The 115,343-nt window shown below is 46.0% G+C and carries 96 protein-coding genes and 1 other annotated feature (2 of these 97 only partly in view); of the genes, 19 read left to right on the top strand and 77 right to left on the bottom strand.

Translation table 11 applies throughout. The features are described from left to right. Positions 1 to 527: the beginning of an HSP90 family protein gene (locus CHI14_RS14055; protein WP_095289056.1), read on the bottom strand. It extends 1,309 nt beyond the left edge of the window; the window shows 527 of its 1,836 coding nt (coding positions 1–527); the start codon lies at positions 525 to 527; its stop codon lies beyond the left edge, outside the window. A 455-nt stretch (positions 528 to 982) separates the two neighbouring features. Between CHI14_RS14055 and CHI14_RS14050 the strand changes: the two genes are divergently transcribed. The 3 genes from CHI14_RS14050 (at position 983) to CHI14_RS14040 (ending at position 3,628) form a co-directional block, all read left to right on the top strand. Further along, positions 983 to 1,888, top strand: a complete 906-nt coding sequence (locus CHI14_RS14050) for an ABC transporter ATP-binding protein (RefSeq protein ID WP_095289055.1) — start codon at positions 983 to 985, stop codon at positions 1,886 to 1,888. Next, the gene (locus CHI14_RS14045) at positions 1,881 to 2,714 is read left to right on the top strand and encodes an ABC transporter permease subunit (protein WP_095289053.1); all 834 of its coding nucleotides are present in this window, start codon (positions 1,881 to 1,883) and stop codon (positions 2,712 to 2,714) included. The genes CHI14_RS14050 and CHI14_RS14045 overlap by 8 nt, the downstream gene beginning before the upstream one ends. 86 nt (positions 2,715 to 2,800) lie before the next feature. Then, positions 2,801 to 3,628 (top strand): MurR/RpiR family transcriptional regulator, encoded by an 828-nt coding sequence (locus tag CHI14_RS14040; protein ID WP_249281104.1) that lies wholly within the window; start codon positions 2,801 to 2,803, stop codon positions 3,626 to 3,628. Here CHI14_RS14040 and CHI14_RS14035 read toward each other — a convergent pair. Together CHI14_RS14035 and CHI14_RS14030 are read right to left on the bottom strand one after the other, a co-directional pair. Continuing rightward, complete coding sequence (locus tag CHI14_RS14035) at positions 3,625 to 4,611, bottom strand: Gfo/Idh/MocA family protein (protein ID WP_095289140.1); 987 nt, start codon at positions 4,609 to 4,611, stop codon at positions 3,625 to 3,627. The genes CHI14_RS14040 and CHI14_RS14035 overlap by 4 nt on opposite strands. Before the next feature lie 34 nt (positions 4,612 to 4,645). Further along, positions 4,646 to 5,656: a Gfo/Idh/MocA family oxidoreductase gene (locus CHI14_RS14030; RefSeq protein WP_095289052.1), complete on the bottom strand. Its 1,011-nt coding sequence runs from the start codon at positions 5,654 to 5,656 to the stop codon at positions 4,646 to 4,648. Between the two features lie 19 nt (positions 5,657 to 5,675). On the opposite strand from CHI14_RS14030, the gene CHI14_RS30035 reads away from it, so the two are divergent. From CHI14_RS30035 to CHI14_RS14020, 3 genes are all read left to right on the top strand, one after another. Next, the gene (locus CHI14_RS30035; RefSeq protein WP_170948133.1) at positions 5,676 to 5,813 is read left to right on the top strand and encodes a hypothetical protein; all 138 of its coding nucleotides are present in this window, start codon (positions 5,676 to 5,678) and stop codon (positions 5,811 to 5,813) included. A gap of 82 nt (positions 5,814 to 5,895) precedes the next feature. Then, positions 5,896 to 7,182, top strand: coding sequence for a DUF5050 domain-containing protein (locus CHI14_RS14025; RefSeq protein WP_095289051.1), 1,287 nt, complete (start codon positions 5,896 to 5,898; stop codon positions 7,180 to 7,182). Positions 7,183 to 7,330: 148 nt separating this feature from the next. Next, positions 7,331 to 8,959 carry a helix-turn-helix domain-containing protein gene (locus CHI14_RS14020; protein ID WP_170948132.1) on the top strand — a complete coding sequence of 543 codons (1,629 nt, stop codon included), beginning with the start codon at positions 7,331 to 7,333 and terminating at the stop codon, positions 8,957 to 8,959. Between the two features lie 89 nt (positions 8,960 to 9,048). Here CHI14_RS14020 and CHI14_RS14015 read toward each other — a convergent pair whose 3' ends face one another. Beyond that, a complete protein-coding gene (locus CHI14_RS14015) occupies positions 9,049 to 9,624 on the bottom strand; it encodes a GbsR/MarR family transcriptional regulator (protein ID WP_095289047.1) in 576 nt (191 codons plus the stop codon). Positions 9,625 to 10,118: 494 nt separating this feature from the next. Between CHI14_RS14015 and CHI14_RS14010 the strand changes: the two genes are divergently transcribed. Both CHI14_RS14010 and CHI14_RS14005 read left to right on the top strand, forming a co-directional pair. Further along, entirely contained in the window at positions 10,119 to 11,348 is a 1,230-nt protein-coding gene (locus tag CHI14_RS14010) for a quaternary amine ABC transporter ATP-binding protein (RefSeq protein ID WP_095289046.1), read from the top strand. Next, positions 11,314 to 13,902 (top strand): glycine betaine ABC transporter substrate-binding protein, encoded by a 2,589-nt coding sequence (locus tag CHI14_RS14005; protein WP_095289044.1) that lies wholly within the window; start codon positions 11,314 to 11,316, stop codon positions 13,900 to 13,902. Before CHI14_RS14010 ends, CHI14_RS14005 begins: the two co-directional genes overlap by 35 nt. A 183-nt stretch (positions 13,903 to 14,085) precedes the next feature. Here the strand turns inward: CHI14_RS14005 and CHI14_RS14000 are convergent, their stop codons facing one another. The 21 genes from CHI14_RS14000 to CHI14_RS13900 all read right to left on the bottom strand — a co-directional run bounded on the left by CHI14_RS14000 (position 14,086) and on the right by CHI14_RS13900 (position 40,986). Then, positions 14,086 to 14,298 carry an immunity 17 family protein gene (locus CHI14_RS14000; RefSeq protein ID WP_095289042.1) on the bottom strand — a complete coding sequence of 71 codons (213 nt, stop codon included), beginning with the start codon at positions 14,296 to 14,298 and terminating at the stop codon, positions 14,086 to 14,088. 211 nt (positions 14,299 to 14,509) lie between these two features. After that, entirely contained in the window at positions 14,510 to 20,029 is a 5,520-nt protein-coding gene (locus CHI14_RS13995) for an S-layer homology domain-containing protein (RefSeq protein ID WP_170948131.1), read from the bottom strand. Between the two features lie 514 nt (positions 20,030 to 20,543). Further along, on the bottom strand, positions 20,544 to 21,908 hold the full coding sequence (locus CHI14_RS13990) for an ABC transporter substrate-binding protein (RefSeq protein ID WP_095289039.1): 1,365 nt from the start codon (positions 21,906 to 21,908) through the stop codon (positions 20,544 to 20,546). Between the two features lie 291 nt (positions 21,909 to 22,199). After that, entirely contained in the window at positions 22,200 to 23,021 is an 822-nt protein-coding gene (locus CHI14_RS13985) for a carbohydrate ABC transporter permease (protein ID WP_095289037.1), read from the bottom strand. After that, a complete protein-coding gene (locus tag CHI14_RS13980) occupies positions 23,018 to 23,980 on the bottom strand; it encodes a carbohydrate ABC transporter permease (RefSeq protein WP_095289036.1) in 963 nt (320 codons plus the stop codon). The genes CHI14_RS13985 and CHI14_RS13980 overlap by 4 nt, the downstream gene beginning before the upstream one ends. A gap of 341 nt (positions 23,981 to 24,321) precedes the next feature. Further along, a complete protein-coding gene (locus CHI14_RS13975) occupies positions 24,322 to 26,139 on the bottom strand; it encodes an APC family permease (protein ID WP_095289035.1) in 1,818 nt (605 codons plus the stop codon). 249 nt (positions 26,140 to 26,388) lie between these two features. Beyond that, on the bottom strand, positions 26,389 to 28,269 hold the full coding sequence (locus CHI14_RS13970; RefSeq protein ID WP_095289033.1) for a beta-glucoside-specific PTS transporter subunit IIABC: 1,881 nt from the start codon (positions 28,267 to 28,269) through the stop codon (positions 26,389 to 26,391). Positions 28,270 to 28,476: 207 nt separating this feature from the next. After that, positions 28,477 to 29,307, bottom strand: coding sequence for a BglG family transcription antiterminator LicT (licT, locus tag CHI14_RS13965; protein WP_095289138.1), 831 nt, complete (start codon positions 29,305 to 29,307; stop codon positions 28,477 to 28,479). A gap of 367 nt (positions 29,308 to 29,674) precedes the next feature. After that, positions 29,675 to 31,114: a 6-phospho-beta-glucosidase gene (locus CHI14_RS13960; protein ID WP_095289031.1), complete on the bottom strand. Its 1,440-nt coding sequence runs from the start codon at positions 31,112 to 31,114 to the stop codon at positions 29,675 to 29,677. A gap of 298 nt (positions 31,115 to 31,412) precedes the next feature. Further along, positions 31,413 to 32,270, bottom strand: coding sequence for a rhamnulose-1-phosphate aldolase (rhaD, locus tag CHI14_RS13955; protein ID WP_095289030.1), 858 nt, complete (start codon positions 32,268 to 32,270; stop codon positions 31,413 to 31,415). A 323-nt stretch (positions 32,271 to 32,593) separates the two neighbouring features. After that, entirely contained in the window at positions 32,594 to 33,151 is a 558-nt protein-coding gene (locus CHI14_RS13950) for a GNAT family N-acetyltransferase (RefSeq protein WP_249281103.1), read from the bottom strand. Positions 33,152 to 33,363: 212 nt separating this feature from the next. After that, positions 33,364 to 33,651 carry a hypothetical protein gene (locus tag CHI14_RS13945; RefSeq protein WP_095289029.1) on the bottom strand — a complete coding sequence of 96 codons (288 nt, stop codon included), beginning with the start codon at positions 33,649 to 33,651 and terminating at the stop codon, positions 33,364 to 33,366. Between the two features lie 180 nt (positions 33,652 to 33,831). Continuing rightward, entirely contained in the window at positions 33,832 to 34,320 is a 489-nt protein-coding gene (locus CHI14_RS13940) for a DinB family protein (RefSeq protein ID WP_095289028.1), read from the bottom strand. Positions 34,321 to 34,365: 45 nt separating this feature from the next. Next, complete coding sequence (locus CHI14_RS13935; RefSeq protein WP_095289027.1) at positions 34,366 to 35,253, bottom strand: helix-turn-helix domain-containing protein; 888 nt, start codon at positions 35,251 to 35,253, stop codon at positions 34,366 to 34,368. A 385-nt stretch (positions 35,254 to 35,638) separates the two neighbouring features. Further along, the gene (gene groL, locus CHI14_RS13930; RefSeq protein ID WP_095289026.1) at positions 35,639 to 37,270 is read right to left on the bottom strand and encodes a chaperonin GroEL; all 1,632 of its coding nucleotides are present in this window, start codon (positions 37,268 to 37,270) and stop codon (positions 35,639 to 35,641) included. Between the two features lie 71 nt (positions 37,271 to 37,341). Beyond that, on the bottom strand, positions 37,342 to 37,623 hold the full coding sequence (groES, locus tag CHI14_RS13925) for a co-chaperone GroES (protein ID WP_090918205.1): 282 nt from the start codon (positions 37,621 to 37,623) through the stop codon (positions 37,342 to 37,344). 393 nt (positions 37,624 to 38,016) lie between these two features. Further along, positions 38,017 to 38,799 (bottom strand): twin-arginine translocase subunit TatC, encoded by a 783-nt coding sequence (tatC, locus tag CHI14_RS13920; protein WP_095289025.1) that lies wholly within the window; start codon positions 38,797 to 38,799, stop codon positions 38,017 to 38,019. Between the two features lie 77 nt (positions 38,800 to 38,876). Further along, on the bottom strand, positions 38,877 to 39,131 hold the full coding sequence (gene tatA / locus CHI14_RS13915) for a twin-arginine translocase TatA/TatE family subunit (protein ID WP_095289024.1): 255 nt from the start codon (positions 39,129 to 39,131) through the stop codon (positions 38,877 to 38,879). Positions 39,132 to 39,317: 186 nt separating this feature from the next. Further along, a complete protein-coding gene (locus CHI14_RS13910; RefSeq protein ID WP_095289023.1) occupies positions 39,318 to 39,803 on the bottom strand; it encodes a MogA/MoaB family molybdenum cofactor biosynthesis protein in 486 nt (161 codons plus the stop codon). Positions 39,804 to 39,840: 37 nt separating this feature from the next. Next, positions 39,841 to 40,353 carry a cyclic pyranopterin monophosphate synthase MoaC gene (gene moaC, locus CHI14_RS13905; protein ID WP_095289022.1) on the bottom strand — a complete coding sequence of 171 codons (513 nt, stop codon included), beginning with the start codon at positions 40,351 to 40,353 and terminating at the stop codon, positions 39,841 to 39,843. A gap of 9 nt (positions 40,354 to 40,362) precedes the next feature. Beyond that, on the bottom strand, positions 40,363 to 40,986 hold the full coding sequence (locus CHI14_RS13900; protein ID WP_095289021.1) for a 5-formyltetrahydrofolate cyclo-ligase: 624 nt from the start codon (positions 40,984 to 40,986) through the stop codon (positions 40,363 to 40,365). Between the two features lie 278 nt (positions 40,987 to 41,264). Between CHI14_RS13900 and CHI14_RS13895 the strand changes: the two genes are divergently transcribed. Beyond that, complete coding sequence (locus CHI14_RS13895) at positions 41,265 to 43,220, top strand: ABC-F family ATP-binding cassette domain-containing protein (RefSeq protein ID WP_095289020.1); 1,956 nt, start codon at positions 41,265 to 41,267, stop codon at positions 43,218 to 43,220. A 575-nt stretch (positions 43,221 to 43,795) separates the two neighbouring features. On the opposite strand, the gene CHI14_RS13890 is transcribed toward CHI14_RS13895, so the two are convergent. The 8 genes from CHI14_RS13890 to CHI14_RS30470 form a co-directional block, all read right to left on the bottom strand. After that, positions 43,796 to 45,352, bottom strand: a complete 1,557-nt coding sequence (locus tag CHI14_RS13890) for a 2-isopropylmalate synthase (RefSeq protein WP_095289019.1) — start codon at positions 45,350 to 45,352, stop codon at positions 43,796 to 43,798. Between the two features lie 189 nt (positions 45,353 to 45,541). Further along, positions 45,542 to 45,847, bottom strand: a binding site (T-box leader). Between the two features lie 224 nt (positions 45,848 to 46,071). Beyond that, the gene (locus CHI14_RS30830) at positions 46,072 to 46,248 is read right to left on the bottom strand and encodes a hypothetical protein (protein ID WP_481856408.1); all 177 of its coding nucleotides are present in this window, start codon (positions 46,246 to 46,248) and stop codon (positions 46,072 to 46,074) included. Between the two features lie 96 nt (positions 46,249 to 46,344). Further along, positions 46,345 to 47,400 carry a tRNA (adenosine(37)-N6)-threonylcarbamoyltransferase complex transferase subunit TsaD gene (gene tsaD, locus CHI14_RS13885; protein ID WP_095289018.1) on the bottom strand — a complete coding sequence of 352 codons (1,056 nt, stop codon included), beginning with the start codon at positions 47,398 to 47,400 and terminating at the stop codon, positions 46,345 to 46,347. Further along, positions 47,397 to 47,918 (bottom strand): ribosomal protein S18-alanine N-acetyltransferase, encoded by a 522-nt coding sequence (gene rimI / locus CHI14_RS13880; RefSeq protein ID WP_170948130.1) that lies wholly within the window; start codon positions 47,916 to 47,918, stop codon positions 47,397 to 47,399. Before rimI ends, tsaD begins: the two co-directional genes overlap by 4 nt. An 18-nt stretch (positions 47,919 to 47,936) precedes the next feature. Then, positions 47,937 to 48,788, bottom strand: a complete 852-nt coding sequence (gene tsaB, locus CHI14_RS13875; RefSeq protein WP_095289134.1) for a tRNA (adenosine(37)-N6)-threonylcarbamoyltransferase complex dimerization subunit type 1 TsaB — start codon at positions 48,786 to 48,788, stop codon at positions 47,937 to 47,939. Further along, complete coding sequence (gene tsaE, locus CHI14_RS13870) at positions 48,788 to 49,273, bottom strand: tRNA (adenosine(37)-N6)-threonylcarbamoyltransferase complex ATPase subunit type 1 TsaE (protein WP_095289017.1); 486 nt, start codon at positions 49,271 to 49,273, stop codon at positions 48,788 to 48,790. Before tsaE ends, tsaB begins: the two co-directional genes overlap by 1 nt. 195 nt (positions 49,274 to 49,468) lie before the next feature. Then, positions 49,469 to 49,645, bottom strand: a complete 177-nt coding sequence (locus CHI14_RS13865) for an H-type small acid-soluble spore protein (protein WP_095289132.1) — start codon at positions 49,643 to 49,645, stop codon at positions 49,469 to 49,471. 4 nt (positions 49,646 to 49,649) lie between these two features. Next, the gene (locus CHI14_RS30470) at positions 49,650 to 49,946 is read right to left on the bottom strand and encodes a hypothetical protein (protein ID WP_249281102.1); all 297 of its coding nucleotides are present in this window, start codon (positions 49,944 to 49,946) and stop codon (positions 49,650 to 49,652) included. 196 nt (positions 49,947 to 50,142) lie between these two features. Between CHI14_RS30470 and ku the strand changes: the two genes are divergently transcribed. The 5 genes from ku (at position 50,143) to ligD (ending at position 55,441) form a co-directional block, all read left to right on the top strand. Continuing rightward, positions 50,143 to 51,051, top strand: coding sequence for a non-homologous end joining protein Ku (gene ku, locus CHI14_RS13855; protein ID WP_095289016.1), 909 nt, complete (start codon positions 50,143 to 50,145; stop codon positions 51,049 to 51,051). Between the two features lie 281 nt (positions 51,052 to 51,332). After that, positions 51,333 to 52,202 carry a VOC family protein gene (locus CHI14_RS13850; RefSeq protein ID WP_095289015.1) on the top strand — a complete coding sequence of 290 codons (870 nt, stop codon included), beginning with the start codon at positions 51,333 to 51,335 and terminating at the stop codon, positions 52,200 to 52,202. A 181-nt stretch (positions 52,203 to 52,383) separates the two neighbouring features. Further along, complete coding sequence (locus CHI14_RS13845) at positions 52,384 to 53,496, top strand: GerAB/ArcD/ProY family transporter (RefSeq protein WP_095289014.1); 1,113 nt, start codon at positions 52,384 to 52,386, stop codon at positions 53,494 to 53,496. A 51-nt stretch (positions 53,497 to 53,547) separates the two neighbouring features. Then, positions 53,548 to 54,504 carry an ATP-dependent DNA ligase gene (locus CHI14_RS13840; RefSeq protein WP_095289013.1) on the top strand — a complete coding sequence of 319 codons (957 nt, stop codon included), beginning with the start codon at positions 53,548 to 53,550 and terminating at the stop codon, positions 54,502 to 54,504. Positions 54,505 to 54,550: 46 nt separating this feature from the next. Beyond that, positions 54,551 to 55,441: a non-homologous end-joining DNA ligase gene (gene ligD, locus CHI14_RS13835; protein WP_095289012.1), complete on the top strand. Its 891-nt coding sequence runs from the start codon at positions 54,551 to 54,553 to the stop codon at positions 55,439 to 55,441. Positions 55,442 to 55,517: 76 nt separating this feature from the next. On the opposite strand, the gene CHI14_RS13830 is transcribed toward ligD, so the two are convergent. Both CHI14_RS13830 and cls read right to left on the bottom strand, forming a co-directional pair. Then, the gene (locus CHI14_RS13830; RefSeq protein WP_095289011.1) at positions 55,518 to 56,426 is read right to left on the bottom strand and encodes a YitT family protein; all 909 of its coding nucleotides are present in this window, start codon (positions 56,424 to 56,426) and stop codon (positions 55,518 to 55,520) included. Positions 56,427 to 56,771: 345 nt separating this feature from the next. Continuing rightward, complete coding sequence (cls, locus tag CHI14_RS13825; protein WP_095289010.1) at positions 56,772 to 58,211, bottom strand: cardiolipin synthase; 1,440 nt, start codon at positions 58,209 to 58,211, stop codon at positions 56,772 to 56,774. A gap of 363 nt (positions 58,212 to 58,574) precedes the next feature. On the opposite strand from cls, the gene CHI14_RS13820 reads away from it, so the two are divergent. After that, on the top strand, positions 58,575 to 59,921 hold the full coding sequence (locus tag CHI14_RS13820) for a hemolysin family protein (RefSeq protein ID WP_095289009.1): 1,347 nt from the start codon (positions 58,575 to 58,577) through the stop codon (positions 59,919 to 59,921). Between the two features lie 106 nt (positions 59,922 to 60,027). Here the strand turns inward: CHI14_RS13820 and CHI14_RS13815 are convergent, their stop codons facing one another. The 6 genes from CHI14_RS13815 to CHI14_RS13790 all read right to left on the bottom strand — a co-directional run bounded on the left by CHI14_RS13815 (position 60,028) and on the right by CHI14_RS13790 (position 66,350). Beyond that, positions 60,028 to 61,617 (bottom strand): alpha/beta hydrolase family protein, encoded by a 1,590-nt coding sequence (locus CHI14_RS13815; RefSeq protein WP_095289008.1) that lies wholly within the window; start codon positions 61,615 to 61,617, stop codon positions 60,028 to 60,030. Positions 61,618 to 61,668: 51 nt separating this feature from the next. After that, a complete protein-coding gene (locus CHI14_RS13810) occupies positions 61,669 to 62,451 on the bottom strand; it encodes a DUF1648 domain-containing protein (RefSeq protein ID WP_170948128.1) in 783 nt (260 codons plus the stop codon). Between the two features lie 341 nt (positions 62,452 to 62,792). Beyond that, positions 62,793 to 63,188, bottom strand: a complete 396-nt coding sequence (locus CHI14_RS13805) for a GntR family transcriptional regulator (RefSeq protein ID WP_095289006.1) — start codon at positions 63,186 to 63,188, stop codon at positions 62,793 to 62,795. A 217-nt stretch (positions 63,189 to 63,405) separates the two neighbouring features. Then, on the bottom strand, positions 63,406 to 64,479 hold the full coding sequence (locus tag CHI14_RS13800; protein WP_095289005.1) for an AI-2E family transporter: 1,074 nt from the start codon (positions 64,477 to 64,479) through the stop codon (positions 63,406 to 63,408). Between the two features lie 175 nt (positions 64,480 to 64,654). Beyond that, positions 64,655 to 65,449 (bottom strand): ABC transporter permease, encoded by a 795-nt coding sequence (locus tag CHI14_RS13795; RefSeq protein WP_095289004.1) that lies wholly within the window; start codon positions 65,447 to 65,449, stop codon positions 64,655 to 64,657. After that, complete coding sequence (locus tag CHI14_RS13790; protein WP_095289003.1) at positions 65,442 to 66,350, bottom strand: ABC transporter ATP-binding protein; 909 nt, start codon at positions 66,348 to 66,350, stop codon at positions 65,442 to 65,444. Before CHI14_RS13790 ends, CHI14_RS13795 begins: the two co-directional genes overlap by 8 nt. Positions 66,351 to 66,430: 80 nt before the next feature. On the opposite strand from CHI14_RS13790, the gene CHI14_RS30655 reads away from it, so the two are divergent. Further along, positions 66,431 to 66,562 carry a hypothetical protein gene (locus CHI14_RS30655; RefSeq protein WP_255248006.1) on the top strand — a complete coding sequence of 44 codons (132 nt, stop codon included), beginning with the start codon at positions 66,431 to 66,433 and terminating at the stop codon, positions 66,560 to 66,562. Positions 66,563 to 66,903: 341 nt separating this feature from the next. Here the strand turns inward: CHI14_RS30655 and CHI14_RS13785 are convergent, their stop codons facing one another. The 22 genes from CHI14_RS13785 to CHI14_RS13680 all read right to left on the bottom strand — a co-directional run bounded on the left by CHI14_RS13785 (position 66,904) and on the right by CHI14_RS13680 (position 88,489). Then, the gene (locus CHI14_RS13785) at positions 66,904 to 67,422 is read right to left on the bottom strand and encodes a hypothetical protein (RefSeq protein ID WP_095289002.1); all 519 of its coding nucleotides are present in this window, start codon (positions 67,420 to 67,422) and stop codon (positions 66,904 to 66,906) included. 97 nt (positions 67,423 to 67,519) lie between these two features. Continuing rightward, positions 67,520 to 68,071 carry a VanZ family protein gene (locus CHI14_RS13780; RefSeq protein ID WP_095289001.1) on the bottom strand — a complete coding sequence of 184 codons (552 nt, stop codon included), beginning with the start codon at positions 68,069 to 68,071 and terminating at the stop codon, positions 67,520 to 67,522. Positions 68,072 to 68,123: 52 nt separating this feature from the next. Next, positions 68,124 to 69,212: an acyltransferase family protein gene (locus CHI14_RS13775; protein WP_095289000.1), complete on the bottom strand. Its 1,089-nt coding sequence runs from the start codon at positions 69,210 to 69,212 to the stop codon at positions 68,124 to 68,126. Between the two features lie 19 nt (positions 69,213 to 69,231). Beyond that, complete coding sequence (locus CHI14_RS13770) at positions 69,232 to 70,155, bottom strand: LCP family glycopolymer transferase (protein WP_095288999.1); 924 nt, start codon at positions 70,153 to 70,155, stop codon at positions 69,232 to 69,234. Between the two features lie 112 nt (positions 70,156 to 70,267). Next, positions 70,268 to 71,605: a UDP-glucose dehydrogenase family protein gene (locus CHI14_RS13765; RefSeq protein ID WP_095288998.1), complete on the bottom strand. Its 1,338-nt coding sequence runs from the start codon at positions 71,603 to 71,605 to the stop codon at positions 70,268 to 70,270. 47 nt (positions 71,606 to 71,652) lie between these two features. Further along, positions 71,653 to 72,774 (bottom strand): hypothetical protein, encoded by a 1,122-nt coding sequence (locus tag CHI14_RS30030; protein ID WP_095288997.1) that lies wholly within the window; start codon positions 72,772 to 72,774, stop codon positions 71,653 to 71,655. A gap of 1 nt (position 72,775) precedes the next feature. Next, positions 72,776 to 74,152 (bottom strand): sugar phosphate nucleotidyltransferase, encoded by a 1,377-nt coding sequence (locus CHI14_RS13755; protein ID WP_095288996.1) that lies wholly within the window; start codon positions 74,150 to 74,152, stop codon positions 72,776 to 72,778. 35 nt (positions 74,153 to 74,187) lie between these two features. After that, positions 74,188 to 75,477, bottom strand: coding sequence for a glycosyltransferase family 4 protein (locus CHI14_RS13750; RefSeq protein WP_095288995.1), 1,290 nt, complete (start codon positions 75,475 to 75,477; stop codon positions 74,188 to 74,190). 1 nt (position 75,478) lies between these two features. Beyond that, entirely contained in the window at positions 75,479 to 76,087 is a 609-nt protein-coding gene (locus CHI14_RS13745; protein ID WP_095288994.1) for a putative colanic acid biosynthesis acetyltransferase, read from the bottom strand. 10 nt (positions 76,088 to 76,097) lie between these two features. Further along, positions 76,098 to 77,204 carry a glycosyltransferase family 4 protein gene (locus CHI14_RS13740; protein ID WP_170948127.1) on the bottom strand — a complete coding sequence of 369 codons (1,107 nt, stop codon included), beginning with the start codon at positions 77,202 to 77,204 and terminating at the stop codon, positions 76,098 to 76,100. Between the two features lie 28 nt (positions 77,205 to 77,232). Continuing rightward, positions 77,233 to 78,426, bottom strand: coding sequence for an O-antigen ligase family protein (locus CHI14_RS13735; RefSeq protein WP_095288992.1), 1,194 nt, complete (start codon positions 78,424 to 78,426; stop codon positions 77,233 to 77,235). Between the two features lie 50 nt (positions 78,427 to 78,476). Then, complete coding sequence (locus tag CHI14_RS13730; RefSeq protein WP_170948126.1) at positions 78,477 to 79,412, bottom strand: glycosyltransferase family 8 protein; 936 nt, start codon at positions 79,410 to 79,412, stop codon at positions 78,477 to 78,479. 43 nt (positions 79,413 to 79,455) lie between these two features. After that, the gene (locus tag CHI14_RS13725) at positions 79,456 to 80,880 is read right to left on the bottom strand and encodes an oligosaccharide flippase family protein (RefSeq protein ID WP_095288990.1); all 1,425 of its coding nucleotides are present in this window, start codon (positions 80,878 to 80,880) and stop codon (positions 79,456 to 79,458) included. A 6-nt stretch (positions 80,881 to 80,886) separates the two neighbouring features. After that, positions 80,887 to 81,867: a GDP-mannose 4,6-dehydratase gene (gene gmd / locus CHI14_RS13720; RefSeq protein WP_095288989.1), complete on the bottom strand. Its 981-nt coding sequence runs from the start codon at positions 81,865 to 81,867 to the stop codon at positions 80,887 to 80,889. Positions 81,868 to 81,896: 29 nt separating this feature from the next. Continuing rightward, a complete protein-coding gene (locus tag CHI14_RS13715) occupies positions 81,897 to 82,835 on the bottom strand; it encodes a GDP-L-fucose synthase family protein (RefSeq protein WP_095288988.1) in 939 nt (312 codons plus the stop codon). Positions 82,836 to 82,846: 11 nt separating this feature from the next. Continuing rightward, positions 82,847 to 83,815 carry a UDP-glucuronic acid decarboxylase family protein gene (locus CHI14_RS13710; protein ID WP_095288987.1) on the bottom strand — a complete coding sequence of 323 codons (969 nt, stop codon included), beginning with the start codon at positions 83,813 to 83,815 and terminating at the stop codon, positions 82,847 to 82,849. A 32-nt stretch (positions 83,816 to 83,847) separates the two neighbouring features. Then, positions 83,848 to 84,516 carry a sugar transferase gene (locus CHI14_RS13705; protein WP_095288986.1) on the bottom strand — a complete coding sequence of 223 codons (669 nt, stop codon included), beginning with the start codon at positions 84,514 to 84,516 and terminating at the stop codon, positions 83,848 to 83,850. Continuing rightward, positions 84,513 to 85,421, bottom strand: a complete 909-nt coding sequence (gene galU, locus CHI14_RS13700) for a UTP--glucose-1-phosphate uridylyltransferase GalU (protein WP_095288985.1) — start codon at positions 85,419 to 85,421, stop codon at positions 84,513 to 84,515. The genes CHI14_RS13705 and galU overlap by 4 nt, the downstream gene beginning before the upstream one ends. Positions 85,422 to 85,665: 244 nt before the next feature. Next, complete coding sequence (locus tag CHI14_RS13695; RefSeq protein WP_095288984.1) at positions 85,666 to 86,346, bottom strand: CpsD/CapB family tyrosine-protein kinase; 681 nt, start codon at positions 86,344 to 86,346, stop codon at positions 85,666 to 85,668. After that, positions 86,327 to 87,079, bottom strand: coding sequence for a YveK family protein (locus CHI14_RS13690; RefSeq protein ID WP_095288983.1), 753 nt, complete (start codon positions 87,077 to 87,079; stop codon positions 86,327 to 86,329). The genes CHI14_RS13695 and CHI14_RS13690 overlap by 20 nt, the downstream gene beginning before the upstream one ends. A 57-nt stretch (positions 87,080 to 87,136) precedes the next feature. Further along, complete coding sequence (locus CHI14_RS13685) at positions 87,137 to 87,901, bottom strand: tyrosine-protein phosphatase (protein ID WP_095288982.1); 765 nt, start codon at positions 87,899 to 87,901, stop codon at positions 87,137 to 87,139. A gap of 153 nt (positions 87,902 to 88,054) precedes the next feature. Next, complete coding sequence (locus CHI14_RS13680) at positions 88,055 to 88,489, bottom strand: hypothetical protein (protein ID WP_095288981.1); 435 nt, start codon at positions 88,487 to 88,489, stop codon at positions 88,055 to 88,057. Between the two features lie 332 nt (positions 88,490 to 88,821). Here CHI14_RS13680 and CHI14_RS13675 point away from each other — a divergent pair, with 332 nt between their 5' ends. Next, positions 88,822 to 89,190 (top strand): helix-turn-helix domain-containing protein, encoded by a 369-nt coding sequence (locus CHI14_RS13675; RefSeq protein WP_095288980.1) that lies wholly within the window; start codon positions 88,822 to 88,824, stop codon positions 89,188 to 89,190. 102 nt (positions 89,191 to 89,292) lie between these two features. Here the strand turns inward: CHI14_RS13675 and CHI14_RS30025 are convergent, their stop codons facing one another. The 4 genes from CHI14_RS30025 to CHI14_RS13660 form a co-directional block, all read right to left on the bottom strand. Further along, the gene (locus CHI14_RS30025; protein ID WP_153977277.1) at positions 89,293 to 89,445 is read right to left on the bottom strand and encodes a hypothetical protein; all 153 of its coding nucleotides are present in this window, start codon (positions 89,443 to 89,445) and stop codon (positions 89,293 to 89,295) included. Positions 89,446 to 89,673: 228 nt separating this feature from the next. Further along, entirely contained in the window at positions 89,674 to 94,272 is a 4,599-nt protein-coding gene (gltB, locus tag CHI14_RS13670) for a glutamate synthase large subunit (RefSeq protein WP_095288979.1), read from the bottom strand. A 672-nt stretch (positions 94,273 to 94,944) separates the two neighbouring features. Then, the gene (locus CHI14_RS13665) at positions 94,945 to 97,236 is read right to left on the bottom strand and encodes a YhgE/Pip domain-containing protein (RefSeq protein ID WP_095288978.1); all 2,292 of its coding nucleotides are present in this window, start codon (positions 97,234 to 97,236) and stop codon (positions 94,945 to 94,947) included. Between the two features lie 218 nt (positions 97,237 to 97,454). Continuing rightward, positions 97,455 to 98,036 (bottom strand): TetR/AcrR family transcriptional regulator, encoded by a 582-nt coding sequence (locus CHI14_RS13660; RefSeq protein ID WP_095288977.1) that lies wholly within the window; start codon positions 98,034 to 98,036, stop codon positions 97,455 to 97,457. A 352-nt stretch (positions 98,037 to 98,388) separates the two neighbouring features. Between CHI14_RS13660 and CHI14_RS13655 the strand changes: the two genes are divergently transcribed. Then, positions 98,389 to 99,609 (top strand): MGDG synthase family glycosyltransferase, encoded by a 1,221-nt coding sequence (locus CHI14_RS13655; RefSeq protein ID WP_095288976.1) that lies wholly within the window; start codon positions 98,389 to 98,391, stop codon positions 99,607 to 99,609. A gap of 300 nt (positions 99,610 to 99,909) precedes the next feature. Here the strand turns inward: CHI14_RS13655 and CHI14_RS13650 are convergent, their stop codons facing one another. Continuing rightward, the gene (locus tag CHI14_RS13650) at positions 99,910 to 100,770 is read right to left on the bottom strand and encodes a cell wall hydrolase (RefSeq protein WP_095288975.1); all 861 of its coding nucleotides are present in this window, start codon (positions 100,768 to 100,770) and stop codon (positions 99,910 to 99,912) included. Positions 100,771 to 100,901: 131 nt separating this feature from the next. After that, a complete protein-coding gene (gene thpR, locus CHI14_RS13645; protein ID WP_170948125.1) occupies positions 100,902 to 101,504 on the bottom strand; it encodes an RNA 2',3'-cyclic phosphodiesterase in 603 nt (200 codons plus the stop codon). Positions 101,505 to 101,694: 190 nt separating this feature from the next. Between thpR and CHI14_RS13640 the strand changes: the two genes are divergently transcribed. Beyond that, positions 101,695 to 102,651: a D-2-hydroxyacid dehydrogenase gene (locus CHI14_RS13640; protein ID WP_095288973.1), complete on the top strand. Its 957-nt coding sequence runs from the start codon at positions 101,695 to 101,697 to the stop codon at positions 102,649 to 102,651. Positions 102,652 to 102,775: 124 nt separating this feature from the next. Here CHI14_RS13640 and CHI14_RS13635 read toward each other — a convergent pair whose 3' ends face one another. The 8 genes from CHI14_RS13635 to CHI14_RS13600 form a co-directional block, all read right to left on the bottom strand. Continuing rightward, the gene (locus CHI14_RS13635) at positions 102,776 to 103,753 is read right to left on the bottom strand and encodes a TRM11 family SAM-dependent methyltransferase (protein WP_481856412.1); all 978 of its coding nucleotides are present in this window, start codon (positions 103,751 to 103,753) and stop codon (positions 102,776 to 102,778) included. Positions 103,754 to 103,806: 53 nt separating this feature from the next. Beyond that, a complete protein-coding gene (locus CHI14_RS13630; RefSeq protein ID WP_095288972.1) occupies positions 103,807 to 105,519 on the bottom strand; it encodes a methyl-accepting chemotaxis protein in 1,713 nt (570 codons plus the stop codon). A 331-nt stretch (positions 105,520 to 105,850) separates the two neighbouring features. Next, entirely contained in the window at positions 105,851 to 106,897 is a 1,047-nt protein-coding gene (locus CHI14_RS13625; protein ID WP_249281100.1) for an MsnO8 family LLM class oxidoreductase, read from the bottom strand. Positions 106,898 to 106,914: 17 nt separating this feature from the next. Continuing rightward, positions 106,915 to 108,330 carry a deoxyguanosinetriphosphate triphosphohydrolase family protein gene (locus CHI14_RS13620; RefSeq protein ID WP_095288971.1) on the bottom strand — a complete coding sequence of 472 codons (1,416 nt, stop codon included), beginning with the start codon at positions 108,328 to 108,330 and terminating at the stop codon, positions 106,915 to 106,917. A gap of 713 nt (positions 108,331 to 109,043) precedes the next feature. Further along, a complete protein-coding gene (gene htpG, locus CHI14_RS13615; RefSeq protein WP_095288970.1) occupies positions 109,044 to 110,924 on the bottom strand; it encodes a molecular chaperone HtpG in 1,881 nt (626 codons plus the stop codon). Between the two features lie 781 nt (positions 110,925 to 111,705). Further along, a complete protein-coding gene (gene nikC / locus CHI14_RS13610; protein ID WP_095288969.1) occupies positions 111,706 to 112,602 on the bottom strand; it encodes a nickel transporter permease in 897 nt (298 codons plus the stop codon). 49 nt (positions 112,603 to 112,651) lie between these two features. Further along, positions 112,652 to 113,656 (bottom strand): ABC transporter permease, encoded by a 1,005-nt coding sequence (locus CHI14_RS13605; protein WP_095288968.1) that lies wholly within the window; start codon positions 113,654 to 113,656, stop codon positions 112,652 to 112,654. A gap of 181 nt (positions 113,657 to 113,837) precedes the next feature. Further along, a protein-coding gene (locus CHI14_RS13600; protein ID WP_095289126.1) for an ABC transporter substrate-binding protein crosses the window boundary here: on the bottom strand, positions 113,838 to 115,343 show its 3' portion. The gene runs 141 nt beyond the window's last position; 1,506 of the gene's 1,647 nt are visible here — the last part of the coding sequence; the start codon falls outside the window, past its right edge; the stop codon is at positions 113,838 to 113,840.

Here is a 115,343-nt window from a genome sequence, read left to right as displayed (position 1 = left end):
TAATTGGCGGCATCCGGCGTACAGCGCAAATACACTTTGGTCCCCGGAGATAACTGGGTCTCAAGCTGACGAATGGTATAGGTCCCATCCGGCTTGCCGCGCCATTCCATCGAAGGTCCTCCCTTCGCGGATTGGGTCAGCATGACAATCTCATTGCTCACCATGAAGCAGGACAGCAGCCCGATCCCGAATCGTCCGATAAAAGAAGTCTCTCCATCCAGCAGGGCTTGCTGCCCGCGCTTCGAGGATTGTCCGATCATCGCCAGAAATTCGTGAATATCCGCTTCGGTTAAGCCGATGCCGTTATCCTCCACCATCATCGTTAACTGCTCACCTGTGCCAGTCAGCTCTACGCGCACTTCGCCTTGAAACCCGGGCTCTGCCTCACTTCGTGCTGTAATGGCATCGGTCGCGTTCTGCATCAGCTCACGCAAGAAAACTTTGGGACTGCTATAGAGATGATTCGATAAGATCTGAATCATGCCACTCAGATTGACCTGAAAACGATATTCATTGGATGCTGCCATCTTTTGCTCACCTTCCTCTGGTCCGACACAACAGAACTTCAACTTCATATGTGTACATACATTGTGTTAGACGAATTATAAAATATCAAATATGTAAATCTAAGACATTGGCATTCCACAACCCATCATGCCAAACGACCACGCCAAGCCGGCCCTGGTGGTAACCAAGACCGGCGTTAGATGAATATTCAGGCATACATCATATGTATAAGGCCTTCCCCTTTATTACCTCATTATGGATGGCAATGAAACGGGATATTGCATCCTTTTTACCACAATACAATGAACAAGAGAATGAGAAAACAAACCTGAGACCCGATTTTTCCGGACTTTAGGGGGGAAATGCCCTTTTCTCCGTGGGACTTTGGACCGAATAATATTTTTTACAATCCATTTGAACGATATTGTCCTGTTAAACGTATCATCATCAAATTAAGAACGGATGGTGAAGGCATATGATTGAAGTTCGCAGCATATCCAAACGATTCATGGAGCATCAGGCCCTGCGTGATGTCAGCTTCACGATTGAACAAGGCAGTGTGACCGGATTAATCGGCCCCAACGGCTCTGGTAAAACGACACTGATCCGCATTATGAATGGTGTCCTTGGGGCGACAAGCGGATCCGTAACGATTAACGGATTGGATCCCTCCACCCATGCGGAGAAGGTGCTGGCCATGTGCGGCACACTCACGGAACAGAGTGGACTGTATGAAAATATAAGCGGACGCGACAATCTCGTTTTCTTCGCAGATTCTTTTGGTATACAGCAGCATTCCAAACGAATTGACGAGCTGGTAGAGCTGTTCGAATTACAGGAGTATCAGCATCGCAAAGTGGGCACCTACAGCACAGGCATGAAGAAACGGCTGGGCCTAGCCCGTGTTCTGCTTCATCGCCCGTCCATTCTATTTCTGGATGAGCCGACTAATGGCCTGGACCCCGATGGGATTCAGATGGTACTCCGGATCATTCGCCGGTTGAACCGTGAAGAGAAGATGACCATTCTGGTCTCCTCTCACGTCCTGTCCCAACTCTCAGCCGTATGTGATCGATATATTTTCATGGAAAAGGGACGCAAGGTTGAAGAAGGCTCGGAGCAGGAGATTATACATCGTTATCTCACTGCGCCACAGCTTGAGGTAGAAGCCGTCCTGGCTGATGGATGGAGCGCGGCAGCTGAGTTTAATCCGGAGATCCTCTCGGCGGACAAAGCCATTTTCCAGCTCCAGTCCCGTGAGGAAATTCCCATGCTGCTCAGACAATTAACCACGAACGGACAAGTCTATCAGGCTCGCCTAATCGGCAGTGATCTGGAAAGCATCTATTTTGCCATCAGGGAGGCACACCATCATGAATAATCGTCAAGCCATAAAAGCACTGGTACGCAAAGATATTCGGGCCATCACAGCCAGCATTCAGCTATGGCTCCCCATGCTGATCGTTCCGCTCATTATCGGGGTTACCATGCCCGCCATACTCATATGGCTCGCTTCCCGAGTTGAACTTCGTTCCATGGGAAATATCGGATTCCTGCTCGACAGTCTCGATATCTTAAGCAGCTCAGGACAGATCCCGGAACTGGCCTCTATGGCTACAGACAACCATCGCATTGTCTATTATCTGGCCTTATATATGTTCGCACCTTTGTTTCTGATCATTCCGGTGATGGCCTCCAGCATTCTGACAGCGAACAGCTTCGCGGGGGAGAAGGAACGCAAGACGCTCGAAGGACTTCTCTTCACACCCATCAGCATGGACACCCTGTTCAAAGGCAAAGTACTGGCTGCTCTTATACCTTCCATACTACTGTCCTGGATTACCTTTCTCATCTATGGGATCATTGCCAATATTCTGATGTACCCCATGTTCGGAGCCATGATGTTCCCGAACTGGAATTGGATCCTTCTTGTGCTGTGGGTGGTTCCGTCATGCAGTCTTATGGTCATCCTCCTCAATGTGTTGATCTCCGCCAAAGTTCGTGGATTTCAGGAAGCTTATCAGCTGGGAGGACTTATCGTTATTCCTCTGCTGGCACTAATTGCTGGTCAGGCAAGTGGAATGCTGCTTATCAGCCCGGTATTGCTGCTGCTGATTGGAGCTGCGCTTCTGCTCATCAGCCTGGTCCTGCTTCGTCTGGTTTCACTCTGGAATAGTCGCCAGCAGCTGGCTGAGAGTCAGATCTAATCATGGTGACAGCAAGAGTGTATCCATTCAGATGGCGGCCGGATTGAGAAAACAAATACGAGAGGTTATGATAGGGAGACATGCACTTGGGGACGACGCAGAGAGGAATGGAACAAATGATGGAATACAGTCTGCTTCAGAAAATGAAATATGCACAGCAATTAACGGCACAGGAGAAGCATATTGTGGACCACATTTTGAACAATCCCGAAGTTGTTTTTGAATCTACGGCTCAAGAACTGGCTCAAGCCACCTATACAAGCTCATCAACCATTGTCCGTTTATGCAAAAAGCTGGGTACCCAAGGGTACCCAGACTTTCAATTAAAGCTTGCCCTCGATTATCAGCGGGCTCCTGCCACGCTTCCACCTTCGGATCATCCCTTTACCGAACTGGAGGATGTACATTCCGCGATGGATTCCGTCCCTTACCTTTATCATCAGGCATTGGAGGAAACACGCCGTCTGCTGAACGTTTCTGTGTTGCAGCGAATCGCAAATTGGGTGAAAGAATCCGGCCGGATTGATATCTACGGCAGTGATATGAACTACTACCTTGCACAGCAGGCCTGCACCAAGTGGAATGAACTGGGCATCTCCGCTATCGCGCACAACGGTCCGAATATGCATTATCTGAACACGATGAACCCCAATGTATCCACACTTTCCTTCGTCATCTCCCATACCGGGGAGAATCAGTCGATGGTTGATGCCGCCAAAATTCTGAACGGGAAAAACAAGAACGTCATTGCGATCACGGGTAATAACCATTCCAGCTTGTCCAGACAATCTACCGAAACTCTGCTCAGCTATGGCTACAATGAACAAATGAGGCTTTCCAAAATGTCCTCTATGGTTTCTGTACTTTACATCTTCGATATCTTGTACATGAGCAGCATTCGTGACAGCTATTAAACCCGATCGGCAGCAAAGACAATCCCCGCATCCTTGCGCGCTTCTGCCAATATGTTCATCACAGATTGACTGTGGCTAAGGAGCTCATAACATTTCGTGTAATCCTTATTGATATAGATATTTCTAAAGGCTTCCCATTCGTAATAAAGCCAGTTTGACTGTGCCTGCACGTTGATGATCTCCAAGGGCTCCTGCCCAATCTGGAGCCTGATTTCCTGGCATCCGTTGGCTCCTCCCACAACTTGAATATATCCCTTCTCCCCCTGAATCAGGACAAAATTCATGCTGCTTGTATCTTTGCATCCCACACACTCCGCAATAAACTCGGGATACTTCAGAACCACCACCCCTGATGTATCAATTCCATTGACGTGCTGGTTGGCCGTATAGGATACGGTTTCCGGGCTGCCAAACATCTTCATGACAAAATGAAGGTTGTAGATGTTGATGTCCATCAGTGCACCACCGGAGAATTCGGGGTTAAATACATTCGGTGTCTCCCCGGCAAGCAGCTGATTGTATTTACTCGAATACTGGCTGTAATTGCACTGAATGAACCGGATATTCCCCAGTTTGGACAGCTGCTCCTTCACCTTGTTGTAGTTAGGAAGATGTATGTTTGAGATCGCCTCAAACAGGAACAGATTTTTTTCCCGGGCCAGCTCAATCAGCGTTTGGGCTTCCAATACCGTTGATGTAAATGGTTTTTCACAGACGACATGCTTGCCATGTTGAAGCGCCTGATAGGCCTGCTCATAATGCATGCTGTTGGGTGATGCGATATAAATAAAGTCCACATTCGGGTCAGCATAGAGTTCGTTCAGATCCGTGTAGATGGTCTGCACTCCATATTTGTCTGCAAGTGGCTCTGCTGTTTCCCTTTTCCGAGAGTAAATGGCTGTACATTTCACTCCATCCACTTCGTTGATTGCCGATAAAATGGCATCCACAATAAATCCTGTCCCAATCGTTGCTATATTCATCATTGTGACACTCCTCTTCTTTATTTTTATCCATTCATTTGGCCTTTTTCGCGGCTTCGACTCCATCATGCAAAATGTCCAGTACATATAAAACCTCATGATCCTTGACGGGCTTCTCACCGTGATGACGGATCGCATCAAGCAATTTCTCATATAACATGCCATAGTCCGTCACTTCAGACGGTACGTTCTCCGTATGGGACTCCCCTTTCTCGTCCACATAACTCAACGTTCCCCAATTCGTTTCGGGTTCAATGTCATAGGATACCGATGTTGGTCCGACTCCATTTTTTGATTGATGACCACTGCTGTACTTCACAAAACTGCCCCGGTCTCCGTGTATGATAAACTTCGGATGTTCGATCTTGACAAGCAGGCTGCACTTTATGGTCGCTTTCATCCGGCCGTACCGGAAATCAATATCGATATAGTCATCCGATTCCCCAGGCGCCACCAGACTTCGGACATCATAATCAATCCGGTCTGCTTCACCGTATAACGATATTAGCTGATCAATGGTATGCACCGCCAAACCATGCAATAACCCAAATCCTTTGCGACTGTACTGCGGATGAAAATAATCATAGTGGGACTGGATCTCCACAATATTGCCCAGCTTGCCGCTCTCGATCACTTTTTTCAAAGTAAGAAAGTCCCCATCATACCTGCGGTTCTGGTTCGCCATCGCGATAAGATGTTTACGTTCCGCCAGTTCAAAAATCTCCTTGGCTTCAGCCGAAGTTGAGGCAAACGGCTTCTCGACCAAAACATGTTTGCCATGTTCCAATGCCAATTTGGCATATTCAACATGACTGTCCACATGAGTCGCAACGACAATCAGTTCGATATCTGGATCATGCAGTATATCATTAAGAACTGTAGTAAACGCAATCTCCGGATAATAGCCCTCTCGCTCCGTGTCACCCACCCGGTCTTCCTCACGTCGGTAGATTGTCTTCACCTGGATCTGCTCTCTTCTCTCCAGATAAGGCAGATGATAATTCACTACGGCATTTCCAAATCCAATGATAGCGATCTTCAACATATGGAATCACTCCTCTACTTTGGTTAAGCGCAATGTTATCATGCAGCAGACTCGTGGTGAACGCTTTGGAGAAGGAATGGCCGCAACATTCGAAAATGGATTCAAGGCTTGGGATAGTGTGAAATTCAATTTCAAACTGTGGGCCTCGGGCAGCTGAGATATAACAATTTTTCCCTAGTTTACCGATATAATTTAAGAAATGAACTACATACATATGGATGAAGGGTGTCGATGAAGACATGAGCAAATGGTTTACAGGCATGCAGCGCAAGATCAGTACTTTCCTGTTGTTTACACTGATCACTGCAGCAATGTTGGGTGGGGGTAATGCAGCACAGGCAGCTTCCCTCAATCAATCTACTGTGTATTACGATTCGGACGGTGTATTGTACAAAGTATCCGGGGATGGCAGCAATACGACAGAAGTTTTACTTGATTTTCAGGGTGTGGACCTTGTAGCAGCAGGTTCTCACCTCTACTACACTTCTTCTGAAACTTCCACAACACTGCTTCGGGTCCCCAATGACGGATCGCGCGATACCGCCGAGACGTTTGCAACCGACGTTCTGCGTTACGATACGGATAACGGATTCATATATTACATGGATGCGAAAGGTTCGATCTATCGTGCGAGTGGTGATGGTGAGCCAACTTCCGTTAAAAAGATTGCAGACAAAGCAGATACGGATTTCCCGCTGCTCGCTGTCATTAAGGGCCGCGTTTATTACAACGCCCTCGTTAACGGCAATACCTGGATCGTCTCCAAAGCTACAAATGGCAGCGGAACGGTACAACGGATTGCTGAAGGCGCAGTGGAAAGCACTTATTTTATGAATCCGGCAAAAAACAAATTGCAACTGATGGTTAACACCAATCCTTATGAAACCTACTACTCCACCAATGCAGTGGTCATGTACACCGTGAACTACAGTACAGGCAAGGCGAGTGCTGTAAATCCAAAAGCCAAACTGGACGTGAATGCAGTATATTCCGGTGGCTGGAGCAGCTCGTTTTACGTATACAACAAAGGAATCAGCCTGGACAGCAACAAGGATTACAACTACGCAACAGGCAAAGCTTTTGCCCTTACTACTTCAGGTAAGACATTCCAGCTTCATAGCAAAAGCATCCGGGAAGTAAGTGCACTTGGCACAGACAAGGCAGTTATCATTGATGCAGGTAAAAAAGCGTACGCAAAAACCGTATCTGGCAGCAAGGTTACCAAAACGACCAATCTAAATTTGAGTAATGTCAATTACGTTGCGGATCAGCTGACCAATGGCACAGCAACACTTGCCTACATTTCTGGCGACAATGGCCTCTACGCCGTAAGTTCGACGCTCAAAGTAACCAAACTGGTCGGGGATGAATGGGACACCTTCCATTTCAGAGATGACGTTCCAGGCATCTTCTACATTAACGCGAAAGACCTCTATCGTTTGTATTATATCCAGGCGAATGGCTCAGGTAATAAAGTGTTAGGCGAAGTATTCCTGGACGACATTCTGTTGGTAACACCCAACTAAATTTCTTATTAAATAAAGAGGATTACCTTGCAGCCCTGCGGCTCCCGGTATCCTCTTTTTATATGTTTACAACTATTTTTGAAAAACGTCTTCCATATGAGAATGATAATTGTTATCATTAAGAAAATGAGACAAAAGGATGGTCCGTATGAATGAACAGCTTCCCTTCATTTCTGAAACGTCAACTCTACCACTCCTCTCTTCCATGTGCCGCATACGCCGTGAGGAGAATTTCCGTGTGCATGGCAAGACGGTTTCCCGGCCTATGCTGTGTCTTGTTTTGCAAGGAGAAGGTGTCCTGATTCTTAATGATCAAATACATAAAGCCCGCGCCTATCAACTATTTGTACTGGAAAAGGGAACCACGATTGAGGCTGCCTCCCGCTCCGGTATTACGGAGTGTATTCTCCTATCGATGAACACGGTCCAGTTGAAGCAAGTACGTGGTGAATGGAAGATGATTTCTGATCCCTGCCTACCCTTCCAATGGTCAACGGGTCCTATGCCTGTTCGTCATGAGCAGCAGATGGTCGCGCGCATGGAACAATTATATACGGCCTATCAGGGCGTTCAGCAGGAACATTTTATCAATATACACACTCAGCTCCACGAATTGTTACAGTACATTTCCGAGAATCGTCTAGAAGCGAATCATGAGAAGGTTGACCCTGCCCTAGAGCGAAGCATTATGTATATGCACCGATTCATGGGTGAAGGCATAAGTATGGACCAGCTGGCCAAGATCGCCGGCCTGACTCCGAGCTCATACTCTCGCAGCTTCAAGAAGGCCAAAGACATGTCACCAACAGATTACCTGAATCGACTGCGAATTGAAGAAGCCAAACAACAATTGCAGCAGGATCCATGTTCCATCAAAGATGTCGCTGAATCTGTAGGTTATGGCAATGAGTATTATTTTAATCGCAAATTTAAACAAGCCGTCGGTATCTCACCCAGTATATATATGAAGAGAGAACAATTACGAGTAGCAACGGCTTCCGTTCTGGGCCTGGAAGATAACTTGTCTTCCCTAGGGCTAGAAGCGATTGCGACGCTAAACGGATTCACAGATCAGGAACTGAGCGAGAACGAACAACAGCATAAGCTGACACTGCAATTCAACAAGCTTCGCCAATCGAAGCCTGATCTGATTATTGCAGACTCACATCATGAACCCTATTACGATAAACTGAAAAGTATTGCGCCAACCGTCGTCCTTGAGCCTGTTCAGGACTGGAAACAAATTCATTCCCGTATTGCCGAGCTGGTTGGACGGGAAAAACAGGCCTTGGATCATTTCAAACAGCTTGAATTCAGAACGCTGGATGTGGTCAAACGTCTGCAACAGTTTTTTGACCATGAACGAGTTACACTTGTGGAGGTTAAGCCTCCCATGATCCGGCTGCAGGGTACAATCAATCATCCCCTGAGTCATTTGTTGTATACCGAATTGGGGCTGCAACCTGCACAGATTGCTCCGCCAGAACACCAGTGGGTCGATTACCCTGCTGAGCGCATCCCTTTGCTGGATACGGATCACTTGTTCATTCATCGTCTCTCCATGCATCCAGCCAGCGAAAAATTGCTGCGGCGGTTAAAACAGACGTCTTCATGGAATCGTTCGCCTGCTGTACTTGGTGGCAATGTTCATGATATTTCAAGTTGGCTGATGATGAGCTGGACACCTTCGGGACGTCACCGGATTATGGATGAACTTATACACATTGCAGAGCAGCACGCGGCCCTCTCTCATGCCGGACTGATCGGGCAATTCTAATGCATTTGGAACAAAATCTGATTTTTTTCTTCATTATAAATACACAGCAAAAAGGCGCCTCCATCAGGAGAGCGCCTTTTGGGTTCTACTTAAGAGTTATCTTGAATCTCTTCCCGCGGAACCAGTTTATAGATTTCTTCATCTTCCATGGTGTCGATCAGTCGGTCCAGCCATTTGTAATATGCTTCCGCTTGCAACACTTTATTTTTGTCTACTTTTAGAATGTGAAGAAGTTCGGCATCTGCTTGCTCGTCCAGGTCTTTAATCAAACGATTCAGTTCCTCCACGGACTTGCGCAGCACCTGAAGGTTACTCTCCACAGCTTTTCTCCATTTAATCGCAAAATAATCCGTAAACGTCTGATGCCAGTCATACTCCACTTCATATAGGTCTTTCCGAGAGCCCTTGCTCCATACCTTATTTACCATTTTCAGATCCAGCAGTGTACGTACGCCGGTACTCATGCTCGTTTTGCTCATTTCCATTTCCCGGCCCATATCGTCAAGGGTCATTGGTTTGTCTGCAAAAAAAAGCAATCCATATAAGTGTCCCGTGGACAGCGTAACGCCGTATAGATCCATATTACGTCCGATAGCTTCAATGACGCGTTTACGGATTCTAAGAACGGTTGCCTGCTGTTCTTCTTGTAAATGGTCCAAGCCCATGCTTGCAACCTCCATTCTGAACATTCCCAGTCTTGGCACAAATAATTGCAACCATACAAGATCCTGCTTACATGGGAAAGCATCCGGCCGGACATCCTATATGCCAGAGGGCTTTCGTTCACCCAATGTATGAAAATGGAACCTTACCAGGTTGCATCTGCCTACGACTATCTTTAACCAAAAAACAGCTTAAATTAGCTCATTGTCTATTGTAGGAAAAGCAATATCAAATGTAAAGCAGCCTTATTAGGCAGAATAAGGAGTAAAAGAGAGCATTCGGACGTAAAACTTTGTACAGTTTTTACTGTACAAACATTATGTACTGTTTATTCAGTTGATATACTGGTTAAGTATTGATACAATACAAAACGTTACCCAGAAAGACGGGAAGCGAAGCAACAATTACCGGATTTCGTGGCTGGGCGCACAAGTGTATGGGCTTGTGGTTGCTGAAAGCCGTTCGAAGTGCACAACACATCAGAAGGGGTGAAAACATGACCATACTTGAAGTAAAAAATGTAAGTAAACTGTTTGGCCCCCAAACCGAGCAAGGTCTGCAATTACTGGAGCAAGGTTGGGGAAAAGAAAAGTTGGCCAAAGAAAAACAGATAACGGTTGGTGTCAACCGGGTCAACATGGAAATTAAGCAAGGTGAGATTTTTGTCATCATGGGACTTTCAGGAAGTGGTAAATCCACACTGGTTCGAATGTTCAATCGACTGATTGAACCAACATCCGGTGAAATTCTCGTTCACGGCAAGGATCTACGTAAAATGAACAAAGAACAATTGCGCGAAGTACGCCGGAAAACAATCAGCATGGTATTCCAAAAATTTGCGTTGTTCCCGCACCGTACCGTTCTTGATAATGTGGAGTATGGACTTGAAGTCCAAAAGGTGGACAAAGCTGTTCGCCGGGAAAAAGCGAAAACCTCACTTGAACTGGTTGGCCTAAAAGGCTGGGAAGATAAGATGCCAGATGAACTGAGTGGTGGTATGCAGCAGCGTGTCGGCTTGGCTCGTGCGCTTGCCAATGACCCGGAAGTACTTTTGATGGATGAAGCGTTCAGCGCACTAGATCCACTGATCCGCCGGGATATGCAGGATGAACTGATTGAGCTTCAGGATAAAATGAAAAAGACGATTATTTTCATTACCCATGACTTGGACGAAGCGCTGCGCATCGGTGATCGTATTGCCCTCATGAAGGACGGCGCTGTCGTGCAGATCGGTACTCCGGAAGAAATTATGATTCAACCGGCCAACTCTTATGTGGCCCGCTTCGTCGAAGACGTGGATTTGTCTAAAGTCCTCACTGCATCACATGTTATGCGGCGCCCTGAAACAATTACGCTTGACCGTGGTCCTCGTGTTGCCCTCGAATTAATGCGCGAACGTGGTATTTCCAACCTGTTTGTCATTGACCGTTCGAAGAAATTGCTTGGTGTCATTACAGCAGATGATGCGTCCCGTGCGATGCGTGAAAATAAAGTATTGAACGACATTCTGATCACGGACGGGCCGACTGTAGCGCCTGAGACCCTGATTCATGAATTGTTCGAAATGGTAAGTTCAGCCCATGTGCCTCTCGCTGTTGTAGGTGAGAATGGCCGTCTGCAAGGTGTTATCGTCCGCGGTGCCCTTCTGGGTGCGCTTAGCGGTGAAGTTGCAGTAAAGGAGGAACTTGTAAATGATTCCCAAAATACCACTAGCATCGTGGATTGAATCCATCGTTGACTGGATGAGCTCATCGCTCTCCGGATTGTTTAATGTAATCTCTGTTGTTATTCAGGAAGTGGTCGGATTCTTCTCCGGGCTGTTCATGCTGCCCCATCCACTCCTGTTCATTGCGATACTGGGTGTTCTAGCGTTCCTCGTGGGTCGCCTCCCATTGACACTATTTACGGTTATCGGATTCTTGCTCGTGGATAACTTGGGATACTGGTCCCAATCTATGGACACACTCGGTCTGGTTATCACTTCAGGACTGATCTCCATTCTGATTGGTGTTCCGGTCGGAATCTGGCTGGCATACAGCAAAACTGCAGCACGCATTATTACACCGCTGCTTGACTTCATGCAGACAATGCCTGCATTTGTCTACTTGCTGCCTGCGGTTACATTCTTTAGCCTTGGTGTTGTTCCAGGTGTTATCGCCTCCGTTATCTTTGCGATTCCGCCAACCATTCGTCTGACTCATCTGGGTATCAAACAGGTTTCTGGCGAACTGGTTGAAGCCGCTGATGCATTTGGTTCGACTTCCATGCAAAAACTGTTCAAAGTACAGCTTCCACTCGCCTTACCTACCGTCATGTCAGGTATCAACCAAACGATTATGCTGTCGCTGTCCATGGTTGTCATTGCATCCATGATCGGTGCACAGGGTATTGGTGCGGAAGTATATCGTGCGGTAACGCAGCTTCAGATTGGTAAAGGTTTTGAAGCGGGTCTGGCTGTCGTGGTACTCGCGATTGTACTCGACCGTTTCACGCAAAACCTGTTTATGCCTGGTCGGAAAAAGACCTCTCGTGTATCTTCTAAACAGAAAGCGTGGATTACCGCAGCAGCTACACTCGTCGTGCTGGTTGCCGGTTTCTCCCAATACTTCACGGGCGGGACTACTTCTGCTGGCGGTAACAACACAGCAGCCAATGCTGTAGGTGAAGAAGTCAATTATCAGATCATTGGTATTGACCCAGGTGCAGGGATCATGAAATCTGCTGCTAAAGCGATCGAAGACTATAAATTGACTGACTGGACTCTTATTGAAGGCTCTGGTGCGGCCATGACGGCTACGCTGGACAAAGCGATTAAAAATGAGGAACCAATCATTATTACAGGTTGGACTCCGCACTGGATGTTCAACAAATATGATCTAAAATATCTGGAAGACCCTGAGAAATCTTTCGGTGATGCGGAAGAAATTCATACGATTGCACGTAAAGGTCTGAAGGAAGATCATCCTGTTGCTTACGAATTCCTGTCCCGTTTCCAATGGACGTCGGATCAAATGGGTGAAATGATGACTGCTATTCAGGATGGCACGTCTCCTGAGCAAGCTGCCGAAGACTACGCTGAGAAACATGCAGATCAGATTAACGAATGGATCAAAGGTCTGACCCCTGTTAACGGCGACACATTTAAACTCAGCTATGTTGCTTGGGATTCCGAAATCGCCAGCACCAACCTGCTGAAATATGTGATGGAAAACAAACTGGGCTATAAAGTTAATGCTCTGCAGGTAGAAGCCGGACCGATGTGGACAGGTGTTGCCTCAGGCGACGTAGATGCTTCTCCAGCAGCTTGGCTGCCGCTCACGCACGCTGACTACTGGGAACGTTACAAAGACCAGGTGGATGATCTCGGAGCCAACATGACAGGTGTACGTACTGGTCTCGTTGTTCCTTCATACATGACGGACGTGAATTCGATTGAAGATCTGGAAACCGGTGCTGCTTCCTCCGCGCCAACAGCTAATGCCAATGTAGGCGATGAAGTGAACCATCAGATCATCGGTATCGATCCTGGTGCCGGCATTATGAAATCCACAGCAAGTGCAATTGAACATTACGGTCTGTCCAACTGGAACCTCGTTGAAGGTTCCGGTGCGGCCATGACAGCTACACTCGATAAAGCCTTCAAAAATGAAGAGCCCATTATCATTACAGGCTGGACACCACACTGGATGTTCAATCAATATGACCTGAAGTATCTGGACGATCCCGACAAGGTGTTCGGTGATGCTGAAGAGATTCACACCATTGCACGCAAGGGTCTGAAAGAGGATCAACCTGTTGCCTATGAATTCCTGTCCCGTTTCCAATGGACCTCGGAAGACATGGGCGAGATGATGATCTCCATCCAAGGTGGCACTTCACCAGAACAGGCAGCTAAGGATTATGCTGAAAAACATGCAGATCAAATTAGCGAATGGACTAAAGGTTTGACGCCTGTTAATGGTAAAACCCTACGTCTCGGTTATGTTGCATGGGACTCGGAAATTGCAAGCACCAACCTGCTAAAATACGTGCTTGAGACGGAACTGGGTTATACCGTCAGTGCCCTGCAAGTCGAAGCTGGTCCGATGTGGACCGGGGTAGCCACAGGTGATGTTGATGCTTCACCCGCTGCATGGCTTCCGCTCACCCATGCAGACTACTGGGATAAATATAAAGATCAGATCGACGATCTGGGTGCCAACATGACAGGTGTCAAAACCGGACTTGTTGTGCCTGCGTATATGGATGTTCAATCCATTAACGATTTAAAAGATAATTAAACCAGATCGAGATGAATCAACCTCAATTTGGAAAAAAGACCACCGAATTTTTCGGTGGTCTTTTTTATATACTGTTTTTTTCTGGAATTGGAGTAAGCTGACTTCATTAAGGCTAGATCTCATATCATATGAGATGTACTTCTAATGGAGCTATGTAGGTATACTTTGAACTGAACAACTGCCTTATCCGATAAGTAACAATAACACACCAATTGTAATGAGTACTACACCCAAAATGCCATAGACTACCCTTGCTGCCTGTCGCCCAATCGTTTTCACGAAAAGTCCTGCCTGAAAGGTACTCATGAACCAATCCCAATTTTTCATACCGCCCAGCATGCTGAAAATCCCTGCGATTATGGCAACCAATGCAAGCAAGATCGGTTGATCCTGCATATCATCACCCCTTCCAATATAATCCTGTTTACTATACTCGCTCATGGTGAAAATGAACAGTAATTAAATAGTAAAAAAACGGCTTACAGATTGTGATCTGCAAGCCGTTGAATCGAGTGCCAGAAGTTAAACTCATCGGGGTTTGTAGGGATTTAAACAAACCTGATTTGTTTCTACTTGGGAAGCATAACTTCTTTAATACGGATTCTAGTTATAGCTCACTTGCCGACATCAGCAGCGTCACCACTTCTGCACGGGTTGCATTCACAAGCGGATTAAACATGTTATTGCCTGTGCCCTTAATCAATCCAGCTTCATAGGCTGCTGCAATGTAAGGAACTGCCCATGCCGAAACTTGATTTGCATCTGTGAAACTTAACGTTGCATTGGATTCGATCGGAAGTCCCAGCGCTCTTACCAGCATGACTGTCATTTCCACACGTGATACTTTGCCTGATGCACGGAATGTCTCATCGGTATATCCGCTGATAATGCCTTGCTCAACCGCCTGAGCTATAAACGATTGTGCCCACGCCGGGATTTTATCAGCATCCTTGAACGTTAACGCCTTGCTGCTGGCTGGAAGCTCGAATGCTCTTGCAAGCATTACTCCAAATTCAGCACGTGTAGCCGGAGCATTAGGACGGAAATTACCGTCTGCATATCCGTTTACAATTCCCCGGGAAATGGCCTGCTCAATTGCAGCAGCTGCCCAGTGATTACCGATATCCTTGAGAATGACACCCGGATTCGGCGTTGTCGTTCCACCATTACCATTACCCGGAATGGATGGCGTTGTTGGTGTCGTTGGATTGGTCGGATTGGTTGGTGTTACCGGCGTTGTTGGTGTCGTTGTGCCTCCACCACTATTGCCACTGCCCGGATTGCTGCCATTGTTGCCACCGCCATTCCCAGGATTGCTTCCATTTCCGTCAACCGGAAGCGGTGATCCTTTCAGATCCGTACTGCGTCCTTCTGTTGTCTGATTAACTACACCCACTCGATCCAGATGCTCATGGAAGATCTCATAGTCTACCAAGTTGAGTTCGTAGAATCGGTTGTCATCCTTCGCTGCTCTCATGGAGCGGTAGAAGTCTCCACCATTCGCCATAAAGGAGTTGGTTGCCACGATATAATATCCGTTTGGATCAATATCCGTATACTTGCCATCCGCATTTTTGATTTGCACTTTCACTACGCGTTGACCCTCTTGCGTCACGGTATTGGTCGCAGAATCCATTTTCTCGCCCGGTTTGGTCGAATCATAGTAGAAGCGCATGCCCGACACTTGCGGGAAGCGTCCTTCTCCTGTTTCCACACCACTCACACCATTTTCGAGAGCAGCTGTAATTTCCTTACCTGTCATTTTCAGTGCAGATAGATTGTTACCGAATGGCATAACGGTGAGCAGATCGCCCAACGTAATGTCACCTTTCTGGAACGATGCCCGGATACCGCCGCCGTTTTGGATGGCCACATATCCTTTCACATCGTTTTCCTTGACGATGGATTTTACTTTTTCCAGCATACCATCTGTCATCAGGTTACCCAGATTGGTTTCCTGCTTACGCACGTTACCACGTTCTCCATCGAGCAGGACGTTCGTTTTGCCGATGACTTCTTTCTTGAAATCTTCCAGCAGTGGTGCATATTCGGCCAGCTTGGCTTTTGCTGCCGGATCATCTTGATATACATATTTACCCGCGGAATCCTTGGCATCCAGGCTCAGCAATTTGCCGTTCCACGTTTTCAACGCACCCTGTGCATCGAACGTGACATCCAATTGACCCAGGGATACATCATATTCTCCCGTTTGGACAACTAAAGTTGGGTTTGTATGAGTATTGACCTCAACGGGCTCGCTTAGAATCGTATGGGAGTGACCACCCACTACAATGTCGATGCCTTCCACGGCTTCTGCCAGCTTCAGGTCTTCCGAGTACCCCAGATGGGTCAGTGCAATAATTTTGTTAATGCCTTCTTGCTCGAGCATGGCAACTGTCGCTTGTGCACTTGCAATGTAGTTTTCAAATTTCAGATCATCTCCCGGTGAGGACAGGGATACGGTATCTGTAGTCGTTAAACCGAAGATTCCCACCTTCTCGCCGTCTACTTCGGTAATGATAGCCGGATAGATCTCAGCATTCTCAGCTGGTTGACCAATGACGCCCTTGTTGTACACACTACCCAGGTTGGTATCCTTCGTAAAGTCGATATTGGCACTTACGAATGGGAACTCCGCTTTTTCAATGAATTCCTTCAGCACGCTTGTGCCTTTATCAAACTCATGGTTACCAAAGGTCATTGCGTCATATCCAATCATATTCATGAATTCCAGATCCGCTTGACCATTAAAAAGATTGAAATACAGGGTTCCAGAGAACACGTCCCCGGCATCCAGCACCAAGGTGTTATCGTTGCGTGTTTCTTTGATCGCCGTTACGCGGCGCGGAATGTTATCCAAGTGCGCATGTGTGTCATTGGTATGCAATACACGAAGGTTGAAGTCACCTTCCTCTGCGTTACTTCCAATGCTCAGCTGTGCAAGCAGTGGATCATGGTCACTGACGCGTCCATCAGCTGTTTCAAAATCCGCATTTACATGCACCACTTCAATGGCTGCTGTTTCAGACAGATTTTTGCTCACCAAAATGTGGTCCAGTGTTTGAGAATTACCGTCATAGATGTAGGAATAGCGTTTATTTTCTGGCAGCTTATTCACCAGATTGTCCAGTTCGTTGCCTTCAATGATATTCAAAGTCTTGGAGAACTGGAAGTCATTGAAATCCCCAAGTACAGCTACATTAACGTTAGGATCTTTATCTAAAAGTTCTTTCACAAAACCATTCACTGCCGCTGCCTGTCTGGCACGCTGAATTTCACTGCTTCGTGTCGCAGGCTGAATACTACCGTAAGGTTTCAGATCGCCACCTTTGGAATTCAGGTGATTCGCGATCACGACCACTCGTTCTCCATTAAATTCGAACTCTGCTGCAAGAGGTTTACGTGAGCTGGCAAATGCATCGTTTGTTGGATCAATACGCCCTGGATTCAGGGACAGCGTTCCATCCGATTCCACTTGGATTCCTGTTGCAGCATCTCCCTTAGTTCCTTCTTTCAAAGAAACTCGCGCCTCGTTGTACAGGAATCCTACACGAATGTTGGCACCCGGAGCCCCGCCATCCAGATTGTTTACCGGAGCAATATCCGTGTACTTATAAGTAGGACCACCATTACTAGCAATTGCATCAATTAATGTCTGGAAGCTCGCATCCGCAGCAGTTGTCCCGCTGTCGGTAGCTCCATCGTTATCCTGTACTTCCATGATACCGATAACATCAGGATTTTTGAGGTTGTTAACCACAATACCTCCGATTTTCACTGCTCTTGCAGCGTCCTTCTGACTGAAATTCTCTACGTTGAAGGTTGCAATCGTCAGTTTATCATCAGCTTGCTCAATGACCGTTGTTGCCTGTTTTAGGTCACTCGAAATAATTGCCGGCAAATTCCCTTCCGGAGCTACCTTATAATTGCCGTTAGCGTAAGTCATCACACCTCTGACAGAATCCGCGAGCTTGTCCCCCGTTTTAACGGCCTGAGTAGGCTTTTTATTGATAAACAACCGCTGTGGATTCAGGGAGCTCTCGAATGGTTCCGCACCATCTCCAGTCAGAATGACGCCTCCTGCTGGCGTTCGTAACGGATTGTTTTCACCATTATCTACTACAACTGCCAGTCCTGGTTCACTGGAATACGGGCCGATAATCGTAGCTTGATCAAGCTGAACTCTCATGCCTTCCAAACTCTCGTAAAAGTCGATTGCATCCACTTCCGGATTAAACTCACCAAACTGATCAGAATCAATTACGGTAGGGATCATTCGGCCATTTTTCCCGAGGACAACAGGTTCAGGCAGCGTCTGATGTTCACCTTCAACCGTAATCGCTGTAGCCACAATTTCAGTCGTCGCCAGCTCGGTCGTTGCTGTCTCATATTCCTTCACTTGACCAGATACGCTGACTTTGCTGCCTACCGCCATGCCATGAGTGGATTTATAAATAAGGATACCCTCAGATGTTTTTACGTCGTCATCTTCCATGCCAGGAATCTCCTGCATATAGAACGAACTTGCATTGACAACATGAGTCACAATACCTTCAACATTTTGCACAGCCAGACCATCATACAGGGAGTTATGAGATGCTCCTTGTATATCGTGAATTCTCAGGTTGTCCAGCTCCTGAAGAACGGTGTACGTAAAGCTATATACATCACTTGTGTTTCCGCCTGAGACGGCAATCGCTTTAACAACCGTATCTTCGTCTACTGTAATCGGGCCACTATAGAGTGTAGATGTTTGGGTTGGTTCTGTTCCATCAACCGTGTAATAAATTTCAGCTCCTGCTGTTGGTGAGGATAGAGTCACGGTTGATCCTTTGACAATACCACCGGACGGGGCACTGGCCGTTACGGAGAGCAAATTTTCGACAACATCTGCTGCTGTACGTGGAATCAGCTCAAGGCCATAGCTTGTGTGATACGTCATGACGCCTGTCACTTTTTCGTATGTTTTGCCTGCTGCAAGTGCTGTTGGACTATTTTTCGCATAGATCGTGATTTCTGCACCATCGGCATCTGTCGCATAAAAGGTAGAACTGCTGCTTCTTGTCACTGTGACTTCATTCACTTCGACAAGCATCCCCTCAAAAATACCGCCTGCGCCCTTGCCTCCGCCCTCAGCCGGCATGAAGTCTTTGGATGTCAGCGTGATCGGTGTTGGAATTTCTTGATTCTTGTCCAGAATTTTGATGTAACCTCCCGGGAACCCGGCCTTTTCTTTCTCTATCTGGAGCAAACCGTTATAAATAGTGAGTGGGCCATACGCTTCAATACGGTCTCCCGGCTCTACTGTGGAATCCGTTCCACGAACGACGATTCCGGCATTCTCATCCTGAATATACAGATTGGCCATGCCTCCAGACTCTTCCCGGTAGGTCACAATCCCTTGAACGGTAACCGGGGTGTTCTCCGATTGGTTTCTGGCACTGGAGATGGAGATTGGCGTATTATCCACGATCGCATATTCAAAATTGGTAACATCACTATTTTCTAGCCCGTCTTTTGCTGCATAGGTTTCAATATAAGTTGCATCATTTACTGTAATGGGAACGGTGTATGGGAGATAGTCGGTGTCATCATTTTGCTTGTAGTAGACTGCAGCACCAACTGTGGTTGTTGCAAGAGTAACCTTTGTTCCAGCTGGAACCATACCTGAGGAGGGATTAGCGGTAACGTTTGCCACTTTGGTTTCAGGCGTGTCATCGATCAGTTGGAAGGTGGTTGAGGTAATAGAGCGGATCCCTTTGGAACTAAAGTATTGAGACAACGTGCCATTGTTAATACGAACTTTGGTTTTATACAAGGAAGGATTGCTTTGTAGTCCGAAAATGCTTCGGGGAGCAGATGTAGGCACCTGAACAGGCATCATCTTGCTGATATTGGTTTCTTCAGGGCTATCTGCAATTGCAAAATTAGTATCCAGTGTAAATGGTGAATTCAGATTTACGTTTGGACCATTACTAAACGTTCCTACGACATAACCTTCCACCGTGGCGGATGAGTCATTTGATTCCATAGCCAGTGCCTGAGCAACCGTTAACGGCTCGTCCGCAGCAGCTGCTTTGCTGCTAAATAATCCAGCCGGAATAGCCCCTGTGATCAGCAGTACCATGGCTAAGAATAATCTGAGCCAACTCCTTATTCGCTTACTATGCATCCTTTTCCTACCCCCATGTTTCGAATTTTCAATCATTTGTTCAAAGAGCTTGTACATTGGTTCAAATATAAGATAACTGAACTCTTTTATGATGTAAATCATATTCTTGTCGTTTGATATAAATTAGTACATACACTTCACACACTTTTAATGAATATTGGTTTAAAATCAATTATAGGACCAGTTTTTGATGAAAAACATGACTTTACTACTCTATTAAATCATAAACTCATGCATATTTAACTAATATAAGTTAGGTATTCTTACATTGTATTTCAATCAAATATCTTTCTCGACATAAACTGATAACATTTTAATTTTAAAAAGGGGTAACCCGAACCTTGATCATCCTTTTAGACACAGCAAAACGATGCGACGTTCCATCAAGAGCGCCGCATACGCTGTGTTGTTATATAAAACTTCGATACTGTACCTAACGGATGATCCCGTTTGATTACTACACTTTTTCTTATTTCTTCACCGTACTGTTATACTGGGCAATCTTGTCTGTGATTTGTTTCGCAGCTGCATCGAGTGCTTCTTGCGGTGTACCTTGTCCGTTTAGTACGGTTTCAATCGCTCCTTCGACAAGTTGTCGAGCTTCCGGGAATACGCCCATTACAGCCCCGGATGTTGCTGTCGAATCAGCGGAAGCGTGCAATTGGTCGACTGCTGTCTGGAATTGCGGGTACTTCGCCATATTATCCTTTAATACTTGCTGATCGTAGGCTGCTGTCGTAATTGGGAAATATCCTGTCGCAACACTCCAGTTGGCTTGTACTTCAGGTGTCGCCAAGTATTTGATGAATTCCCAAGCCGCTTGCTGCTGTGCTTCCGACTTGTTGTTCATGATGTACAAGCTTGCACCACCTACAACCACGCCGCCTTCTTTGGCATCTGCCGGACGAGGCAGGAAGCCTGTTCCCAGCTCAAACTTGCCACCAGCACCTTCTACAATTTTGCGCAATCCAGCTGTTGAATCCAGTGTCATACCGATTTGCTCTGCGGTAAATGCCGCCGTTGTATCATCTGTGCTGCGACCCAGATTGGAGAGTGTCTTCTCATCAATCATCTTTTTCCACCATGTCAGCGTCTTCACACCCGCTTCGGAATTCAAGAGAGATTCCGTCGCAGCGCCATCTCTTCCGTTGCCATTGTTTACATAATCTGCATTCTGGTTTGCGAAGAACTGCTCCATGAACCAGCCGTAAATTGCCATGGATGCACCCGGCTTACCGTCTTTCGCCAGCGCTTTCGCTGCTTGTTCAAACTCTTCATATGTTTTTGGTGGATTCTCTGGATCAAGACCTGCTGCCTTAAACATATCCTTGTTGTAGTACAGAATAGGATTCGATGTGTTGAAAGGCATGGCGTTCAATTTGCCATCAATCGTGTAATAACGGATGATATTCGGCTCCAGTTGGGATAGGTCGAACTTGTCTTTGTCGATAAAATTCTGTACTGGTGTGATCATGCCCGAATCGATCATAAACTTGCTGCCGATCTCGTATACCTGGATGATGTCTGGACCGCTGTCCGATCCCATGGATGCTTTCAGCTTGTTTAGACTCTCATCGTATTTCCCTTGATAGATTGCTTTTACCTGAATATCCGGATGACTTGCATTGAAATCGGAAGCGAGCTGGTTAATGGCTTTCTCCCCTGCTCCGGACATGGAATGCCACCACGTCAGTTGAGTCGGCTCAGCAGCTGCCGCATCCGCTTGAGCTCCACTTACCGGACTGCTTGTCTCTGTTTTGCCGCCACAGGCGGATATCACCAACATGAGTGCAGCCAGCATTAATGCAAATGTCCCTCTTTTTTTCAAACGCATAATCTCTCTCCTTTTTTTGTGGCTCATTTTAAAAATCAAGTGCTTACGTCCTGCAATTTAGTCGTTACGGTTACGAATCGTTCTTTCAATCGCTGTTGTCTCCAGATTTATTTGAATTAGTTTTAGTTGTTTAAATTTTGAGACAAAGGCGAACGCTCCGCTTCTACAGAATCGATTTCGTTCCCTTCACTAATTGCAGCCGCTGAAGAACTTAATTTTAAGAGTGCGCCTTATTTATTCGCTCCTGGGTAACAAAACCCGCCAACCTGAATTCACAGCATATTTACTCAACTAGCCCTTCAGTGCGCCTGCAGCCATACCGCGAACAAGCTGTTTCAAGCCGAAAACGAGCAGCAGCAGCGAAGGCAGGATAACTAGTGCAGTTCCGGCAAACACCAGGTTCCACGCCGTGGATTCCTGGAACTCCAGCATCGAAATTCCGATCTGTACCGTTCTCATCTCTGGGGTGTTGGTTACAAGCAGTGGCCACAGATACGCGTTGTACATATTCAGGAATGAATAGATCGCCAGCGTTCCTAATGCAGGACGGGATAGCGGTAGTACATGTGATACAAAATAGCGGATATGTCCACATCCATCGATCTTTGCCGCTTCAAATAGCTCCTTCGGCAGCTGCATAAAGAACTGTCTTAACAGGAATGTGCCAAATGCCGTGGCCAGAAATGGAACGGTAAGCCCTTGATAGCTATCCAGCCATCCCCAACTGCGGATGGTCAGATAATTAGGAATCATGGTGACTTCCCACGGGATCATCATCGTTGCGACGAACATGCTGAAAATGATGTTCTTCCCTTTAAACTGCATTTTGGCAAAAGCATACGCTGCCATACTCGCTGTTATCAGCTGTCCCAGCATCGTCAGACCTGCAACCAGGAATGTATTGCCGATGAAGGAACCGATGGGTACGATATCAAACACTTCGGTAAAGTTGGATAGATCAATCGACTGCGGAATGATATGCGGCGGATAGGCACTGGCATCCTCAGGCGTCATGACGGCCATGAAAAAGGTGTACAGCACCGGATACAGCACTAGCGCAGCACAGATGGTAAGCAATATATACAATAGCGATTTCGTCCACGGTGTCCTCATTGGTAATGTACTTTCCTTTCCACCCACTTGAACTGAATCAGGGTTAGCAGCATAATGACCGCGAAGAGGATGAGTGCCTGTGCACTTCCCGTTCCGAAGCGGAAATTCACGAAGGCTTCCTGATAGATGGAATAGACGAATACATTGGTACTGTCCATTGGGCCCCCACGGGTTAATATGTTAATCTGTCCAAATGACTGAAAGGCTCCGATGATCGAAACTACTGTGACAAAAAACAGCGTTGGTGATAGCAGCGGCATGGAGATTTTGCGAAACGTAAGCAGAGGTCCTGCACCATCAATTTTTGCACTTTCATAAATCTCATCCGGGATGCCCTGCAATCCGCTGGACAAGATAATGTAATTGAATCCGAGATTCATCCAGATCGTCATGATGGAAATGGAGACTAGCGCCCAATCCGGACTGGTCAGCCAAGGGATTGGATCGATGCCCACCTTGCTAAGCAGATAATTCAACATGCCCAGAGTCGGGTGGAACAGGAACTTCCAGATGACGGCCGAAGAACCGACCGATAATACAACAGGCAGAGAGAACACAAACTGGAACAAGCGCATGCCCTTGAAACGGTTGTGAGTCAGCGCGGCCAGAATCAGGGCAACCAGTATGCCGGTTGGTACAGTGAACAGGACAAACAGCAGCGTTACTTTCATGCCCTGTAAAAACAGCCCCGACTGAAACACGGCCTTGAAATTGTCCAGTCCCACATAAGCCGCGATTTGGCCTGTTGGATCGGTGGAGTGCAAACTCAGATAAACAGACTTGAACATTGGGTAAAACAGAAACACTGCAAACAAAAGCAGCGATGGTGCCAGGAAACCATAGGCCAGCAGATTCTCCCGCATCCGCTGCACTCGCAGCGAAGCTGTCCGGCGCTCTTTGGTATCGGATACGCGCCGTCTGGCGGCGGGCAAGCTGATCCGGTTGTCAAGCTCACTCATCGGATTTTCTTCCCCCTTGGTCTATGCATTCGGTGTGTGAATGTAACTTAAGCTTCATCAACACCACGTTATCTAGTGTAAAAGTCGAATGTCACAGCAGAATTTACTCAGAATAAACTTAGCGTTAATCGTGGACAAGGGACTTTACCATATGAGCGAGCATTCAGATAGACAGGTAGGATGCTTAGAAACGAACGAAAAACCGCAGGAATCCCCATTCCGGGATATTCCTGCGGTTCGTTGTGTAAATGAAATATAAACGGGGATGCCGTGATACCACCATCCTTTTTTTACAATAATCTACAATAAGTCCATATGAACTTGTCGATTCACACAGCAATCTATCGATTAAGATGATACGGGACCGTCGTCACAATCACGTCTTTATAATTAATCAGATAGGCCCGAATCATGAAGCTGGTCTGGTTATGCAGTACATTTTGCCACCAATGCTTGGTGATGAATTGCGGAATCAAAATGGTGATATGGTCGGTCTCGGCCGTTTTCCACTCCACGGTGTCGATGAATTTCTTCAGCGGGCCCATAATGCTGCGGTATCTCGATTTGATAACAACCAGTCGCACACCCGGGTTCCATTCCTCCCACTTCTGCTCCATCTTGCGGATGGACTCATCATCGAATCCGATATACAAGGCCACCACATGATCCGACATCGTCTGTGCATAACTGATCGTGTTCATGACTACCCTCGTAACACCAGCTACCGGAATGACAATCGTGTTGCCTTTTTGCGCTGGCTTATCGAGTTTGATATCAATACGCAATTCATCTGCAATATTGCAGTAATGGCGGTGAATGCGCATAAAGACATATACAACAAGCGGCAAAAAGATAAAGATAACCCACGTTTGCGTGAACTTGGTGAAAATAAAGATCAAGGTGATCGACAGTGTGGTCAGCATACCGATCGTATTTACCAGCAGCTTCATCTGCCAGCCTGACGGCTTCACTTTGATCCAGCGAATCATCATGCCGAGCTGCGACAGGGTGAATGGGATAAACACACCCACCGCGTAGAGCGGGATGAGGCTTTCCGTATTTCCTTTGAATCCAACAACAAGCAAGGCGGACATGACACTCAGGAAAATAATGCCGTTCGAGAAGCCCAGCCGGTCTCCCCTAACCATAAACATATGAGGCATATATTTGTCCTTGGCCATCATGAAGGACAGCAGCGGGAATGCGGAGTAAGCCGTATTTGCTGCCAGGAACAAGATCAGTGCCGTTACACCCTGGATGATAAAATACATCCACCCTCTGCCGAAGGTTGCTTCGGCAATCTGTGAAATGACCGTAGCATGGGGATCCGGTTTCACTCCGTAACCGAAGGCGAGCAACGTGATCCCGATAAACATAACCCCAAGAATGCATCCCATGAGCATCAGCGTACCGGCTGCATTTTTCTCAGCAGGCTGCTTGAAGTTCGGAATCGCATTACTGACGGCCTCCACACCGGTCAGAGCGGAACAGCCGGAGCTGAATGCCTTCAGCAGCAGAAATATACTCACATGAGACAGACTTGTTCCGAATTCAGGCGCAGCTGCTTCCATGCCACCCGTCAGAAACTTAATGCCGCCCGATATAATCAGAATCGCAATCGAAAAGATAAACAGGTAGATCGGAATCGCCAATACGGAAGCCGATTCGGTAACTCCCCGCAAATTCATAATCGTCAGAAAAACAATCATTATCAGTGCAATCCCTACGCTATAATCATGAAGCACTGGAAAAGCCGATGTAATGGCATCTGTCCCTGCAGATGAACTTACAGCAACCGTTAGAATATAATCGACTAGCAGAGATCCTCCAGCGATCAGGCTGGATGTTGTCCCCAGATTATCCTTGGCTACGATATACGCACCGCCACCTGTAGGATAAGCAAATATCGTCTGACGGTAGGAAAAAATTAAAATGACGAGTAATCCGAGCACGGCGATGGAAATGGGCACAGAATACCACAAGGCGGCAAATCCGGCCGCTACGAGCACCAGCAAAATCTGTTCCGTTCCATAGGCTACAGAGGATAGCGCATCGGAGGACAGGATGGCGAGTGCCTTCCATTTCCCCAACTTTTCTGCATCCAGTTCAGCCGATTTCATCGGTCTGCCGATTAAGATTCTCTTCATTTTGCCAAGCATCATCATTACTTCCTTCCATCTCTCATCTGTGAAGCATTGTTATTATGCAAAATCCAAAGCTCCCTGACAATACGTCATTTCACCCGAAAACCGCCAGCGTGTGATAATGCATCCTACGATTCAATAATAGATAACAAAGCGGTTCTTTATCAGTGTTTTGAACTTTTTTGAACCAAAATGACGTTTGTTCGCCGAAAAATAAGAAATGGCCCTTGGTTCATGGAACCAAAGGCCATTCATTTTTGCAGTCTACTTTGAACCGTAAAGGCTCAGCAGCGAATCTTGGGCATTAACCTCTCCATCTGCTTTAAGCGGCAGCACTTGCTGGTAATTAGCAGAGTTCGTCACAATAATCGGTGTTACCGTAGCATATCCGGCAGCCTTGATCTGGGTAATGTCGAACTCTAGCAGCAGATCTCCAGCCTTCACCCGATCGCCTTCCTTGATATGCGAGACAAAATGCTGCCCATCCAATTTCACGGTGTCCACACCAACATGAACTAATATTTCCGCACCACTGTCGGATACGACAGCCAGTGCGTGTTTTTTCTTGAAGGCCACAGTAACCGTACCATCAAACGGAGCAACCACTCTTCCTACGCTTGGCTCAATGGCAATGCCTTGACCCATAGCACCGGACGAAAAGGCCGGGTCTGGAACTTCCGTCAGATCAACAATTTTGCCTTGGATCGGGCTAAGCACCAGTTGGTCTGCTGCCTGCGTCGAGGGTACCAATTGAACGGTTTTCTCGACTGTACCGCCCTTGTTCTCTTCTTCACTCACCGGATCTTCGAAGCCCATAATATACGTTAATACTGCCGACACGATAAAGGAAACGACAATTCCGATAATTAATCCTGGGAAACCTTGACCGCCTGGGCCGTAGAAGATCGGCAGGGTCAGCAACCCCGGCGCACCAGATGCGAAAGCCTGGGTCCCCGCTTGGCCGATAATCGCGCCTCCGATCGCACCTCCGATAAGACCTGCGATAAATGGGCGTTTCAGCGGAAGCGTAACCCCATAGATCGCCGGTTCAGTGATCCCGAACAAAGCGGTCAGCGTGGAGGACCCTGCAAGGGTTCTCAGCTTTTTGTTCTTCGTTCTAAGCATGACTCCAAATGCAGCTCCTGTCTGAGCGAATACCGAAGCTGTTGCGGCAGGCTTAATGCCATCACGGCCATGAACCGCGACGTTGTTGATGAAGATTGGCACCAGGCCCCAGTGCACCCCGAAAATGACGAACAATTGCCAGCCCGCACCCATAACGGCTCCCGCAAGCAAAGGACTGAAGCCAAATGCGGCAACCAGAGCTGATGCAATGGCATTACCTACATATACACCGAATGGTCCAAATGCAATTAGCGTCAGCGGAACCATGATGACTAAGAGCAACAGCGGCGTAATGAAGTTTTTGACACTCTGATGGATAACTTTACTGAACCATTTCTCCAACAAACTCATCACGATAACCGATATGATGATGGGAATAACCGTCGATGAATAACTCATCATAATTACCGGAATGCCAAAGAAATCGGTTTGTGTACCTTCATTTTTCAACGTAATAATGGTCGGATATATTAATGCGCCCGCAATGGTCAGCGCAACGAAAACATTCCCCTGAAATTTCCGCGCGGTTGTAACCGCTAACAGCATCGGCAGGAAGTAAAACAGACTATCTGCAGCAGCATAAAGGATAATATAGGTTGTGTCCGTTGTTTCAAGCCAGCCTGCATTGCTGGCGATCAGCAGAAGTCCCTTCAAAATACCGGCTCCAGCCATGACACCCAAAAGTGGAGCAAAGATGCTTGAAATCACGTCGATAATGCCGCCAAGACCTTTGACGGATTTACCCGATTTTTCCTTGGGTGAGGAATCATCCAAAATGTTGCTCACTTTTCCGATAGCACTGTATACCTCGGGTACCGTATTGCCAACGACAACCTGGAACTGTCCACCGTTCTCCTTTACGGCAATGATACCATCCAATTTTTCCAACTTGCTCTTGTCGGCTTTAGCGTCGTCTTTTAATACAAACCGCAAGCGTGTTGCGCAATGCACCAGAGAAACGACATTTTTCTCCCCACCGACCAGCTGAACGATATCTTTGGCCAGCTTTTCATGACTCATATTCTGCACCCCCATGTTTTTTGAAGACAGGTCTTTGATTTTTTGCACGCAAAAAACCTAAGCCTTGAAGAAAGGTGCTCAAACGACGCATCCTTTTCATGGCTTAGGTTTTGCCTGCATAACCAGTAACAATCCCAGTTAAATCATATGTTCTTCCTGTTAATCACATAATATAATTATAAAACCATTTCTGTCAACATTTATTTATTAACGATTAACCACTCTTTCAATATGCACCGTCAGATACAGTTTTTCCTCGTTTGTCAGGTCGTGATCGTATTCCTTTTTGACAAACATTTGGATTTTTTCCGTGCAGGCTGCTGCTTCTTGATGTTTCTCTTTAACCATGTTGTAGATATGGTCATAGTTGTTGTTATAGTGCGTTCCATTTAATACCCGCTGCGAGAAGAACTTCAGATGGGTGATGAACCGAAAATAGCTAAGGGATTCCTCGTCAAATTCCATCTTGAAATGATATTTCGCAATGTTGATGATTTGCTGAATGAATTTGGTCATGTTCATCGTGGTCACAACTTCTTCATTCATTTCTGCATTCACGATATGCAGCGCGATGAAGGCAGCCTCATCTTCGGGAAGCTCGTATCCAAGCCTGGATTTGATCTGTTCCAGCGTGTTCAATCCTAGAATAAATTCAGACTTATAGAGCTGCTTGATCTCCCATAGCATCACATTTTTGATATCGACACCTTCGCGATATCGTTCGATGGCAAAATGAATATGATCCGTCAAGGACACGTAAATATTTTCATTCAGGCTTCTCCCCATGTTATCCTTAGCATGAGTGATGACCTCTTCGACAATTTCGATCAATTCGATCGGAACTTCACGCAGCAGCATTTTGAAATTATCAGAAGTCTGCTTATTCTTAAGGGCAAATACCTTCTGGATACGGGTCTCGTCTACTTTATCTCCCGGTTTCTTCTTGAAGGCAATTCCTCGTCCCATCACGACAAGCTCAGCCCCGTCTGTCTGATATGTGCTGATTACATTGTTGTTAATGACCTTGGCTATTTTCACTTCCATCCCCCATTCACGATCCACTCGTAACTACAACCTATCGCGTTTTGGAGATGCAAAAAAAACCTGAAGCATCACAAAATGGAAAAACGTCCTGAAACGTTATTCTCGGAAGACGGACAGCTTTTTGCCTAAGGCAATTAACGCCCTTGAGAGCGTAATTAACCGGTACGAACGACAAATAGACCGACGCCTAGTTTTGCATGCTTAGGTTTTGCCTACATTATATGTAGTAACAATCCCAAAACGATATAATTGCGTAAAGTATATCGCGAACTTACAGATATGTCAACGCTTTCACAGGAACCCTGTTTACTCAGAAGATCCACCAGCCGAGGTGAACCTTCCGAATGAACAAGCTATTGTCCTACGCCTCCAAATCCGTACCTCCGGATGCAATTACTTTCTTATACCAATGAAAACTTTTTTTCTTGATTCTCTTCAAATCACCATGACCTGTGTTGTCGCGATCTACGTAGATATAACCGTAACGCTTCTTCATCTCGCCGGACGATGCGCTCACGATATCGATTGGTCCCCAGCTAGTGTAACCGATAATTTCAACGCCATCCTGCAGCGCTTCACCCATCTCGGCAACATGCCGCTTCAGGTAATCAATGCGATAGTCATCGTGAATTTCTCCGTTTGGCGTAACTTCGTCGTTGGCCCCAAGACCATTTTCGACCACGAAGAGTGGTTTTTGATAGCGATCATGCAGTTGATTGGCCGTTATGCGGAATCCCTTCGGATCGATAGTCCATCCCCAATCGGATTTCTCCAAATAAGGATTGGCGACTGATCCGAATACATTACCGCTGGTCATGTTTTTGACCACTTCCGGATCAGTACTTGTTGTTCGGCTGGAATAATAGCTAAATCCGATATAATCTACGGTATGATCTCTCAGAATGTCAGCATCCCCCGGTTCCATCACGATGTTCAGACCATGATCCTTAAAGAAGCGTTTCGCATAGCCGGGATATGCCCCCCGCGACTGCACGTCGATGAAGAAGTAAGACTCCCGGTCCTTCTCCATACCCTGGAACACATCGTCTGGATTGCAGGTATACGGATAGAAGCTGCCCGCTGCAAGCATGCAGCCAATCATGGCCCCCGGAATAATTTCATGGCAGGCCTTTACTGCTAATGCGCTTGCGACCAGCTGATGATGAGCTGCTTGATACTGAATTTCTTTTACATGATCCCCTTCCTTGAAAGCCAAGCCGGCACCCAGAAACGGTAAATGCAACAGCATGTTGATTTCGTTGAATGTCATCCAGTATTTAACCTTATCCTTGTAACGCGTAAATACGGTTTTGGCATAGGTTTCGAACAAATTCACCAGCTTGCGGTTTCTCCAGCTCCCATACTTCTCAATCAGGTTGACTGGTACATCGAAGTGGGCAAGTGTTACAACCGGTTCAATCCCGTGCTTAAGCATTTCATCAAAAAGATTATCGTAAAACCGCAACCCAGCTTCGTTTGCCACCGACTCTTCCCCACTCGGAAAAATGCGTGCCCATGCAATGGAAACTCGGAGTGCCTTGAATCCCATTTCAGCAAATAGCGCGATATCCTCCGGATAACGGTGGTAAAAATCAATTGCTTCATGTGAAGGATAAAATTCTCCGTCCTGTGGCTTAAATCCCGGTACGTTCCCCTTCATGATGCTTCTGCGATTCTCTCCGGAAGGCAGGAGGTCCACGATGCTCAGCCCTTTGCCGTCCTCCAGGTAAGCCCCTTCAGCCTGATTGGCGGCAATGGCACCACCCCACAAAAAGTTTTCAGGAAATTTGAAATTGCTCATACCGAACTCTCCTTTCAGCTCCATTAAGTAATGTACAACCACGTCTTCGATCCAGGGCAACAAAAAAACCCGAACCAGCCTGTCTACACACGTAGCGTAAACAAGCCAGCTCAGGTTATGCCCATATCGGTAACATTCCCAGAATGCATTATGCGGTTTTATAGAACTTTACCAAGATTTAGGACGGTTGTCAATTGCATTAATTTAGATGTCCTCCTAATACTTTTCTCACCAATAGAAGCTTCTTAGGTGTTTCTTGAGAGCCGTCCTTTTCACGGGAATTGCAATCTCTACTGGTCTATCCGCTAAATTTTGGATTCAGTATACCTGCACGCGGGGTAACCCCGAACGCCTTGGCCAACGTGATCAGCTGTTCGTCCGTAATTCGCTGGCGAATCTCGTGACCCGCAACCAACATGTAGACTTGAGCTGCTTTCTCAATCGTCTCAATGAGACCGAAGGCCTCATCGATGGTTGTTCCTGTCCCGAAGATCCCGTGCTGCGGCCAGATGACCGCATGAACTTCCTTCATTTTCTCCGCCGTCTCACGGCCGATCTCATTCGATCCAGGTACCATCCACGGGATGATGCCAACGCCGTCCGGGAAAACGACCACACATTCCGTACACATCTGCCATAGGGTTTTCGTGAATTTCACTTCATCCAGTTCATGGATAAACGTCATCGCCAGCACGTTAGTGGCATGGTTATGCATGACCACCCGGTGGTTCGGGTCCACTTTCAAACGTTCAATATGGCTCATAAAATGCGTAGGCAGCTCACTCGTTGGATTCGCCCCGTTCTTCAATCCCCAGAGCACTTCCAGTTCTTCTCCATCATTCGAAACGCGCAGCAAGCCCAGATTGCTCTCCGGATCCGCAAGTACATTTTTGAAATATTTGCCCGAAGCGGTTACAATTACATATTTGCCTGCCAGTTCATGTACCGAAAACGCGGGTTTAATCCGCCTTATAACCTGATGGACATCAATGTATCTTGCCACTTCTTCTTCTTCCAGCAGATAACTGACATTCCCTCCGTTGCGCTCATCCCAACCATTTTTCCACATATGCTGCGTAATTTCCGCCATCTCACGGATAAAGGGGATATTCCATCCCGCTGCTTGCGTCGCTTCGTTTCTAAGGGTCACGTTCATGATCATTCTCTCCTTATTTGGAAAATGTCGATACGATTCACGTACATAGTAAGTTCCTTTTTTCACATTCATTATACCTTTGTTTATCTTTACTAGTCAATAAAAAACCACATTTAATCTTTATTTATTTTTGTTTATATTTGATTTCGTATATTTTAAAAACACAACAAAAAAATACCCTGCCGGATTCCGGCAGGGCTAGTCACACATCTATCTAACACGAGAAGGGGTTTACAAGAAATATCTTACCCCCTCTACCTTAATAGAAGCTGAAAATCGCATAAAAAAACAATGAAAAACGGCACGACGCCGTCTAGGTACAACTACTGCATGTCTGATTCCGACAAAAAGTAAGACGGATGCATCTTGCCTGTCGGCTCGTAGAATTCATCCTTCTTATAAGTAAACCCCAGCTTCTGCAGCAGCCGTTTGGATACACCATTCTCTGGATGATGTCCTGCGAAGAGTGCACGAACACCCAATTGCTCAAATGCATAACGGATAACGGCCTTCCCCGCTTCGAGTGCATACCCTTTCCCCCAGTGATCTCTGGTCAGGTGGACACCGAATTCATAGATTTTCTCCTCTGGTGCATATGGACGTAATCCGCAGCACCCGACGAACACACCTGTTTCCTTATCAAAAAGTGGCCAGTACTGCACCTCCATCTCCCGCTGCCGTTCCATTTCCTGCGCAAGTCTGGCTTCAATCTCATCCTCGCTCATAAAACCCTTGCTGCTAATCCACTTCGTCACCTCGGGATCCCCCCAGAGTGCAGAAGCCAAGGGTCGGTCCTCCTCGCTCCAGGTGGAGAATACAAGACGTTCCGTTTCCAGAAATGTTGCTCTGCTTTTCATGCCTATTTTATAGGTTTGATCCATATTCCTACCCCTCCTGCTTCTATGCATGCTTCTACGAATGACTCTACTATAAATTACTCGTATAGCTTCCCTCATAAACAGAAGGATGTAATATTAGAAATAGCAGGCTGTGACTCTATTCATACATCTATCTAGCATTATTCCACCATAAATAAGAAAAGCCCCTGTCGACATCATGTCCGACAAGGGCTTATCAAAGCATGCTGCGTTCATTAGAAATCAGATGTTGCGATTTGGATCGTACCGGTCGAAGCACCTGCAACCGTAGTTAACAAGGCAGCAACGAGCAGCAAATGAACCGACAACGTGAGGCTGTTACCAGCAGGAATCGTATACGTGATCACGGGTGCATTGACACGAGTTACAACCAGGTCTACCGGAGCAGGCCCAAAGTTGTTGACCGTGATGCTGGCATTAGTACCTCCAGCCAGATTTTCGTAATACGATTTCCCTACGCCAGCAGCCAAGTTGTAAAACTGTTGTGGTAAAAGGATGGCCATTGAAATCACCTCCTTTTGCTTTGATACGGTATTCTATGTTTGAAATCTAGCATTGTAACGGTAAATTGACCGTGGAACTACGTCCATTTTGATAGAATTCACTGTTTATATAGGCCACTAACACAAAAAAAGGCCCCAAAGGGATCGACACAGGATGTGTCTGCCTTCAGGGCCTTATAATTATGCGTATAACATGAAAAAGTTTAGCTCATGTCCTTGTTGCTTAAGATAGTTGTACAACTGGGAACGATGATGGAACACATGGGTTACCGTCTCAATTTGCCATTTCACCTGTACATGTCCATGTTCCATATAAAAGGCGGTAGTAGATCGATTCAACAGGTCCTCTTCACTCAGTGATACGATGTACGCTTTGTACGTTTCAAAATTGCGCCATAGGACTGCTTCCAACTGTTCAATATTCTCGATACCAGATAGACTATTCTCTATCGTTCCAACTTCCGCTTCACTTTTCTCCTGCATGATAGCAAGGTCAGATGCTGTAATCTGGATCCAGTGGTGAACCAGTTCCACCAATGAACGCATATTTTCCTGAGGGCGATAAGCCCAGTCTTCCGGACGAATCAGGCGAATCAGAGAAGCTCCGGTCCTTACACCTGTCTCCAACTCATCCAACAAATGATCCCGAATTTGCATTGTTCCATTCATAGATTAAGTCCCCTTTATTTTAAATTCTCACATGTCGAGTATATACTAAAGCTCGTCTGACCTATTGTACAATTCGGACAACATCCGGCGATGCTCGCTCGCAGCGGTCAGCGGGGTTTCTCCATATAGCTTGCGAAATTGCCGAATCAGATGGGCCTGATCGAAGAATCCATGATTTTGAGCCAGTGCCGACCAGTCCATACGGTCCCCTTGATGGATATCTCTCAAAACACAGTGAAACCGAACGACCTCGCTAAACCGTTTGGGGCTGATCCCCACCCATTCACCGAACTTGCGATGCAGCTGCCGCTCACTGACAACCTCACAGCTGGCTAGTTCTTTCACACTCATCTGCCCACCATGAACAAAGATCCGGTGCATGGCATTCTTCATCAAATCTTTCTCATATGTACTTCCATCCCCAGATAATAGGCACAAATACGTCTCCATGACTTGTACCCTCTCTTCAAAATACTTGGTCCCAGCCATTCGCTCACGAAGCTCGTCGATGTTAGCTGGCCAGCATTCCTCCAAGGGAACGCGCCTGTCCGTGAAGGATTCGAGCGGCAAACCATGAAAGTGACGTGCCCCACCAGGGAAAAATCGAACACCAAAGGTATAGTCTGCAGGCGGGTTGACCTCTACACTCACTGGAATGGCAAACGGCTCTGTATAATTGCCACAGTAGGCAAAAGAATGCTGCTGAAGAACAGCATCATATGTTATCAGGATATCCGTACAACCATCAGGTAATACTCTGCCGGGCACACTCTCTAAAGGATTATAACCAGCATAAGAAATCGTCCCCGATTCCCAGAAGCAAGCGATATAGGCTGTCATCGGGTGAGACGGTGGTTGTTCAATGTAATAGGTGTGTAAATCGGTCCCATTCATCTGGATCGGCCTGAACAACGGGTGCAGCCTGGCGTCCACCGAAAAATCCCTCCTAAACGTCACGATAACTATTTCAATCACTCTACTATTTTCTCTATCATATCATCTCAAGGGATAATTCAGGAAAAAAATTGCCCTACCGGAGGACAATCCGATAGGGCCAGTCACACATCTATTTAACACGAGAAGGGGCTTACAAGATTAATATTACCTTCACTACCTTAAATGAATCTGAAATTGAGATAAAAGGTAGTTCAAATTTTAAATTACCTGCAAGCAGTCTCCCATCCTTATTGTGCTTTTATCATAGAACGAAACAAAAAGACCCCAAAAGAAGTCACTTGTTCAAGTGTACATCTCTCGGGGTCTTCTTCTACTCATGGATATGAGTTGCTAGATGTATTACAAGGTTGTTAAACCTTTATTACATCATGCCGCCCATTCCACCCATGCCGCCCATATCAGGAGCGCCAGCAGCGCCTGCAGGTTCTGGCTTGTCAGCGATAACCGCTTCAGTAGTCAAGAACATTGCTGCTACGGAAGCAGCGTTTTGCAGAGCAGAACGAGTTACTTTCGCAGGGTCAACGATACCCGCTTCGATCATGTTAACCCACTCGCCAGTAGCTGCGTTGTAACCTACGCCTACTTGCTCTTTTTTCAGACGTTCCACGATGACGGAACCTTCTTCGCCAGCGTTAGCTGCGATTGTGCGGATTGGTGATTCCAGTGCTTTCAGCACGATGTTCACACCTGTTTGCTCGTCACCGGACAGAGCTACACCAGCAACCGCTTGATATACGTTCAGGAGCGCAGTACCACCACCGGATACGATACCTTCTTCAACCGCAGCGCGAGTTGCGTTCAGGGCATCTTCGATGCGCAGTTTGCGTTCTTTCAATTCAGTTTCAGTAGCCGCACCGACTTTGATTACTGCTACGCCACCGGACAATTTAGCCAGACGCTCTTGCAGTTTCTCTTTGTCGAACTCGGAAGTTGTTTCTTCCAGTTGTGTACGGATTTGGCTAACACGAGCATCGATATCGGATTTGTTACCAGCACCGTCAACGATGATTGTGTTTTCTTTAGTTACACGGATTTGGCGAGCTGTACCCAGTTGTTCCACAACAGCGGATTTCAGGTCCAGACCCAGTTCTTCCGTGATCACTTGGCCACCAGTGAGGGCAGCGATATCTTGCAGCATTGCTTTACGACGGTCACCAAAGCCAGGAGCTTTAACCGCTACAGCGTTGAATGTACCACGCAGTTTGTTCACAACCAGCATCGCGAGTGCTTCGCCTTCGATATCTTCAGCGATCAACACGAGTGGTTTGCCTTGTTGTACGATTTTCTCAAGCAATGGCAGGATGTCCTGTGTGCTGGAGATTTTTTTGTCCGTGATCAGGATGTACGGGTTGTCCAGAACAGCTTCCATTTTATCCGTATCTGTGATCATGTATGGAGAGATGTAACCGCGGTCGAATTGCATACCTTCAACCACTTCCAGCTCCGTTGCGAATCCACGGGATTCTTCAACTGTGATTACGCCGTCTTTGCCCACTTTTTCCATAGCTTCAGCGATCAGTTCGCCTACTTCTTCGTCAGCTGCAGAGATTGCAGCAACTTGTGCGATGGATTGTTTGCCTTCTACCGGTTTGGAGATGGATTGAAGTTCAGCAACCGCAGCTTTAACCGCTTTGTCGATCCCTTTGCGGATACCGATTGGGCTAGCGCCTGCAGTTACGTTTTTCAGACCTTCTGTGATCAGTGCTTGAGCAAGTACAGTCGCTGTTGTAGTACCGTCACCGGCAACATCGTTTGTTTTGGTTGCTACTTCTTTAACCAGTTGTGCACCCATGTTCTCGAATGCATCTTCCAGTTCGATTTCTTTAGCGATGGTTACACCGTCATTCGTGATGAGCGGGCTTCCGAATTTTTTCTCCAAAACCACGTTACGGCCTTTAGGACCGAGCGTTACTTTTACTGCGTTAGCCAATGCATCCACACCGCGAAGCATGGAGCGACGAGCGTCTTCACTAAATTTAATGTCTTTAGCCATGGTAAGAAAACCTCCCTAGTATATTGTAAAATGATATTGCTATATGGTTCGGTTAACCGATTAAATTTGAATTAGTCGAGAATCGCGTGGATATCGCTCTCTTTCATAATCAAATATTCTTTACCTTCGAATTTGATTTCTGTTCCGGCATATTTGGAGAAGATTACGCGATCTCCTTCTTTCACTTCCAGAGCTACACGTACGCCGTCTTTCAGTGCGCCCGCTCCAACGGCAATAATTTTGCCCTCTTGCGGTTTTTCTTTAGCAGAGTCCGGAAGTACGATCCCGAAAGAAGTTGTTTGCTCTTGCTCCAGTGGTTCTACCAATACGCGTTCACCTAAAGGTCTGATCATGAAAAATAGCCTCCTTTTGAAATTATATAACGTTGCATTGTAGGTTGTAGCCATATGTATTAGCACTCGACAGTGTTCAGTGCTAACAACCAACTTTATGATACTCAACTTGAAGCATGATTTCAAGTCCTTTTGAAGAATTCATGCGAGAATTTACGCTGCATTAACATCAAGACACCAAAATGGCGTGTTCAGCCCTACACCTCTTATTGCGTAACCCTGTTACCGAGTCACCAATCAGCTCCAAACGAATCACTAAACAGCCCTTCACCATTGTATCCATTGCTGGGCAAAATATGCCTGCCTGTCCCAGAACGAAGATCTCTGCGTAATCCAGCATACCGAACAAAGTCTAATTGAAAGCGACCAGAACAAGAGCACAGGAAGGTTCCTCTAACCTGCGCTCTGCTCATTGTTGGTACGTACATATCTGGCCTCTGCCGCTTCATCGGCAGCAAGCTGCTTGCGGTATACGATGGCAGACAGAAACACACTGATCTCATATAACAGGAGTAACGGAATCATAACAAGCAGATCGGATATAAAATCCGGCGGCGTCACAACAACTGCGATGAAGATCAGGACAAAATAAGCCACCCGCCGCATCTTTCGCAGACGGATTGGATTCAATATCCGAAGCCCTGTCAAAAACATGATGAGCAGCGGAAGCTCGAATAACAGCGATACCGGCAGCACAATTCCAAACAGGAAACTGAAATACTGTTTCATTCCATAGGTCTCCACAAGCCCCATCTTCTCCGTAATCGTGGAAGTGAAAGCAAGTGCCATCGGAAATACAACATAGTACGCAAAGGCCAGTCCAACCAGAAATAACAGAAATACATAAGGTACATACTTCAGTGTCGCTTTCCGTTCACGGGGCCTTAAGCCTGGACTTACAAACTTCCAGATCTGAAATACCGTAAAGGGCAGCGTAATAATCAATGAAAACAGACCGGCAATCTTCATATAGATCCCTATTCCATCCCAGAAGGAGAAGGCATGCAGCACAAACCCCTGAGCCGATTCCGCCTTCGTCAAATAGCGGTACACCGGATCTGCTACGAAGAATCCTGCCACCAGGCCCAGCACAAAAACGCTTAACACATAGATCAGCCGCTTGCGCAGCTCACTCAAATGTTCCGTAATGGTCATTTCTTCATTCTGCTGCGTCATTCCTGCCCTCCATTATTGCCAGCTTAAAATACAAAACCCTTCCGGCAGGAAGGGATTTCTCATTCATTGCCGTCAGGTCACTCCGGCAGACGCTTGTCTACAGGCTTGGGAGCGGACTCAGGCTCACTATCCACTGCCAGCGGCTTGGATTTCTCCTGCTCTTTGCGATTGGACGAATCATCCTCAGAGATGATTTCACGTGCGCCCTCTTTGAATTCACGGAAAGTACGTCCAACAGCACGTCCCAGTTCCGGGAGCTTGTTAGGTCCAAACAACAATAAAGCGATCACGGCCAGCAAAATAAAACCTGTTGGTCCAATGGAACTTAACATTGATATTCCTCCTCGTCTCAAGCTTCGAAGATGCGTACACTTGGCCCTAACTTATAGATGCCTCTGCTGTAATTTACAATTAAGCCCATCATACCACAGATGTAACCACTTACATAACCCGCAAAATCAACTAAGGAGTATAAAAGAAACGATTTTTAATTCTACTGCTTTCCAAGTGCATTGCCGTTATTGCTTAAACTGGCCTGTAACCATCAGAAGCGCTTCGGGAAGCTGATCCATAATTGCTGCCAGATGCTCATGCACACCCTTCGGTGTACCCGGCAAATTGACAATCAGCGTACGTCCACGAATCCCGCACACGCCCCGGAACAGCATGGCGGAACGATTTTTGCTCATAACGCTGTATCTCATCGCTTCTGCCATTCCCGGAACTTCACGTTCAATGACCCGACGCGTGGCTTCCGGTGTAATATCACGAATCGCCAGCTCCGTACCTCCGGTCGTTAGTACAAGGTCTGCATGAAAATAGTCTGTCATCTCAATCAAGGCCGCAATAATCTCATCGGGTTCATCCGGAACGATGCGGTATTCCACGATCTCCCCACCCAGTTCTTCTTCCACTAGCTCCCGGATTACTTGTGCACTCGTATCCTCACGTTCCCCGCGGGCCCCTTTGTCGCTGGCTGTCAGGATTGCTGTTCTCCACACCATAAAGATCACCCTTCTCCTCTATGAAAATAAATGTCCCTTATCGGTTGAAATCACCGTTTTTGCCACCACTTTTGGATTGCAGCATCGTTGGTCCGATAATCATGTCTTTTTGCAATGCTTTGCACATGTCATAGATCGTCAGTGCCGCTGCTGAAGCCGCCGTGAGCGCCTCCATCTCGACACCGGTTTTGCCTTCTGTTTTGACCGTGACCTGAATCGATAGTTCGTCCAGTCCATTGTCCTCAAAACGAATATCCACACCATTCAGTGCCAGCGGATGACACATCGGAATCCAGTCAGACGTTTTCTTGGCGCCTTGGATTCCTGCAATTTGAGCCACGGCCAGGACATCGCCCTTTCCGATCCGCCCCTCCCGAATGGCTTCCAGTGTGGAGGGGTTCATCGTTACTTTGGATACAGCCACTGCCGTGCGCACCGTTACGTCCTTGCCCGAAATATCCACCATACGGGCACGTCCCTGCTCGTTAAAATGTGTCAGCTTACCTTCGCTGGAATCCGATTCATTCCTTGCATTGGAGTTCAATACCATCACAACCCTTTATTCGATATGTAGTATACCTTCGGTTGTCATCAACAGATCCATACGCAGATCAAACGGGTCCATCGGAATTTCATCCTGCAGTTGTCCCGGCAAGACGATTGCAGCGAGAAGCGGCCTTTTCCCCGCCTTGAAGCACTCTGCTTCAAGCTGCTCGGCAAATCGGTCATAATAACCGCCACCATAACCAATTCGTCCGCCATGAAGATCATATCCAAGGCCGGGTACAATGACGAGATCAATATCCGGCCATTCCTCACGCTGAAGCACCTCACAGGTGTCTTTGGGTTCCGGGATCCCCCATACGCCAGGCTCAATATCGTGCTCTCCGGCCACCCGCCTTAATTCCATACGGTCCGGATTCGCCAATACTTTCGGTGCAAACATCCTGTCGCCGTGCTTCCAGCCATCCTCAAACAGAAAGGCCGTGGATGCTTCGCTTCTATAAGACAAGTAGCTGAAAATCGTCAACCTCCGCTTGTCCTGCCGAAGTCGCTGCAGCTCCTGTTTAGCCACAAGACTAACTTCACTCATGGCATGCTGCCGAATTGCCTCATCCATCCGATCACGACTCTTCATCAGTCTGGATCGAAGCTGGCTTTTGGGTTCCGTCCGGTCCTGCATGTTCCTGAATAACCTCCTGTTGATGTGGAAGGTAGTAAAAACGCCTCAATTCAAACCAATTATATGTTAAGACCAGTTGTCGTCTCGTTGAAAAAATTAAAATGAGTGATTTTCTGCAAAATCCTCATATATTCACATGTCTTCTTTCAGTTTATCATTGATTGAGCAAAAAGACTACACGCCGGGGCGCTCGTTATCGGTGCATTTGATCTGTATTTCATGTAAACTGGAATGTAGTTGAGTAATCAAGAACTGGACCTATGGAGGAACTTAATTATATGCTGCTGCAAGTATCCGGAATTATTAAACGTTATGGTGTCGATCCGATTTTGGACGGCGTGAACTTACAAATATTAGAACGTGAACGCATTGGACTCGTAGGCGTAAACGGTGCGGGGAAATCTACCCTGCTCAAAATCATTGCGGGAGAAATGTCCTATGATGGCGGACAAATTTTCAAATCCAAAGAGACAACCCTGGGTTATCTCGCCCAGAACAGTGGTCTGCAATCCGACCGCTCCATCTGGGAGGAAATGATGCACGTTTTCTCCCATCTGACCCAGGCTGAGGCTGAACTGCGCAAGATGGAACAGGATATCGCTGATCCGGCCCAGATGGAGGACGAGAAAAAATATGCGGACCTGCTTGAACGCTACGCCCAGCGATCGGACTGGTTCAAGGACCACGGCGGTTATGCGATGGAAACGCGCATCCGCAGCGTCCTGCACGGAATGGGCTTTGGCGAGTTTTCACCCGATACTCCAATTGCCACGCTAAGCGGCGGACAAAAGACACGTCTTGCACTTGCCCGCATCCTGCTTCAGGCACCCGACCTGCTCATGCTGGACGAGCCTACCAACTATCTGGACATTCCGACCCTAACCTGGCTGGAAGATTATCTAAGAGGTTATTCAGGGGCACTGCTCGTTGTATCCCATGACCGGTATTTCCTTGATCGGCTGGTGACCACCATTGTGGAGATCGAACGGCACCGCTCCAAAAAGTACACAGGGAACTACAGCCGTTATATGGAGCTGAAAGCAGCCGAGTATGAGAGTCAGATGAAACAGTACGAGAAACAGCAGGATGAGATCGCCAAAATGGAGGACTTTGTACAAAAGAATATTGTACGTGCATCCACGACAAAACGTGCTCAGAGTCGCCGTAAAGCACTGGACAAGATGGAACGTCTGGACAAGCCGATGGGTGACTTGAAGAAAGCTCATTTTTCTTTTGAGACAGCTGTCATGTCGGGTAAGGAAGTGCTTCGTGTGGACGATCTTTCCGTCGCTTACGATGAAGCCTCGCCATTATTTCGCAATGTATCATTTGATCTTAGACGCGGGGAAACGGTAGCCCTGATCGGACCGAACGGGATCGGGAAATCCACGATGCTGAAATGCCTCACTGGAAGCCTGCGTCCGGTAAGCGGCCAGATCCAGTGGGGAACCAAGGTGCAGATCGGGTATTATGATCAGGAGCAAACGGGACTAAACCCCAACAATACGGTTCTGGAAGAGCTCTGGAGCGCATATCCCGGCATGGAGGAAGCAAGAATTCGCACTGTACTTGGCAACTTCTTGTTCAGCGGAGATGATGTACTCAAAAAGATCTCATCATTGAGTGGCGGTGAGAAGGCTCGTGTCTCCCTCTCCAAGCTCATGCTCAAGGAAGCCAACATGCTCATTCTAGATGAGCCTACTAACCATCTCGACCTTTTCGCCAAAGAAGTGCTGGAAGCAGCGCTCATGGATTATGAGGGCACACTGCTGTTCATCTCTCATGACCGGTATTTCCTCAACAAAATGGCTGAACGGATCGTGGAGCTGCATCCTGGAGGAACAGAGCATTACCTAGGAAACTATGATGACTATATTGAGAAGAAGCAGGAGCTTGAGGACATTGCACGCGAAGCCGAAGAAGCAGCTCTCTCCTCCTCTAAGCGGTCTGTGAAACCAGATCAGGAACCAACCGAGAAATCCGGTGCCGCTTCATTCGAAGCAGACAAGCAGGCCAAGCGTGAGGAGCGTAACCGGCAGCGGAAACAGGAAGCACTCGAACAGGAGATTGCGAAGCTGGAAACGGAAATTACGGAGCTTGAAGCCCAGATGGCCCTGCCAGAGGTGTATCAGGATTACGTGAAGCTGCAGGAGCTTCAGGCAGATGCGGAAGCGCGGAAGCTCCAGCTGGCCAAAGCGTACGAAGATTGGGAAGCCCTCGCGCTCGAGTCTTGATTTCTCGACTCGTCAGCGTAAGTATTGGACTCATGTGCAAGTTAAGTTAATACAAAGAGATACAGTAAAAGCCGACTCCTTGACGGGATCGGCTTTTTTGCTGTTTTTGTTGAATATGAATCACATCAGAGATTAATTTAGAGTTTTTGCATTTGTCAAATTTACTCGAATTGTGAAAAATATTTTTACTCCACTCCATTTCATGTTTATCCACAGAAAAGCTAGATAGCAAGCAGTTTAATGAAGTTAATTATACAGCGGTAGAATCGCATTTTTGAACAAAAACCATATTTATCCACCAAGTTATCCACGTTATCCACAAGTTTGTGGATACAGTAGGTGTATACTATCCCCTAAACCCTTTTAGTTTCGAAAACATTGCTGGATTGGCTTTGGTACAGTTACCCACAAATTATCCTGAATATGTGGATAACTATAATCACATCTTGACAGATCGCTTTTTACTTATATAGATTATCTCACATAATCAGACAAAAGCAGACCTTCAGATCTAAGGTCTGCTTTTCAATTTCTAATACGTCACTTCACTATTTAGCTTGCTTATTCAACCTTTTCTATACGTGTACAGACTTGTCGCTTTCCGTTGACTCTGCCTTGAGTCCCGCAGCGTTACATGCCGCCACATAAGCAAGACCTGCTGCCATAACAATATCATTGTGCGTAGCTGTTCCTCTGAATTCCCGTCCTGCACGCTCCACGGCAACAGCCGCCTCTGCCGTCGCCTCTTCTCCTCCGCTCAGCGCATGGATTTCCATATCCACGAAGCTGATATCATCAGAAATGCTCTGACCGATCGCACGGATGGCTGCTTCTACCGGCCCGCTGCCAACGGCAGAATACGTCTGTTCGCCCGCACCTGTCCGGATCCGAACGGCTGCCATCCGGTCTGTCATGCTGCCTGCCGTTACCTGCAGTTCAACCAGCTCATAATCCTGTGCAGGAATGTTCATCGTCTGGCTGACCATTTGCAGCAGCTGATCGTCACTAACCACTTTTTGCTTGTCGGCCGTTTCCTTGAACACTTCGTACAATTGTTCCATTTGCTGCTCATCCGGTTCAAAACCGTACTTGCGAACACGGTCTTTCAGGGCATGACGACCCGAATGTTTCCCCAGAATGATCATGCTGCGCGGAATCCCCAATGCTTCAGGGTCCATAATTTCATAGGTGTTCCGATTCTTCAGCAGTCCATCCTGGTGGATTCCCGATTCATGCTGGAACGCATTGCGTCCGACCACCGGCTTGTTATAAGCAATCGGGAAGTGCATGGCCCGGCTGATCTGGCGGGACGTCTCGTATAGCTGATTCAATTTGATATTTGTTGTGGCCCCAATGGCATCGCCGCGTGTCTCCAGTGCCATAATCAGCTCCTCCAATGCACAGTTACCTGTACGCTCACCAATTCCGTTGATCGTTACTTCGATCTGGGAAGCCCCGTTCGCGATCGCAGCCAAACTGTTGGCCACTGCAAGTCCCAGATCATTATGACAGTGCGCGCTATACCTTACTTGATCGCCACCTCTTGCCCCCTCGCGGACACGGCGGAACATCTCTCCGTATTCATGCGGCAGCGCGTAACCAACGGTATCTGGCAGATTGATGATGCTGGCCCCAGCTTCAATAGCTACCTCAATCATCTCGATCAGATCATCCATCTTGGTCCGGGCTGCATCCATCGCCGTGAATTCCACAATGTCGGTAAACTGGCGTGCATAGGACACCATCTCCCGTGCAGTAGCGACAACCTCACTGCGCGGACGACGCAATTGGTGCTCGATATGGATATCTGACGAAGAGATGAACAGGTGAATCCGGCGTCGTGCAGCATCAGCTGTTGCTTTCACTGCAGCATCTATGTCTCCTTTGACCGCACGGGCAAATCCGCAAATTTCCACATGTTGCAGTTGTCTGGATATCGCCTGAACCGCCGCGAACTCACCTGGGCTGGAGATCGGGAATCCAGGCTCAATGACGTCAATGCCAAGCGCAGCCAGCTGGTGAGCCAGCTCAATTTTTTGTTCCGGCTGCAGACTGGCTCCAGGTGCCTGTTCTCCATCACGCAGTGTGGTATCAAAAATCTCAATTTTCCGCTTGTTCATTTCCGTTGTCATTTTACTCCGCCTCCATTAATTTCAATGTATGTGTATTCCATGATAAACATTATCCATGCTGTTTTTTCTCTCCTGAGTGCACGTCGACTTGCACTCCTGAATTCAATACCTGCTCACCCTTCCAAAACGATACTCTTCCACACCCACCCATTTGCTGCCGGCAGCAAAACAAATAACCCGCCATCTCATCTAAGAGACGGCGGGTTATATCCCCTCCGCGGTACCACTCTTGCTTGACGAATCCGGCTTGCGCCAGACATCATCCACCTCGTCGTCTCCAGGCTCACCATCACTGCGCTGTTCATATCGCTGCTTAATGGAGCAATCTGGAGAAACACCTTATAACGGTGGTCAGCCGTTGCTGTGTACACAGGACTTCCTGTTTCCACAGCTCCGTTCCCGGGCGAGATTCAAACGATTCCAGCCACTGCGTCGCACCACCCCGCAGCTCTCTGAGCGCTTCATCGTTTTACTGCTCCCGTTCATTACATTTATCGTATGTGACCCTTTTGTTCAATCCAAAAAGCCTGCCATCTCTCGCAATAATGCAAGAGACGACAGGCTGTAACCATCGCGGTACCACTCTTGTTGACTTCCCACGCTCCCAAGGCAGCTTCCGTATGCGTCCATACGGATCTATTTCCTCAAGGATGAAAAATCCCCTTGTTATTGCCGAGTTCTTACCTGACATTCAGGTCATCTGCACGGCAACGGCCCAATCACGGAGGCAATCCGTAACGATGTACTTTCTCATGACCTGTTCGGCCTTCGGATCCTCCTGGGGAGTTTCCGTGTTCCATCGTTCCGCTTCCAGGCGAGTTTCTGGTTTCCTTCGACTGCGTTGCACCACCCCGCAGTTCTCTAAGACCCGGATTAACCTTACTATTCCTGTTCATCGCGTTTTCGGTTCAGGACTTCAATATCCTGTTTAAATTTGTAACTAATATACATTCTTCACATGCTGCTGTCAACTCTTAAATTCCTACGTCTGACTACACAGACTGAACAGACCATGCCTCCAAGGATAGTCCCGGATCTGCCTTGGCATCGAATTCCGAGATTTCACCCCGCTGCCATTTCAAATAAGCGGCAGCTCCGATCATCGCTGCATTATCCGTGCAGTACTCCATCGGAGGAATCAGCAATTCGAGCCCTTCCTTGGCACAACGCTCCTGCAATGCCGAGCGTAAACCGCGGTTTGCCGCAACGCCTCCGCACAGCAGCAGCTGGCGTGATCCGTATTCACGAACGGCTCGCACCGCTTTCTCTACCAATACTTCCACTACAGCTTCCTGGAACCCGCGTGCAACAGCAGACGGTTCCAGCGTTTCTCCACGCATTTTGGCATGATTGAGTGCGTTCAGCACAGCAGATTTCAATCCGCTAAGACTGAAATCATAAGAACCCGCTTCCAGCCACACCCGAGGTAACGGCACAACCTGTTCTGCTTCAGACGCCATCCGGTCCACATGAGGGCCCCCCGGATACGGGCATCCCAAGGCACGTGCTACCTTATCATAAGCCTCACCTACGGCATCATCCCGCGTACGGCCAATCAGTTTGAACTTACCCTCGGATTCCATATGCACAAGCTCCGTATGTCCACCAGACACAACCAGAGCCATCGCAGGATATTGCAATTCATGTGTAAGCCGATTGGCATAGATATGACCAGCAATATGATGCGTGCCAATCAGCGGTTTGCCCAGAGCCATGGCAAGCGTTTTGGCCGCAACAATACCTACCAGCAATGCACCCACCAGACCAGGTCCCTGCGTTACGGCGATCGCGCTTAGGTCTCTTGGACGGATACCGGATTGTTCAATCGCCTGTTCCATCATCAAGGTAATCACTTCAACATGCTTACGGGAAGCGACCTCAGGGACCACTCCGCCAAACGCCTTATGTGTCTCAATCTGACTCGAGATCAGGTTGGACAGCACTTCCTGCCCATCCTTGACCACGGCAACCGATGTTTCATCACAGCTGGTCTCCACCGCCAAAATATAGGATGGACCCAATTGTTGTTGTTCACTCAGTTCGTTCATGAATCTATTACGCTTCCTTCCTCTTCGCCGCCCCGGCCTGCAGGCGGCAAATTCGCCCACATAATCATCGCATCCTCCTGATTGTCGGAGTAATACCCTTTGCGAAGACCTGCCGATTCAAACCCTTTTTTCTCATACAAACGCTGGGCAACCAGGTTCGATACCCTCACTTCCAGCGTCATTCGCTCCATGCCAAGATATGCCGCTGTTCTCATAAGCTCATCCAGCAGCTTCTCGCCAAGCTTGCGACCACGGTAAGCCTCTCTTACCGCAATGTTGGTAATATGAGCCTCATCCATGATGGTCCACATCCCGGCATATCCGATAGCTCTGCCTTCCAGTTCCATGACCATATATTTGGCAAAATGATTATTCGTTAATTCGTTTCGAAATGCTTCTTCCGTCCAGGGCATCGTAAATGCCTCATGTTCAATCACCATAACATCGGGAATGTCGTTCAATGTCATGAGCCTGAACTGAAGTGCTGCATCCTGTCCATAACCTTCCATCTCGTCCATCCGCTCGCCACCCTTCTTTCAGCCTTTGCGCAGTAGATTGGCTTCCGCCTCGGCCAGCTGGGTGTAGTTCGGCACCAGCGCATGCACATCGTCGCGCTGCCCTGCGAGCAGCGCTTCGGCGCCAAGGCGCCCGATCCAGCGGCCTTCCAGCTCATAGGGAACGAGCTGGAGTGCCGTACCTGCAGGGCAGCGGAGCTCAGCCGCTGCTGCCGCATGCGGGCCCGTCTCGCCGACAATCCAGACGGCTGCGGGCCGCTCTTCCGGCGCCGCCTCCGCCATGCGGGCGGCGAGGGCTTCCAGCCATCCGTCCATCAGGCGGATGGCATCTGGCGCGAGCCGCCGGGGCGCATCGCTTCCGGCGGAGGCAAACAGCGCGGTGTACGCCTGGCCGCGCCGCGCATCCACGAGCGGAACGATCCAGTGGACAGGGGCGGCACCTGTGCCGCCCTGGTCCGCGGATGGCGTTCCGCCAGCCCCTGCTGCGGCAGGTTCATCTGCCGCAGCTTCAGCCTTGGCCGCGAGGCCGCGGTGCCAGCCGCCCCAGGCCATCGCCTGCAGGCTGGACACCCCGGCAACGGGGATGTCCCATGCCCAGGCGAGTGTCTTCGCCGCCGTTACCGCAATGCGGATACCTGTGTATGAGCCTGGGCCGATGCCTACGGCAATGCCGTCCAGCTGGCCAGGTGCAGTGCCGCTCGCTGCCAGCAGCTGCTCCATTACAGGCACGACGTGCACCGAGTGATTCCGTTCGGCACGTTCATTGCGCTCCTCCAGCAAGGCGTGATCTTCCATCACCGAGGCAGCCATCACCGCGGTGGACGTATCCAACGCCAAAAACCGCTGACGCGGCTTTTTTTGTAAATCTTTCATCATTTATTGACTCCATTCTGTCTGAACTGCCGGCACATGGCCGCATAAGTCTCACCGTATCCATCCAGCGTAATCTTGCGATCCTCCGGACCGGTTGTTTCAATCTGTACATGCAAATGGTCCTCCGGCAGCAGTTCGGGAATGATACTGGACCACTCCACCAGACTGACTCCGGCTCCATAGAAGTATTCATCCAGTCCAAGCTCGTCCGCTTCTTCCAGTGAAATACGATACACATCCATGTGATATAAAGACAAACGCCCTTCATATTCCTTAATTAACGTAAACGTGGGACTGTTCACCACTTCACGTATACCCAAATGCCAGGCAAACTTCTGTGAAAATGCCGTTTTGCCCGCGCCCAAATCACCGTCAAGTGCAATCACCATTCCGGCAATTGCCTGTTCAGCAAGTGCGGACGCAAGCGCCTCTGTATCTGCAATACCATGGGACTCAAACACCCATTGCTCATGCGTTTTGTTCAATATACGCCCCACCTTTGGCGGTCAGCCGCCTGAGTTCACTTTGAACCTTATTATATCGGTCCCCTTCTCCCCCCGCAAGCATCGAAGACGAACAGCAAAAGCAATATTGGCAGATCGTAAAATTAAATAAACCGGTACCTGACGGCACCGGCCTTCTTACGACATCCTGTATTTAACGTTATCTTCGCTAACTTCCTACTCTTCCAGGCGGTCCACACGAACGGTCTGGGTATTCCCCGGGTTGCTGCCTACCTGAACGGTTGCCATTCCGTTAGCTTCGTCCACATGTTCGATCCAAACCGGATCTCCCTCCAGGGTAACAGCAATCGTATCTTTGGAATCGTAAATCGCCTTGGCACGTTTTGCATCCATCATTTTATTCATACTCTCCTTCCGGATCATCATGTGGTTCACGAATCATCGTGTCCGTCGTACTCTCACCAATATACCCGTTATCCTCGGTAACCTGACCTCCACCTAACCCTTCATTTACCATCCGGTCAATGTCGAGCATGAAGGACTCCCGATCAAGTGGCAGTTTTTCGGAAGTCACCGCTTCCCAGTTCACCGCAGCAGCTGGCGTGTAAAATTCTTCAGAATCCTCTGCCCCGTCAATGGGATATGGAGAAAAGGCATGTTTGTGCGCTTCTTCTTCATCCCTAGTGTTCTTCATTTCGGCACCTCCCAGCTTGTTCGATGTCATACCCTTCCTGACTCACATGCTTAAGACTCAATACCATGTTCAAGCATGTTTCTGTTATCATCCCCCAGTCAGCCCGAACCATACGAATTCATCCTGTAAGCGATTATCCAGTCACGGAAATGCCCATACTACATCATAAAAAGGTACCTCGGAAAGGAGCCGACCCATGCATACGGTCTGGAAAGGTGCAATCAGCTTTGGGCTCGTGCACGTCCCTGTCAAAATGTTCTCGGCTACTGAAGACAAAGACATCTCCATGCGATACATCCATAAAGTCTGCGGCAGCCCGCTCGCTTATGTCCGTCAATGTCCTTCCTGTGAAGTGGATGTGAAGTGGGAAGAAATTACGAAAGGATATGAATACGAAAAAGGAAAATTTGTGCTCTTCGAAAAAGATGAGCTGGAAGCCCTGAATGATTCGGCCAGCAAGACCATCACCATCCTGGATTTTGTGGATTTGACGGAGATTGATCCCATCTATTTTCAAAAAACATACTACCTCTCTCCCGACCAGGCCGGCGGAAACGCTTATCAGCTGCTGATGACAGCCATGCGTGACACGGGCAAAATCGGTATCGCCAAGGTCTCCATTCGTTCCAAAAGCAGCCTCGCTGCCATTCGGGTTCTGGAGGATTGTCTCTCCATGGAAACCATCTTCTATCCAGATGAGATTCGTCCGGTCTCACAAGTACCAAACTTGCCGGAAGCCCAAAATGTCAATGACAAGGAATTGACGATGGCGAAGCTGCTGATCGATCAATTGTCCACGCCTTTTGAACCCGGCAAATATACAGACGATTACCGCAATAAACTGCTGGATCTCATCAATCACAAAGTTGCGGGTGAAGAGATCAAGATTGCGCCGGCTAAACCGGAAGCGAATGTGATGGATTTGATGGCAGCCCTCCAAGCCAGCATTGAGGCAGTCAAGCCCATCCCTGCAGACCCGGGAACAACGACTGCCAAACCCAAAAAACGCGCAACCAAAAAGACAACTGTACAAGCCGTGGTCGGTGGCGATACCGAAGCAGCTCCAGCCAAAAAGAAAAGAGCAGCTTCCAAGTCCAAATCATAACGAACAAAAATTTTTTACGATACAACCCATCCGGCTCCGTTAGCCGGATTTTATTTTTTTATAAGCCCTCCTGCCCGCTAGTTTAGGTTTGCTCGGAACGTGAAAATACAATTGACGAAAGATGATTTATATTTTATATTAACTTATGAAAAGTAACTTATTTATAATTTTAAAGTGTATCCTATAGGATCCGAAGCGAGAATGATCTAACGTACCTACCCTTGTTATTGCAATTTAGATGAGATGATCTCAAACTTATTTTATATTAGGAGGAAATGAAGATGACTACCCCATACCAGATCCCTGCAACTACTCATTTGGGTGAAGTAAGCCTGCGAATAAGCAATCTGGAGCGATCCATTCAATTTTACACCGAGGTGGTTGGTCTTCGTTTATTGGAACGCCAGGATAAGGTCGCAACGATGACCGCCGACGGCAAAACGTCACTGCTGCGCCTGGAAGAACTGACTGATGCGGTGACATTGCCTGTACGCTCTCACGCGGGCTTGTACCATTTTGCCATTCTTCTGCCTGACCGCAAATCCCTCGGACTTGCACTGCGAAACCTCGCCGCCTCCGGCATTGAAATCGGCCAAGGGGATCACCTGGTGAGTGAAGCCTTTTATATTTCCGATCCGGATCAAAACGGCATTGAAATCTACGCTGACCGCCCGCGTGATACCTGGAGACGTGATACAGACAACAACTACATCATGGCAAGTGATCCAGTGGATGTACAGAGCTTGTTCGACATCTCGGAAAATGAGCCATGGCATGGCCTGCCGGCCGGAACGGTTATTGGTCATGTACACTTTCATGTACGCAGCCTGGAGGAATCCCGCCGTTTCTACACGGGTGTTCTCGGTTTTGACGTCGTTGGCAATTTCGCTGGCATGTCAGCGCTGTTTGTTTCCGCAGGTGGATATCACCACCATATCGGCCTGAATATCTGGGCAGGCACAGGCGCTCCTGTGAATCCGAACCGGGCTACGGGAATTGACTACTTTACCATCGTGTACGCCGGACAGGAACAATTGCAGCAAGCGCTGGAACAATTGCGCACGCAAGGTTCCACACTTGAAGAACTGGGCGGTCAATGGTTTACCATTGATCCGCAGAATATCCGCATACAGCTGGTTACAGCAGAATAAAGCACGTTACACAATCATTTTTTTGATTCCATTCCATACCGAGAAAGCTCGGACAGTGTACATCTCTTGATCCTTTGATTAGAGATGATGCCCTCGTCCGGGCTTTATTTACTATTATAAATATGGTGAATTTGGCGCATCCTAACCTAATATCCAGCCCGGTCGATGAAGGAGAACCCACATGGTTGAAAAGGGACGTCTGACTGTAAGGCAGCTTGCCGCCTTAATGTTCCTCTGTACAATTGGTGAACAAATACTTGTATTTCCGGCCATGATTACCTCATTCGCCCACGAAGATGCCTGGATATCCGGTTTACTCGGTGTCGCCGGAGGTATGGGGATTCTGTTCATTTTTTTGGTCACCTATAAGCTTCACCCCAAACTCAATCTTATCGAAAATGCACTTCATACATTTGGACCTTGGATCGGAGCCTTGTTCAGCTGCTTTTATTTGTTTTATTTTCTGATTAGCACTTCCACATTCGTCAGGGAAATCGGCGATTTCATGTCTACCCAGATCCTGCCTGAATCACCGCACTTGATTGTGCATCTGCTCTTTGTCGGCACTCTCGTGTGGGGACTCATCTGTGGCCTCGAATGTATAGCCAGGAGTGCAGAGCTTTGGCTTCCCTTGATCGTCTTGTTTTTGATTATTCTGACGGTTTGTCTGCTCCCTCACGTAAAGTTGGATAACATCCAGCCTGTTCTTGCTCAAGGCTTCGCTGCTCCATTCCGAGGTTTCATCGCCGTGCTGACATATCCTTACTGTGAGTTATGTATCTTCATGATGTTACTCCCGTACACCAAGAAGGAGCCTCATTTGGAGAAGGATTTTCTTCTGGCAGGACTCATCGGCGGTCTGATGCTTACACTGACACTGACCATCTGCCTGCTTGTCATGGGGCCGTTCATGACACAGCATCACTGGTTTGCCTCATTCAAGCTATCGCAGAAGATTAATATAGGCAACTTTCTGCAGCGGATTGAAGCCTTCATGGCATCCGTCTGGATTATCGCCGTTTTTTTCAAAAGTATTCTATTCTTTTACAGCTTTATCCTGGGGGTTACGAACCTGTTCCGACTTTCCAGCTATCGTAAGCTTATTCTGCCAGGGGCCCTTTTGATTTTGGCGATGTCGATCCTGGTCGCTCCGGACGAGGTTTTTTATCTCAAAGTCATTATCCCTTATTGGATCGACTGGGATCTTACATGCGGCATTGCACTTCCTGTGCTGCTTATTTTGGTACATAAATTGAAGTCTCGTGCTTCAAAACGAGAACGTTATAACAGGTAAGCACTTCTGATTACGTTTGCTCAATACTGCCACCCGAAAGGAGCCCTGCACATGTTTAAGCCTCTGATCCCCTTTGAACCCATATCTCGGGACAGCATTCCAAACGGACCTAACTGGATTGCCCAGGTGAAATGGGATGGTGTTCGCATGCTTGCGTACGAGGATGGCCATGAACTCAGGTTGATTAACCGCAGACTGCACGACCGGACAGTCCAATATCCAGAGCTGGTCTCTGACCGCAATCTGTGCAGCGCCCCCTCCTACATTCTGGATGGTGAAGTGATTGCGCTTGACCCCGAAACGGGAAAGCCTTCTTTTTACCATGTGCTGCGCCGGGACCGTATGAGCAAACCAGATGCGATTGCCCAAGCGGTGTACCGGATTCCGGTCACTTATATGGTTTTCGATATTTTGTACTGTGATGGAAAATGGGTCACCGATCAACCACTTGCAGAACGCCAGCGTCTGCTGCATCATGTTCTCAACCCGGGCTCACACGTTCAGGAGGTGACCAATACCTCCGATGCGGCTTCTCTGCTCACCGTTATGAGGCAGCATCAGATGGAGGGGATTGTCTGTAAAGACCTTACAAGTACCTACGGCATCAATGGCAAGGATCAGCGCTGGCAAAAAGTTAAAATCATGCATGATCTATATGCCATGATTGGCGGGGTTACCTACCGGAGCGGCGTCGTTAACGCCATTGCGGTTGGTGTATATGACGGGCCTCATTTTGTCTATATTGGTCATGTCGGCACAGGTAAGCTGAACTCAGCCACCTGGCGTAAACTGACCGAGCAAGTCGAACCTTTGATTCAAGAGGAGCGGCCGTTCCATAACGTGCCTGAACGAAGCTCCGAAACAACTTGGATCAAGCCCGAGATCGGAGTCAAAGTGCAATACATGGAACTAACCCAGCATCGCACCTTACGCCATCCGAGTATACAAGCATTCGCGGAAGTGTCTCGTGAAGACTGTCTTGCCAGCCAACTCACAATCGAGGTGTAGCAGGCGTGTTTTTTTTCGTTAGACTCATGAAAAGGGAGGTGTTCATATGCCCCGTACGATCAAAGGTACCATTACCATCGAGGGAATAGAGCTTACTGTAACCAATCCCGACAAACTGCTGTGGCCTGAAGCAGGAGTGACGAAAGCCATCTATCTGCAGAAGCTTGCAGCGATCGCTCCCTTTCTGCTGACGTACACCAGGAACCGCCTCCTGACAACCATCCGATATCCGCACGGTGCAGGCGGTGAATTTTTTTATCAAAAAAATGCTCCTGAACCCATTCCCGATTTCGTACGTACCGAGATCCACGAAGGCATCCGCTATATCGTCATGGACGGTCTTCCGGAACTGCTGTGGCTCGGCAATCTTGCTGCCCTGGAGTTCCACCCCTCCTTACATGCCGTAGGGAGCCATCTGCCATGTGAATGGATGATTGATCTCGACCCCTCACTTGAGGAGGAGCCCCGTATTATGCAGGCAGCTCTAATAGTAGGGGAGACACTAACCTCCCTCGGCCTCCGTTCTGTACCCAAAACTTCCGGTGCCACAGGCATACAGATCATCGTTCCCATTCGTCAGGGCGTCACCTTTGATGAGCTGCGGGACATTGGTCATTTTGTCGGCAAGTACGTCACCCAGAAGCATCCGGACCTGTTCACACTGGAGCGGCTCAAAAAGGACCGCGGAGACCGCATTTATTTTGATTACCTGCAGCATTATGGCGGCAAAACCCTGGCAGCACCATACACACCTCGTGCCAAACCCGGAGGTACCGTATCCACCCCGCTCACGTGGGATGAAGTTCGGAACAATGTGTCGGTGAAGGATTATCACCTGATGAATATTGTGGAACGGCTCCAGCAGGTAGGCGATCTCATTGCCAGTGTTGAGCCGCAGCCAGTTGAACTCATTACGCAGCACCTCAAAAAGAAATAGCCGGCAGCCCTCAAACCAAGGGCGCCGGCTATTTCTTCATTTCTTATTAGAAGCTTCTTACATCGGATAAGACTCGCTAATGGATACCTTTTTTCTTGAAACGTCCGCCCTTCACGTCATGAATGTTACCGATCGCCACAAAGGCATGCGGGTCCCAATCTTCCACGATAGACTTCAGCTTCGCTTCTTCCAGACGAGTAATGACCACAAAGATAATCTTCTTCTCATCTCCGCTGAATCCGCCTTCCCCATCCAGGAAAGTAACCCCACGACCGAGACGGTCAGTCAGGGCTGAACCGATATCCCGATATTTCTCACTGATGATCCATACCGATTTGGACTGATCCAGACCTTCGTTGACGATATCAATCATCTTCATGGCAATATAGTACGCGATCATTGAATACAGGGCGTTCGGCCAACCGAATACAAATCCTGCACCTGCGAAAATAAACACGTTAATAAACAGAACAATCTGTCCGACAGACAATGGTGACTTCTCACTCAGCAGGATGGCTACGATCTCCGTACCATCAAGCGATCCCCCAGACCGGATAACAAGGCCAACACCGACCCCCAGGATCAATCCGCCAAAAACAGCTCCAAGCAGCGGCTCACCCGGTGTCAATGCAGGAACATGGTGCAATAATGAAGTTCCGATGGACATGACCACAATGCCGAGCAATGTGGATAACGCGAACGTTTTACCAATTTGCTTATAACCCAGAATCAGGAACGGCAAGTTGAGCAAGGTCAGGAAAATCCCGAGCGGCAGCTGCGTAAGCTCTGACACCATAATCGAGATCCCCGTAATTCCACCATCAATGACGCCATTGGGCACGAGAAATATTTCAAGTGATACGGCCATCAGTGCGGCACCAACCAAAATCATTACAATACGTTGCAGGAGCTTCAGTGTAAATACCGAGCTTTTTACATTCCGATCCGGCTTCGATGTTATTTCTTTAACCGTTACATTGGACATGGTATCCCCCCCGTTTGATCAATATGTGAATCAATTTCATAAATCATTTAAATACCGGACGGGGAAACTACATATAGAAGAAAACGATCTCGGTCGACCCTATACGTACCCTGCTTATAAGCATCTAAAAGCAATATGAAATGGATTCAAATATGTCTTAATTCCGGTTTACACTTCGATAAGAGAGCAAAAGGGAGCCTGTTTCCCGCAGACTCCCCTCCTTCGCCAAGACATGATTTATATATTTATTATATCATAAAAGATCAAATTTGAGCAAAATAGTTAGCAAAAAGAAGATAAATTCAAAAAAAGTGAATTTATCTTCAGAAATCGAGCCTAAAACGGCTAAAGCAGCGGAGAAAGCATGCGAGAAAGTATTTCTGCCCCTTTTTGTACTCGTGAACGCGCCTGAAATGTCTTCAGGTCAATCTTGCTGGACACCTTCAAATCCCGCTCAAAATCACCGACCAAACGATCCATGGAGGAAGACTCAAACAGAACGGCTGTCAGTTCAAAGTTGCAGAAAAAACTGCGCATATCCATGTTTGCTGTCCCCACAGTTGCAAGCAATTCATCCACAATCATGACCTTGGCGTGAATGAACCCTTTCCGATATTGGTAAAATTCCACCCCTGCCCGAAGCAGTTCCTCCACGTACGAGAGGGAAGCCAGATGAACGAGACGGGAATCAGAATGGTATGGAATAATGATTTTTACATCCACCCCGCTGACGGCTGCGGTCTTCAGTGCTTCATAGAGGGCTGGATCCGGAATGAAATAGGGACTTGTAATATAAATCCGGTCACAGGCAACCGAGATGGCCCCAAAACACATTTCCTGAATGGCATCCCACTCCTGGTCGGGACCACTGGCCAAAATCTGAATTTTTTCGTTGCCGCTGCATATATGAGGCGGAAAGAGTTCCTTCAGCTGTGTTTCGGTAATCTGCTCGCCAGAAGCAAGCTTCCAGTCGTTAAGAAACGTGTTTTGCAGGAAATAAACGGCGTCACCTTCCAGCTGCATATGTGTATCCCGCCAGAACCCCATTTCGGGGTATTTTCCGAGGTAATCATCCCCGACATTGATGCCACCAACGAAGCCGACTTTTCCATCCACGACGATAATTTTCCGATGATTCCGGTAATTGACCCTGCGATCGATGGTGGCAATCAGTGGTGGCAGAAAGTAATGGAATTCCACCCCGGCGTCCTGGAGCTTTCGGATGAAACCCAAGCTCATTTTGTGGCTGCCAAGGCCGTCACAGATGAACCGGACTCGCACACCCTCACGTGCCTTTCGAATCATGACTTCCTGAAACTTGATACTGATTGCATCATCACGAAAAATGTAAAACTCCACATGCAGATGATGCTTGGCCTTCTCCATTTCCCTTAACATGGCCGGGAAGGCCTCTTTCCCGTTTGTTAACACCCTGCTTCGGTTGCAGCCCGTTATGGGGCTCTCCGATAGATGGGACAGCAGATTAAACAGCCGCTGCTGGTGCCTAAAGCGATCGTCAGGCATTTCGGCTGCTTCCTTCACAATATGAGCCTGCTCCCATATCGTTTCCTTAATCTCCCTAAAAATTCTGGATCCGGCTTTGCGTACCTTTTTCCGCTTGTTGAAATCCTGTGCCACGAAGTAATACACGATAAATCCAATGGGAGGCACACAAAACAAAATAAACAGCCAGGCCACCGCTTTGGACGGATTCCTGAACTCCAATATGATAATGGTGGCTGCCTGGAAAATAAAAATAAGTAAAATAATGACCAGCCAAAGCATCCGGCTTCCCCCTTGATAACAATCTCTCGCACTCTCGCTTCATCAGTTTTGACGATAAAGGATATAGCTAATCATAGATACCCAATGTTAGGTCCATTCGTAACGTTCGCATAGATAAAACTTTACATACACAAACTAGGCTCAGGAATTTCCGTCCTGCCCCTTCGGTGAAATGACTGTATATTCTGACTGTGTTTGCATCTACATAATCTTCATCAAGTCCGAGAAGCCGCGCCACTGCGCCGTTTTGGGTGAATATCCTTCCATAGTCTTCCTCTCCAGCTTCTCTGGAGGTGGTCTTCTGACCTTAAATTCGATATAATATTCGTTAAAAACTTATTACCTAAAGGAGAAGAGTAGTGAATGGACAGTGAGAGGTATGCGTTAAATTTAGTATTGGTTGCGATTTTGATAGGATTTTCAGCATTTTTCGTTGCAGTAGAATTTGCCTTGGTACGAATTCGTCCAAGCCGGATTGACCAAATGATTGCAGAAGGAAACAAGCGTGCTCTGGCTGTCAAACAGGCTGTTGCCAACCTGGATGGATATCTGTCCGCATGTCAGCTTGGGATTACCATTACATCCCTCGGACTTGGATGGCTTGGTGAACCGACGGTAGAGAAAATTCTCCATCCTGTGTTTGAAAGTTTAAGTATGCCTGAGGCGCTCTCATCATTCTTATCGTTTGTTATTGCGTTTGTTGCCATTACATACTTGCATGTTGTGGTTGGTGAACTTGCTCCCAAAACGATTGCAATCCGCAAAGCTGAAACGGTTGCGCTCCTGACATCTACACCTATCATCTGGTTTAACCGAATTATGTATCCTTTTATCTGGCTGTTGAACGGCTCGGCGAATCAACTGGTCAAATTGTTTGGAATCAAGCCTGCGTCCGAGCATGAAGAGGCGCACTCAGAAGAAGAACTGCAAATTATCATTAATGAAAGCTTCGAAAGCGGCAAAATTAATCAGGCCGAGTTCGGTTATGTAAGCCGGATCTTTGCTTTTGATGAGATGCTCGCCAAGGAAATTATGGTACCCCGGACCGATATGGTCTGCCTTTATGTCAATAAAACGAATGAAGAAAACCTGGAAATTATCCGGGAGGAGCAATATACCCGATTCCCGGTTGTGAATGAGAGCAAAGACGATATCATTGGTATTATCAATACCAAACAGTTCTTCCTGGAACTTTACGGAAACGATGAACCTGTTGATCTGTCTTCGCTGATTCAGCCCGTATCTGCTGTTCACGAAACGACTCCGGTGAAGGATCTGCTCAAGAAAATGCAGAAGGACGGCGTGCACATCGCTGTGCTGGTCGACGAATATGGCGGTACATCAGGGATTGTAACCATTGAGGATGTACTTGAACAGATTGTCGGCGAGATTCGTGACGAGTTCGATGCGGACGAAGTGGAAGATATCCAGATCATCAATGAGAACTATGTCATTATGGATGGCAAGGTATCCCTGTCGAAGGTCAACGACATGTTTATGTCTAATCTCGATGCCGATGAATGGGACACCATTGGTGGATGGCTCTACAGCCATCGCCCGGAAATGAACGAGCAGGATGAGTATGAATTTGAAAACCTGACGTTTGTGCTTCTGGAAAAAGACAAAAACCGTTTCTACAAGGTGGCTGTTGTACCTAAAGAACCACTTGTCATGTCTGAGTATACGGATGAAGACGAGAAAGAGGCCTAATTGGGCTAAATGAAGCAGCTCCATATATAATAAGAAGAAGAGCACTTACCTACATTGGTAAGTGCTCTTCTTCTTATTCCCGCTCAATGTGTCACTCTCCATGTTATCACTCCACTTTTAATACCCATTTCGCAATATCATCGATAATGGCTTTGGAGACATTAGATGGCTCAGCATACTCTTGACCAATCGAAAGTCCATCATAACTGGATAACAGGTGATTTACCTTCGGATAGCTATTGTACGTTACATTGGAATGACCTTGAAGAGCCGTTTTCCAGTTCTGGAATTGATCCATAGACACCTGAACATCATTTTCACCTTGTAGAATAAGCATGGGGATATTTTGTGTTTTAGCCAGTTCCGCAGGCACATAATCTCTCTGCTCAAACCACCAATAAGCAGGCTGAAGTGGAAATGCCTCAGGAAGATGATCTACGGAATAGTTAGGATCTTTAACGATTGCAGCAACATTTTTGTAAAAATCAACTTGTCTTTGAATGATCTCCGTGTCCAAACCACGCTGCTTCATCCGATCTAACAATTCGTCCTGCTGCTCGGTAAGCACATCCACAAAGCGACTGCTTGGTGCAGCAAGCAGGATACTTCCTGCAATATCATGTTGTTTATCCTCAGCAATGATTAACGGTACTGCAAACCCGCCTTGACTATGTCCAGCTACAAAAATCGCTGTAGAATCAATATGTGCATTCTTTTTAAGTAAGGCTACTGCATCGGTTACCTGATCCACACTTTCTTGTTTTAATGTGAATTTAGGCTGTGAAGCCACCTTATAGGTATGCTCATAGGTGACCTTATCGTATCTTAATACAGCAACTCCTTGTGAAGCTAAACCTACCGCAAGATCGCGAAATGGCTTTGCACCACCAATGGCAGCATCTTGATTGCTAGCCCCGGATCCGTGTACCAGAATGACAACCGGGAAAGGCCCCTCTCCCTTGGGCAAGGTTAAGGTCCCTGGTAAAGCTAAATCACCCTGACCAACTGTAATCTTTTGTTCTGTATACGCAGATGGATCGTCGTAACTTGGTTTTTGATAAACATCTGGAGTAGCAGGGGCAATATACAAGTCATCCACCAGTCCGTCATGATTCATTCTGACCGTAATATTTACATTAGTAAGCTCTGTCTTAAAAGTATATGTGACATTGCGATGCACTGAGTTGTTCTCTACTTGTTTAGCTATGGCTTTACTTGTAATTCTCCCATTTTGTCCTTCTAAAGCTCCCCATAGCTGACTCAACAACGTGGGTGACAGCACTCCACTCACCGAGGTATGAACATACTTGGCAGCCTCGTTGCCGTCACCCTCACTTAAAAGTGAAATGAACATATCCTCAGGTGCTGCCTTCAGTGCCTCGGTAAGAAATTCCCCATCCATAAAAGTAACTCCTTTCGTTAACTGAACAGGATGCTCTAAGGGAATGACTTGTCCATTCACGATCGCCTGTTTCTCCCCTACCTTAACTACAATGGTAAGCTCATTTTTTCGTATTGTAATTTGTCCTGTGTTTTGTTGCCAAGATACCTCTGCCCCATTCTTTGCTGCAATCTCACGAACAGGAACTAGATTTTCATGATCAACGGGTTTCTCAGCAGCTGCTGAGATGGATGTTACCGGCAGGATAAGGCATACGAAAGTAAGAGAACATAATAGCTTTTTCCAATTGTTCATCGTAATAACTCCTCCTAATCATTTTAATGATATGCATAGATCTATGAGCATTTATTGGCTCAGAACTCTGCTTATAACAACAATAGCAATGATAAGTAACAACAGGACCCAAGATAGCGGACGAGCAAAGTTAATGGTCCAGCCTATTCCATAACGTTTTTCTACGGTAAAAGATGGATCATTGGCATTGTAGTAAATAAAACCCAGCTTCCAATACTCATCATCATTCACGGGCTGCTCCTTAGAGCGTTCGCTATCCTCTTGATGATTTCGAATTTTCCCACCGCCTTGTCTGCCTGTGAGAGACAGCAATAATGCGCCTAACACGATCACCACAGGGACGATGAAGCTGATAGCCGTTAGCAAGACCAGATTGGGGACGAACATATTCATCTGAATGAATGCAAATAAAATAGTAAGAAGAAGCCCAGTTATTATCGTAAATAGGGACCATTTACGGCGGAATTGAATATTTTTAGCAGCAAATTGGGCAGGATTAGTCATGGTAAGCTGTTGTTTGCTTGTTTTAATACTCCAGTTAACCAGCATCAGGAGTGCAATTACTCCCAGCTGTACAAGATTAATAGCCAGTACCGAGAGGTAGGTTTTAGGCACACTGGAAGTGACATTGCCCTGAAGATCATATTTCATTGGAATGACGTTAGGTAGTGCATCATAATTCAGGATCGAAATGATCGCAACGGCTACAATAATAGCCAGATGAATTAGAAACCAATAGTTGGAATACGTGAGCTTATTTTGGCGGAAGGTGGTATCAATTTTAACCCGTTGAGGTGCTTCTTCAGTTGGAAGTGTTCCCTTTATCTTTTTCATCTTGAAATGAAAAAATAGATGTAGTGCTACCCAGTACACAATAAATATCATGGTGCAAACACCGGTGATTATTGCTGTAGACTCTTCATTGGCAGATCGGAGTAAATATAGACAGACAAGTATAAACATCGCGTTTCCGATCAGACTTACGGTAGCAAATGTTCTCCGTAGCTTACGTAAGATGGGTGTGTAGTAATTATATTCACTTACCGTAACCCCAAAGCTAATGGTTTCCCTTGTTAGATAAGGTGTAAAGGAGAGAAGTAAGGCTAATGGAGCAAAGATTAAGATGACCGATAAGATACTAAATAGTTGCATAAATAACACACTCCCTTATTCGTTTATTCCTTGTTGTGCCCCATCTTCACATCATCATAGATTTGATCTAATACCGCAGATAACTCCTCTTTGGTCATTCCTCGACATATCGCTTCGGCAATAATCGGTCTTAATTCTCTTTGCTGCTTTTTCAAAAAATCATCCGTTAGACCAGGCATTCCATCAGGGTTTACGACAACTCCCTTTTGTCTGTGAATTAGTATGTACCCATCTTGCTTGAGTAGTGTATAAGCCTTATTGACCGTATGAAGGTTAACACCAATATCTGCTGCCAAATTCCGAACTGATGGTAGCGCCTCACCTAGCTGCAGCTCACCACTAGCAATGCCTTCGATAATTTGATAAACCAGTTGAGAATAAATGGGAAGTTCGGACTGCATGTCAAGTTGAATAATCAAGAGTTCACCTTCTCTTTGTCGTCTGTTATATATCAAGTATAACAGATATAACATAGAGGGGCAATGCGTATGGAAATAAAGCCGCATATCAATGGCAAGGGCAGGCTTACCTAACCCTTCACCATTGATATGCGGCTTATCTTCATGAGCTTATCTTATGTGATTCAAGTACAAACATGAGTGGAGGCACATGACCATGTTGTATTTTACATTCCATTCAAAGTTCAGTCTTATCTTCAACAATCCGATAATGGATTTTACGAACTATAATTTTCAGGATCATATATAGCGGAATAACGATGATCATACCCAAAATATTCCACAGATCGGCACCCACGAGCAACAGAATAACCGTTGTCAGCGGATGAATATCCAGCTGCTTGCCATATACATAGGGAGATATCAGGTTATCCTGAATCTGCTGGGCAACGACGATAATAATCAGCGACCAGATAGCCATCGACGGAGATTCAATAAAAGCCACAATCACGACAGGTATCGCTGCCAATATGGCACCCACATAAGGAATAAAGTTCAATATGATGGATGCAGCCGTCAGCAATAGCGCATATGGCAAACCAAGGATAAGAAAACCAATGTACATCAGGATCCCGAGTGCAACATTGACAATAACTCGCCCAACAATAAAATTGCTCAACGCTTCATCAATTTCGTGAACGGTCTCTTCTCCGTCCTTCCGATAACGTCTCGGCAAAAGCAGGGTGAGATTAGTGCCAAACTTACTGCCTTCCTTAAGCATGTAATACAGCATAATTGGAAAGGTGGCCAAAATGATGACTAGATTGGATACCACCGAGAACAGGCCTGACAGATAATCACTCACCTGTGTAATTCCCTGTGTCAGGAATTCGGAAAATCTTGAAACCAGATCCGAGTCCTCCGGCAAGTATTTGGACAGGAATCCGCTTCTCTCCAGTTCGTTTAGCTGTGCACTAAGTGAGGCTATCAGAGCAGGCGTATTTTCAATAAAGTTCCACAGCTGCTCACGAAGTGACGGCCATATAAGCACGCTAAACCCGGCAATCAGCAGGGCAATCACAACATAAATAATTAGAACCGATAGGGCCCTTTTCAACCGATGTCGTTCCATAAAGTCAACAAGCGGCCGGAGTAAATAATAGAAAAAGCCCGCGATTAACAGCGGAATAATAATGATATGTATGAGTGATGTTAACGGGCGGAAAATAAAATTCACCTTATCTCCCAAATACACAATGAGCAGCAGCAAAATAATGGCTGTGCAAATTCGGTAGAACTTGTTATTTATCAAGAAATTGATCCCTCCATACACTGCTCTGCCAGCACTGGGCTATAATCTGGTGTACCTTCTTCAGTCACCTGATTATATGTACCCTTAAATGCAAGTATTGCCACATTGCATGTCAGTTAACGTGGAAGGGTCTTTTTCTTGCCGATGAAAAATGAGCAAAAAAAGAAGCAGGCGGTTAGCCTGCCACATCTCTTTTGCTGAATACAACCCACGAAACAACCATAAAAATCACATAGTACACGGCCAGTACGGCAACCGAGAAGCCAAGGGTCATTCCCGCATTCCCCCCGCCAAACAATCCGAGGTCCATTCCCGAATTCATATACCGACTGAGATCCATGTTATTAAATAGTACATATTTGGCCCAGTCATAGCGAGCTGGATTGAAGATCAAGGCAAAGATACTCTGGGTAAACATGATAAACAGTGACAAACCAATGGCCAGTGCTCCCGAACGAAACACGGAGGAGACCATAAAGGCTATGGCCAGCGTAATAAACAGATCAACGTACAGGTATGCCCATAACGTAAAGGCATACGATGCCGAGGTTACGCCGCCAGCTGCACTTCCATCATGGGAGAACAGAACATAGGACATTCCGGTTGCGAGCAAGAGAATCAGCACTGTACTGAGCAGACTGAATCCCAGAACCGTAATGTATTTTGAAGCCAAAATTTTGCTGCGTGACCACGGACGAATAAGCAGCAGTTTAATGGTGCCCCATGTGAATTCACCGGCTACCGCTTCAGCCGCAATGACCACACAGAAGATGGTATTCAGGAAGAATACAATCTGAACCGTCGTTATTGCCGCTTCCCAGAAGTAAACGTCACCACCTCCCATACCTTCTCTCAGCAGCACCGGAAGCAGCAGCGAAATTAAAGCCAAAAATGAAAGCATAATCCAGGTACGGGGACGCCGGAAGATTTTCATATTTTCATTCAACAACAGATTTCCAAAGTTAGGCAATACCTCCGCCCCCAGTCACTTGTAAAAATTGATCTTCGAGTGTATGTGTTACGTTGCGGATACCGTATACCTGTATTCCTTCGCTTACCAGTCTGGCATTGAAATCCGGAATCTGCTCACGCGACAGGCGCACCACAAGCATGTTGCCTTGAACAGTCGCATCCTGAATGAGTTCTGAAGCACGCCGTGTATCATTCACCTCAAAGGCCACTTCCGCGAGTGCATCCGCTCCAGCTTCTGCTTTGAGGTTTCTCACATCAATCAACTTACCATTTTGGATAATGGCAACCGTATCACACATGAGTTCCATCTCTGACAACAGGTGACTGGACACAAAGACCGTAATGCCTTCTTCACGGGTGAGCTGACGAAGATAATCCCGTAGCTCCCGAATCCCTTGCGGATCAAGGCCGTTGGTTGGCTCGTCCAGTACAAGCAGCTTCGGCTTATGTAATATGGCCTGGGCGACACCAAGACGCTGACGCATGCCCAGAGAATAGGTTTTCACCTTATCATGAATACGGGCGGTAAGCCCTACACGCTCAATGGTCTCCGCAATGCGTTCATTGGTAATTCCTGGCGACATGCGGGCAAAATGGACGAGGTTCTGATATCCGGTAAGAAATTTGTACATTTCCGGATTCTCTACAATGGCACCTACATGGGCCACTGCCTGCTCAAATTCATTTTTGATACTATGTCCCGAGATGATAATATCTCCCTTACTAATGGACATAAGTCCGACCATCATCCGGATCGTTGTTGTTTTCCCGGCACCATTAGGCCCTAAAAAACCAAAAACCTGCCCCGGAGAAATATCCAGAGTCAGGTCGCTGACCAACGATCGGGAAGATATGATTTTACTGACGCCCTGAAGTCGGACGACCGGCTCCTGCTGCATGCAATTCCCTCCCTCATCGACAGGCTAATAAATCATGCCCGCCTCTCATATGAACATAGTGTATCATAATCTTTGGTATAATGTCCCGTAAACTGGGTGTTCTCCTTACGCTTCATATGGATCTGACACGCTCCACAGCATCCAAGCGGCATCTCACTCCGGTAAAATCCGGTGCGAAATACGTGATTGCCTCCATAGCCCTCTTCCTTTAATTCGACAGAGCCTCTACCAACCGACACAATCATCCCACAACTGACACAGTAAAAGCGGCTCGTTTCGATCACAGAAATTCCTTCCCCTCAACAAGGAGCAATGTAGTCCCTGTTATTTGTCGTTAGAAGCTGAATTTTGATACATTTTGTATCTATCTCGTAATTTACTTGACCCCGGGACTATTGTCAAGCCCCTTCCGGCTTTAAAATAGGGTAAAACACAAAAAAAGCTCTATAAATGCGACAAAAGTCTCGCATTTATAGAGCTTAAAATAGGAACAATGATACAATATGATGCAAAGTATGGGTGTATATCAAACTACCTCCACACATTATGGGGATCACTCGCTGCTCTCACTTGAATGCTGTTCTTCGCCCTTGCCAGGGTAATACCAGAGCAGTGTCCACTCCTGTCCATCCTGCACGACATAACAGGTCTGTACAATGTCGAATTGCCCGAAGGTACTTCTGTACTTCATCGTTATTCCGACCTTGTACGCCTCGGGAAACGGCTTTACGCCATCCATCACCGTAACATCAAATTCCCGCTCCGGCTTTTCCATCTCAAACTCAAAGGTTTCCACGCCAAAATGCTGCATGAAGATATGAGCTCTGGACTGCAAATAAGCACTTTTCGAGAAACGCTCTTTCATTAATGGGTGAAACAGTTCCCATGAGCTGCCGAAATCGCCCGCCTGCTCATACTTGTAAAACTCTTCAACCACCGAAGCAGCGTCGTCCGGCGCATCGGCACGAAAGAGATATGGGATCGTTCTGCCTATTAACCATAGCAGCAGCAGCACAAGTGCGATGAATCCGATCTTTTTGAACAAGGCATTACGATTCCGTCTTCGCAGCATGTTTGTCCCTCCTGTCCTACTCCATTCTTATGATGAATAGCAGGAAAGTAGAAGCTGGAGGGACAAGAGCATTTCCTGGGAAATCCCAATCCGAAGATCAATTCTCTTTCTTTGATCTCCTTTTAAACAATTTCTTACCTAATGTATAAAATATAATCCCTAAACATCCTCCAACAAAATCGACTCCTACATCTCGTATAGAGGCAGTACGATTAGGGCTGAACTGTTGGATATACTCGTCAATACAAGCAATTAGAATCACAACACATAATGCGAACAAAACAGCTGTTATAGTGCTTTGTTTTCTATATTTCAATGTTCCATAAACCAGGGCGGCTAATACTGCATAGATAAACAAATGACCGCCTTTCCTGAAGACAAACTCTAGAAAATCAAATGGTTTCTGTTGTAGTGAATATTGCTTCTCACCATAATTAATTGTTACATTAGGTAGAGTAAACCCTATCCTTACCTGATCAGACAACTTATGAAGTAATGGTTGAATAGTTTGTTGTTGGTATGACTGAGCTGACATTGACCATATTAACAAAATCCATAAGGCGATGAATGCTATAGCACCTAGTAACAAAAGTGATCGGCGTATCCGCAATTTACTTTTCTTCTGAACATTTACAGAATTCCGCCGCATTTTTCAGCCTCCTCTTATATCAATATTATCAATATTTATGCAGACTTAATTTTCATGTTTCTATGGCAGTTTTGTTCTGAATTAAAGGCACGGACTCTTTGTTTTTGATCTCTTGAATCCCCCCAACTACATATTTACCAAAGGGAATTCGATTAAACAGATATGCTACGATAACAGATCCGATTAAACTACCTACGAATAAAATAGCTACATAAGAGATCATGCCCATTTTGGGTATTGGGGGAATAAAAGTCATAATAAGTTTATGCAGCAAATAGATACTGAAAGAGTAGCTACTTATATAATAGACCCAAGGTGGGACCTTATTTACTTTGTTGGAAACATAAAAAATCAGTCCAATGACACAGCAAGTGTATATGAGCATATCTGGTCGCTTGGACGTTGTTTTGCTAAAAATGAGATCATCAAGTAAAAAAACAAGCCCTAACGCTAATAAAGTTGAGCCGAATATCCAGAGTTGACGACGGTGTATCCATTGAACAATGTCATTGTAATTACGCCCAGCATAATAACCAACTGTGAAATAAAATATCCAGCCTAGACATGGAATCCAATAGCCACGTGCCCAAATGTAATCATGGAAAGGGATCACTGCTAGTGGCTGAGTAAGATTAAAGAATCCTAAGTACGCAATATTTATAACAAAGGAGATAACGAGTGCATTGGAAGGACGAATACGATTCAAAAATTTACTTAGAATCATATGAAGTATATAGAATTGAAATATGAGAAGGATGAACCAAGCTACAAAATCGCCCATTACAATATTTTTTACAGTTTCAACTATTAAAGAGCTCCAAGTAAAGCTGTCTTTTGCTTCGATAACCGCGTATGCCACCCCCATGAAACAATAAGGAATTAGAAGGTTTTTTACTCTTTTCATAAAGAAACCCGAGGGTACTCCATCCTTATAGGCTTTCGCTAATAAAAACTCCGAAATAAATACATATGTCGGCGTGGCAAACAGCAAAAACAGGTGGAGAGTCTGAAGTGAGACTAATGCTGATCCTGATTGTGTTGAATAATAGTCAATTGAAGTTTCAATTGCATGAATTAACACAATAGCCAAGCATGATATACTTCGGAGCCAAAATATCTCGTTAACCAGCTTTTTATCCATATGCCATCTCCATACTTTATTATTTAGCTACGTGTTGTTGTATTAAATCGTGAGCTCTATCTCGTTCCTCCTGATCAATCAAGTAATAGTACACTCCGTCGATTTTCGTACCCTTTCCTTCAAGCTCCACTGTTTCAATATGTTCAAGATCAGATCGGTAATCAAGAATAAGGCTTTTCATCTCATCAAACGTGAAATCGGTTTTTACATTATTACCAATCTCACTAATAATCGTTTGTATGTGTATAATATTTGATACTTGAAGAGTGGTCTTGATGAGACTTTCTAGCACCTGTCTTTGTCTGCTATTCCTCCCCAGATCTCCACGTGGGTCGTCGTAACGCATTCTTGTGTATCCAAGTGCTTCGCTGCCATTCAACTTGATTAAACCTTCGTCATAGTGATGGTCTTGATAGTCAAATGCGAATCGATTATTAACTTCCACACCGCCCATAATATCAACAAGCTGCTTAAAGCCCTCCATGTTTACCTTGATATAATAATCAATTGGTGAATCCAGGAATTTTTCCACAGTGTTTATGGCCATATTAACCCCACCGAAGGCATAAGCATGATTAATTTTATCCACTGTTCCATGACCTACGATTTCAGTCCTTGTATCTCGAGGAATATTAAACATAAGTACTGTTTTTTTAGCAGGGTTAATGCTTAGGACAATAATTGTATCGGTACGGCCTGTGTCTGTGCTCCGCTCATCCACTCCCATCACCATAACTGTAAAAGGATCTTTAGCCTGGATATCAACTTCTTGTCCCCCCCTTGTATCCGTTACAATGTTTACTGGTTTAATTTTTGGATCAAGTGGTTCGTAAATGTTGTCTGCTGTTGATTTTACAGTGTAATATACAAAAGCACTGTAACCAACAATACCTACTATTACTAGAGATAATGCACTTAAAGTTAATTTGAGCCATAGCTTCATTACATATCCCCTTAGATATTTATGAGTAAAAAATTTCTGCTCGGAAATCACGAATACACCTTGTAATTACGTGATTTCCGAGCAGATTCATAGATTTTCAAACAATAAATGTTTAGTTAGCCAATGGAACTGTATCAGATACAATTTTAGTCAGATTTGGGCGTCCAACAGAGTAATACTCAAATGTAGAATTCATGATTTGCTCTGAACTGTACGAATTACGTCCATCAATCAATATAGATTGATTCATGACCCTCGCTAGATCGTTAAGATGAATTGACGAGAATTCAGACCACTCTGTTAAAAGGCATAAAGCATCGCAACCCACAGCTGCCTGCATTGCATTTTCAGCCCATTGAATCATTGATGCATCAGTAATTTCCCGTCTAAAGTTATCCATTGCAATCGGATCATATACCTGAACAGTTGCACCTAACTCAAGTAGCTTATTTATAATCTCAATGGCCGGAGAATCTCTTACGTCATCAGTATTGGGTTTAAAAGCAAGCCCCCAGATTCCAATTCGACTCCCTTGTAAAGATCCTAGGGCTTCGTGCAACTTATCAATAATGTTGAAGCGCTGTTTCGTATTAACTTCTACAACCGATTGTAACAATTTAAAATCATACTCAACACTGTTGGCAATATGGATCAGTGCCTGTGTGTCTTTTGGAAAACAAGATCCGCCATAACCTATTCCAGCTTGTAAGAAAGAAGCACCTATGCGTTTGTCATATCCCATACCTTCAGCAACCCGGGTAACGTCAGCTCCAACCTTTTCACAAATATTAGCGATTTCATTAATAAAAGAAATCTTCGTGGATAAGAAGGCGTTTGATGCATATTTAATCATCTCTGCAGAACGAACATCCGTTAGAATAATATTCGATGTTAAGTCACTATGCAGTGCGGACAACTTCTCATAAGCATCTCTACTAGCAGAACCAATAACAATTCGGTCCGGGTTAAGAGTATCTTGAACCGCCGAGCCTTCTCTTAAAAATTCGGGCACTGAGGCTATAGCAAAAGGAAACTTGCTGTATCTGTTGATAATCTCACCCACCTGCTCGTTAGTTCCTACAGGTACTGTACTTTTGGTAACAATGATTTTGTAACCATTCATTGCAAGTGCAATGTCTTCAGCAGCTTGGTGGATGTATGCCAGATTTGCCTCACCAGTAGGAAGTGGAGGAGTACCAACTGCAATGATAATAATATCTGCTCGCTGCACCGCACTCGTTAAATCTGTTGTGAAGTGCAAACGTCCTGCAAGTTTATTTTTTGCAATAAGTTCTTCTAGCCCTGGCTCGTAGATGGGGACTTCACCTTTGTTCAACATTTCAATTTTGCTTTCCAGTTTATCAACACAAACCACTTCATTCCCAAGTTCCGAAAAACAAACACCCGATACAAGTCCTACGTAACCTGTACCAATCACTGTTAATTTCATATTTCTCATCCTCCATCACCTTTTATTATTTATATAAAATATATGAATCACGTTGTTATATGAAAAGATAAAAGATTTGTAACGAATTCAGAGATAACTTCCACTCCAGACTTCTTCATATCTAGAGGAAGGAAGTTACGCTGACGAGATTTGAGCATTCTATAATAAAATTTAGGGTCCTCCATATCTCTTAGCTCATTCCAAGAGATTGTGACCGTGTTCGTAACCAGCCTGGCAGCATCAATGGTTTTGCGATCCTCTGGCATATTCTCTCTCTCGAGTAATATCAAAGGTTTGTGTGAAACAATCGCTTCACTAACGGTGCTCCATCCAGGTTTTGATAGTACAATGTCTGAGGCAGCAACAAAGTTTTGTGTCTCTGTATAGTCCCTATCAATATTGAAGATATTAGGTCCAGAAATACCCATGTTGGAGGAAACAATAAAAATAAAGTTCTCATTTTTCAGTAATTTCATATTGGGGAGGTCTGTAAGTTCGATACCCATACCCAGTCCAAAAAATACTATCGTTTTATTATGGAAAGGGTCGAGTTGTGCTCGAATACGCTTTTCTTCGATAGGATCTACACTACGGCAGTAAAAATCTACTGAGATTTCACCACATCTTCCCCAAGCAGGCTCAAAATTCCCTCCAGGTAACCTTACAAAGTAATCCATGCAACGATAGCAGCTCTCCAAAAAATGTATGAGTTCAGAGTTAAGCGCTTCTTCATATGCTGTGTACCAAGTAAAATTGGATATACCGACTGAAACTATTTTCAATTGCGATGCAGCCAATAGTGGAGCGGGTGAGATATCGGATAATACCATATCAAATTGTTTGGAAACTAAAAAATCCCTTTCCCCAGAAACCATATCGGAAAAGGAACACTGAAGATATTCATATCCTTCTTGAAGTAAATCTAAAGACAAATCCATACTACCTGCTTCATGAACATATCCCAAGTCAAGAGAAAGTTCTCTGTAATCTATCCGATGATCGCAAGGTAACGAATCTTGAATAAAAGTCAAAGCTTTTCCTGAACAGATTGTTAAGGAACCTATATCATACTTAGGCAGCATCAATTCCCTGATCAGAGCTATACTTCTTGTTGCATGACCAAAACCATAATCAGAAATGTAAAAAATCAAGTTTGGCTTGGATCTCATCCTAGATCTTCACACAATGTTGTTCAATTTCTTCCCAATCGGTATAAAGTTCAACTGAATCGTTCTCCATAATTACAGGCCCGGATTGAACAGCAATAAATTCAACATCAGTTATCGCTTTGAGTCCATGCATGGTCATTGCTGGTATATGCATAACATTACCTGCCTTAATGCTCATTCGGTTACCATTGTGTATAAATTCAGCTGACCCTTTAACAATTGTCCATACTTCCTGACAACTACGATTAAGACAATAACTTAAGTTTTTTCCCGTAAGCACATGCAGTCGTTTGGTCACCACCTGATTACCATCTTCATATTGCTGTATGTCCAGCGTCTTGCACCAACCCCAATGACGTTCTTCATATTTGGGAACATTATTAAAAGTAATGGTATCTTTAATTCTGGGGCTTGCACTTTTATCGGTTACTAAAATCCCGTCTGGGCTCGTTGCTACTACAAGATCCGAGACTCCTAAAACTACAACAGGAATATCCAATTCGTTAATCAAATGAGTATTTGTGCAGTCTTCACTAATAATGCCCTTTCCGATCTGTCCAGATCCCATCTCCTCTGTGAGTGTGTTCCAGGTGCCTAGATCCTTCCAATACCCCTCATATGGGACCACAATTATTTCACGTTCCTTCTCCAGTATCTCGTAATCAAAACTGATTTTAGGCAAGTTACCATATTGTTTGAGAAGTTCATCATATTGAATTGGCAGGCCGTTTTTTTGCAAATGATTGATAATATAGTCTAGTTTAAAAGCGAATACACCACAGTTCCAAAGTGCCCCATTGTTGATTAATAGATCTGCCTCATCCTCTGTAGGTTTTTCCTGGAAACTTAGAACCTGCATCATATTCAATCCGCTTAGAGGTTGATTGGCTGTTTCAGGAATGATATAGCCATATTTGGATGATGGATATGTAGGCTTCACACCAATAAGCCCAATATAAGCACCCGAAGAATTAATTGCCTCCTCCAACTGCTTTACTACTTCAAAGAAATGGTCCTCGACATAAGGATCAACAGGAAGAATAGCTACTACTTCATTGAGCCCTACACTCTGTACGGAATATAGGTAGGTTGCTGCAAGAGCAATAGCCGGAAATGTATCCCTTCGCTCTGGTTCCACTATCAAAGGTATATCTGTACCTACCTGGGTCTGCATCATTTCTATTTGGGATTTGCCTGTTGCAATATAGCTGTCAGCACCCAAACCATTTAATTCAAGTTGATGCCACACACGTTGGACCATTGACACCATTTGCATGTCATCATTTTGAAGTACGCGCAAAAACTGTTTTGAGCGTGAATCATTGGATAATGGCCAAAGCCGTTTACCAGATCCACCTGACAACAGCACAACCTTCATTTGCCATTCCCCCTTAGGTTTTATAACTTTGCAGTCTATTCAGATGCAGCATATTCTCTCTTCTCAACCATCCTGTGGTCCGTTGCTTTCGATGCAAGTCTGCTAAGTAACACCCTGTATTTCTCCATAGATACATCTCTTTTAAGATGTTTCTCTAGGTAAACCCTTCCTTCCATCCCCATACTTTTAAGAACTTCACGATTTAACATGTACAGATCTTTCACATGCTTTACAAACATGTCATAGCTCTGTGGTTCCGTTAATCGCCCACACTTGCTCTCCCCTATAATTCGGTAAGCCTCACTTCCTTGCTCTAGTACTCCCAAAACAGGTTTCCCCGCAGCCATTACACCATAAATTTTGCTGGGGACAGAAACACCCTTAATCCCTTTTTGGTTGACCACCAGATGAACATCTGCCGCGTTTAGGGAATACCTCAGGTTTTCCTTGGGCTGAAAAGGAAGAAAATAAACTTGAGCAATGCCATGCTGTTCAACATAATCTTGCATTTGTCGCTTTACAGCACCCTCGCCTATAAATACAAAGGCAAGATCCCGATAGCCGGCAAATCTTCCTGTCATTTTAATCAAATTCTCCAAATCGTAATACAGTCCAAGATTTCCTGAATACATAATTATGAATTTACCTTCCAGATCATGTTCTTTCAAAAATGCCTCAACCTTTGGGTGGTCTTTGGGAAGTGGTATGATCTCTTGTTCGTCTGTCCAGTTATGAATCACTGAATTATCAGTTACTTTTCTGTAATGAAATCTACGTTTCAACGTTTCTCTCATATCTTCACCGACTGTCACTACATGATCTGCTAACTTACAACTGAGCGTATCAATCCATCTAGCTGTATTCGCTATCCATCTCTTTTTACTATATCCGACTGCTTCTGCTTGTTCAGGATTGAAGTCTTGTATATTGTAGATGTGCTTGGTCTTTTTTAATATTTTCCCTATTGTCCCAATGACACCACCTAATACAGGTGGCTGGGAGATCGTATATATGAGATCCACGTTTTTTTGTTTGAGTAATGCGATAGTAGCCCAGATGAAATAAGCCGAAATATACTTAATCCTGCTTATTTTATCCTCTTTATTTACTTCGGGAAGATTGATTCTTATAATTTTGATTTGCTCTAAATGATCTAAGACGAAACGCCCTTGCTTTTCCAGAGCCCCCCCAGTATTCCCTTGTGCAGCAATTACTGTGATATCAAAATCATTTTGAAGGTATAAACATAACTCCGTCATAATCTGTCCTGTTGAAACTACATCTGGGTAAAAGTAATTGATGACAAATACTATTTTTGGCTTCATCTTATCTGATCATCTCACTTTCCAACCGATCAAACGGTATCGTAGTTACCCCCAAATGTTGAGAGAAACGTTGCTTTATAAACACTGCAGGATAGCCTGCATGTATTTCATTGGCGGGAATATCCTTTATTACAGTGCTTCTTGCACCTGCAATGGCCATTTCATTTATCGTTACACCAGGGTAAACAAAAACATCACTTGCAATCCAAGCGCCGTCTTTGATTACAATTGGTTTCGTAATTAAACCAAACGCGGGGTCATTCAACTGGTGACTTCCAGTACAAAGATACGTATTCTGTGAAACCACACAGTGATTTCCTACTGTGACACTATCCAAACTATAGAACTCCACATTATCTCCAATCCAACTGTGATCTCCAATCTTCACTTTCCACGGGTAAGTAAACTTGGCAGACGATCTGATCTTGACTCCCTTCCCGAGTTTAGCTCCGAACAGAGTTAATAACCATTTGCGCCATCCATACATCTGATGAAGAGAAAAGCGAAATATAGAACCCTGCACTAGCCACCATAACAATACAATGACTCCATTTCTTCCGCGCGAATATCCCGTCTGATCATATAAATCCAGTCTAATTTTATTTTCCATGTCAATTTCCTCACAATGCAGCTTTTTTGATTGCTGTTTCAACCGAGCGTGCATAAGAGTTTGGATGTAATTTGCGCCATAAACTAAGATCCTGGGACCGTTGAGACTGGATGTAGTCCTTATGATTCATCACCCACTGAAATGCCTCAGTCATGTTACGCTGATCCAACGGATCTATCACCAAACCATTTTGTTTATCAACGATAATGTCCTTTGTGGCACCAGCATACTTGGATGCTAACACAAAAGTATTTGTTGCTAACGCTTCATTAACAACAAGCCCCCATACCTCAATTAGTGAAGGGAAAATCAGACAATCGGCCTGTGCCAAATAGGAGCCAAGTTGATCCTTTTGCTTATAACCTTCAAATAAAACACGTTCCGATAACCCATACTCTTCCACTTTCTTCCGCAGAATGGCTTCGTCCGTTCCGCTTCCTACAATTTTAAACACCCAGTTCTCGGAATCCACTTCACGTAAGGCCTCTAATACTTGAAGCAATCCTTTGCGTTCGATTAACTGCCCGATATATAGGAATTGCATTTTGCCAGCATTCCCGATCAGTTCATTTTTGCTGTTTTTGTAATATTGTCGGTAATACTTTACATCCACTGTGTTATAACCAATTACAATTTTTTCCGGATCCACCCCATAATGTTCCATGCACTTTGCGGATTCAGTTCCGTACGATACAAATGCATCAGCTTTGCCAAAAAAGAATCGCCTAATCGCGTTAAATATTTTATTTTGGACTCTGCTGCTGTGAAGCGTGCTGCCATACCAAACAACAAATTTTTTTCGAAAAAGCTTTGCATATACCATACCAGTCCAATATCCAGGTGCTTCATACCCCGTTGTCATAACTACGTCAGGATTAAACCGAATCAATCTCCAAAATAACCCTGGATTCAGATGCACTCCCATATCAAGTTTTTGCAAAAAAATATGGAACCCGCGCAATTGTTCATAGGCGAATTCCATTTCGGAGTAATCTATATTCCATTCTCGGTTTGACTCCTTTTCCTGCAGAAACCATACAGTTAAATCAACGGAAGCACTCTGATTAACTTTGTTATAAACAGGAATTCGATAAGGTGCTATCTGATTAGTAATCAATAACGTCCTAAGCATGTATTCTCTCCTCTTAAAGAGTAGTTGTCCTCAACGCTTTCTCTGAGCTGATCAGCATTTTTATATCATTCTTGGGCTGAGCATAAAGAGAACCGTGCACCATAATAAGTGTTCCGAGACCCATATACAGATATTTCTGATCCACATAAGTCCAACTAACCATCAAACTTATAAATGACATTATCACAAGGGATAGCGAGAGTGAGTAATTAATGTCCACAGACTTGTTAAGCAAGAAGCCAACATAGGATTTGCACACCATTAATAAAACAATAATTAACATGAACCCTAGCAGTATCCCGTTTTCGGCAACAACTTCCAAAAACAGATTATGAGGATACTCCCTAAGTGTACCCATCCCTGCACCTGTTAGAGGCTTCTCATAAAAAATCCTTTCAGCCTGATCATACAGATTCAACCGCACAGCCGAAGACTCTGATTCAGCAGTATTCGTGATGCGATCCGTTAAAAATTCCGTATATTTTTGTACCACACTCAGATTGAGCAGCGCAATAAGGATTCCGCCAAGTATAAGAACTAGCTTAAGATTGACCTTCTTAAGTCCCCTTACCATGAGAAACAAAGTGACTGCAATGGACAGGATAGGGCCTTTGGACGCACCAATAATTAAAATTGTTGCGCTTGTTAGTATTAAGATCAATGTTGCTGAGAACTTCATTTTTTTGGCTGAGAACAGCAAGATCACAATCAACAGCGTCGTAGCACCCAACATGGCTGTTGCAATAGGATGTACCCCGTGGTATTTGTACCTACCTACAGGAAATTTATTAGCTGCAAAATCAATAAGTATAAGCATTTGAACCACAAAACTGTTGAAAACAAAATATCTGTAGAATTTCGTAATATCATCTTTGTTTTTTATAAAAGACCGAAGTATATATATCATGCCAATTCCCATGACAGTGAACTTCATAAACTTTACTAATCCCGCCATCGGTTCAGGAGTGTATAGAAGGCTAAAACTCATAACTAAAAGAACCAGATAAACGATTGCATCATATTTCATAAGATTTAACTTCTCTTTTTTTATCAACATATTATAAACAACCATTACGTACAGAATCACATATATTAAAAGTGTGATATCTAATATTCCGCCACCTTCGCCTTTTTTGTAGAAAAAACCTAGAGGAGCCATAGTGGCAACAAAGAGCTGTAAATTGATGTTTCTTAAGTAAGTGGGCATGCAAAATTCCCCTTTTGTTCAGTGTCTTTCATTGAACCAAGGATGGCTTATCATTTGGCAACATCATCGTATATCATTTTGTTTTTTCTTATTTGTATATTCTTGCGAATACGTACTAACCAAGGCGTAGGAAGAGCCATAATGATCCACTTCTTGACTTGATTTTTGAAGGTCCTACCTTGAGGGACGAAATCATGCCATTCTGTCAACTTAAGATAACTGTAGTACTCTTCTTTATACGGATGTATGTTCGTATACTGCCAGGGCTTCGATGAAGTTGTGTAATGAATAATTGCTGGATTCTTTATTGCCTCCTCCCATTCTTCTTGAATGAAAGATGATTCATCCAACTTCATACTAAAGAATTTGGTTTGTTGGTTCCACTTGGGAGCAATCGGTAACCATTTATCGTAAAGTACAGAGTTAAATCCATCTTGGTCATGCAGTGCTGTTCTATGAGAGTTACTCAAAAGAAACTCCATGACTTTTTCCGAGATATTGTTTTCTCTCCAAGTTTTAAGATTTAGCAGCATTACACCCGAATTAAATGTTCGGGAACCTTCTGGGATACCAAGTTGATCGTATCGGTCAAATTCAGGGTTCTCCACGGCAGCAAGATAGAAATCAGATATATCGATGTTCCAAAGATTAGAAATGTCTTCTTTTATCACAAGATCACAATCCAGGAAAATAACCTTATCCTCCGGAATAAGTTCAGGTATGGAAATTTTATAATATGCTGCATGACTCATGTGATTTTTGACAGACAAGTGCGCAAATTTTTTGGCGTCGATATCCAAAAAAATGCATTCTGATTGGTATTTCTCAAAAATCCGTTTCAGCTTCTTATGATTTTCCGGCTTGAGTCCGTTGCTGATCAGGTAAGTTTTTAACAGTTGATTTGATTTTTTATTCTCAAACAATGAAGTCAGTGTGACCCCCAGATGTTGAGCGTAATTATCATCTGTAACAATGACAGCGGTCATGTTATCCAATATCATCACTCCACTTCAGCTTGTTCCATTTATCCTAGCCATTCATTTTTTGCCTTAGTTTTCTTACTGTCGCCACGCTCAACAGTTCATTACGATAAGTCCTATTGAAAAGTAAGGACATAAACCAGAACGCTACACCCAGTGATAGCCCAACAAAGATATTACTTATATCCAATCCAAATTTTAATAATACAAGCATGACGAGCATAATAAATGAAGCAGCAATGTTGGGAAGGTATTGTATTTTAGGCATAGTGTAATTGAATACCTTCTTCAAGTAGTGCCTACATATCATAAAATCAATAATTGCACAAAGGGATGTTGATATTGCAGCACCTTCAATTCCGACCAAAGGTACCAGAGCGAGGTTGAAAACAATATTAGCAATGCCTGAGTAAGTAGAAGCAATAAAAGACAATCTGGCATGATCCATGGCAACCAGTACCTTACTATAAAGTTCCTGTATTGAGCGGAATATCGCACACACTGCCAATATGGCAAGCACCCACTTGCCTTCGGCAAATGTACTGTTAAATAATCTCATGATATCTTCAGAGTAGATCAAACTACCAAAGAATACGGGAATAGGAAATAACAAATACATATATACCTTTTTGTTCAAATAATTTTTCAATTGACCTAGTTTATTATTCGCTGCCCATTCACTGAAGTAAGGAAAATACGCGGTTGCCAATGTCTTATTAACAATTAATATTCCGCTGGCAATCTGCCAAGCTAATTGATAAATTCCCACTAACTCTTTGGTAAGGAAGAAACCAATCATCCACACATCAATCCAGCTAAACGTTAAAGTGCGTACTTCCATAACAGCATTGTATTTGGTGAGAGAGTACAATTGACCAAATGCGTGCTTGGAAGGTCGTTCAAGCTTCACCTTTTTAAGAGCTATTAACGAATAAATGGATGCGACCGTTTCTCCCACAATAATTGCCGTAAATAATACACGAATATCTCCAATCCATATCAGAACGATCATTGAGAATACACGTGGCACAACTTCTTTAATAAACATGATCCTTGAATATGCAACAATATTTTTTTGGGCTTTAATCAAAATTGAAAGTAAATTACCAAAATTAGCAATGACGATGCACAACATCAAGTAATATGCGGCATTCTCTACACCAATATAACTGTTCAGAAACGATCGAAATATAAATGTTGTCAATAACGAAATGATTAACAAACCCGCATTTATTAATATTGTGACTGTGATGATTTGACCTTCATCCTTGCGAATTTCACTAATTCTCTTCTCCATAGCGTAGAATAGTCCCAATTTGCAAGTGAATTGTCCAATACCATAGATAGAGAAAAACAATGTGTAGATACCTAAAAAATGTGCCCCATAATATTTAGCGATATAGAATGAAAATAAAATAGCTACTATTTTAATGGAGACATTACTTCCAAATAAGTGTAGTACACCTTTGCCCATAAGCGCCTATATGCTAACCATCTCTTTATATTGGGACAATCGCTTCATATCAGCATCTACCATCATATGAACAAGCTGCTCGAAATCTACTTCCAGGTCCCAGCCGAGTACTTGCTTTGCTTTTGAACAATCACCCAGTAAGAGATCAACCTCAGCCGGTCTAACAAATTTCTCGTCGAGAACAACATAGTTCTTCCAATCTAAACCTACATATTCAAAAGCCACCTTAACCAGTTCCTCAACGGTATGTGTCTCTCCAGTCGAGATAACGAAGTCATCGGGCTGATCCTGCTGTAACATTAACCACATCGCCTTAACGTAGTCTCCTGCAAAACCCCAGTCACGCTTCGCGTCCAGATTGCCCAACCTTAATTCTGCAGCTAATCCTAGCTTAATACGCGCTACTCCATCTGTTACTTTCCTAGTAACAAACTCAATACCCCGACGAGGAGATTCATGATTAAACAATATCCCAGAACATGCGAACATATCATAACTTTCACGATAGTTAACGGTAATCCAATGCCCGTAAACTTTGGCTACGCCATAGGGACTACGAGGGTAAAATGGGGTTGTTTCCTTCTGCGGAGTCTCAACGACACGACCAAACATCTCACTACTTGAAGCCTGATAGAACTTAGCGGATGGTTTAACTAAACGTACTGCCTCAAGCATGTTGGTTACCGATAGAGCAGTAATCTGTCCCGTAGCCAACGGCTGTGGCCAAGATGCCGCAACAAAGGACTGTGCAGCCAGGTTATAGACCTCATCAGGGTCACTCAACCGAACGGCTTCAATTAAAGAGGCCAGGTCAGTCAGATCGCCAGACACCCACTCAATCTGATCCTTTATATGCTCTACATTCTCAAAGTTCGGTGTACTTGTTCTTCTGCGCATCCCATATACTTTGTAACCTTTGCTTAGTAACAGCTCGGCAAGATAGGATCCATCCTGACCTGTAACCCCGGTAATTAAAGCTTTTTTCATCTAGAACTCCTCCACCCGTTTTAATAGTTTTATCTTTTTACAAGCGAGTCACTAACATATGCGTCGTAAATGGAACGAATACCCTCTTCTAAATCAACACGAGCGGACCAACCCAATCTATTGATTTTAGTCACATCGACCAGTTTTCGCGGTGTGCCGTCTGGTTTTGATGTATCGAATACAATTTCCCCCTCGTAACCAACAATAGAGCGAATTAACAGGGCCAGATCTTTAATCGATATATCCTTACCTACGCCAACATTAATGATTTCACTTTCTTCGTACTGATTCATTAAAAAGATGCAGGCATCTGCCAAATCATCCGCATGAAGAAATTCACGTAAAGGAGATCCGCTCCCCCAAACCTCAACTGTAGGTAAGGAATGGATTTTCGCCTCATGAAATTTCCGCAGTAAGGCGGGTAACACATGGGAAGTATTCAAGTCGAAATTGTCATTAGGGCCATACATATTCGTTGGCATCACAGAAATGAATCGTGTACCGTACTGCCGATTATAGGATTGGCACATTGTGATTCCGGCTATCTTTGCAACAGCGTAAGCTTTATTGGTTGGTTCAAGTTCTCCTGTTAGCAAGTATTCTTCCTTTAAAGGCTGAGGGGCCATCTTTGGATAAATACACGTAGATCCAAGAAAAAGTAATTTCTCAGCGCCATAACGATAAGAAGCATCAATTACATTTGTTTGAATTAGCAGGTTATCTCTAATAAAGTCAGCCGGGTAATCATTATTTGCAACTATTCCGCCAACTTTGGCAGCTGCTAAAAAAACAAAATCAGGCTGTTCTGATGCAAAAAACTCATCAACAGCCTGATGATCACGCAAATCCAACTCCGAACTTGTACGCGTTAATATGGCTGTATAGCCATGTTCACGCAGTGCACGTTCGATTGCAGAACCGACAAGTCCTCTATGACCAGCAATATATATTTTTTTATGCTTCTCCATAAAATTACCTCTCATTCGAATTGTGTTTCGAGCAAACTTTCTCGATAGTTTTCTATCGTAAGCCTAAGTCCATGATCCAAATTAATCTCCGGCTCCCACCCAAGCAATTCTTTCGCCTTATCAATTACGGGTCGCCTTACTTTGGGGTCATCTTCAGGTAGTGGGGAGAATGTTATGTTACTGTTGGATTGAGTTAAATCTTTAATCAGGTGTGCTAGTTCCAGAATGGTATATTCTTTAGGATTTCCAATATTCACAATCTGGCCATTAGCTTTTTCTGAAGCCATAAGCAACTGCAGCCCTCTAATATTGTCATCGACATAACAAAAGGAACGCGTTTGAGAACCATCTCCATAAACTGTAATATCTTCTCCAGTCAGTGCCTGTGTAACAAAGTTGGAAATGACTCTTCCATCATCATTACGTAGGCCCGCAGAATATGTGTTGAATATGCGTGCGACCTTAACTTTAACTTGTTGTTTAGTGAAGTATTCGTAACATATCACTTCTCCTAGACGTTTGGCTTCATCATAACAAGCTCTCGGTCCCCAAGTATTTACGCTTCCCTTGTAGGTTTCAGGCTGGGGGTGTACTTCAGGATCACCATATGCCTCACTCGTACTAGCATATACGATTTTAGCTCCCTTTTTACGAGCAAGTTCCAATAAATTATAAGTACCTTGCGTGTTTACCCAAATCGTTCCAAAAGCATCTGCCTGATAAAATTTTGGTGAAGCTGGCGACGCAAGATGATACACCTCATCCACAGTTTGCTGGTCCAAGATTTCTAATGAACTAGCCTGAGTTACATCGTCTTTATAGAATTGAAAAAGAGGATTGTTTATTACCTCCCTCAAATTCTGAGAAACACCCGTAGATAAATTATCTATACCTGTTACCCGATGTCCTTGTTGAATGAGCGATTTAACCAAATGCGAGCCAAGAAAACCGGCTGCTCCTGTAACTACAATATGTTTCAATGAAATCACACTCCAAATGGATTTGAGGCTAGCTAAAATGTATTGCTTTTCACCATCACGGCAACTGTTTTAAATAAAATTTTAATATCCATTAGGATTGAGACGTTTGAAATATAGTGAAAATCATACTGTAAATTGTGATGTATAGGATCCTTTCTCACATCGCTAACTTGCCACAATCCAGTGATTCCTGGCTTAACCAAAAATCTTCTTCTTTCCAGGTCAGTATAACTCTCTTCTACAATCCTTTTTTGTTCAGGTCTTGGGCCCACGAAGCTCATATCACCTTTGATGATGTTAAGGAGCTGTGGTAATTCGTCCAAGCTTGTTTTACGCAAAATTCGACCTAATCTTGTAACTCGAGGGTCATTGTTCGTAGTTGGTGAGACACTGTACTTTGGCGCATCTACACGCATTGTTCTGAATTTGTAGATACAAAACTTGACTCCATCTTTCCCATAACGTTCTTGCTTAAATATGATAGGACCTTTAGAATCAAGTTTAATTAATAGTGCAACAATTATCATGACTGGTGAAGTAACCAGAAGTAACAGAGCAGCTACAAAATAATCGATAAATGGTTTTATAAATCCTGAGTAGCTGCTGACTTGTGGCGTATACGTATCCTCAACTAGAACAGCCGGTCCCTCTTGGACTACAGCTTCATTGGTTCTGACGTATTCCGGCCCCGAAAGATTCACTGGCTATCCCCTCCTGCAACAAGCACTTGGTTCATTCTTTCCCGCATCAAGATTTCCTCAATTGCTGTTAATACTGGCGTACGCAGTTCTGCATTTTTCAAAGCAAAATCTAGAGTAGTCAGAATGTATCCAAGTTTCTCACCTACATCAAATCGTTCTCCCTCAAAATCATATGCATAGATTCCTTCATCACAGTTCAGCATTTGTAAAGCATCCGTCAGTTGTATTTCTCCACCAGCCCCCACACTTTGCTCTTCCAAGTACTCAAATACTTTTGGAGTCAAAATATAACGACCCATGATTGCCAAATTGGAAGGTGCTGAACCGAGTGGTGGTTTCTCCACTAAACTGTTCACGGAAGAAAAGCGACCTTCGGTATGCAATGGATCAATAATGCCATACCGATAGGTTTCGCTTGGACTTACGGTCTTTACACCAAGTACCGACTGATTCACCGCTTCATATTGATCGATTAGCTGCTTGGTGCACGGAACATCCGACACAACAATATCGTCACCAAGCAATACAGCAAATGGCTCGTTGCCTATAAAGTTACGTGCACACCAAACCGCGTGCCCTAAGCCGAGCGCTTCCTTCTGCCTTATGTAATGAATATCAACGTTGGAAGATTTACGAACCTCCTCAAGTAAGCCAAGCTTCCCTTTTTCCATGAGATTATGTTCCAATTCAAACGCACTATCGAAATGATCCTCAATTGCACGCTTCCCTTTGCCAGTGACGATAATAATATCCTCAATACCGGAAGCTACTGCTTCCTCCACAATGTATTGAATAGTCGGTTTGTCTACGATAGGGAGCATCTCTTTTGGCATTGCTTTTGTAGCGGGTAAAAATCGGGTCCCCAAACCTGCTGCGGGAATGATTGCTTTCCTCACTCTAGTCATAAATACCACCCTATCCTTAATATTTTTTATGGTTTAAAAGTATGAGTTGAACCACTTAAATCCATGAAACCTTGAAATAAATCGATGCAATTCTTACTTTCAATTTCATAAAGGGGCATTCAACCCAACCTCACGTCACACCCTTGACGATCAACGTCTAAGGTACACTACCCACAGTGTGACCGAGTGCCTACCTTGATAAAGGTATAGTAGACATGACCTCCAGACTGGCATCTGAAAATTGTTAACTTTCTTCGTAATGAGCAGCTATAATTTTAGATAACTGGAAGTTATTTAGAACTGCTCCTAAGATTCGTGCATTCACATGTTCAAGATGGGCTTTAGCTTTCTTAACCACATCCTTTTTCACTTTTCCTGAGTTCACAACCAGAATAACACCATCACATAAGGAACTTATGATTAAGGCATCGGTAACGGACAAAACAGGTGGTGTATCAAATAAAATTACGTCATATTGTTCCTTTAACTCCTCTAATAACAAAGTCATTTTACGAGAACCGATCATTTCAGAAGGATTGGGAGGGATAGCACCGGAAGTTAGCACATGCAATCCTTCTATAAAGGTTTCCCTCAGCACTTCACTCACAGAGTACTGATTGGACAACACGCTTGTAAGACCTACATGATTTGGAACGTTAAACATACGATGTACAGCTGGCTTACGCAGGTCAGTATCCATGAGTAGAACTTTTTTCCCCTCTTGAGCGTAAGTTACTGCCAAATTGCCAATTGTAGTGGTCTTTCCTTCTCCAGAAACAGCGGAAGCAATCATAATGGTTTGGATTTGACTATCAATTGATGAGAATTGGATGTTAGTTCTTAGCTTGCGATAAGATTCAGAGTTTGGTGATTTGGGATTTACCATTGTGACTAGATTCATCTTCTCATTGGTTAACCGTGGCATATTGATTGTCACCTACCTGTTGTTGGGATATTGTTGTTTGTTTGGAGGAGCGGGCGTCTTCTTTTTTCAACTTGGATATTACAGCTAAGGCCGGTATTCCAAGTTCTTTTTCGATCTCGTCTTCTGTTTTGAGAGTGTCATCTAAATACTCCAATAAGAAAACAAATCCGATTGACAAGAGTAAACCTACAATTAAACTAATTAACACGTTCATCATCGGGTTATAATTAACTGGTTTTGTATTTTCATTAGGGTTGGCTTCACTAAGAATGGTGATATTGTCTACTTTCATTATTACGGGGATTTGTGATTTGAATATTTTAGATACAGCATTGACCGTTTTAGCTGCTTTTTCAGGAGATACACCAATTGCGGTTAGATTCATGACTTGAGACTCATTGGCTGTTGTTACTTTTAATCTTTCGCCTAGTTCTTTACCCGTTAGCCCCAAGTCAGGATAAGTAGCAGCTACTTTGTCGAGGATTGCTGAAGACTTAATGATTTCCATGTATGAATTGATTACTTTGATATTAGTTTGAATAGAAGCATAATCAAGATTAGGGACACCTTGGGCATTATATGCTTGGTTGACAATCATTTTGGAACTAGCCTCATAGACAGGTACGGTAAAAAAATAATTTTTGACACCTGCACCAATGCAAGCAACTGCAACAAAGGCTACGATGATCCAAATTCGCTTGCGTAAAATTTGCATGTACTCTTTCAGTTCCACCTTGTATTCCTCCCATTCAATTCGGCGATTATGATGACATTCTATCGATCTGACTGCTTACCAGAACAACAACCTGCGTTTGAGAACCATTGGTTTTTCTTGCTCTATGTCTATACTTTGGTTGTTCCATAACGACCAAGCATTATTTTTCAGGCGTGCAACCAGTTCTTTGCCAAACCTGCGGCCTAGCTGCTCATATGCAGCATTCATAGCAAATGAACGAATATGAATGTCATGAGCATCTGATGAAATGAAATGAAACGGGTTTTCTTTGCAAAAATGAAAACACCATTTCTGAACTTTTCGTCCGAAAAGTCCTATGATGGACTGGGCCGTGAGCTGAATCAGTGCGCCCTGATGAATGTATTCAACCAATAGTCCAGGATTATTCTGGATTGTGTGATTCCTTTCGGGATGAGCAATGATAGGCACGATACCGGCTACTTTAAGTTCATGAAGTATTCCGGTGAACTGCGAGGGAATATAGCCAAAGGGCAATTCCAGCAACATGTAACGACTCCCGGCAAGTGTGCAGCATTTGCCTGCGTGTAAGTCTCGAATCAGAGCTTCGTGAACCCTGATCTCCTGTCCGGGGCGGATCTCCAAGCGAATGTTGCGTTTGCGAAGCTCTGCATGAAGCAGTTCCACTGCCTGATTGACCACAATCGGTTCATTATTGTAATGCCCGTTCAGGTGATGCGGAGTTGCAATGATCGAGGTAACTCCCGAGGCTGCCGCCTTCTGGGCCATGTCGATGGACTGTTCCATGTGAACCGGACCATCATCAAGACCTGATAAAATGTGGCAGTGTATTTCAACCATATCCAAACTTCCTCAATGTATGATCCCCCTCGCCCTTTTATTCATCGCGCAAAATGCTTTTGGTGTTAAAGAACTAATGCATAACGCTATGAAATATAGTAAAATGGCGTTAAGTACTTGCTTGTTCAGAAAATGTTTAGAATTTGTCAGGCTTCATATGGTAAAATCGATGTAATGATAGGTTTTCTGCAGGTCCAGTTGTTCCGCTGCCTTTTCATAGGCGAATCGGGATACCGTAGGAAACTGCACGTCACGAAGCATCTGATTTAACTGTCCAGTTATATATAGTGTCTGCTCTTGCTGAATATGCAGGCTTGAATGATACAATGTAAGCTCGCCGAAGGGCTGTTTCCATTGCAAGCTTGCCTGAAGCCTTAAACATACTTGGCGATCTTCTACATCCAAACCGATCAACATCGTTGACGATACCGGTAAAACCAGGTCACTCAGGAAAGTAATCGCTTTTGTATCCATCCCAAGCAAGAGAACGGGACGTCTTTTGCGGTCTACTGTCTTACCCTGAAACTCCTGAATGTACATATGGACATTTAATTCTAGATCGGCCCATTCCTGAATCACTGAATTCATCGTTTCATTCCTTTAGAATGGATTAGCCCACAAGTGTTGCCATTATTCCTTCTCACAGGTATATTGCATAGACAACTTGGAGACACTTAAATTATTCCAGATGATACATTTTGTAACTTCCATACGTCCAATTTACGATACAAATTGTATCATGTCAAGCAGTATTTGGACATGGTTCTTTTGATTTACGACAATATGAGATGTCCTTAGACAGACCTATTCCAGATATAGGTCTGTCCAAGCGTCATCATTTTGCAGGAAAGCTGCCCTGATCAAAAAATAGCTCAGGATTGGTTTAATACATTTGACATGGCGTTCAGGGGGAAAAGCGTATGAACTACGGAAATCGCATTGCTGAATTAAGGGAACAGCGGGGACTTACTCAGGAAGAACTTGCGACCTCCATTCATATTACCAGGGCCGCTCTCTCCCATTATGAGAAGAATCGACGCAAACCGGACTTTGAAGTATTAACCAGGCTTGCTGACATTTTTAATGTATCCATTGATTATCTCATAGGGCGTACGAAGCAGAGCGATGTGGTTATGGATGAGGATGTTCGGGAATTTGTGGACTCGCTTGAATTATCGGATAAGGAAGTGTTGGATCGCTTCGACCTGATGATCGATGGCAAACCCTTAACAGAAGAAGAGGCACGTCGTTTTATTGCTTTTGTCCGAATGGAACGCAGCATGGATTAACTCCAACAAAGGAAGACCCAGTCCCGAGTAGTCATTTCTTCGGTTCCTGGGTTTTTTGCGTCTTAACTCCCTCCAATACATATTTGTGTATGATCCTGGTTATTAGTGCTCATTGTTGACGGAGGATATGAACTCGTTCCAACGCTCCGGGTCGATTCCGCATTGCAGTAAAACCTTCATGATGTCCATCTCGGTTGCTTCCACTTGTTTACCTGTCGGCTTAAGTTCGCCCCTGTTTGGATTCTTCATATTCATTCCGCTAACCTCTCTTATCTATATATACTTTCCCTGCACTCCAAAACTAGCCTTATTATACTTGAGAAAGTTCCTCAATGTTGTCGTCTCATGGCGATAGCGTTTTTGGTCCGGGTTCTAATTTTGTCGAAACACAAACAGGAGCTTTACAGCGCCTCATCGGCAACCATAAAGCTCCTATTAATTCATTATACAACCTATTCACGCAATCCTGTTAAAAGGAGGGACTTAACCTCCCGCACGTGCAAGCTCACGCATATTGGCTTCAAATGCAGCCAGCAAAGCTTCCTCTCCCGTCAAGCCTGTCGCTTGAACACGTTCGATCTGCTCTGTCATCCGTTTGAAGTCTTTCGGAATAACCCGAACGAACTGGTTCACAGAATCCTGCCAGTTATCCAGAATACGCTCACCTGCAGCACTGCCTGTATAAGCCACATGACGTTGAATCATGCCGCGCAGGTCTGCACTTTCCGATACATCTTCAATCCGCTCCAAAAGAACCATTTCCAGGTTACAACGCTGCAGGAATGTGCCTTCCGGATCATATACGTAAGCAATACCTCCGGACATCCCGGCTGCAAAGTTACGACCTGTATCGCCCAGAACGACGACACGTCCGCCGGTCATATATTCGCAACCGTGGTCACCCACGCCCTCAACAACGACTTTTGCACCCGAATTCCGTACGGCAAACCGCTCACCTGCAATCCCGCGGATATAGGCTTCACCACTGGTTGCTCCATACAGAGCCGTGTTACCAATAATGATATTATCCTCCGCATTGAATGTTGCTTTAGGTGAAGGCATAACAATCAGTTTACCTCCCGATAATCCTTTACCAACGTAGTCATTGGAATCCCCTTCAACAGTCAGGGTCATCCCTTTAGGTACAAAGGCCCCGAAGCTTTGTCCGGCAGAGCCGACAAACTTGAATTGAACGGTGTCTTCCGGTAGTCCAGCAAGACCATATTTCCGTGTAATCTCACTACCCAGAATCGTACCTACTGCCCGGTTAACGTTGGTAATCGGAAGAACAGCCTCAACCGGTTGGCCAGATTCGATCGCAGGCTGAGCCAGCGTCAGCAGCTGCTGCATGTCGAGCGTCTCTTCCAGTTGATGATTCTGGTGCTGTGTACGATAACGTGCTGAACCTTCCGGCATCTCAGGTACATGCAGCAGCACAGACAGATCCACACCTTTTTTCTTCCAATGATCTACTGCCTGAACCGTTTCAAGACAGTCTGTACGTCCAACCATTTCCTGAATGGTACGGAAACCAAGCTCAGCCATAATTTCACGTACATCTTCAGCGACAAAACGCATGAAGTTCACAACGTGAGCCGGATCACCCATGTAATTTTTGCGCAGCTCCGGATTTTGCGTTGCTACACCTACCGGACATGTATCCATCTGACAAACACGCATCATGATACACCCCAGTGCCACGAGTGGTGCTGTGGAGAAACCATACTCCTCCGCTCCAAGCAAAGCAGCAATCGCAAGGTCGCGACCATTCAGCATTTTACCATCTGTTTCCAGAACAACACGGTCACGCAGATTGTTCAGCATCAGCGTTTGATGTGTTTCGGCAAGACCAAGCTCCCAAGGCATACCCGCGTGACGGATCGAACCTTGTGGAGATGCACCCGTACCGCCGTCGTATCCACTTACGAGGATAATATCGGCACGACCTTTGGCTACACCTGCAGCAATGGTACCTACGCCGACTTCGGAAACCAGCTTCACGTTGATTTCCGCACGTGGATTTGCGTTTTTCAGGTCATAGATCAACTCAGCCAAATCCTCGATGGAGTAAATGTCGTGATGCGGCGGCGGTGAGATCAGACCCACGCCAGGCGTTGAACCCCGAACTTCAGCAACCCACGGATATACTTTACGTCCTGGCAGCTGTCCACCTTCACCCGGTTTTGCACCTTGTGCCATTTTGATCTGGATCTCGTCAGCATTCACGAGATAGTTTGACGTAACACCGAAACGTCCGGACGCAACCTGTTTAATGGCACTCCGACGTGAATCACCGTTGCTATCTTTAATGAAGCGAGCCGGATCCTCCCCGCCCTCACCTGTGTTCGATTTACCACCGACACGGTTCATGGCGATCGCCAAATCCTCGTGTGCTTCCTTACTGATGGAACCGAAGGACATCGCACCTGTTTTGAAGCGGCGCATAATACTTTCAACGGACTCCACTTCCTCCAGCGGAACTGCCGGCCCTGCCGGTTTCAGTTTCAGCATGGAACGAATCGTCAGCAACTGATCATTCTCACCCTGTACCAGTTTGGCATACTTTTTGTACAGGTTGTAATCGCCAGTGCGAACGGCGTGCTGTAACGTATGAATCGTTTGCGGGTTGAACAGATGTTCCTCCCCGTCATTACGCCACTGATATTCACCGCCGGAATCCAGCACTTTGTCATTGCCGTCTTTGTCCGTAAAGGCACGGTTATGGTGAGTAAGCACCTCTGCTGCCACTTCTTCCAGACCAATACCACCGATCCGGGATGGTGTCCAAGTAAAGTAACGATCAACGAAATCAGACTTCAGGCCAACCGCTTCAAAAATTTGAGCGCCCCGATAGGACTGAATTGTCGAGATTCCCATTTTGGACAATATTTTAATAACGCCTTTGGTTGCGGCTTTAATGTAGTTTTTGACAGCTTTCTCATGCGAGATGCCGCGCAGCAGTCCTTGCTGAATCATGTCATCCAGTGTTTCGAATGCCAGATAAGGGTTCACGGCACTTACGCCATAGCCCAGCAGCAATGCGTAGTGATGAATATCACGAGGCTCTGCCGATTCCAGCAAGATGCTGACTTTGGTTCTTGTACCCTGACGGATCAGGTGGTGATGCAAGCCAGCCACGGCAAGCAGTGCAGGAATGGCCGCATTCTCCGCATCCACACCGCGGTCAGACAAGATCAAGATGTTATGACCTTTGTCGATTACACGGTCCGCTGCTTCGAAGAGCAGATCCATCGCTTTGCGCAGTCCTTCCGCACCTTCTGCAGCCGTGAAGAAAATCGGGATGGTCATCGAACGGAAGCCTGGACGGCGCACGTGACGAATTTTCGCGAAATCTTCATTGGACAATACCGGTGTATCCAGACGGATCTGGCGACAGCTCTCCGGTTCAGGATTGAGCAAGTTGCGCTCCGGACCAATCGTTGTTGCCGTAGACGTGACGATCTCTTCACGGATGGCATCAATTGGTGGATTGGTTACCTGTGCAAACATTTGTTTAAAGTAGTTATACAGACGCTGCGGACGATCCGACAGCACTGCCAGTGGAGCATCATAACCCATGGAACCCGTTGCTTCCATCCCTGTGGATGCCATTGGCTCCAGCACTTTGCGCAGTTCCTCAAATGTATATCCATAGGCCAGCTGAAGCTGGGTTACGTTATCGTGTTTTGGATCTGGAAGTTCCGGCGCTTCCGGCAATTCATTCAGATCCATCAAGTGCTCATCAAGCCACTCCTGATACGGATTCTCGGCTGCAATTAGAGCCTTTACTTCCTCATCCGAGATAATGCGTCCTTCTTTTGTATCCACGAGCAGCATGCGACCTGGACGCAAACGATCCTTATACAGAATTTCCTCCGGAGCAATATCAAGGACCCCGACTTCAGAGGACAAAATGATACGATCGTCTTTCGTTACATAATAACGTGCAGGACGCAGACCGTTACGGTCCAGTGTTGCACCAATTTGCAGACCATCCGTAAAGGCCATCGCTGCCGGCCCGTCCCAAGGCTCCATCATCGTGCTGTGATATTCATAAAATGCTTTTTTGGCCGGATCCATTCCCTCATCCGTGCTCCACGGCTCAGGTACCATCATCATTGCCACGTGTGGCAATGAACGCCCGCTCAAATACAGGAACTCCAGTGTGTTATCAAACATCGCCGTATCCGAACCGTCCGGGTTAATGATCGGCTTCACTTTGGAGATATCGTTGCCAAACACTTCGCTCTCAAACAGCGATTGACGTGCATGCATCCAGTTCACGTTACCACGCATCGTATTGATCTCACCGTTGTGAATCATGAAGCGATACGGGTGGGCACGCTCCCAGCTTGGGAATGTATTGGTACTGAAACGGGAGTGTACTAATGCAATCGCCGATTCAACCAGGTCCTCTTGCAAATCCAGGTAGAACTGTCCAACCTGCTCGGTTGTCAGCATGCCTTTGTAGACAATTTTACGACAGGACAAGCTTGGCAGGTAGAACGAACCGCCTTCTTTCTCATCAGCCGAATATCGGATCGCCAGCTCAGCACGTCTGCGAATCACATACAGCTTGCGCTCGAACGCGAGCTCATCGTTGATATCCGCAGATCTGCCAATGAACACCTGACGCACATAAGGCTTCGCAGCCAGTGCGGAACGACCCAGCATCTCATCAAAGGTCGGCACATCCCGGAAACCGAGGAATGTCTGTCCTTCTTCTTCAATGATTTTCTTCAGGCTCTCTTGGTGAGCATGACGAATCTCAGGATCCTGAGAAAGGAACAGCATACCTACGCCGTATGCTCCCTGCTCTGGCAGCGCAAAGCCGAGGCGCTCCGCTTCCTGTGCAAAGTAACGATGTGGAATCTGAATCAAAATACCGGCTCCGTCACCGGAATTCGGCTCACTGCCCTGTCCCCCGCGGTGCTCCATATTACTGAGCATGGTCAGTGCCTGACTAACGATATCGTGTGAAGGTACTCCTTTGATGTTGGCAACAAAACCCATTCCGCATGCATCTTTTTCGAACTGTGGGTCATACAAACCCTGTTTAGGAGGTAATCCGATGTGTCTCATGGAACGCAACCTTTCTATAATGAAGTATTTCGGAAAGATCAAGAACATAGGCAACAAGCAACAATGAAACGGGAGGAGCGGGTCTTTAGAGAGCCCTGCTGAATAATCGGGGTGACCATAATCTAATCGGGTCATTGGATTTAGAGTACTTCTGCTGCTGGAGAAGAAGTTATTCTTTCGTAGTGCTTCCGGATGAGCCGGGAAAGAGCACAATTATAATTACTCGCAGTCGCTGGCACGACCGCTGATATGGAGCGACGTTTTTTGATATAGTTCTATTATTTTAACACCGACCTAACATCAGCGCAATTTAAACTTTTTAATACCTCTGATAAGAAATGTTTTGCAGCACAGCTTTAGTGTAATGACGTTTAAATTCATCTCTTTTTCGAATAATTATACACATTTTAAGGCAGAGTACAACTGATTTTATCTGCTGACAAAAGAAAAACATTCCATATGCAGCCTGTGTTTCTGCTTAATATCACCAAATTCCCATTCCGTTTTCGAGCAAAATCCATCCCGAACATGCATTTGTATACAAAAAGAGCCTGCGACCCATTTTGGGGTCACAAGCTCTTTGCACTTTTTGACTACTATGTTGCATAATTTTGATACTGGTTAACAAACTTTATTTTTCCATCCAAGCCATTACTCTGCATTACTTCAGACTTATGCTGTCACAACTTGACCCGATTCGGCCGCATCAGTCATTTCAGCTTCTTTTTTCGGACGACGGCCACTCCAGAGGAAGTAGGCCAGCGTCAACAGAATGGATACCCCTGCATAGATCGCCAGGATTCCAGCCTGATGCCACATCACATCGAAGTTCCCACTGGATACGACTGCTTTGAAGCCCATAATGCTATGCGTCATCGGTAACCATGGGCTAAATGCCTGGAGCCAGGACGGAATCAGTTCTACCGGGAAGGTTCCTGCACTTGCCGCAAGCTGGAATACCAGCAGCAGAATGACCACATAGCGTCCGGGCAGATCAAGCCAGGTAACAAGCGCCTGAACAATCAACATGAACGTCAGCCCCGTAATAATCGTGAACAGATAGAATAGTCCTACACTGTGCGTTTCCAGACCAAGACCATACAGCATAAAGCTGGCAACGATAACCGATTGGAAAATGCTCATGGAACCAAATACGAGCGTACGGCTTACAAAACGGCTCCAGCCGGATGCGCCAGGTACGGATGTATCACGCATTTTCAAAATAATGGTCGAGATAAGGGATCCGACAAACAATCCAATGGACAGGAAGAAGGGCGTCAATCCTGTACCGTAATTGGACACGGATTCTGCTTCATTCTCAGCCGAGTTAATCGGTTCAGCAAACATGTTGACCACATCATCGGTCTTCTTCACTTCAGACGTTTTCTGAGCGGCATCATTCAGCTTGGTTGCCAGTTCACTCGAGCCGTCTTTGAGCTCAGTCAAACCATTAGCCAATTCGCCTGCACCATCACCAAGCTGTTTGGAACCGGCTGTCAGCGAACTCACGCCACCGCTCAGCTTGCCAACGCCGGTTTGCAAGGCACTTGTGCCTGTGCCCAGTTGCTTGGCCCCATTTACCAGCTGAGTGCCGCCGCGTGCAGCTTCACCCAACTTGCCGCTAAACTGCTTCAGGCCGTCAGAGAGCTTCGCTCCGCCTTCGCTAAGCTGATTGGCTCCAGCCAGCAGCTGCTGCTGTCCATCAACCAGCTGGTCGGCTCCAGCCAGCAGCTGCTGTTGTCCGCCGTGAAGCTCTGTCGCACCTGCTGCAAGCTGCTGGTTGCCCTCGTGAAGCTGATTCGCACCTTGCGCGAGCTTTTGCTCGCTCTCGTGCAGCTGCGCGCTGCCTTCTGCCACAGCCTCACTGGCTGCCAGCAGCTTCTGAACATCCTCACTGGCTGCCAGCTCCGGATTAGATGCAGTCAGCTGTTTCAAACCGTCCGCCACACCTCGGGCACCGTCCGCAACTTTACTGCTTCCATCAACGGCAGACTGTAAGCCTGACGCCAGAGTTCCACTACCCTGCACTGCACTTTGCAAACCTTCAGAGAGCTTTGCACTGCCTTGTTCGGAGGATTGCAGCCCGGCCTGCAGCTTGCCTGTACCATCAAGTGATGATTGAAGACCTGCCTGCAGCTTGTCACTGCCATCCTTTAACTGGTCTGCTCCGCTTTGAAGCTGATCCGAAGCTGCAGCCTGCAGCTGCTGCAGACCGGATACCAGACTGGTTGTTCCGCTTTCCAGCTTGGTAGCCCCGGTATGCAGTGCATCAACGCCATCGCTCAATGGAGATAGTCCATCCTGAAGCTCCAGTGTTCCGGATGCCAGTTTAGCCAAATTGTCTTTCAGCTTGACCGCACCATCATCCAGTTTGCCTGCCCCCGTATTCAGTTCGCCCGCACCATCGCCGGCTTCCGCCAGTCCGTCAGATACTTCGGAGAACTTGTCGAGCAGCGTTTCGGCATAAGCCTCTGTCACCTTGGCAGATACTTTCGCCTTAAGATCCTTGATTGCCGTCTTGCCGATCTGTGCCCCTACGAAGCTGTAATTGCCGTTCGGTTCGTAGATCAGTTCAGCTGGCTGCGGTTGATCATCCAGCAGCGTGGTGGCCTGGGAAGAGAAATTTTCAGGAATCGTAATTTGCATATAATACTTGTCGTTCTGCATACCCTCTTTGGCCTGAGATGCATTAACGAATTCCCATTCAAAATCTTTATTTTTCTTCAGCTCATCCACCAGATCGTCGCCCACCTGCAGGGATTTGCCTTCAAGCTCTGCTCCCTTGTCGAGGTTGACGACAGCAACAGGCATCTGGTCAACATGACCATATGGGTCCCAATAGGCAGCCAGATAAATGCCGCTATACAGGATCGGAATAAACATTACTGCAATGACGGGGATCAACACCTTCGGGTTTCTCACGGCCGATCCCACATCCTTGAAAAACACGGATAAAGATTTCATGTCTTTTTCTCCCCTAACTCTCTGCTTCATGAGCAGGAACTAACTTAATGTAAAAACTTGAATAAATTCAGCAATTTGCTGAAATACGAACTGACCACTTTCCTCAAACGGTCAATCCAGAACAAAAAACAAACCTGCCTCTCGGCAAGCCTCACTGCCTTCACGCAAAAAAAAGACACTCCATATTCTCCCTATATTATAGTAGAGAAATTTGGAAACTACATGACGGCAGCAATCCCTTCCATTAAGAAAAGACGAAAGTAATTTTTGATTTCCTCTTTGCTGAGCGGTTCGTGCTGTTTATTCCAATCCGAGGTGAGCGCAATATACAGACGGATCATCATAAAGGCCACGACTTGCGGATCACAATCCCGAATCTCTCCGCTATCTCTGGCTTTCTCCAGCTCCTTGGACAAGAAGTCGGAAATGACCTTTTCCACCTTGTCCAGACCCTCCTTGGCCTGAAGTGTTCCAAAATCCTTAAGTTCCTGGGATAGCTTCACCAATAAATCATGATCACGTCGGAATTCCAGCAATGAATCCAGCACACGAAACAGGTTATCAAAAAAGGCACTTTCCTGACGCACTTCACGATGGGCAATATTTTTCATTTCCTGGATCACTTCCACCAGAATCTGATCAAACAGCTGCTCCTTGTTCGTAAAAAAAGTGTAAATTGTCCCTTTGCCTACATTCGCTATCTTGGCTACCTGATCCATCGTGGTAGCTTTGTATCCAAACATGGCGAACGACTGAGCTGCTGCATGAATGACCTGCTGCCTCCGGTCAATCGGAGCCATCATATCCCCTCCTTCACTGATCTTCACTTATAAAATGACCAAAAATACAATTTGGTCACTTGGTCAAAGCTTACATTATCACCTTCGTCAACAGATTGCAACCCTAACATTTCAAATTTGTGTTAATTTATTTTAACCGAAATGCAGTGGAAAGTGATTCATTCGTCGTCTATAGTGTATGATGGTTCCAATAATACGGATTAAACGAAGATGGACTGTCTCAGAACATCAACTTTCGTGTAAATATTTATGGAATGAACATGATTTTCCGTTTCGCTGTATATTCATGTATTGAAGGGTACGGCAGAACGGTGAACTTATCAAATTTAAACTTATGAATAAAGGTGAACTCATGCGAAAACCAAGAGTGCTCTTATTATCCGAAGGTTTCGGCACCGGTCACACCCAGGCCGCACATGCGCTGGCAAGCGGCATCAAAAAGGTCAGTCCACACGTCCATAGCCGCGTTATCGAACTTGGCAAATTCCTGAATCCGACGGTGGCTCCGCTTATTTTTTCCGCCTATCGAAAAACATTATCCGTCCAGCCCAAACTGGTCAGCATGCTGTATCGGACACAATATAATAAATCGTTGAACGGGTTTACCAAACTCGCTTTGCATCGAATTTTTTATACTCAGACGGCGCAGGTCGTATCACAGTTGAAGCCGGATGCAGTAATCTGCACTCATCCGTTTCCGAATGCGGTCATTTCAAGACTGAAACGGCAAGGGCTGAACATACCACTGTATACGGTCATTACGGATTACGATGTGCACGGTACATGGATCAATCCTGAAGTAAACCAGTATCTGGTCTCTACCCCACAGGTTAAGGCATTACTTGAAATTCGGGGAGTCGACCCCTCTCGAATTCAGGTTACGGGAATTCCCGTGCATCCTGATTTTTGGGAAGCAGGTGACAAAGTACGGCTGCGTCAGGAAATGGGGCTTCAGGATATGCCTACGGCACTGCTTATGGGCGGTGGATGGGGGCTTTCCTTTGATGAAGAACATATGAAACTATTAACCTCCTGGGCCGATCGGGTACAGCTTGTATTCTGCCTTGGAAGCAACGAGAAGATGATCTCCAAGATGAAAGAGATGGCTTGCTTCCAGCACCCGAACATCCGCATTCTCGGTTACACAAGGGAAGTCAGCAAACTAATGGACGTATCGGACGTCCTTATTACGAAACCGGGCGGCATGACTTGCACGGAGGCTCTGGCCAAAGGGCTGCCGATGTTGTTTATCCCACCGCTCCCAGGACAGGAAGAAGAGAATTGCGAGTACTTTGTACAAGCCGGATACGGTCAGGTGATACATTCAGCAGACGTCATTACCACAAGGTTCAGAGAGCTGTGTGACCGGACAAAAGCACCGAGTGAAGCTGAAAGCCAGCTGAAAGTTGTACGCAAGCCGTGGAACAGACCGTCCTACGATCCGACGTCCTGTGCACAGGCTGTTCACGAATTATTGTGTCCGGCTGCAGCCGGGTTCCCCTCCACGCCCAAGGAACGCTTTAAGGCCGGGATTCCTGCCACGACGCTGTCAGGTACCAGAATTCCATTCTAAGGCCTCTAAGGGCCCCTGGAGCTCTTCTAGGAGGGTCTTGAATGTAGATAGACATGTCTTATGATTAACATCCACTCATTTGAAACGAAATGCATACAGAAAAGGTTCCCTTCTCATTTTGGAAGGGAACCTTCTTCAATTTCATTTAAAGTTAACGTATGTTTTACCAGAAAAAAGGGTAATTTAAGAGAAAGAGATCCATGTAAATACCGAAATAAAACTCTGTTCCAGGTGTTATCAAAGGTTCGTGTAATGTAAACACATTAACTACCCTGCCTGTTTGCAGAATTTTCAGATCAATTACTTGTAAAAAGTATGATGACCGATCGTTTTCACTTTTTTCTTCGAATGGGCAACCGTCAGATCATCGGCAAGCGTCAATGACAAGAAATAATACGTATCATCAGCGACTTCCTTCTGTCCATTCAGTGCAGCATTCACTGCCTTCACGCTGTCCTCATTGGGAACTACACGCTTCAGACGTCCGTTGGCTACCGGGCTGAATTGAGACTTCTGATAGATTACCTTATAAATAGTATCGGGAAAATTGGCTGACCGCAGCCGGTTTAAGACAACATTGGCAACTGCCACTTTGCCTTCGTACGGTTCACCTTCCGCCTCTGCCATGACAATTTTTTGCAGCAGAAGCAGCTCTTTATCGGACACACTGTATGACCAGGTTGCAAGTTTTGAGTCCTCCTGGTTCAAAAGTTCGGTCCGCGTAAAGTAAAGTTTTTGGGGGGGAGTTGTTACAGCAGCAGCGGCTTTGGCCTTCTCTATTTTGGCCAATTTCAGCGCAGCTTCTTTTTTGGCTTTGGCCGCAGCAGCAGCTCTGGCCTTATGCTTGGCCTTGGCTTCCTTCAATTCCTGTTCTTCCTGAGCAGCCGTAAGCCAGTCCTTGGCTGGCAATGAAGCCGTCCAGTTTGCCGTATGAATCGATGAATCAGCAGACAGACTTGTCCCGTCTGACATCATTCGCCTGTCCCCAGCAGAAGAAGATGATGCGCTATTTTGCACAGAAGCCGCCAGATCGGTCATCTGTTTACTATCACTTGCCTCGTTCCATTTCCCAGTTGCCTGAACTACATTAACCCCCACTATACATACAAGCAGCACAGATAACATCGGTGCTACCCAACGATTCTTGCTTATAATATCCATTCGTAAGATTCCTCCTGTCGCAACAATTCCCTTAACTAAGTAACCCAAAAAAAAGAATTTGAATAACGATGGCTAATATTACATAGGGATAAACGTAATGTCAATGTGATTTTATGTCATAAAAACGAGTTTTAGGAAAATGAAAACGTATCCACAACCTCATACATCGGCGATTGTCCCAGCCTGGTCACATAAAGTACAAAGTCCTCCACAATCCATGATTTAGCACCCAAGGAATGTTCCGGAAGCACCCCATAAATACCTTTATCTTCATTTCCTGGAGCTAAACCCAGAAATTTGCGTGCAATTGTAATGTGCGGAGAGTAAGGTCTCAGCTCTGCTTCATATCCAAGTGTCGCTGTGGCCTCCACGATCCGTTTGTGAAGAAGATTCAAAGACTCCAGCTCGCCATCCACACCCCTCCACAACACCTTCGGAGCATCTTTTAGACCAAAAGTTCCCCACCCGGAAGTTTGCAGTTTAAACGGCTGAATTCCAGTACTCGCCATGCGCAGCGCTTTCCGCAGATGCCCGATATCACTCACCAGTGTATCTCCCAGAAATTGCAGCGTGATATGGTAGTCCCGATGGTCTGTCCATTTGCGAAAATCGAGTCCGTTCTTCACCATTCCTGCATCGAATTGAAGGGATTCCTGAATAGCTGCCGGAAGACGTATCGCCGTAAATAATCTTTCCCGCCGTGATGGTAGATCCGTATATGAATAGTTATTCATCATCGTATACACCTCTCTAAAGTTCGTTCTATTATTTCATAATCATATGTCCTGTTTCAAGTTGGGTAATTATAGATTGACACAAATGTCAGCACTTGCACATGAGGCTGCACTCCTGCCTTTCTGCAGCATCTTCTCAAATCTGCTACACTTATCTTACAACTCAATTGAATTCAGGAGGTTACACACTATGGGTAAAATTGTATGTTTTCCATCTTTATCTGCGGAACAGCAGCAGCGCATTTTAGACGCCGCACCCGGCTATACGCTGACTGTCAGCAAAGCCAAGGAGATTGACCCTGCAGCGTTAACAGAAGCTGAAATCATTGTTGGCTGGTCTCCACTCGTCACAGAACATGCCCTGAAGAAGGACAGCCTCCTGAAGTGGGTCCAGGTCTGGTCCGCAGGTGTGGATAACCTCCCCTTCTCGGATTTGGAACAAAAAAATATTCAGGTGACCAGCGCCAATGGCGTACATGCCATCCCGATCACTGAAATTATTGTTGGCATGATGTTATCGCACAGCCGCTGGCTGAGACAAGCCATGCTTCATCAACAGCAAGCCGAGTGGAAAAATCCCGGCAAGCCACTGCCAGAGCTGCACGGCAAAACGGCTGTCATTGTTGGTGTAGGAGAGATCGGCACCGAAGCTGCCCATATTCTCAAGGCGTTCGGCATGAATGTCATCGGGGTTAGACGGTCTGGCAAAGACGTTCCTAATGTCGATCACATGTACGATATGTCCGGACTGCATGAAGCTTTGGGCAAAGGTGATTATGTCATCAACATCTTGCCCCTCACTGACGAAACCCATCATTTGTATGATCAAACCGCATTTGAACATTTCAAGACAGGCTCCTGCTTCGTCAATGTAGGACGAGGTCCAAGCGTAGACACTGAAGCACTTATTCATGCACTGGATAGCGGTCAGCTCGCCTATGCTGCATTGGATGTTTTTGAAGAAGAACCCCTTCCTGCAGAGCATCCGTTATGGAAAAAGGACAATGTGTTAATCACTCCCCATATCGCGGGAAGTACAGAGCAATATACAGATCGTGCACTTGATATTTTTGTGGAAAATCTGGAAGCTTACCTGGCAGGCAAAACACTGCCGGTCAACCTGGTCGACTATAGTCAAAAATACTAATTCGTCCTCCATTTTCCATGCGTAATTGTACAAATGCCTTATCATTATTTCTAAAAATGGATATAAAAAACCTCCACACCGGAAATCATTTCTTCCGAGTTGGAGGTTTTCTTCTACTATATAACTATGTGCATAACCAAACGTGACGTATAAACGTGCCTTTACGTACAGCGCAATACTGATTCACTTCCCACCCCGCTGCAAGCAAATGCTCTTCCACCCATTCCGTGGATACAACGACAGCCCGTTTCGCCAGCCTGCGCAGACTTGTCAGCATGACGCGTTGTTCTTCATCCGGGAGGACGGAACACAGATTGTAGGGCATATCCAGAATCGCTGCGTCGTAAGATCCGTGTAATTCATTCATGTCACCCAGCGTAAGGCAATCCGGATCATAACCAAAGTGCGGCAAATTGATGCGCGCTCCCTGAATGGCCAGGGGATTCAGGTCGTTCCCTCTGGTCTCAATCCCCATGGAGAGTGCTTCAATGACTACCGTACCCATGCCGCAGCATGGATCGAGCAGCCGCTGGTTCAGGATGTTTGGTACGGCAATGTTGACGAGAGATCTGGCCAGCGCAACTCCGAAACCCGTGGAGTAATTTTGTGGCTTCTGCTGATGACTTTGCCATGATCGATCCGCTTCTGTCCACCGACCCAAGATCCATTTCCTACCTGTTTGTATTAGTCCAAAGGTCACTTTTGGATGCTTCATCTGCGCCTTGCCCTTGATGCACATCCCCACTTCTCTTTCCAGCTGACGGGAATGTTCATAATCAGGCATATGGTCTCCTTCTTTCAGGCATACCACTTTGAACGTTTCTTCCGGAAGCAATTCGATCTTCGCTGCAGCCGGAAGCAAATCATTCACGCTATCTGCTTCCGATAACACGTCCAGCCTTCCGTGGATAAACGGGCTTCTGCCTGGTGGAATGCATATACTGGACCGGACATATGAGCGTAAATCCGAATTCATTTCCAGTGTGGAACCAAACAATGTATGGAGCTCAAGCGAGCATAATTCACGCTCGTTCTCATGACAGGCAAACGTATAGATGTAATCTTGGTTGATTGAACTCCTTGTGATATCGGTCGAATTGATTTCAGTCAAAATTGCAGCCGTCCTTCATGTTTCTTCTATTATAAGAAGAAGGTTTATATTTTTAATTTTTCGATGGAAGCAAGCAGGTCATCCGACAATTCCTTCAGTGATTGAATGCTGCCGCTAATCGTTTCCATGGAGCTTACCTGTTCTTCAGCCGAAGCCGATACTTCCTCTACGCTTGCCGCAGATTGTTCCGATACTGCCGAGATTTGTTGGCTGAAATCATTCATGCGTCCACTTGCATCCTGCATGCCTTCCAACCCAGCTGTCATGGTGCCAATCACGTGAACCATTTCCTCTACGGATTCATTAATATTCCGGAACAGATTACCCGAAGTTCGCACATGTTCCTGCCCCAGTTCAGTCTCCCGGACACCTGTACGCAATTCAGCAACAACTCCTTGGGAATCCTGCTGGATATCTTCCGTAATCACTGTAATTTCCTCCACTGAAGTCTGCACCGCTTCCGATAACTTCCGCACCTCGGCTGCGACCACAGCGAACCCGCGACCACTTTCTCCAGCACGGGCGGCCTCAATGGAAGCATTCAATGCCAGCAGGTTGGTCTGCCTTGCGATGTCACGAATCACTTGGACCAGCTTGGAAATATCCTCGTTTTTACGGTTTAGCTGCTCCATCCGATCCATCGAAGCCGAGACAGCCCCGGAGATTTGCTGCATTTGCTGCACCGATTGCTCCATGGCCTTGTGTCCATTCAATCCCTGCTCCAGCACACGTTCTGACATCACACTAAGCTTGCTCCCTTGATTAGCATGCTGCTGAATGTGATCGTTCAATCCCTCAACCGTACGTGCTGATTCGACTGCCGTTACGGCCTGACTCTCTGCAGCCTTGGCTGACTCTTCCATCGTAATGGCAATCTGCTGACTTCCAATTTTGACTTCTTCCGAAGAAATGGCCAGCTCGTTGCTCTGGCGATTCACCGCTTCGGCAACACGTCTGACATTCAACACCATGGAAGTCAGATTGCCTTTCATCGTGTTTACCGCTTTAGCCAAAAGCCCTACTTCATCTTCGTGCTTGGTATGTATATCCTGCACATTCAGTTGGCCTTCTGCAATCAGCTTCACTGCACTAATGACCCGGAGCAGCGGTTTCACGACCTGCGAACGGATAATCGGAATCGCGATGGCCGTGATCGCAATCATGATCAGCACCCCTACAATAATGATCATTCGGCCATTCTGCACAGACCTGATGGTTTGTGCTGCCGAGAGATCCGACTGATTCTGATTGTACTCGACCAGATAGTCCAGATCGACCTGCATGGCATCGAAGGAATCAGCCCCTTTTTCCGATACTTCCTTCGCCAGTTGGGATTGTCCTTGATCACTCAAATTGATCGCTTGGGTATTCAGCTTAAGGTAAGCTGCCCACTTCGTTTTGAATGCATCCCAGTGCTCCTGTTCGTCTGTCGCCTTTTCCTGCTGATCGTATATTTTGATCGTCTGTGCCGTTTCGCGAATGTAATTGGTACGCTCTTCAGCGAGTTCAGCCTTGTCTCCATCCGGAGCATCAAAGTGCCGGTAACTCAATGACAAAATATGTTCGGTGGTATAGTTCAACCTATTGATTTGCTGAATCGAAGGCATCCAGTTCCCCGTAATCTCATTGGTGTTTGCTTCCATGGAGTTTAACCGGGTAACAATGGTGACACTAAGGAGAATTAAACAGAGGATTAACAAATAGAACGCGATGCTGATACGCAGACCGATACTCCTGATCTTGAATCTGCTGAACATGTGATTTCCCCCTTATACCGGATTCGGCCTACCTCCGAATTTTCGGTTCTTTGGTCTTGGTTTTACCCTTCTTTTGGCATCTTGCAAAATACTCTTTTATCATATATCTATGGATAAACCGACGTAAAGTATTATAACATTAATTTGTTTAAGACATGCTTCGTTTTGTAAAATCCTGTGCCCCGTATACACGTGAGGTCATAGGAATACAACCGAAAGCATGCAGCGAGATAAAATGGAAAAGAGCTGCAGCATACGGAAAATACCGATCTGCAACCCTTCAACATGTTAAATTGTGAGGATTATCCTATGAAAACAGGAACTGCGCCGCTTACTTCACCATGGTTTTACCAAACTCGGCAAGTAACCGATAAGAGGCAAGTCTACGCTCGTAATCAGGGCCGGCTGTAACCACCAGAAATTGCTTCGTCCCCAGTCGTTTGCTTACCTGCCCGAATTGTTCCCAGATCTGCGGCGCTGTTCCCGCAAAATGTTTACGCGCTTCGTCCCCACCCTCGCCCTTCTCAAAGTTGATCTGACCACCCGTACCTGTAGTAGAGTTAGATTCCTTCTCGGCAGCGTGCAGGGCTGATGCATCTTGTCCACTCTGCCTGCGCCGATCTGCCATTTCGCGGCTCCAGTCCCGAGCTTCCTCCTCTGTCTCTGCACACATTGCACTGACTGCAACCATCACTTGCGGTTCGTTCATCGTTTTACTGGGGGTAAACCCATCCTGATACCGCTTCACCGCTTCCGTACCATCGGCGTCACTCATAAACTGACCAAATACATACCCCATGCCAAATCGTGCAGCAAACTCGGCACTCTTGACGTTGGTACCCAGCATCCACAGGGATACGGGAAGTTCAGGGATCGGACGTGCCGTAACCCGATGCTCCTCATAGCTGTACCGATCCTCGAACAATTCAGTGAGTGCCGCGAGTGATTCAGGCAATTTGGACACATGCTGCAAATAATTACCGCTTAGCGCCATGGTGGCATGCGGCCCACCTCCAGGTGCCCGTCCCAGTCCCAGCTCAATTCTCCCTGGGTAAAGTGCAGCCAGCAGCCGAAACGACTCGGCCACCTTCAGCGGACTGTAATGCGGCAGCAGCACCGCGCCCGACCCCAGCTGAATGGTCGCTGTCCTCGCACCAATATGCGAGAGCAGAACTTCAGGCGATGCGGATGCAAGTTCCTCCATATCATGATGCTCGGACGTCCAGTACCGGGTATATCCCCAGGCTTCGGCATGTTGAGCCAAGGATACAGACTGCTGCAATGCCTCTTCCGCTGCAGCTCCATTCAATCTTGGCACAAGGTCGAGTACGCCCAGACTGAACGGCTCACTTGAGCCTGTGCCGATGTTTGTATCCAAGCTTCTCACTCCTTATTCTAGTCCAGATCGTAGATGGAACCTACCTTCAGACCATACAATTCATTGTATATTTTCTCGGCAAACGCATCCGTCATGCCTGCAATATAATCAATCACCATGTGCTCCCATGTCCAGATCGGATGAGCCTTCGCCTGATCCTTCTCATAGCGCTGCAGCCAGTCGGATGGAATAATGGATTTGGACGTTTCCGGGTCAAGGAATGCATCCCACAGACGCTTAATCATCCATTCACTTCGTTTTTGCAGACGCTGCACGCGCAGATCACGAATCATGGTCACCCAGGCAAAACTTTTGAGCACACTCACCGTGCGCAGCATATCAAGATCCTCTGCACCTTCGCGGACAAACGTCACCTTCTTCCAATCCCCGTCGTCAATTACGCCCAGGCTGCCCACAAAGAGGCTTACCCAGTATGCCTTGACCTCGCGGCGGGTACGGGAGTAATCATGCTCGCAGAACGGCATCTTCTCATTCCAGACGCGCAGGAACGAAGCGAGCACTTCTTCTACCTTTTGCCCAATCGCCTCTCTCGTCCATCCATTCCAGAACAGATCCTCGAGTGTAGTAATCTTATCCACAATCAGTCGATGAATGTGCGGGTCCTGCAGGAAATGCTCATGCACTTCGATCTTGCCTGCCTTAATGCCATCCTCCAGATCGTGTGCGGAGTACGCAATATCGTCACAGAGGTCCATAAGCTGTGCTTCCAGTGTCTTCTTGCCTGCCGGCATGTTCCAACGATTACGAATCTCGTGGATATATTGCCACTCATGATGATACATACCCTTTTTGCTCTCCGTACCGGGGTAAGGATATTTGTTGATTCCAAGCAGCACCGCATCGGACAAATTCAATCCATCGATGTCCTCTCGTTTCTCCAGGAACATGATGAGACGGAAGTTATGTGCGTTGCCTTCAAAATGCTCATATTTCCGCTTCAGCTCTGCACGAACCTCAGGCTCCTGTTGGGGAGATTTCGCACTGCGGTTCTTCTTCATGATCTTCTTGACCTCGGTGTTGATCAGGTCATCCAATATGCCGTCCAGTACTTCTTCCCCTTTATGTCCAAACGGCGGATGTCCGAAATCATGTGCGATTGCGGCACATTCCACCACTTCCGAATCAATAATAAGCCCCGGGCTGTCCGCCTGACTCCAGTCTACTTGTGGGTATCGACGAAGCAGGCTTCTTGCCGCCTCTCGCGCGATCTGTGCAACCTCAAGGGAGTGGGTTAACCGGGTGCGATAATAGTCGCCTGTTCCGGCACCAAACACCTGGGATTTGCCCTGCAACCGACGGAAGGTCGGTGAATGAATCAGTCTGGAATAGTCCCGCTCATACGCTGCACGAGCCCCATCCAGTTTGGTAAGTTCAGGATATTGTCTATGTTCTCTCAAATCGTTCCATTGCATGTGATCACTCCTAGCCGACTGTCTCTATTTTGAGTGATTATACACAACATCCGTCGTTTCGAAAAGCAAAACCTGTCTGTGATTGTCATCTCTTCTCACATCAACTTGTGATGTACAGTCTTCTTCTTTTATTATACCCCGACAGACTATCATCCGTGCACCTAAATGAATATTGATATACATGAAAACACATCAAAATATGAAACCATTCAGACAATTAGAGACACATTCCAGATACTTCGAAAAGATAGGATAAAAAGTGCTAATGAGCATTGGTGGCCGTGGCCGTGGCCGTGGCCGTTCCGGTTACGGATCGTTCTTCCGATCGTTGTTGTCTCCAGGTTTTCTGAATTTCCCTTGGCAAGGGAAAACCCGGAGACAAACGCGACCGCTCCGCTTCTTCAGAATCGATTCCGTCCCCTCCACTACTTCGCTGCTTAACGCTATGGATTTCGATAAAACAGGATATTCGTAGAAACTTAAGTATTACTAAATTGGCAAAAGACAAACTCATTCTCAATTCAAGTGCGGCACTTTCATGATCCTCTGTCTGTTATTTTGTTTCCTTGGAGGGGGAGAAAATAAAAAACCGACAGGGACGGAATGCCCTGTCGGGTGCAGATGGTCAGCGTCTCGCTTGCTGACCTATTATTTATGGAATGCTGATCGCGTGAAACTGCACGCTTCTTACAAAACTCAGCTCGGTGATGCGATTACACCATCACTTTGCAGATGTCGTTTGTGAACTCTACCGGATCTTGGATTGGCAAGCCCTCAATCAGCAATGCCTGGTGATACAGCAGGCTAGTGTACAGGCTCAACTTTTCCTTATCCTGTGCGTAAGCATCTTTCAGGGATTTGAAGACATCATGATTGACGTTGATCTCGAGCACCTTATCTGCCTGTACATTCTCACTGTTCGGCATGGCTTTCAGGATTTTCTCCATCTCGATCGTCAATTCACCTTCGGTGGACAAACATACCGGATGGCTTCTGAGGCGTTTGGAAGCTTTGACCGCTTTTACTTTGCCTGCCAGCTGTGCTTGCATTGCTTCGAACAACTCTTTGTTATCGTTGTCTTCTGCTTCGTTTTTCTCTTTGTCCTCGCTGTCTTCGATACCCAGGTCACCGCTGGAGATGGATTTGAACTCTTTCTCCTTGTAGTTCATGATCATTTTGATCGCAAATTCATCGATGTCCTCAGTGAAGTACAGCACTTCATATCCTTTATCCAGTACACCCTCGATCTGAGGCAGCTTCTCAATCCGCTCAACAGACTCACCCGATGCATAGTAGATATACTTCTGATCTTCAGGCATTCTGGAAACGTACTCGTCCAGGCTGACCAGCTTCTTCTCTTTGGAAGAAGAGAACAGCAGCAAATCCTGCAGTGTATCCTTGTTTGCGCCATAGTCGCTGTATACGCCATATTTCAACTGACGTCCAAACGCTTGATAGAACTTCTCATAGCTCTCGCGATCGTCCTTCAGTAGGCTTTGCAGTTGGCTCTTGATTTTATTTTTGATATTTTTCGCGATCAGGCTCAGCTGACGGTCATGCTGCAGCATTTCACGGGAGATGTTCAGGGACAGGTCTTCCGAATCAACCATACCTTTGACAAATCCGAAGTAATCCGGCAGCAGATCCCCGCATTTATCCATGATCAGAACACCATTGGAGTACAATTCCAAGCCTTTTTCGTACTCTTTGGTATAGTAATCAAACGGCGTGCTCTCCGGAATAAACAAAATGGCATTGTATACCACAGCGCCGTCCGCGCTAATGTGCAGATGTTTGAGCGGCTTGTCAAAACCGTAGCGTTTTTCCATATAGAAGTTGTTGTAATCTTCTTCGGTCAGCTCGCTTTTGTTTTTGCGCCAGATCGGCACCATGCTGTTCACGGTTTGCTCTTCCTTGTACTCCTCGAACTCGTTCTCCGTACCTTCCTTCGGACGCTGACTTGTCACATCCATCTTGATCGGGTAACGAATGAAGTCAGAATATTTCTTGATGATGGATCTCAGGCGGTACTCTTCCAGAAACTCATCGTAGGAATCCTCTTCGGTATTCTGTTTAATCGTCAGGACGATTTCCGTACCTACAGAATCTTTCTCAGCTGGAGTGATCGTGTATCCATCCGCACCTTCGGACTCCCATTTCCAGGCTTCGTCGCTGCCCAGCGTCTTGCTCGTTACCGTCAGCTTGTCCGCCACCATGAACGCGGAGTAAAAACCAACCCCGAACTGTCCGATGATGTTATGGCCATCTTTGGCCTCGTTTTCCTTTTTGAACGCCAGCGAGCCGCTCTTCGCGATAACCCCGAGATTGTTCTCCAGCTCTTCCTGGCTCATCCCTATTCCGGTATCAGTCAGTGTGAGTGTACGGTTCTCTTTGTCGATAGTCAGCTTGATGTAATAATCCTCTTTGTTGAAGACGAGCGTATCGTCGGTAAGGGCTTTGTAATATATTTTGTCAATGGCGTCACTGGAGTTGGAGATCAATTCTCTCAAAAAGATTTCTCTTTGGGTATAGATGGAGTTGATCATCATATCCAGCAAACGTTTGGATTCTGCCTGGAACTGTTTCTTGGCCATGAATGGGTGTTCTCCTTTCAATTTGGGATATAGAATGATTGATTTGAATATAGAAGCAAACTCGAATTTACATCTAATGCGTGACTTAACTAGAAACAACTCGACAACTCTTATCCCCGGATTGTACTGATCCACCTTTATGGCTCATCTTGAAATAAAAGCACGACATTGTGCGATACAGCCGTTCCGGTTACGAATCGTTCTTCCGATCGCTGTTATCCCCAAATTTCCTTTATTCCCTTTTGAAAAGGGAGAAACTCGGTGATAAAGGCGACCGCTTCGCTTCTTCAGAATCGATTTCGTCCCCTCCACTACCTTCGCATCATATCAAGAGCCAAATTAAAGTTGAAGCTTGTAGTTCAGCTAGATCTGCAGGTCAACAAAGATCTTCTTGAGATTTAGTCGAGTCCTTCACTCTCATGCCCTATCCGAGTTCACCTTAAGAATATTCAAAAACACAATCATTCCATATGTAGTCGCTGTAGTATAAAGCATCATTTGTTAGCACTCAGATGACCGGAGTGCTAAACCCTTTCTTTTATATAACATATGGCAAAATTGGGTGTCAATACGCCGGGCGTTATTTTAACAAAATGGGTGCTTAACACTTCGTTTATACACGCATATTTGATTTTAACGTAATCCATCTGCCAATACAAAAGCCAGCTCGAATCCACGTTCGAACTGGCTTTTCTCTGATTGGTATAGCTGAAATGGTCAGCCTGGTTAATAAGCTGGTAAAAAAGGTAGGTCAATGAAAGGTTGGAGCGCATTCCTTCATTTACTTCACCATCTTCGGATCAAGGGTATCACGCAAGCCATCCCCGAGCAGGTTGAATCCAAGGACGGTCAGCATGATGGAAAGGCCGGGAAAGATAAGCGTCCACGGCGCCTTTTGCAGAAACTGACGGGAATCTGAGAGCATTTTGCCCCATTCCGGGTCAGGCGGTTGTGCACCCATGCCGAGGAACCCCAGTGCGGCCGCCTCAATAATCGCTGTCCCGATGCCCAATGTTCCCTGAACAATCAGCGGGGTAAGGCTGTTCGGCAGGATATGGCGAAACAGAATACGCATATTATTTGCGCCCAGTGTGCGGGCAGATGTAATGAATTCCTCCTGTCTCAAGCTAAGTACACGCGAACGCACCAATCTCCCGTAGGTCGGAATGTTGACGATGGCTATGGCGAGTAATGCATTTTGCAGCGAGGGACCCAGGATTGCCACAATGGCAATCGCGAGCAGGATGCCCGGAAAGGCCAGCAGAATATCGAATAGACGCGAGATGAGCATATCTGCCCATTTTCCATAAAACCCGGCAACCAGTCCAAGCAATGCTCCCGCAATAATGGAACCGATCACCGAGAAAAAACCCACCCACAAGGAGATACGCGCTCCGTGAAGCACTCGGGAAAATACGTCACGTCCCAGATCGTCAGTACCAAACCAATGCTCTGCCGAAGGAGCCTGAAGCCGATCTGTCAGCACTTGTTCCTTGTAATCATAAGGAGAAATGTACGGGGCAAGGAAAGCCAGCAGGATGAAAAACACAATAATAATCAGTCCGGCGAGCGCCAGCCGATTGCGGCGAAACGTCCTCCAGGCTTCCCGCCATGGACCGGATGCACGTGCCGATGCTGCTTCTATGGATTGTCCGGTGTTGGTTGATAATTTGGCCATGCGGCGTCTCCCTTCTTTAGCTATGAATGAAAGATAAGAAGAATGAGTCCTACTTATAGCTGATTCGTGGATCAAACACAGCGTAGAGCAAGTCGACAATCAGGTTGATCAATACGAAAAAGAAGGCAACGATCAGAATGCCACTCTGAATGACCGGATAATCCCGCGAACTAATCGCTTCATATATATAGCGCCCCACACCAGGCCAAGCGAAGATCGTTTCGGTCAGGACCGCACCGCCGAGCAAAGAGCCAGTTTGGATGCCGATAACGGTCAGAACCGGAATAAAGGCATTTTTGAGCGCATGTCCATATACGACAAAAAATGGACCGAGTCCCTTCGCCTTTGCAGTTCGGATATAATCCGAACTCATGACCTCAAGCATGCTGGAGCGAGTCATCCGGGCAATAACAGCCATCGGAATAGTTCCGAGTGCAACACTGGGCAGGATAAGATGTTTGGTTACGGTCCATAGCTGGTCCCAACGACCGGCAATCATCGTATCCAGCACATAGAGACCGGTGATGGCATCGACGGGATCACGTGCGTTCATTCGTCCAATGGAGGGCAGCCAGTGCAGCTTGTTGGCAAACAGCCACTGTTCCATCAGTCCGAGCCAGAAGATTGGCATCGACACACCAACGAGCGCAATAACCATGCAGCAGTAGTCGAACCAGGAGTTATGTTTCCATGCACTGATGATCCCTGCATTAACACCAATAATGACGGCAAATAGCATACTCGCCATCGTTAGTTCGAGCGTCGCTGTCAGGTAAGGTACGATTTCCTGGGCAATAGGCACCTTGGTGCGAATGGATGTGCCCAAGTCTCCTTGGAGCAAATCGCCAAGATAAGCAAAGTACTGCTGGAGCCACGGTTTATCAAGTCCGAGCTGGTCCCGCAGGGCCTGCTTGGACTGTTCGGTTGCCTTTTGCCCAAGTATCGTCTCCGCCGGGTCACCCGGGATGGCATGAATGATGGAAAAGACGATCAGGGTCATGCCTAGCAGCACAGGCAGCAGCACGAGTATGCGTTTGACAATATAACTGTTCAATCCCTATTCACCTGCCTTTGACGTATCAATGCAACATGCAATTATAAAAGCGCTGGCAGACAAGAATGCTTTAGATTGTTATGACCAGATGTGGATTCTGCCAAGCATTGCGTGTTTACCAGCGCTTTGAAAGTTGTAACGATAAATGATGAAAATGATGATTTTAGATCACATAAATCCGTTATTCAAAATAAGCATTTGCATAGGATTCGCTGCCCAGTGGGGACGGCACAAAACCTTTCAGGTTTGCTTTTCCTGCCAGAATAGGTGTCGTGTGCACAAGCGGAATCCACGGTGCATCTTCCTTGATAATGACTTGAGCCTGTTTGTACAGCTCGGCGCGTTTGTCCTGATCCGTTTCTTTCTGCGCATCGGTCAGCAGCACATGCAGCTCTTCGTTTACATAGAAGCTGCGGTTGTTGCCCGGGATTGCGTCTTTATCCAGCAGCGTGTACAGGAAGTTATCCGGGTCGCCGTTATCTCCGGTCCAGCCGAGCATGTAGATGTCGTCCTTCTCTCCGGCTTTTGCATCATCAAGATAAGTCGCCCACTCCGGCGATTCGATGTTAACGGTCACTCCAATTTTCTCGAAATCAGCCTGAATGGCTTCGGCCACCTTCTTGCCGTCAGGCATGTAAGGACGGGACACCGGCATTGCATAGAACGTTACCGGGTCTGGCAATCCGTCTGGGAAGCCGGCTTCGGCCAGTAATGCTTTTGCTTTTTCCAGATCATACGGGTAATCCTCAATCGCATCGTTGTAACCCCATAGGGTTGGCGGCATCGGGTTCACGGCAGGCTGAGCCTGTCCGGCAAAAAAAGCATCGATAATGCCCTGCTTGTTCACCGCGTGGTTGAGGGCTTGTCTTACTTTTACATCGTCAAAGGGTTTCTTCTTGAAGTTAAAGCCGATATACGCCACGTTGAACGGTGGACGCTCGATCTTCTGCAGCTCACTGTTACCTTCGAGAATGGACAGATCATCCGGGTTCAAATCCTCCATGACATCAATCTCCCCATTTTGCAGGGCATTGAAGCGTGCCGTGTTGTCCGGAATCGAACGAACAATGACTTTGTTCAGCTTCGGTAAGCCCTCTTTCCAATAATTCGGATTTTTCTCCAGGGTGATGGAGTCGTTCCGCTTCCACTCTACAAATACAAATGGGCCTGTGCCCACGGGCTCGCTTTTGAAATTCTCTTTTTTCTCCTGAATCGCTGTTGGGCTGGCAATACCGAATGGGGTCATCGCGATATTTTGCAGGAAAGGTGCCTGCGGCTGGTTCAGCGTGAACTCTACCGTCGTCTCGTCAATCGCCTTCACTTCCTTGATGACACGGCCATCCTCTGGCCCAAACATGGAATCGTAATAATCGAAGGAATCCCCTTCAAATTTATACTCACTCGCCGGATCACTCCAACGGTTGAAGTTAAACACAACAGCATCGGCATTGAAATCTGTTCCATCATGGAACTTCACACCGGGCTTCAGCTTAAACGTGTACTTCAGGCCATCCGCCGAAATTTCCCAGCTCTCAGCCAAACCAGGAACGACCTCCGTCTCGCCTTCCTTGTAATCCAGCAATGAGTCGAAGACCTGGTGCCCAATCTTCAGCGACTCCCCGTCTGTTACAATTGCAGGGTCCAATGCCACCGAGTCCCCGCCGCGGCCCATAATCATCGTATCCTG

The sequence above is a fragment of the Paenibacillus sp. 7516 genome, from assembly GCF_002272715.1.
In the GTDB taxonomy this organism is placed as follows: Bacteria; Bacillota; Bacilli; order Paenibacillales; family Paenibacillaceae; genus Paenibacillus; species Paenibacillus illinoisensis_A.
Note: the sequence above shows the minus strand (reverse complement) of the source record. Positions and strands in the feature narration are given on the sequence as shown.

Coding starts and splice junctions, on each gene's coding strand:
- CHI14_RS14050 (WP_095289055.1), top strand. CDS start 983: ATGATTGAAGTTCGCAGCATATCCAAACGATTCATGGAGCATCAGGCC.
- CHI14_RS14045 (WP_095289053.1), top strand. CDS start 1,881: ATGAATAATCGTCAAGCCATAAAAGCACTGGTACGCAAAGATATTCGG.
- CHI14_RS14035 (WP_095289140.1), bottom strand. CDS start 4,611: ATGAATATAGCAACGATTGGGACAGGATTTATTGTGGATGCCATTTTA.
- CHI14_RS14030 (WP_095289052.1), bottom strand. CDS start 5,656: ATGTTGAAGATCGCTATCATTGGATTTGGAAATGCCGTAGTGAATTAT.
- CHI14_RS14025 (WP_095289051.1), top strand. CDS start 5,896: ATGAGCAAATGGTTTACAGGCATGCAGCGCAAGATCAGTACTTTCCTG.
- CHI14_RS14020 (WP_170948132.1), top strand. CDS start 7,331: ATGAATGAACAGCTTCCCTTCATTTCTGAAACGTCAACTCTACCACTC.
- CHI14_RS14015 (WP_095289047.1), bottom strand. CDS start 9,624: ATGGGCTTGGACCATTTACAAGAAGAACAGCAGGCAACCGTTCTTAGA.
- CHI14_RS14010 (WP_095289046.1), top strand. CDS start 10,119: ATGACCATACTTGAAGTAAAAAATGTAAGTAAACTGTTTGGCCCCCAA.
- CHI14_RS14005 (WP_095289044.1), top strand. CDS start 11,314: ATGATTCCCAAAATACCACTAGCATCGTGGATTGAATCCATCGTTGAC.
- CHI14_RS14000 (WP_095289042.1), bottom strand. CDS start 14,298: ATGCAGGATCAACCGATCTTGCTTGCATTGGTTGCCATAATCGCAGGG.
- CHI14_RS13995 (WP_170948131.1), bottom strand. CDS start 20,029: ATGGTACTGCTGATCACAGGGGCTATTCCGGCTGGATTATTTAGCAGC.
- CHI14_RS13990 (WP_095289039.1), bottom strand. CDS start 21,908: ATGCGTTTGAAAAAAAGAGGGACATTTGCATTAATGCTGGCTGCACTC.
- CHI14_RS13985 (WP_095289037.1), bottom strand. CDS start 23,021: ATGAGGACACCGTGGACGAAATCGCTATTGTATATATTGCTTACCATC.
- CHI14_RS13980 (WP_095289036.1), bottom strand. CDS start 23,980: ATGAGTGAGCTTGACAACCGGATCAGCTTGCCCGCCGCCAGACGGCGC.
- CHI14_RS13975 (WP_095289035.1), bottom strand. CDS start 26,139: ATGCTTGGCAAAATGAAGAGAATCTTAATCGGCAGACCGATGAAATCG.
- CHI14_RS13970 (WP_095289033.1), bottom strand. CDS start 28,269: ATGAGTCATGAAAAGCTGGCCAAAGATATCGTTCAGCTGGTCGGTGGG.
- CHI14_RS13960 (WP_095289031.1), bottom strand. CDS start 31,114: ATGAGCAATTTCAAATTTCCTGAAAACTTTTTGTGGGGTGGTGCCATT.
- rhaD (WP_095289030.1), bottom strand. CDS start 32,270: ATGAACGTGACCCTTAGAAACGAAGCGACGCAAGCAGCGGGATGGAAT.
- CHI14_RS13950 (WP_249281103.1), bottom strand. CDS start 33,151: ATGGATCAAACCTATAAAATAGGCATGAAAAGCAGAGCAACATTTCTG.
- CHI14_RS13945 (WP_095289029.1), bottom strand. CDS start 33,651: ATGGCCATCCTTTTACCACAACAGTTTTACAACTTGGCTGCTGGCGTA.
- CHI14_RS13940 (WP_095289028.1), bottom strand. CDS start 34,320: ATGAATGGAACAATGCAAATTCGGGATCATTTGTTGGATGAGTTGGAG.
- groL (WP_095289026.1), bottom strand. CDS start 37,270: ATGGCTAAAGACATTAAATTTAGTGAAGACGCTCGTCGCTCCATGCTT.
- groES (WP_090918205.1), bottom strand. CDS start 37,623: ATGATCAGACCTTTAGGTGAACGCGTATTGGTAGAACCACTGGAGCAA.
- tatC (WP_095289025.1), bottom strand. CDS start 38,799: ATGACGCAGCAGAATGAAGAAATGACCATTACGGAACATTTGAGTGAG.
- tatA (WP_095289024.1), bottom strand. CDS start 39,131: ATGTTAAGTTCCATTGGACCAACAGGTTTTATTTTGCTGGCCGTGATC.
- CHI14_RS13910 (WP_095289023.1), bottom strand. CDS start 39,803: ATGGTGTGGAGAACAGCAATCCTGACAGCCAGCGACAAAGGGGCCCGC.
- moaC (WP_095289022.1), bottom strand. CDS start 40,353: ATGGTATTGAACTCCAATGCAAGGAATGAATCGGATTCCAGCGAAGGT.
- CHI14_RS13900 (WP_095289021.1), bottom strand. CDS start 40,986: ATGCAGGACCGGACGGAACCCAAAAGCCAGCTTCGATCCAGACTGATG.
- CHI14_RS13895 (WP_095289020.1), top strand. CDS start 41,265: ATGCTGCTGCAAGTATCCGGAATTATTAAACGTTATGGTGTCGATCCG.
- CHI14_RS13890 (WP_095289019.1), bottom strand. CDS start 45,352: ATGACAACGGAAATGAACAAGCGGAAAATTGAGATTTTTGATACCACA.
- CHI14_RS30830 (WP_481856408.1), bottom strand. CDS start 46,248: ATGAACAGGAATAGTAAGGTTAATCCGGGTCTTAGAGAACTGCGGGGT.
- tsaD (WP_095289018.1), bottom strand. CDS start 47,400: ATGAACGAACTGAGTGAACAACAACAATTGGGTCCATCCTATATTTTG.
- rimI (WP_170948130.1), bottom strand. CDS start 47,918: ATGGACGAGATGGAAGGTTATGGACAGGATGCAGCACTTCAGTTCAGG.
- tsaB (WP_095289134.1), bottom strand. CDS start 48,788: ATGAAAGATTTACAAAAAAAGCCGCGTCAGCGGTTTTTGGCGTTGGAT.
- CHI14_RS13865 (WP_095289132.1), bottom strand. CDS start 49,645: ATGGATGCAAAACGTGCCAAGGCGATTTACGATTCCAAAGATACGATT.
- CHI14_RS30470 (WP_249281102.1), bottom strand. CDS start 49,946: ATGAAGAACACTAGGGATGAAGAAGAAGCGCACAAACATGCCTTTTCT.
- ku (WP_095289016.1), top strand. CDS start 50,143: ATGCATACGGTCTGGAAAGGTGCAATCAGCTTTGGGCTCGTGCACGTC.
- CHI14_RS13850 (WP_095289015.1), top strand. CDS start 51,333: ATGACTACCCCATACCAGATCCCTGCAACTACTCATTTGGGTGAAGTA.
- CHI14_RS13845 (WP_095289014.1), top strand. CDS start 52,384: ATGGTTGAAAAGGGACGTCTGACTGTAAGGCAGCTTGCCGCCTTAATG.
- CHI14_RS13840 (WP_095289013.1), top strand. CDS start 53,548: ATGTTTAAGCCTCTGATCCCCTTTGAACCCATATCTCGGGACAGCATT.
- ligD (WP_095289012.1), top strand. CDS start 54,551: ATGCCCCGTACGATCAAAGGTACCATTACCATCGAGGGAATAGAGCTT.
- CHI14_RS13830 (WP_095289011.1), bottom strand. CDS start 56,426: ATGTCCAATGTAACGGTTAAAGAAATAACATCGAAGCCGGATCGGAAT.
- cls (WP_095289010.1), bottom strand. CDS start 58,211: ATGCTTTGGCTGGTCATTATTTTACTTATTTTTATTTTCCAGGCAGCC.
- CHI14_RS13820 (WP_095289009.1), top strand. CDS start 58,575: ATGGACAGTGAGAGGTATGCGTTAAATTTAGTATTGGTTGCGATTTTG.
- CHI14_RS13815 (WP_095289008.1), bottom strand. CDS start 61,617: ATGAACAATTGGAAAAAGCTATTATGTTCTCTTACTTTCGTATGCCTT.
- CHI14_RS13810 (WP_170948128.1), bottom strand. CDS start 62,451: ATGAAAAAGATAAAGGGAACACTTCCAACTGAAGAAGCACCTCAACGG.
- CHI14_RS13790 (WP_095289003.1), bottom strand. CDS start 66,350: ATGCAGCAGGAGCCGGTCGTCCGACTTCAGGGCGTCAGTAAAATCATA.
- CHI14_RS30655 (WP_255248006.1), top strand. CDS start 66,431: ATGTCCCGTAAACTGGGTGTTCTCCTTACGCTTCATATGGATCTGACA.
- CHI14_RS13785 (WP_095289002.1), bottom strand. CDS start 67,422: ATGCTGCGAAGACGGAATCGTAATGCCTTGTTCAAAAAGATCGGATTC.
- CHI14_RS13780 (WP_095289001.1), bottom strand. CDS start 68,071: ATGCGGCGGAATTCTGTAAATGTTCAGAAGAAAAGTAAATTGCGGATA.
- CHI14_RS13775 (WP_095289000.1), bottom strand. CDS start 69,212: ATGGATAAAAAGCTGGTTAACGAGATATTTTGGCTCCGAAGTATATCA.
- CHI14_RS13770 (WP_095288999.1), bottom strand. CDS start 70,155: ATGAAGCTATGGCTCAAATTAACTTTAAGTGCATTATCTCTAGTAATA.
- CHI14_RS13765 (WP_095288998.1), bottom strand. CDS start 71,605: ATGAAATTAACAGTGATTGGTACAGGTTACGTAGGACTTGTATCGGGT.
- CHI14_RS30030 (WP_095288997.1), bottom strand. CDS start 72,774: ATGAGATCCAAGCCAAACTTGATTTTTTACATTTCTGATTATGGTTTT.
- CHI14_RS13755 (WP_095288996.1), bottom strand. CDS start 74,152: ATGAAGGTTGTGCTGTTGTCAGGTGGATCTGGTAAACGGCTTTGGCCA.
- CHI14_RS13750 (WP_095288995.1), bottom strand. CDS start 75,477: ATGAAGCCAAAAATAGTATTTGTCATCAATTACTTTTACCCAGATGTA.
- CHI14_RS13745 (WP_095288994.1), bottom strand. CDS start 76,087: ATGGAAAATAAAATTAGACTGGATTTATATGATCAGACGGGATATTCG.
- CHI14_RS13735 (WP_095288992.1), bottom strand. CDS start 78,426: ATGCCCACTTACTTAAGAAACATCAATTTACAGCTCTTTGTTGCCACT.
- CHI14_RS13730 (WP_170948126.1), bottom strand. CDS start 79,412: ATGACCGCTGTCATTGTTACAGATGATAATTACGCTCAACATCTGGGG.
- CHI14_RS13725 (WP_095288990.1), bottom strand. CDS start 80,880: ATGGGCAAAGGTGTACTACACTTATTTGGAAGTAATGTCTCCATTAAA.
- gmd (WP_095288989.1), bottom strand. CDS start 81,867: ATGAAAAAAGCTTTAATTACCGGGGTTACAGGTCAGGATGGATCCTAT.
- CHI14_RS13715 (WP_095288988.1), bottom strand. CDS start 82,835: ATGGAGAAGCATAAAAAAATATATATTGCTGGTCATAGAGGACTTGTC.
- galU (WP_095288985.1), bottom strand. CDS start 85,421: ATGACTAGAGTGAGGAAAGCAATCATTCCCGCAGCAGGTTTGGGGACC.
- CHI14_RS13695 (WP_095288984.1), bottom strand. CDS start 86,346: ATGCCACGGTTAACCAATGAGAAGATGAATCTAGTCACAATGGTAAAT.
- CHI14_RS13685 (WP_095288982.1), bottom strand. CDS start 87,901: ATGGTTGAAATACACTGCCACATTTTATCAGGTCTTGATGATGGTCCG.
- CHI14_RS13680 (WP_095288981.1), bottom strand. CDS start 88,489: ATGAATTCAGTGATTCAGGAATGGGCCGATCTAGAATTAAATGTCCAT.
- CHI14_RS13675 (WP_095288980.1), top strand. CDS start 88,822: ATGAACTACGGAAATCGCATTGCTGAATTAAGGGAACAGCGGGGACTT.
- CHI14_RS30025 (WP_153977277.1), bottom strand. CDS start 89,445: ATGAATATGAAGAATCCAAACAGGGGCGAACTTAAGCCGACAGGTAAA.
- gltB (WP_095288979.1), bottom strand. CDS start 94,272: ATGAGACACATCGGATTACCTCCTAAACAGGGTTTGTATGACCCACAG.
- CHI14_RS13665 (WP_095288978.1), bottom strand. CDS start 97,236: ATGAAATCTTTATCCGTGTTTTTCAAGGATGTGGGATCGGCCGTGAGA.
- CHI14_RS13660 (WP_095288977.1), bottom strand. CDS start 98,036: ATGGCTCCGATTGACCGGAGGCAGCAGGTCATTCATGCAGCAGCTCAG.
- CHI14_RS13655 (WP_095288976.1), top strand. CDS start 98,389: ATGCGAAAACCAAGAGTGCTCTTATTATCCGAAGGTTTCGGCACCGGT.
- CHI14_RS13650 (WP_095288975.1), bottom strand. CDS start 100,770: ATGGATATTATAAGCAAGAATCGTTGGGTAGCACCGATGTTATCTGTG.
- thpR (WP_170948125.1), bottom strand. CDS start 101,504: ATGAATAACTATTCATATACGGATCTACCATCACGGCGGGAAAGATTA.
- CHI14_RS13640 (WP_095288973.1), top strand. CDS start 101,695: ATGGGTAAAATTGTATGTTTTCCATCTTTATCTGCGGAACAGCAGCAG.
- CHI14_RS13630 (WP_095288972.1), bottom strand. CDS start 105,519: ATGTTCAGCAGATTCAAGATCAGGAGTATCGGTCTGCGTATCAGCATC.
- CHI14_RS13620 (WP_095288971.1), bottom strand. CDS start 108,330: ATGCAATGGAACGATTTGAGAGAACATAGACAATATCCTGAACTTACC.
- htpG (WP_095288970.1), bottom strand. CDS start 110,924: ATGGCCAAGAAACAGTTCCAGGCAGAATCCAAACGTTTGCTGGATATG.
- nikC (WP_095288969.1), bottom strand. CDS start 112,602: ATGGCCAAATTATCAACCAACACCGGACAATCCATAGAAGCAGCATCG.